The organism is Streptomyces sp. NPDC036813, assembly GCF_055609245.1.
The window spans coordinates 152,649-265,597 of sequence record NZ_JBVJPV010000001.1 but is presented as its reverse complement, the minus strand read 5'-3'; the positions used below and the strand labels follow the sequence as shown (position 1 = coordinate 265,597).

At 73.7% G+C, this 112,949-nt stretch carries 97 protein-coding genes and 4 pseudogenes (2 of these 101 cut by a window edge); 49 read left to right on the top strand and 52 right to left on the bottom strand.

Translation table 11 applies throughout. The features are described 5' to 3' along the window. A protein-coding gene (locus ACZ67Q_RS01090; RefSeq protein WP_471174866.1) for a hypothetical protein crosses the window boundary here: on the top strand, positions 1 to 577 show its 3' portion. The gene continues 173 nt to the left of window position 1, outside the view; the window shows 577 of its 750 coding nt (coding positions 174–750); its start codon lies beyond the left edge, outside the window; the stop codon is at positions 575 to 577. 101 nt (positions 578 to 678) lie between these two features. Continuing rightward, entirely contained in the window at positions 679 to 987 is a 309-nt protein-coding gene (locus ACZ67Q_RS01085; RefSeq protein WP_471174864.1) for a DUF3040 domain-containing protein, read from the top strand. Between the two features lie 104 nt (positions 988 to 1,091). Here the strand turns inward: ACZ67Q_RS01085 and ACZ67Q_RS01080 are convergent. The 12 genes and pseudogenes from ACZ67Q_RS01080 to ACZ67Q_RS01025 form a co-directional block, all read right to left on the bottom strand. After that, positions 1,092 to 1,974: pseudogene (locus tag ACZ67Q_RS01080) on the bottom strand (glycosyltransferase family 2 protein). Continuing rightward, positions 1,971 to 2,834 carry a glycosyltransferase family 2 protein gene (locus ACZ67Q_RS01075; RefSeq protein ID WP_471174862.1) on the bottom strand — a complete coding sequence of 288 codons (864 nt, stop codon included), beginning with the start codon at positions 2,832 to 2,834 and terminating at the stop codon, positions 1,971 to 1,973. The pseudogene ACZ67Q_RS01080 and the gene ACZ67Q_RS01075 overlap by 4 nt, the downstream one beginning before the upstream one ends. Beyond that, positions 2,831 to 3,763: a glycosyltransferase family 9 protein gene (locus tag ACZ67Q_RS01070; RefSeq protein ID WP_471174860.1), complete on the bottom strand. Its 933-nt coding sequence runs from the start codon at positions 3,761 to 3,763 to the stop codon at positions 2,831 to 2,833. The genes ACZ67Q_RS01075 and ACZ67Q_RS01070 overlap by 4 nt, the downstream gene beginning before the upstream one ends. Beyond that, positions 3,760 to 5,160: a D-glycero-beta-D-manno-heptose 1-phosphate adenylyltransferase gene (rfaE2, locus tag ACZ67Q_RS01065; RefSeq protein WP_471174858.1), complete on the bottom strand. Its 1,401-nt coding sequence runs from the start codon at positions 5,158 to 5,160 to the stop codon at positions 3,760 to 3,762. The genes ACZ67Q_RS01070 and rfaE2 overlap by 4 nt, the downstream gene beginning before the upstream one ends. Before the next feature lie 4 nt (positions 5,161 to 5,164). Continuing rightward, positions 5,165 to 5,755: a D-sedoheptulose-7-phosphate isomerase gene (locus ACZ67Q_RS01060; protein ID WP_471174856.1), complete on the bottom strand. Its 591-nt coding sequence runs from the start codon at positions 5,753 to 5,755 to the stop codon at positions 5,165 to 5,167. A 65-nt stretch (positions 5,756 to 5,820) separates the two neighbouring features. Next, positions 5,821 to 7,041, bottom strand: a complete 1,221-nt coding sequence (locus tag ACZ67Q_RS01055) for a glycosyltransferase (protein WP_471174854.1) — start codon at positions 7,039 to 7,041, stop codon at positions 5,821 to 5,823. Beyond that, complete coding sequence (locus ACZ67Q_RS01050) at positions 7,038 to 7,970, bottom strand: glycosyltransferase (protein WP_471174852.1); 933 nt, start codon at positions 7,968 to 7,970, stop codon at positions 7,038 to 7,040. Before ACZ67Q_RS01050 ends, ACZ67Q_RS01055 begins: the two co-directional genes overlap by 4 nt. Next, on the bottom strand, positions 7,967 to 8,953 hold the full coding sequence (locus ACZ67Q_RS01045; protein ID WP_471174850.1) for a glycosyltransferase family 9 protein: 987 nt from the start codon (positions 8,951 to 8,953) through the stop codon (positions 7,967 to 7,969). The genes ACZ67Q_RS01050 and ACZ67Q_RS01045 overlap by 4 nt, the downstream gene beginning before the upstream one ends. Beyond that, a complete protein-coding gene (locus ACZ67Q_RS01040; RefSeq protein WP_471174848.1) occupies positions 8,950 to 9,531 on the bottom strand; it encodes a D-glycero-alpha-D-manno-heptose-1,7-bisphosphate 7-phosphatase in 582 nt (193 codons plus the stop codon). Before ACZ67Q_RS01040 ends, ACZ67Q_RS01045 begins: the two co-directional genes overlap by 4 nt. Beyond that, entirely contained in the window at positions 9,528 to 10,532 is a 1,005-nt protein-coding gene (locus ACZ67Q_RS01035) for a glycosyltransferase family 2 protein (RefSeq protein WP_471174846.1), read from the bottom strand. The genes ACZ67Q_RS01040 and ACZ67Q_RS01035 overlap by 4 nt, the downstream gene beginning before the upstream one ends. Further along, positions 10,529 to 12,178 carry a carbamoyltransferase family protein gene (locus ACZ67Q_RS01030; protein ID WP_471174844.1) on the bottom strand — a complete coding sequence of 550 codons (1,650 nt, stop codon included), beginning with the start codon at positions 12,176 to 12,178 and terminating at the stop codon, positions 10,529 to 10,531. Before ACZ67Q_RS01030 ends, ACZ67Q_RS01035 begins: the two co-directional genes overlap by 4 nt. Before the next feature lie 149 nt (positions 12,179 to 12,327). After that, positions 12,328 to 13,290, bottom strand: a complete 963-nt coding sequence (locus ACZ67Q_RS01025; protein ID WP_471174842.1) for an NAD-dependent epimerase/dehydratase family protein — start codon at positions 13,288 to 13,290, stop codon at positions 12,328 to 12,330. 207 nt (positions 13,291 to 13,497) lie between these two features. Between ACZ67Q_RS01025 and ACZ67Q_RS01020 the strand changes: the two genes are divergently transcribed. Both ACZ67Q_RS01020 and ACZ67Q_RS01015 read left to right on the top strand, forming a co-directional pair. Continuing rightward, positions 13,498 to 14,211, top strand: a complete 714-nt coding sequence (locus tag ACZ67Q_RS01020) for a polysaccharide deacetylase family protein (RefSeq protein ID WP_471175971.1) — start codon at positions 13,498 to 13,500, stop codon at positions 14,209 to 14,211. A gap of 89 nt (positions 14,212 to 14,300) precedes the next feature. Beyond that, positions 14,301 to 14,744, top strand: coding sequence for an SRPBCC family protein (locus ACZ67Q_RS01015; RefSeq protein ID WP_471174841.1), 444 nt, complete (start codon positions 14,301 to 14,303; stop codon positions 14,742 to 14,744). 25 nt (positions 14,745 to 14,769) lie between these two features. Here ACZ67Q_RS01015 and ACZ67Q_RS01010 read toward each other — a convergent pair whose 3' ends face one another. The 4 genes and pseudogenes from ACZ67Q_RS01010 to ACZ67Q_RS00995 all read right to left on the bottom strand — a co-directional run bounded on the left by ACZ67Q_RS01010 (position 14,770) and on the right by ACZ67Q_RS00995 (position 18,018). Then, positions 14,770 to 15,444 carry a hypothetical protein gene (locus ACZ67Q_RS01010; protein ID WP_471174840.1) on the bottom strand — a complete coding sequence of 225 codons (675 nt, stop codon included), beginning with the start codon at positions 15,442 to 15,444 and terminating at the stop codon, positions 14,770 to 14,772. Between the two features lie 104 nt (positions 15,445 to 15,548). Beyond that, positions 15,549 to 15,864 (bottom strand): annotated as a pseudogene (locus tag ACZ67Q_RS01005) (XdhC/CoxI family protein); the annotation flags it as partial. 15 nt (positions 15,865 to 15,879) lie between these two features. Then, a complete protein-coding gene (locus ACZ67Q_RS01000; protein ID WP_471174839.1) occupies positions 15,880 to 17,346 on the bottom strand; it encodes an NCS2 family permease in 1,467 nt (488 codons plus the stop codon). 222 nt (positions 17,347 to 17,568) lie between these two features. Further along, a complete protein-coding gene (locus ACZ67Q_RS00995) occupies positions 17,569 to 18,018 on the bottom strand; it encodes an FAD binding domain-containing protein (RefSeq protein WP_471174838.1) in 450 nt (149 codons plus the stop codon). Between the two features lie 335 nt (positions 18,019 to 18,353). Here ACZ67Q_RS00995 and ACZ67Q_RS00990 point away from each other — a divergent pair, with 335 nt between their 5' ends. Together ACZ67Q_RS00990 and ACZ67Q_RS00985 are read left to right on the top strand one after the other, a co-directional pair. Continuing rightward, on the top strand, positions 18,354 to 20,030 hold the full coding sequence (locus ACZ67Q_RS00990; RefSeq protein WP_471174837.1) for a PucR family transcriptional regulator: 1,677 nt from the start codon (positions 18,354 to 18,356) through the stop codon (positions 20,028 to 20,030). A gap of 131 nt (positions 20,031 to 20,161) precedes the next feature. Continuing rightward, complete coding sequence (locus tag ACZ67Q_RS00985) at positions 20,162 to 20,929, top strand: hypothetical protein (RefSeq protein ID WP_471174836.1); 768 nt, start codon at positions 20,162 to 20,164, stop codon at positions 20,927 to 20,929. A gap of 496 nt (positions 20,930 to 21,425) precedes the next feature. On the opposite strand, the gene ACZ67Q_RS00980 is transcribed toward ACZ67Q_RS00985, so the two are convergent. Continuing rightward, positions 21,426 to 22,178, bottom strand: a complete 753-nt coding sequence (locus ACZ67Q_RS00980; RefSeq protein ID WP_471174835.1) for a GntR family transcriptional regulator — start codon at positions 22,176 to 22,178, stop codon at positions 21,426 to 21,428. 167 nt (positions 22,179 to 22,345) lie between these two features. Between ACZ67Q_RS00980 and ACZ67Q_RS00975 the strand changes: the two genes are divergently transcribed. Next, positions 22,346 to 23,209, top strand: a complete 864-nt coding sequence (locus ACZ67Q_RS00975; protein WP_471174834.1) for a (2Fe-2S)-binding protein — start codon at positions 22,346 to 22,348, stop codon at positions 23,207 to 23,209. A 381-nt stretch (positions 23,210 to 23,590) separates the two neighbouring features. Beyond that, positions 23,591 to 24,634: a DUF2637 domain-containing protein gene (locus ACZ67Q_RS00970; RefSeq protein ID WP_471174833.1), complete on the top strand. Its 1,044-nt coding sequence runs from the start codon at positions 23,591 to 23,593 to the stop codon at positions 24,632 to 24,634. Positions 24,635 to 24,727: 93 nt separating this feature from the next. Here the strand turns inward: ACZ67Q_RS00970 and ACZ67Q_RS00965 are convergent, their stop codons facing one another. The 3 genes from ACZ67Q_RS00965 to ACZ67Q_RS00955 form a co-directional block, all read right to left on the bottom strand. Then, positions 24,728 to 25,204: an ATP-binding protein gene (locus ACZ67Q_RS00965; RefSeq protein ID WP_471174831.1), complete on the bottom strand. Its 477-nt coding sequence runs from the start codon at positions 25,202 to 25,204 to the stop codon at positions 24,728 to 24,730. A 302-nt stretch (positions 25,205 to 25,506) separates the two neighbouring features. After that, the gene (locus ACZ67Q_RS00960; protein WP_471174829.1) at positions 25,507 to 27,249 is read right to left on the bottom strand and encodes a pyruvate dehydrogenase; all 1,743 of its coding nucleotides are present in this window, start codon (positions 27,247 to 27,249) and stop codon (positions 25,507 to 25,509) included. A gap of 95 nt (positions 27,250 to 27,344) precedes the next feature. Beyond that, a complete protein-coding gene (locus ACZ67Q_RS00955; RefSeq protein ID WP_471174828.1) occupies positions 27,345 to 28,805 on the bottom strand; it encodes a protein phosphatase 2C domain-containing protein in 1,461 nt (486 codons plus the stop codon). 419 nt (positions 28,806 to 29,224) lie between these two features. Between ACZ67Q_RS00955 and ACZ67Q_RS00950 the strand changes: the two genes are divergently transcribed. Then, on the top strand, positions 29,225 to 30,208 hold the full coding sequence (locus tag ACZ67Q_RS00950; RefSeq protein WP_471174826.1) for a helix-turn-helix domain-containing protein: 984 nt from the start codon (positions 29,225 to 29,227) through the stop codon (positions 30,206 to 30,208). 60 nt (positions 30,209 to 30,268) lie between these two features. Continuing rightward, a complete protein-coding gene (locus tag ACZ67Q_RS00945) occupies positions 30,269 to 30,751 on the top strand; it encodes a DUF456 domain-containing protein (protein ID WP_471174824.1) in 483 nt (160 codons plus the stop codon). Between the two features lie 227 nt (positions 30,752 to 30,978). On the opposite strand, the gene ACZ67Q_RS00940 is transcribed toward ACZ67Q_RS00945, so the two are convergent. From ACZ67Q_RS00940 to rsgA, 3 genes are all read right to left on the bottom strand, one after another. Next, the gene (locus tag ACZ67Q_RS00940; RefSeq protein ID WP_471174822.1) at positions 30,979 to 31,467 is read right to left on the bottom strand and encodes a methylated-DNA--[protein]-cysteine S-methyltransferase; all 489 of its coding nucleotides are present in this window, start codon (positions 31,465 to 31,467) and stop codon (positions 30,979 to 30,981) included. Further along, the gene (locus ACZ67Q_RS00935; RefSeq protein ID WP_471175968.1) at positions 31,464 to 32,855 is read right to left on the bottom strand and encodes a DNA-3-methyladenine glycosylase 2 family protein; all 1,392 of its coding nucleotides are present in this window, start codon (positions 32,853 to 32,855) and stop codon (positions 31,464 to 31,466) included. Before ACZ67Q_RS00935 ends, ACZ67Q_RS00940 begins: the two co-directional genes overlap by 4 nt. Positions 32,856 to 32,945: 90 nt before the next feature. Further along, positions 32,946 to 34,058, bottom strand: a complete 1,113-nt coding sequence (rsgA, locus tag ACZ67Q_RS00930; RefSeq protein WP_471174820.1) for a ribosome small subunit-dependent GTPase A — start codon at positions 34,056 to 34,058, stop codon at positions 32,946 to 32,948. A 357-nt stretch (positions 34,059 to 34,415) separates the two neighbouring features. Between rsgA and ACZ67Q_RS00925 the strand changes: the two genes are divergently transcribed. Continuing rightward, the gene (locus tag ACZ67Q_RS00925) at positions 34,416 to 35,951 is read left to right on the top strand and encodes a N,N-dimethylformamidase beta subunit family domain-containing protein (protein ID WP_471174818.1); all 1,536 of its coding nucleotides are present in this window, start codon (positions 34,416 to 34,418) and stop codon (positions 35,949 to 35,951) included. Between the two features lie 30 nt (positions 35,952 to 35,981). Here the strand turns inward: ACZ67Q_RS00925 and ACZ67Q_RS00920 are convergent, their stop codons facing one another. Continuing rightward, positions 35,982 to 37,304, bottom strand: coding sequence for a radical SAM protein (locus ACZ67Q_RS00920; protein WP_471174816.1), 1,323 nt, complete (start codon positions 37,302 to 37,304; stop codon positions 35,982 to 35,984). A 57-nt stretch (positions 37,305 to 37,361) separates the two neighbouring features. Further along, entirely contained in the window at positions 37,362 to 38,036 is a 675-nt protein-coding gene (locus ACZ67Q_RS00915; RefSeq protein ID WP_471174814.1) for a pyridoxamine 5'-phosphate oxidase family protein, read from the bottom strand. Between the two features lie 105 nt (positions 38,037 to 38,141). On the opposite strand from ACZ67Q_RS00915, the gene ACZ67Q_RS00910 reads away from it, so the two are divergent. The 5 genes from ACZ67Q_RS00910 (at position 38,142) to ACZ67Q_RS00890 (ending at position 45,175) form a co-directional block, all read left to right on the top strand. Beyond that, positions 38,142 to 39,386 carry an FAD-binding protein gene (locus tag ACZ67Q_RS00910; protein ID WP_471174812.1) on the top strand — a complete coding sequence of 415 codons (1,245 nt, stop codon included), beginning with the start codon at positions 38,142 to 38,144 and terminating at the stop codon, positions 39,384 to 39,386. A 118-nt stretch (positions 39,387 to 39,504) separates the two neighbouring features. Next, positions 39,505 to 40,749, top strand: coding sequence for an ROK family protein (locus tag ACZ67Q_RS00905; RefSeq protein WP_471174810.1), 1,245 nt, complete (start codon positions 39,505 to 39,507; stop codon positions 40,747 to 40,749). Between the two features lie 65 nt (positions 40,750 to 40,814). Beyond that, positions 40,815 to 43,676, top strand: coding sequence for a glycoside hydrolase family 2 TIM barrel-domain containing protein (locus ACZ67Q_RS00900; protein ID WP_471175965.1), 2,862 nt, complete (start codon positions 40,815 to 40,817; stop codon positions 43,674 to 43,676). Positions 43,677 to 43,815: 139 nt separating this feature from the next. Then, the gene (locus tag ACZ67Q_RS00895) at positions 43,816 to 44,400 is read left to right on the top strand and encodes a TetR/AcrR family transcriptional regulator (RefSeq protein WP_471174808.1); all 585 of its coding nucleotides are present in this window, start codon (positions 43,816 to 43,818) and stop codon (positions 44,398 to 44,400) included. Beyond that, complete coding sequence (locus tag ACZ67Q_RS00890) at positions 44,393 to 45,175, top strand: alpha/beta fold hydrolase (RefSeq protein ID WP_471174806.1); 783 nt, start codon at positions 44,393 to 44,395, stop codon at positions 45,173 to 45,175. The genes ACZ67Q_RS00895 and ACZ67Q_RS00890 overlap by 8 nt, the downstream gene beginning before the upstream one ends. Here the strand turns inward: ACZ67Q_RS00890 and ACZ67Q_RS00885 are convergent. From ACZ67Q_RS00885 to ACZ67Q_RS00870, 4 genes are all read right to left on the bottom strand, one after another. Beyond that, positions 45,169 to 45,927 carry an isocitrate lyase/PEP mutase family protein gene (locus ACZ67Q_RS00885; RefSeq protein WP_471174804.1) on the bottom strand — a complete coding sequence of 253 codons (759 nt, stop codon included), beginning with the start codon at positions 45,925 to 45,927 and terminating at the stop codon, positions 45,169 to 45,171. The genes ACZ67Q_RS00890 and ACZ67Q_RS00885 overlap by 7 nt on opposite strands. Beyond that, entirely contained in the window at positions 45,924 to 46,391 is a 468-nt protein-coding gene (locus ACZ67Q_RS00880; protein WP_471174802.1) for a hypothetical protein, read from the bottom strand. Before ACZ67Q_RS00880 ends, ACZ67Q_RS00885 begins: the two co-directional genes overlap by 4 nt. Positions 46,392 to 46,461: 70 nt before the next feature. Then, positions 46,462 to 46,836, bottom strand: coding sequence for a VOC family protein (locus ACZ67Q_RS00875; protein ID WP_471174800.1), 375 nt, complete (start codon positions 46,834 to 46,836; stop codon positions 46,462 to 46,464). A gap of 88 nt (positions 46,837 to 46,924) precedes the next feature. Then, entirely contained in the window at positions 46,925 to 48,013 is a 1,089-nt protein-coding gene (locus ACZ67Q_RS00870) for a rhamnogalacturonan acetylesterase (RefSeq protein ID WP_471174798.1), read from the bottom strand. 193 nt (positions 48,014 to 48,206) lie between these two features. Between ACZ67Q_RS00870 and ACZ67Q_RS00865 the strand changes: the two genes are divergently transcribed. Together ACZ67Q_RS00865 and mmuM are read left to right on the top strand one after the other, a co-directional pair. Further along, positions 48,207 to 49,886 (top strand): rhamnogalacturonan lyase B N-terminal domain-containing protein, encoded by a 1,680-nt coding sequence (locus ACZ67Q_RS00865; RefSeq protein ID WP_471174797.1) that lies wholly within the window; start codon positions 48,207 to 48,209, stop codon positions 49,884 to 49,886. 47 nt (positions 49,887 to 49,933) lie between these two features. Further along, positions 49,934 to 50,857 (top strand): homocysteine S-methyltransferase, encoded by a 924-nt coding sequence (mmuM, locus tag ACZ67Q_RS00860; RefSeq protein ID WP_471174795.1) that lies wholly within the window; start codon positions 49,934 to 49,936, stop codon positions 50,855 to 50,857. A 43-nt stretch (positions 50,858 to 50,900) separates the two neighbouring features. Here the strand turns inward: mmuM and ACZ67Q_RS00855 are convergent, their stop codons facing one another. Continuing rightward, positions 50,901 to 52,526 (bottom strand): carboxylesterase/lipase family protein, encoded by a 1,626-nt coding sequence (locus ACZ67Q_RS00855; RefSeq protein WP_471174793.1) that lies wholly within the window; start codon positions 52,524 to 52,526, stop codon positions 50,901 to 50,903. Positions 52,527 to 52,818: 292 nt separating this feature from the next. Between ACZ67Q_RS00855 and ACZ67Q_RS00850 the strand changes: the two genes are divergently transcribed. After that, the gene (locus ACZ67Q_RS00850) at positions 52,819 to 53,865 is read left to right on the top strand and encodes a LacI family DNA-binding transcriptional regulator (RefSeq protein ID WP_471174791.1); all 1,047 of its coding nucleotides are present in this window, start codon (positions 52,819 to 52,821) and stop codon (positions 53,863 to 53,865) included. A 273-nt stretch (positions 53,866 to 54,138) separates the two neighbouring features. On the opposite strand, the gene ACZ67Q_RS00845 is transcribed toward ACZ67Q_RS00850, so the two are convergent. Both ACZ67Q_RS00845 and ACZ67Q_RS00840 read right to left on the bottom strand, forming a co-directional pair. Continuing rightward, positions 54,139 to 54,396: a hypothetical protein gene (locus ACZ67Q_RS00845; protein ID WP_471174789.1), complete on the bottom strand. Its 258-nt coding sequence runs from the start codon at positions 54,394 to 54,396 to the stop codon at positions 54,139 to 54,141. Then, a complete protein-coding gene (locus ACZ67Q_RS00840) occupies positions 54,393 to 55,313 on the bottom strand; it encodes an isocitrate lyase/PEP mutase family protein (protein ID WP_471174787.1) in 921 nt (306 codons plus the stop codon). Before ACZ67Q_RS00840 ends, ACZ67Q_RS00845 begins: the two co-directional genes overlap by 4 nt. 246 nt (positions 55,314 to 55,559) lie before the next feature. Between ACZ67Q_RS00840 and ACZ67Q_RS00835 the strand changes: the two genes are divergently transcribed. After that, entirely contained in the window at positions 55,560 to 56,549 is a 990-nt protein-coding gene (locus ACZ67Q_RS00835; RefSeq protein WP_471174785.1) for a phage baseplate protein, read from the top strand. 28 nt (positions 56,550 to 56,577) lie between these two features. On the opposite strand, the gene ACZ67Q_RS00830 is transcribed toward ACZ67Q_RS00835, so the two are convergent. Beyond that, on the bottom strand, positions 56,578 to 59,106 hold the full coding sequence (locus tag ACZ67Q_RS00830; RefSeq protein WP_471174783.1) for an ATP-dependent Clp protease ATP-binding subunit: 2,529 nt from the start codon (positions 59,104 to 59,106) through the stop codon (positions 56,578 to 56,580). A gap of 378 nt (positions 59,107 to 59,484) precedes the next feature. Between ACZ67Q_RS00830 and ACZ67Q_RS00825 the strand changes: the two genes are divergently transcribed. Further along, entirely contained in the window at positions 59,485 to 60,117 is a 633-nt protein-coding gene (locus ACZ67Q_RS00825; RefSeq protein WP_471174781.1) for a VOC family protein, read from the top strand. 54 nt (positions 60,118 to 60,171) lie between these two features. Further along, entirely contained in the window at positions 60,172 to 60,570 is a 399-nt protein-coding gene (locus ACZ67Q_RS00820) for a VOC family protein (RefSeq protein ID WP_471174779.1), read from the top strand. Here the strand turns inward: ACZ67Q_RS00820 and ACZ67Q_RS00815 are convergent. The 3 genes from ACZ67Q_RS00815 to ACZ67Q_RS00805 all read right to left on the bottom strand — a co-directional run bounded on the left by ACZ67Q_RS00815 (position 60,556) and on the right by ACZ67Q_RS00805 (position 63,998). Continuing rightward, entirely contained in the window at positions 60,556 to 61,257 is a 702-nt protein-coding gene (locus ACZ67Q_RS00815; protein ID WP_471174777.1) for a helix-turn-helix domain-containing protein, read from the bottom strand. The genes ACZ67Q_RS00820 and ACZ67Q_RS00815 overlap by 15 nt on opposite strands. A 331-nt stretch (positions 61,258 to 61,588) precedes the next feature. Further along, positions 61,589 to 62,524 carry an AraC family transcriptional regulator gene (locus tag ACZ67Q_RS00810; RefSeq protein WP_471174775.1) on the bottom strand — a complete coding sequence of 312 codons (936 nt, stop codon included), beginning with the start codon at positions 62,522 to 62,524 and terminating at the stop codon, positions 61,589 to 61,591. Between the two features lie 271 nt (positions 62,525 to 62,795). Beyond that, a complete protein-coding gene (locus tag ACZ67Q_RS00805; protein WP_471174773.1) occupies positions 62,796 to 63,998 on the bottom strand; it encodes a YihY/virulence factor BrkB family protein in 1,203 nt (400 codons plus the stop codon). Positions 63,999 to 64,133: 135 nt separating this feature from the next. On the opposite strand from ACZ67Q_RS00805, the gene ACZ67Q_RS00800 reads away from it, so the two are divergent. From ACZ67Q_RS00800 to ACZ67Q_RS00730, 15 genes are all read left to right on the top strand, one after another. After that, the gene (locus ACZ67Q_RS00800; protein ID WP_471174771.1) at positions 64,134 to 65,768 is read left to right on the top strand and encodes an acyl-CoA dehydrogenase family protein; all 1,635 of its coding nucleotides are present in this window, start codon (positions 64,134 to 64,136) and stop codon (positions 65,766 to 65,768) included. A 284-nt stretch (positions 65,769 to 66,052) separates the two neighbouring features. Further along, positions 66,053 to 67,342 carry a GAF domain-containing protein gene (locus ACZ67Q_RS00795; protein ID WP_471174769.1) on the top strand — a complete coding sequence of 430 codons (1,290 nt, stop codon included), beginning with the start codon at positions 66,053 to 66,055 and terminating at the stop codon, positions 67,340 to 67,342. A 136-nt stretch (positions 67,343 to 67,478) separates the two neighbouring features. Next, positions 67,479 to 68,714, top strand: a complete 1,236-nt coding sequence (locus ACZ67Q_RS00790; RefSeq protein ID WP_471174767.1) for a hypothetical protein — start codon at positions 67,479 to 67,481, stop codon at positions 68,712 to 68,714. A 91-nt stretch (positions 68,715 to 68,805) separates the two neighbouring features. Beyond that, positions 68,806 to 69,378, top strand: a complete 573-nt coding sequence (locus ACZ67Q_RS00785; protein ID WP_471174765.1) for a GNAT family N-acetyltransferase — start codon at positions 68,806 to 68,808, stop codon at positions 69,376 to 69,378. 127 nt (positions 69,379 to 69,505) lie between these two features. Further along, on the top strand, positions 69,506 to 69,589 hold the full coding sequence (locus ACZ67Q_RS00780) for a putative leader peptide (RefSeq protein ID WP_343234115.1): 84 nt from the start codon (positions 69,506 to 69,508) through the stop codon (positions 69,587 to 69,589). Positions 69,590 to 69,716: 127 nt separating this feature from the next. Continuing rightward, positions 69,717 to 71,417, top strand: coding sequence for a nitrite/sulfite reductase (locus ACZ67Q_RS00775; protein ID WP_471174763.1), 1,701 nt, complete (start codon positions 69,717 to 69,719; stop codon positions 71,415 to 71,417). Further along, positions 71,414 to 71,593: a hypothetical protein gene (locus ACZ67Q_RS00770; protein WP_391687374.1), complete on the top strand. Its 180-nt coding sequence runs from the start codon at positions 71,414 to 71,416 to the stop codon at positions 71,591 to 71,593. The genes ACZ67Q_RS00775 and ACZ67Q_RS00770 overlap by 4 nt, the downstream gene beginning before the upstream one ends. Continuing rightward, the gene (locus ACZ67Q_RS00765) at positions 71,590 to 72,300 is read left to right on the top strand and encodes a phosphoadenylyl-sulfate reductase (RefSeq protein WP_471174761.1); all 711 of its coding nucleotides are present in this window, start codon (positions 71,590 to 71,592) and stop codon (positions 72,298 to 72,300) included. Before ACZ67Q_RS00770 ends, ACZ67Q_RS00765 begins: the two co-directional genes overlap by 4 nt. Beyond that, complete coding sequence (cysC, locus tag ACZ67Q_RS00760) at positions 72,297 to 72,860, top strand: adenylyl-sulfate kinase (RefSeq protein WP_471174760.1); 564 nt, start codon at positions 72,297 to 72,299, stop codon at positions 72,858 to 72,860. Before ACZ67Q_RS00765 ends, cysC begins: the two co-directional genes overlap by 4 nt. Then, on the top strand, positions 72,857 to 73,795 hold the full coding sequence (cysD, locus tag ACZ67Q_RS00755; RefSeq protein WP_471174758.1) for a sulfate adenylyltransferase subunit CysD: 939 nt from the start codon (positions 72,857 to 72,859) through the stop codon (positions 73,793 to 73,795). The genes cysC and cysD overlap by 4 nt, the downstream gene beginning before the upstream one ends. A gap of 2 nt (positions 73,796 to 73,797) precedes the next feature. Next, positions 73,798 to 75,132 carry a sulfate adenylyltransferase subunit 1 gene (locus ACZ67Q_RS00750; RefSeq protein ID WP_471174756.1) on the top strand — a complete coding sequence of 445 codons (1,335 nt, stop codon included), beginning with the start codon at positions 73,798 to 73,800 and terminating at the stop codon, positions 75,130 to 75,132. A gap of 248 nt (positions 75,133 to 75,380) precedes the next feature. Further along, entirely contained in the window at positions 75,381 to 76,493 is a 1,113-nt protein-coding gene (locus ACZ67Q_RS00745; protein ID WP_471174754.1) for an aliphatic sulfonate ABC transporter substrate-binding protein, read from the top strand. Positions 76,494 to 76,530: 37 nt separating this feature from the next. Next, positions 76,531 to 77,316 carry an ABC transporter ATP-binding protein gene (locus tag ACZ67Q_RS00740; RefSeq protein WP_391687390.1) on the top strand — a complete coding sequence of 262 codons (786 nt, stop codon included), beginning with the start codon at positions 76,531 to 76,533 and terminating at the stop codon, positions 77,314 to 77,316. Continuing rightward, a complete protein-coding gene (locus tag ACZ67Q_RS00735) occupies positions 77,303 to 78,235 on the top strand; it encodes an ABC transporter permease (RefSeq protein WP_471174751.1) in 933 nt (310 codons plus the stop codon). The genes ACZ67Q_RS00740 and ACZ67Q_RS00735 overlap by 14 nt, the downstream gene beginning before the upstream one ends. 5 nt (positions 78,236 to 78,240) lie before the next feature. Then, positions 78,241 to 78,996 carry a sirohydrochlorin chelatase gene (locus ACZ67Q_RS00730; protein WP_471174749.1) on the top strand — a complete coding sequence of 252 codons (756 nt, stop codon included), beginning with the start codon at positions 78,241 to 78,243 and terminating at the stop codon, positions 78,994 to 78,996. Positions 78,997 to 79,090: 94 nt separating this feature from the next. Here the strand turns inward: ACZ67Q_RS00730 and ACZ67Q_RS00725 are convergent, their stop codons facing one another. Continuing rightward, entirely contained in the window at positions 79,091 to 80,608 is a 1,518-nt protein-coding gene (locus tag ACZ67Q_RS00725; RefSeq protein ID WP_471174748.1) for an EamA family transporter, read from the bottom strand. A gap of 40 nt (positions 80,609 to 80,648) precedes the next feature. Here ACZ67Q_RS00725 and ACZ67Q_RS00720 point away from each other — a divergent pair, with 40 nt between their 5' ends. Next, positions 80,649 to 81,569: a LysR family transcriptional regulator gene (locus ACZ67Q_RS00720; RefSeq protein ID WP_471174746.1), complete on the top strand. Its 921-nt coding sequence runs from the start codon at positions 80,649 to 80,651 to the stop codon at positions 81,567 to 81,569. Here the strand turns inward: ACZ67Q_RS00720 and ACZ67Q_RS00715 are convergent. Next, positions 81,562 to 82,194: a mycothiol-dependent nitroreductase Rv2466c family protein gene (locus tag ACZ67Q_RS00715; protein WP_471174744.1), complete on the bottom strand. Its 633-nt coding sequence runs from the start codon at positions 82,192 to 82,194 to the stop codon at positions 81,562 to 81,564. The genes ACZ67Q_RS00720 and ACZ67Q_RS00715 overlap by 8 nt on opposite strands. A gap of 143 nt (positions 82,195 to 82,337) precedes the next feature. Here ACZ67Q_RS00715 and ACZ67Q_RS00710 point away from each other — a divergent pair, with 143 nt between their 5' ends. Next, positions 82,338 to 83,198 (top strand): aldo/keto reductase, encoded by an 861-nt coding sequence (locus ACZ67Q_RS00710; protein ID WP_471174742.1) that lies wholly within the window; start codon positions 82,338 to 82,340, stop codon positions 83,196 to 83,198. Here ACZ67Q_RS00710 and ACZ67Q_RS00705 read toward each other — a convergent pair. Further along, positions 83,170 to 83,715 (bottom strand): DUF1697 domain-containing protein, encoded by a 546-nt coding sequence (locus tag ACZ67Q_RS00705; protein ID WP_471174740.1) that lies wholly within the window; start codon positions 83,713 to 83,715, stop codon positions 83,170 to 83,172. The genes ACZ67Q_RS00710 and ACZ67Q_RS00705 overlap by 29 nt on opposite strands. A gap of 424 nt (positions 83,716 to 84,139) precedes the next feature. On the opposite strand from ACZ67Q_RS00705, the gene ACZ67Q_RS00700 reads away from it, so the two are divergent. After that, positions 84,140 to 86,389 (top strand): MMPL family transporter, encoded by a 2,250-nt coding sequence (locus tag ACZ67Q_RS00700; RefSeq protein ID WP_471174738.1) that lies wholly within the window; start codon positions 84,140 to 84,142, stop codon positions 86,387 to 86,389. 156 nt (positions 86,390 to 86,545) lie between these two features. On the opposite strand, the pseudogene mgt reads toward ACZ67Q_RS00700, so the two are convergent. Next, positions 86,546 to 87,786: pseudogene (mgt, locus tag ACZ67Q_RS00695) on the bottom strand (macrolide-inactivating glycosyltransferase). Then, the gene (locus ACZ67Q_RS00690) at positions 87,759 to 88,031 is read right to left on the bottom strand and encodes a hypothetical protein (RefSeq protein ID WP_471174736.1); all 273 of its coding nucleotides are present in this window, start codon (positions 88,029 to 88,031) and stop codon (positions 87,759 to 87,761) included. The pseudogene mgt and the gene ACZ67Q_RS00690 overlap by 28 nt, the downstream one beginning before the upstream one ends. 95 nt (positions 88,032 to 88,126) lie before the next feature. Here ACZ67Q_RS00690 and ACZ67Q_RS00685 point away from each other — a divergent pair, with 95 nt between their 5' ends. Next, the gene (locus ACZ67Q_RS00685) at positions 88,127 to 88,987 is read left to right on the top strand and encodes a phosphotransferase enzyme family protein (RefSeq protein ID WP_471174734.1); all 861 of its coding nucleotides are present in this window, start codon (positions 88,127 to 88,129) and stop codon (positions 88,985 to 88,987) included. 30 nt (positions 88,988 to 89,017) lie between these two features. On the opposite strand, the gene ACZ67Q_RS00680 is transcribed toward ACZ67Q_RS00685, so the two are convergent. Beyond that, positions 89,018 to 92,539 (bottom strand): CHAT domain-containing tetratricopeptide repeat protein, encoded by a 3,522-nt coding sequence (locus ACZ67Q_RS00680; protein ID WP_471174732.1) that lies wholly within the window; start codon positions 92,537 to 92,539, stop codon positions 89,018 to 89,020. Positions 92,540 to 92,614: 75 nt separating this feature from the next. Between ACZ67Q_RS00680 and ACZ67Q_RS00675 the strand changes: the two genes are divergently transcribed. Continuing rightward, positions 92,615 to 92,800 carry a hypothetical protein gene (locus tag ACZ67Q_RS00675; protein WP_471174730.1) on the top strand — a complete coding sequence of 62 codons (186 nt, stop codon included), beginning with the start codon at positions 92,615 to 92,617 and terminating at the stop codon, positions 92,798 to 92,800. Next, entirely contained in the window at positions 92,797 to 93,537 is a 741-nt protein-coding gene (locus tag ACZ67Q_RS00670) for a hypothetical protein (protein WP_471174728.1), read from the top strand. The genes ACZ67Q_RS00675 and ACZ67Q_RS00670 overlap by 4 nt, the downstream gene beginning before the upstream one ends. A 276-nt stretch (positions 93,538 to 93,813) precedes the next feature. Here the strand turns inward: ACZ67Q_RS00670 and ACZ67Q_RS00665 are convergent. Continuing rightward, positions 93,814 to 94,716 (bottom strand): annotated as a pseudogene (locus ACZ67Q_RS00665) (LysR family transcriptional regulator); the annotation flags it as partial. A gap of 94 nt (positions 94,717 to 94,810) precedes the next feature. On the opposite strand from ACZ67Q_RS00665, the gene ACZ67Q_RS00660 reads away from it, so the two are divergent. Further along, positions 94,811 to 95,806 (top strand): DMT family transporter, encoded by a 996-nt coding sequence (locus ACZ67Q_RS00660; protein WP_471175962.1) that lies wholly within the window; start codon positions 94,811 to 94,813, stop codon positions 95,804 to 95,806. Positions 95,807 to 96,021: 215 nt separating this feature from the next. Here ACZ67Q_RS00660 and ACZ67Q_RS00655 read toward each other — a convergent pair whose 3' ends face one another. Beyond that, positions 96,022 to 96,744: an exonuclease domain-containing protein gene (locus ACZ67Q_RS00655; RefSeq protein ID WP_471174726.1), complete on the bottom strand. Its 723-nt coding sequence runs from the start codon at positions 96,742 to 96,744 to the stop codon at positions 96,022 to 96,024. 107 nt (positions 96,745 to 96,851) lie between these two features. After that, positions 96,852 to 98,120 (bottom strand): SAV2148 family HEPN domain-containing protein, encoded by a 1,269-nt coding sequence (locus tag ACZ67Q_RS00650; protein WP_471174724.1) that lies wholly within the window; start codon positions 98,118 to 98,120, stop codon positions 96,852 to 96,854. 374 nt (positions 98,121 to 98,494) lie between these two features. Between ACZ67Q_RS00650 and glgX the strand changes: the two genes are divergently transcribed. The 3 genes from glgX (at position 98,495) to ACZ67Q_RS00635 (ending at position 104,489) form a co-directional block, all read left to right on the top strand. Further along, complete coding sequence (gene glgX / locus ACZ67Q_RS00645) at positions 98,495 to 100,606, top strand: glycogen debranching protein GlgX (protein WP_471174722.1); 2,112 nt, start codon at positions 98,495 to 98,497, stop codon at positions 100,604 to 100,606. Positions 100,607 to 100,779: 173 nt separating this feature from the next. Next, positions 100,780 to 103,131 (top strand): malto-oligosyltrehalose synthase, encoded by a 2,352-nt coding sequence (treY, locus tag ACZ67Q_RS00640; RefSeq protein WP_471174720.1) that lies wholly within the window; start codon positions 100,780 to 100,782, stop codon positions 103,129 to 103,131. Between the two features lie 107 nt (positions 103,132 to 103,238). Beyond that, on the top strand, positions 103,239 to 104,489 hold the full coding sequence (locus ACZ67Q_RS00635) for a M14 family zinc carboxypeptidase (RefSeq protein ID WP_471174719.1): 1,251 nt from the start codon (positions 103,239 to 103,241) through the stop codon (positions 104,487 to 104,489). Positions 104,490 to 104,635: 146 nt separating this feature from the next. Here ACZ67Q_RS00635 and ACZ67Q_RS00630 read toward each other — a convergent pair whose 3' ends face one another. The 3 genes from ACZ67Q_RS00630 to ACZ67Q_RS00620 form a co-directional block, all read right to left on the bottom strand. Further along, the gene (locus ACZ67Q_RS00630; protein WP_471174717.1) at positions 104,636 to 105,043 is read right to left on the bottom strand and encodes an SSI family serine proteinase inhibitor; all 408 of its coding nucleotides are present in this window, start codon (positions 105,041 to 105,043) and stop codon (positions 104,636 to 104,638) included. Beyond that, on the bottom strand, positions 105,040 to 106,362 hold the full coding sequence (locus tag ACZ67Q_RS00625; RefSeq protein ID WP_471174715.1) for a M14 family zinc carboxypeptidase: 1,323 nt from the start codon (positions 106,360 to 106,362) through the stop codon (positions 105,040 to 105,042). Before ACZ67Q_RS00625 ends, ACZ67Q_RS00630 begins: the two co-directional genes overlap by 4 nt. Positions 106,363 to 106,518: 156 nt before the next feature. Then, a complete protein-coding gene (locus tag ACZ67Q_RS00620; RefSeq protein WP_471174713.1) occupies positions 106,519 to 107,070 on the bottom strand; it encodes an FHA domain-containing protein in 552 nt (183 codons plus the stop codon). A gap of 187 nt (positions 107,071 to 107,257) precedes the next feature. On the opposite strand from ACZ67Q_RS00620, the gene treZ reads away from it, so the two are divergent. Continuing rightward, positions 107,258 to 109,003, top strand: coding sequence for a malto-oligosyltrehalose trehalohydrolase (gene treZ / locus ACZ67Q_RS00615; protein ID WP_471174711.1), 1,746 nt, complete (start codon positions 107,258 to 107,260; stop codon positions 109,001 to 109,003). Between the two features lie 151 nt (positions 109,004 to 109,154). Here the strand turns inward: treZ and ACZ67Q_RS00610 are convergent, their stop codons facing one another. Both ACZ67Q_RS00610 and ACZ67Q_RS00605 read right to left on the bottom strand, forming a co-directional pair. After that, entirely contained in the window at positions 109,155 to 110,081 is a 927-nt protein-coding gene (locus ACZ67Q_RS00610) for a phosphotransferase family protein (protein WP_471174709.1), read from the bottom strand. Positions 110,082 to 110,133: 52 nt separating this feature from the next. After that, positions 110,134 to 111,261 carry an aminopeptidase P family protein gene (locus ACZ67Q_RS00605; protein WP_471174707.1) on the bottom strand — a complete coding sequence of 376 codons (1,128 nt, stop codon included), beginning with the start codon at positions 111,259 to 111,261 and terminating at the stop codon, positions 110,134 to 110,136. 211 nt (positions 111,262 to 111,472) lie between these two features. On the opposite strand from ACZ67Q_RS00605, the gene ACZ67Q_RS00600 reads away from it, so the two are divergent. Beyond that, the gene (locus ACZ67Q_RS00600) at positions 111,473 to 112,228 is read left to right on the top strand and encodes a metallophosphoesterase (RefSeq protein ID WP_471174705.1); all 756 of its coding nucleotides are present in this window, start codon (positions 111,473 to 111,475) and stop codon (positions 112,226 to 112,228) included. Here the strand turns inward: ACZ67Q_RS00600 and ACZ67Q_RS00595 are convergent. Together ACZ67Q_RS00595 and ACZ67Q_RS00590 are read right to left on the bottom strand one after the other, a co-directional pair. Beyond that, positions 112,221 to 112,829, bottom strand: coding sequence for a PDZ domain-containing protein (locus tag ACZ67Q_RS00595; RefSeq protein WP_471174703.1), 609 nt, complete (start codon positions 112,827 to 112,829; stop codon positions 112,221 to 112,223). The genes ACZ67Q_RS00600 and ACZ67Q_RS00595 overlap by 8 nt on opposite strands. 119 nt (positions 112,830 to 112,948) lie before the next feature. Continuing rightward, position 112,949: a 1-nt sliver of a LysR family transcriptional regulator gene (locus ACZ67Q_RS00590; protein WP_471175959.1), read on the bottom strand. The gene runs 866 nt beyond the window's last position; just 1 of its 867 coding nucleotides falls inside the window; its start codon lies off the right edge, out of view — the gene reads right to left on this strand; only part of the stop codon is in view: it crosses the right edge, with 1 base visible at position 112,949.

Genomic DNA, 112,949 nt, shown 5'->3' with positions numbered 1-112,949 from the left:
CCGTGTGCCGGCCCGGGACGCGCCGGGCGCCGGCCCGGACCTCGACCTGGCCGCCCGCGCCCCCGCTCCGCCCGCCCTGCCCGTGGTGGGCGTGATCCTCACGCACGGGCAGCACGAGCACGCCGGGCGGCGCCGGCACGCCGAGATCGCCGAGGCGGTCACGGGGTGGAAGGCCGGGCCGGACTGCGCGCGGCTGGAGCTGGAGACCCGGCTGGACGCCGACTACTGGTGGCTGTGTGCGACGGCCGCCAGTTCGAGGCGGTGCCGGCCCGCCTGGAGCTGGTCGTCACCGACCGGCTGCACGGCCTGGTGCCGGCGCTGCGCGCCGGGACACCGGCGCTCGCGATCGGCCCGGTCGTGGGCGGCGCCAAGGTGCCGCACAGGCGCGGGCCTGCGGCCGGCCCGCGCTGCTGCCGGCCGACCACATGGACGCGGAGCGGCTCGGCCGCTGGTGGCAGTGGTGCCTGGGCGAGGGCCGTGCGCGGGCGCGGAGCATCGCGGCCGGCTTCGCGGACGCGGAGACCACGGACGCGCGGACCGGCTGCTGGGCGCCCTGCGGGTCGCCGCGGCCGGTTAGCCCGTGCGGCGGGCGGGGCACCCGCGAAGGGCTCCCCCTGCGACGTTTCCCCTGGGGGCACCCCGAAGAACGCCCCTCCCGACGTTTCCCCTGGAGGCACCGTGTCGATCGGCCGACTCCCCGACCACGAACAACGGATACTGGACGACCTGGAGCGCGATCTGCGGCGCGACCGCAGGCTCACGCGCCGGCTGCGCACGCTCCAGCGGCGCCGGGCGTCCTGGCTGTCCCGGCTGGCCGCCTACCGGCCGCATCCGCTGACCGTCGCCGCGCTGCTCGCGGTGGCCGTCGGGCTGATGGTGACCGGCATCAGCACCTCGCGCCCCGCGGTGATCTGGGCGTTCGCCCTCGTCTGGCCGGTGACGCTGTTCGCGGTGTTCCGGCTGCTGTGCCGGTGGACGGAGCCATGAGAACAGCCGGTCCGCCGTGACCCGTTCACCCGGCGGACCGAACCGGCGACAAGAGGGGGCCGCCCGTCCCGACAGCCGCCCCCCTCCCGCTCCCCCTGGTGTGCTCAGCCCATGTAGCGCCGGGCCTTCGACTGCCGTTTGGTGTCCTCCAGCAGCCGCATCCGTGCCTCGACCTCCTCGGGCAGCACCCGCCGCTCCCGCAGGACCCACGGCAGCGCGGCCGCGGCCTCGGCGAAGGCGCGCAGCGACACCGTGTCGCGGGGGACCGTGCGCGCGAGGTGCACGGTGCGGCGCAGCGCGGGCCGGGCCGGCCGGCGCAGCCGGGTGAACCACAGGGTGTTGCGGATGCCGAGCCCCGCCGCAGGGTGGTGTCCGGTGCCCGGGACGGCTGGTGATGGATCGTCAGATGGTCGGCGTACGTCAGCCACCAGCCGTTCGCGGCGAGCTCGGCGGCGAGCAGCGCCTCCTCGCCGCCGAGCCACAGCCGCGGGTGGAAGCCGCCCGCGACGCGGAAGGCCTCGGGGCGCAATGCGCTCGCCGCGGCCAGGAAGGAACCGAGCGGCGGGCCGGGCGGCCACCGGGGGCCGGGGACGGCCGAGTCGCGCAGTTCCTCGGTGATCGGGTCCTCGGTGGAGCCGGGTTCGACGAGGATGCGCGCGGTGACGGTGGCGAGCGCGGGACAGCGGTCGAGCAGGTCTGAGGCGCCGGACAGGGCGCCGGGTGACCGCCGGAGTCGTCGTCGCAGAACGCGACGTAAGGGGTGCGGACTTCGCGTACAGCGAGGTTGCGGCCGACGGCGCCGAGGTCGCGGCCGGGCCGCGGCAGCCGTACCCGCGGATGCCGCTCGCCGACGGCGTCGGTGAAGGCGTTGTCGACCACGGTCACCGGCGGCTTCTCGGGGAGTCCGGCCAGGTGGCCGAGGGTGCGCAAGAGGTCGGTGCGCCGGTTGCGGGTGATGACGACGACGGTGGTGCGCGGGTCGGTCATGGGCCGGCTCCGTCGAGTGTGCGGGCGGCACGCTCCAGGTGCGGCGGCAGGGCGCGGCGGGCGCGCAGTGCGGCGGGCAGACGGGTGAGAGCCTCGCGCAGGGCCTGCCGGGCGACCGGGTCGTGGCGGGCCTCGGCGGCGAGGTCACGGGTGAGGGCCAGGGCGCGCGGCAGGGGGCGGCGCAGCCAGGCGGTGAGGACGTCGTTGCGGCGCTGGGCGGCCGGGCGGCCGGGGCGGGGCGACGCCGGGTCGGGGTGGTGGCGGGCGACCACGTCGGGGCAGTGGGTGACGCCCCAGCCGCGCGCGGCGAGGTCGTAGGCGAGCACGGTCTCCTCGCCGCCGAAGAACAGCACCGGGTGGAAGCCGCCCGCGTCCAGGTAGGCGGTGCGGCGCACGACGCTCGCGCAGGCGAGGAAGCCGAGCACCTGGACGCCGGGCAGGTCCGTGGCGGGGCCGAGCGGGGAGCGGGCGAGGAGGTCGTTGAGGGGGTCCTCCTCCCCGGCGGGGCCGACGAGGGTGCGCGCCGAGATCAGGCCGAGGCGGGGATGGGCGTCCAGCAGCTTGGCCGCGAGATCCAGGGCGCCCGCCTCCCACCACGAGTCGTCGTCGCTGAAGGCGATGTACGGCGTGGACAGCGCGCGTACGCCTTCGGTGCGGGCGAGCGCTCCGCGGTTCTCGGCCAGCGTGACCACCTCCACCTGGGGGAAGTCGCGGGCGAGCAGGGCGCGGGTGTGGTCGCGGGAGGCGTTGTCCACCACGAGGATCCCGGGCCGCTCCGGCAGGGCGGTCAGGTGGCGCAGGGTGCGGGCCAGGCGGTCCGCGCGGTCGCGGGTGGCGATGACGACGCCGAGGTCGCTCATGACGGTAGCCGGTCGTGGGCGTGCAGGACGTCGTCGGGGGTGATCCGCAGCAGCGCCGGGTCGGGCCGGCGGCCGTGCGGGTCGCCCTCCTCGGGGCCGGGGCGCCACAGCACCTGGTGGCGCGGGTCGTCCGGCGGTCCCCAGCGGCTGGGCGCGACGGGCCCGAACAGGGTCACCGAGCGGGTGGCGTGGGCGACGGCGAGGTGTGCGATTCCGGTGTCGCCGCTGATCACGGCGCGGGCACCGGCGACCAGGGCGGACAGGCGGGCGAAGGGCAGGCCGCCGCCGAAGGTGTCGGTGTCGGGCAGCCGGGCCGCCTTGGCGAGCCGGGCGACGAGGTCCTCCTCGCCCTCTCCCCCGGTGACCACGACACGCAGGCCGCGTTCGCGCAGGGCGGTCGCCACGGCGGCGTACCGCTCGACCGGCCAGCAGCGCGAGGGGGCCCCGGCCCCCGGGTGCAGGACGACGGCGTCCGGCGCCGGGGACGGTCCGGGCGGCGCGGGCAGCCGCAGGTCGGCGGGGTCGGCGGGGACGCCGTGGAACTCCAGGAAGCGGCACCAGCGGTCCCGTTCGTGCTCCCCGGCCCACCATGGCGGGCCGTCGGGGCCGGCGAAGGCCCACAGCCGGCGCGGGTGGAGGCTCTGGAGCACAGCGCGGCTGGGCGGCCCGTTGCCGTGGAGGTCGACGGCGAGGTCGGGCGGCGGCCCGGTCCAGTCGATGCGCCGCGGTACGGCGCGGCCGGGCGCGGCGGCGGGCAGCAGCCGGTCGACGGCCTCCGTGGCGTCGGCGACCGGCGTCAGAGCGGCGGGCGCTGCGAGGATCAGTTCGTGGCCTGGGAAGCCGCGGCGCAGGGCGCGCAGCGCGGGCACCCCGGCGAGCAGGTCTCCGAGGCCGAGAGCGCGCAGGACGAGCAGCCGGGGGCGGGTCACCGGGCACCCTCCGCGGCACGGGCGATCAGCGCGGTGGAGGAACGCCCGTCGAGATAGGGCAGCAGAACGGCCTGGCCGCCCCACTCCCGCAAGAGCGCCGCCTCGGGCAGGGCGGCGCCGGTGTAGTCGCCGCCCTTGACCCATACGTCGGGGCGCAGTTCGGCGAGCAGCCGCTCGGGGGTGTCCTCGTCGAACACGGCGACCGCGTCGACGCAGCCCAGCGCGCGCAGCACGCGGACCCGGTCGGCGAGCGGGTTGACGGGGCGGCCGTCGCCCTTGCGGCGGCGTACGGAGTCGTCGGAGTTGACGCACACGACGAGGCAGTCGCCGATGCGCCGGGCGGCCTGGAGCAGGCCGACGTGCCCGGCGTGCAGCAGGTCGAAGCAGCCACCGGCGGCGACGACGGTCCCGCCGGAGGCGCGGACGCGGGCGGCGACGGCGAAGGGGTCGCCGGACGCGCCGTCGCCGGGGGGCGGGGTGGGCGCGGCGGGGGCCGGCGGAGTGATCGCGGTGGCGCCCCCCGCCCCGACGAACGCGGTCGCCGCCGCGACGGCGCCCTGGAGCGCCTCGCCCACCAGTGCCCCGTCGGCGAGCAGTCCTGCCGCCGTGGCGGCGAAGCGGTCGCCGGCGCCGCACGGGTCGCCGTCGTGGGCGGCGGGGGCGGGCACCAGCAGCGGGTGGTCGCCGTACGACAGCAGCGCGCCGCGCACGCCGAGGGTCACGGAGACGGCGCCGACCCGCCAGTGCCGTACGAGTGCGGCGGCCTGCCCTGCGGCCTGCCGCAGCTCCCCGCCCCGCGCGGCCGTCCCGGCGTCCGCCTGCTCGGCGAAGACCTGCGCCTCGGAGCGGGCCGGGGTGACGAGGCGGGTGCCCGGCACCGGTGGGCCGCCGCGCGGGTGCGGGTCCCAGACCAGCGGGGGGCGTTCGGTCAGCACGTCCCGCAGCGCGTCGGCAGCGCCGCGGCCGTAGTCGGACACCAGCACGGCCGGTGCCGCCCGCAGCGCGGCGCGGGCCTCGTCGGTGGCCGTGCGGACCCGTCCGTCGCCGCGGTCCAGGCGGACCACGGGGCGGCCGCCGGCCAGCACACGGGTCTTCTCGGGCAACGCGCCGGTCAGCGGCAGCGCGATCAACTGCACGCGTCCGGCGCTGAGTTCGCGCAGCCGCTCGCTCGCCGGGTCGTTGCCGAGGCCGGTGATGAGGGTGACGGGGCGGCCGTCGGCGGCCGCGAGGTACGCGGCGAGCGCGGCGCCGCCGGGCCGGACGTGTTCCTCGCAGCCGGCGACGACCGGGACCGGCGCGTCGGGCGCGAGGCGGTCGGCGCTGCCGGTCAGGTCGCGGTCGAGCAGCGCGTCGCCGACCACGACGAGGGGGGCCTTGGAAGAGCCGTGCGTCGTCATCCGGTCACCTCCCGTGGATGCGCTCCACTGCCGCGTCGAACGCCTGGCAGATCATGTGCACGGCGACCAGATGGAGTTCCTGCACGGTCGCCGTGGAGGCGGCGGGCACGCACAGCGCCTCGTCGCTGCCCGCCATCAGGGGGTTGGGGGCCGCACCGGTCAGCGCCCACACGCTCAGCCCGGCCTCGCGGCCCGCGTCGGCCGCGGACAGCAGGTTGGCGCTGGCGCCGGACGTGGACAGCAGGATCAGCACGTCGCCGGGGCGGCCGTGCGCGCGGACCTGGCGGGCGAACACCTCGTGCACGCCGTAGTCGTTGGCGATGGCGGTCGTGGCGGAGGTGTCGGCGTGCAGGGCGATCGCGGAGAACGGCGGCCGGTCGTCGCGGTAGCGGCCGACCAGCTCGGCGGTCAGGTGCTGGGCCTGCGCGGCGCTGCCGCCGTTGCCCGCCGCGAGGAGGCGTCCGCCGCCGCCGAGCACCTTGGCGAGCTGCTCGCCCCACCGCTCGGTGAGGTGGGAGCGCTCCTTGAAGTGGGCGAGCGCGTCGAGGAGTTCGTCGCAGTGCGCGGCCACCGGCGACGGGGCGTGGGTGCTCATGCCGCCTCCTTTCGTGTGTGCGGGGGCGCTCGTGCCGCCGCCCCTGGCGTGTGCGGGGGCTCTCATCACGCCACCTCCGTGCGCAGGCCGCGCCCGACGGCGACCTGGCGGTAGACCTGCTCGACGCCGTCCGCGACCCGGTGCCAGGTGTAGCGGGCGAGGACGCGTTCACGCCCGGTCTCGCCCATACGGCGGCGCAGCGCGTCGTCGCCGAGGAGGTTCCGTACGGCCGCGGCGACCGCCCAGGCGTCGCCCGGCGGCACCCGGCGTCCGGTGACGCCGTCGGCGACGGTGTCCTTGTGGCCGCCGACATCGGTGGCGACGACCGGCACGCCGCACGCCATGGCCTCCAGCGGCACGATGCCGAACGGCTCGTACACCGGGGTGCACAGCACCAGGTCGGCGCTGCCCATGACGGCGGGCATGTGCGCGGGGTCGACGGCGCCGAGCAGCCGCACCCGGTCGGCGACACCGGCCCGTTCGGCGAACTTCAGCAGCCGCTCGGCCTCCGGGTCGGTCTCCAGCAGTCCGGGCGGCGGGCCGCCGGCGATGAGCAGTTCGGTGTCGGGGATGCGGGTCAGGGCACGGATCGCCTTGTCGTATCCCTTGCGGCGCACGAGCCGCCCGCAGGACAGGATCCGGTGGCGCTGCTCGCGCGGCGGCACATGGCGGCGGTCGCGGGCGCCGGGGTGGAAGTGGTCGGCGTCCACGCCGCACGGCACCACGGAGACCCGCTGCGGCAGGACGCCCATGTCGGCGAGTTCGTACACCTCGTCGGTGCAGGTGGCCAGGACGCGGCTGCAGGTGCGGCCCAATTGCCGCTCGATGCCGATGCGTTCGAAGGGGCTGGTGTCGCGGCGGCCCTGGTGACGGCGCTTGACGGTGCCCAGGGCGTGGAAGGTCTGCACGACGGGGACGCCGTGGGGGTGGGCGCCGATGCGGGCGGCCATGCCGGACATCCAGAAGTGGGCGTGCACCGCGTCGGGCCGCTCGCGCTGCCACGCGCGTGCCAGGTGAGCGCCGAAGCCCGGCATATACGGGAACAGTTCGTCCTTGGGGACGGGCCGCGGAGGACCGGCCGCCACCTGCTCGACGACGGTGCCGCCGGGCATGGTCACCCGGTCGGGCAGGTCGCCGGAGTCGCGCCGGGTGTAGACGGTGACGTCGTGTCCGCGCGCCGCCAGCTCCTCGCTGAGACGGGCCACGTACACGTTCTGCCCACCGGCGTCCACCCCGCCGAGCACCGCGAGGGGGCTCGCGTGCTCGGACACCATGGCGATCCTCATCGGGTCACCTCCTTCAGCAGCCGCTCCCAGTCGTCCAGGAAGCGGGTCAGCCCGTACCGGGCGAGCACCGCGGCGCGTGCGCCCTCGCCGACCGCGCGGGCGTGCAGCGGGTCGGCGACGAAGTCCCGTACGGCGTCTTTCAGTACGTCGATGCGGTTGGAGACCACGCCGGCGCCCTCGGGCACCGCCTCGGTCACCTCGGTGGTGGCCAGCGCGACGACCGGCATCGCCAGGTGCATCGCTTCCAGCAGCGACAGGCCGAGGGAGGTCCAGCGGACCGGGTGGAGGTAGAGCCGGCGGCGGGCCATCTGCGCGTGCAGTTCGCGCTGCGGCAGGTCGAAGGTCCGCACGCCGGGCAGGGCGAGCCGGTCGGTCTTCATGCCGAAGACGTCCAGCCCGGCCGCCTCGGCGAAGAAGGGCAGCAGGTCGGTGCCGGTGGTACGGCCGCGTCGTACGGGCTCGTTGACGACGACGGCGGCGTGCGGCACCTCCCCGGTCCACAGCGGGCCCGGGTCGACGATGCCGTGCTCGATGACGGCGGTGGGGGCTCGGCCGTTGTCCCACATCAGCCGGTTGAAGTGGGTGACGTGCACGATCGGGATCGCCGACTGGTCCGCCATCGGATGCCGGGTGTCGGGCACGTCGCCGTGCGGGGCGTTGTGCTCCAGGTAGACCATCGGCGGACGGCGGCCCAGCCACTCGTCCACGAGGGCGAGTTCGTGCGGACGTTGCAGGACGACGAGGTCGATCTCCTCCTCGCGCAGCCGCTCGGGCGGGACCTCGAGGACGCGGTCGGGCCAGTCGAAGGTGCGGGCGCGGCCGAGGCCGTCGGGGCCGCGGTCGGGGGTGACCGGGACGAGGCAGGTGTGCGGGCCCTGGACGAAGGAGGTGGTCCAGGAGCCGTGGACGTGCCAGATGAGGATCCTCATGCCTGCATCACCTTCTCCACTGCGGCGACCACGTCGTGGGCGGTCACGGACTGAAGGCACGGGTGGCCGGGGACGGGGCAGGTGCGGGCCCGGCTGCCGGCGCAGGGCGCGCTCTGGTCGCCGAGCAGCACGTACGGCACGCCGTAGGGCCGCCAGCGTTCGGCCGGGACGACGGGGGCGAACAGGGAGACGACGGGGGTGCGGACGGCGGCGGCGAGGTGTGCGGGGCCGGTGTTGCCGGTGACGACGGCGGCGGCCCGGGCGAGGACCCCGGCGAGCGTCGGGGCGTCGGTACGGCCACCGAGGTCCAGGCCGGTGTCCCCGGCGACCTGCGCGGTCAGTTCCCGCTCCCCGCGCCCGCCGGTGACGACGACGCGGTGTCCGGCGGCGGTGAGTTCGCGTACGGCCTCGGCGCAGCGGCCGGGGCTCCAGGCGCGGGCGGGGACGCTGGCGCCGGGGTGCAGCACGACGTAAGGGCCCTCGCCGGTCAGGTCGCGGGTGTCGGGCGGGGGCAGGACGGCGAGGCGTCCGTCGTCGACGCGGGGGAAGCCGGCCGCCTCGGCGAGGTCGAGGGCGGCCTCCGCCTCGTGGGCGTGCGGGGCGCGCTGGTGGCGTACGTCGAGCAGGGAGCCGGGGTAGTCGGCGCTGTCGGCGGCGAGGTGCCGCACCCCGGCCAGGCGCAGCAGGAGTGCGGTGGGCAGCGGCGACTGGTGGAAGGAGGTCAGGACGAGCCCGGCGTCGGCGTCGAGGGCCGCGGTGAGCGCGTCGATGTCGGAGCGGCGGACGGGCGGCGGGTCGAATCCGGCCCAGGGGGCGTCCCAGACGACGACCTCGTCGACGCCGGGCAGCATGCGGGCGGCGGGCTCGCCGAGCGGCCCGCACAGCAGGGTGAGGTGGTCGGCGCGGGCGGCGACGGCACGGATCGCGGGCCCGGCGAGCAGGACGTCGCCGAAGCTGTCGAGGCGGGTGACGAGTGCTCTCATCTCGCCTCCCGGTAGGCGTCGGCGAGGGGCCGTTCGTCGACCAGGACCCGGCCGCGGGGCGGGCCGTCGAGCAGGGCGCGCACGGCCGTCCGGAGGTTGGGCGCGACGTGTTCGGCGCTCGCGGTCTCCTCGGGCCGGGTGACCGGGGTGGGGACGAGGATGCCGTGGGCGCCGGCCCGGCGGGCGGCCTCGACGTCGGCGCCGATGTCGCCGACGACGGCGAGGCGGCCGGGGGGCGCGCACAGCCTCCCGGCGGCCCAGAGGATCATGCCGGGCTGCGGCTTGCGGCAGTGGCAGCCGTCGTCGGGGCCGTGCGGGCAGATCGCGAACACGTCGAAGGGGCCGAGGAGTTCGTCCACGCGCTCGTTGACCCGGCGCACGTCGGCCTCGGTGATCAGGCCGCGGGCGACTCCGGACTGGTTGGTGACGACGCCGGTGCGGATGCCGTGGGCGCGCAGCAGCTCGACGGCCTCGCGGGCGCCGGGCATCGGGCGCACCCGGTCGGGGTCGCCGTTGTAGGGCACGTCCTCGACGAGGGTGCCGTCGCGGTCGAAGAGCACCGCGCGGATCGCCGTCACAGCGCCACCTCCCGCCAGGGCGCGGCCCCGCGGTGCCGTACCAGGCCGTTCAGCCAGTGCCAGGTGGCCGCGGGCGGGATGAGCACGCTGGTGGCGAGCATGGTGTCGACCTCGTGCCGGGTGCGCGGTCCGGGCGAGATGCGCGCCCAGGCGAACTCGGCGGTGCCGGTCGCCCAGCCCAGCGCGGCGAGGACGGCGGCCTGCCGGTGCCCGGTGAGCGCGCAGCCGACGGCGGTCAGCCCGGCGGCGGTGGTGGCGATGTGGCCGCGGATGCGGCCGCGCGGGGCGAGGGCCCGGTGCCACCAGTCGGGGCCGTGCAGGGCCCGCATGAGGGCGTCGTCGGCGTTGCCGCGCTGGGCGCGCAGGGACACCCAGCGGTCGGCGGGCCGCACCGGGTGCCGGGTGGTGCGCCGGCCCTGGCGGATGCGCCAGCCGGCGTCGAGCACGCGCAGGGCGAGGTCGGCGTCCTCGCGGAAGGCCCGCCGGAAGCGTTCGTCGAAGCCGCCGACCTGCTTGAGGGTCTCGGTGCGGTAGGCCATGTCGGCGGTGATCCAGCGGGCCTGCGCGAGGCCGGCGGTGGCGCGTTCCCAGTCGGTGGGACGCCGGTGCCCCGGCAGCGGTACGGCGATGACGCCCTGGACGGCGCCGGTGTCGGGGGTGGCCTCTTGGAGGTCCTGCACCAGTTGGTCGCACCAGTGCGGGCCGACCTGGACGTCGTCGTCGAGGAAGGCCACCCAGGGGGCGGTGACGGCCTGGGTGCCGGTGTTGCGGGCGGCGGCCGGTCCGCGTCCGCCGCTGGTCACGACGAGGGTGCGCTCGCGCAGGTCGCCGAGGACGCTGAGCGGGTGGTCCAGCGCCCCGGGGTCCGGGTCGGGGCCGGGCCGGTCGTCGACGACGACGATCTCGTCGGGGCGCGGTCCGGTCGCGGCGGCGAGCGCGGCCAGGCAGTCGGCGAGCGTGTCGCGCACCAGGGTGGGGATCACCACGGCGTATGCGGTCATGCGCCGTGTCCCTTCGCGTAGGCCCGGCCGCGGCGCACCGCGTACGGTCCGATGGCCAGCAGGTCCACGGGTGCGGAACCGAAGCACTCCAGGGCGTCGCGTGGGTCGTCGACCATGGGTCGGCCGGCCGTGTTGAGGCTGGTGTTGACGACGACGGGAAGTCCGGTTCGGCGCTCGAACGCAGCAAGCATGCGGGCGACGAGCGGTTCGGAGCGCTCCTCGACGGTCTGGATGCGGGCGGTGCCGTCGACGTGGACGACGGCGGGGATGCGGTCGCGCCAGGCGGGGTGCACGTCGTGCACGAAGAGCATGTACGGGCTCGGCAGCGGCCCGTCGAACAGTTCCGCGGCGCGTTCGGCGCGGACCATGGGCGCGACCGGGCGGAACTCCTCGCGGCCCTTGACGTGGTTGAGCCGCTCCAGGTTCTCGGCACGGCCGGGGTGGGCCATCAGCGAGCGGTGGCCGAGGGCGCGCGGGCCGTACTCGCTGCGGCCCTGGAACCAGGCGACGATGCCGTCCCGGGCGAGTTCCCCGGCGACCGTCTCGGCGATGTCGTCGGGGCGCTCGTAGGGCACGCCGGCCGTCTCCAGCCGGCTGCGCAGTTCCTCGTCGCTCCAGCCGCGGCCCAGGTCGGCGCCGGGCATCGGGGCGGTGTCCTCGGCCTGCGCGGCGAGGAAGAGGGCGCCGCCGAGCGCGGTGCCGGCGTCTCCGGCGGCGGGCTGCACCCACACGTGCGGGAAGGGCCCGCGCTGGGCGATCTTGGAGTTGGCGACGCAGTTGAGGGCGACGCCGCCGGCCATGGTGAGGGCCTCGCCGCCGGCCTCGCGGTGCAGCCAGTGCACCAGTTCCAGCAGGGTTTCCTCCAGGACGGCCTGGGCGCTGGCGGCGAGGTCGGCGTGGTCCTGGGTCCACGGCTCGTCCTTGGCGCGGGCGGGGGCGAAGGAGGCCCAGTCGACGCCGTGGGCGCGGAAACCGCCGTCGCCGGTGGCGTGGACGTGCTGCCTGAGCCGGTCGAGGAAGCGGGGCGTGCCGTAGGAGGCGAGCGCCATGACCTTGAACTCGTCGCTGGAGCGCAGGAAGCCCAGGTGTGCGGTCAGCTCCTCGTAGACGAGACCGAGGGAGTCTGGCAGGGCCTGGGTGTGCAGGGTGTCGAGTTTGCCGTCGTCGAAGCGTCCGGCCAGGTGGGAGGCGGATTCGCCGCGGCCGTCCAGGACGAGGACGGCGCTGTCGGGATGCGGCGAGGCGGGCCCGGCGGAGGCGGCGTGCGCCACGTGGTGCGGGACGAAGGCGACCCGCTCGGGGTCCAGGCCGGGCAGGGCCTCGGCGAGGAATTCGGGGGCGCGGCGGGCGTACTCCAGGCGCAGCGGGTCCCAGGGGTCGTTCAGTCCCATGTCGGCGGCGGGCCGGGCGAGCTTCGGGTCGAAGGAGTACGTGACGGCGTCCAGCTCCTCCGGCCGCAGTCCGGCATGCTCCAGGCACCAGCGCGCCGACAGCTCGGGCAGTTCCCAGGCGGAGAACGGCACGGGCCGCTTGCCGTGTTTGCGGCGGCTGAAACGCTCTTCCTCGGCGGCGGCGACGGTGCGCCCGTCCACGACCAGAGCGGCGGCCGGGTCGTGGAACAGGGCGTTGATTCCAAGGATGCGCATGGTGCTTGCTCCGTCCCGGGAGGCGGTCGGGGGCTCTGGGCTGTGCGGGTGCCGCGGGGTAGCTGACTCAAACACTTGGAGACAACTGCGACCGAAATACGCTGATTTTTCACCTTGAGTGAGGACAAATCGACCGCGCGTGGAGCGGTTCAGGCGGCCACGGACCGCGAGAACCAGCCAATGGTGCGCTTCAGGCCCTCGGTCCAGTCGACCCGGGGCTGCCAGCCCAGCAACTCGCGGGCGAGCCGGGTGTCGGGGCGGCGGCGGCAGGGGTCGTCGACGGGGCGCTCGACGAAGCGGACGCGGGAGGCGGAACCGGTGAGGTCGATGATCCGGCGGGCCAGCTCCAGCATGGTGATCTCGTCGGCGCCGCCGATGTTGACGGGGCCGGCCTCGCCGGACGCGGCGAGGGCGAGGATGCCGGTGACCGTGTCGTCGACGTAGCACAGCGAGCGGGTCTGACCGCCGTCGCCGGCCACGGTGAGCGGCATGCCGTCCAGGGCCTGCGCGATGAAGGCCGGGACGGCGCGGCCGTCGCCGGTGCGCATGCGGGGGCCGTAGGTGTTGAAGATCCGCACGATGGCGGTGTCGGTGCCGTGGACGCCGCGATGGGCGGTGACCAGGGCCTCGGCGAAGCGCTTGGACTCGTCGTAGACGCTGCGCGGCCCGTTGGGGTTGACGTTGCCCCAGTAGGTCTCGCGCTGGGGGTGCTCCAGCGGGTCGCCGTAGACCTCGGAGGTGGAGGCGAGCAGGAAGCGGGAGCCGTCGGCGTGGGCACGCTCCAGGGCGAGGCGAGTGCCGGTGGAGCCGACGTCGAGGGTCTCCAGAGGCAGCCGCAGATAGTCGGCCGGGGAGGCCGGGCAGGCGAAGTGCAGCACCAGGTCGAAGCGGCCGGGCAGGGCCTGCCAGGCGGCGGGGTCGGTGGCGTCGCCGCGGACGAAGCGGAAGCCCGGGCGGGTGTTCAGCTCGGCCACGTTGGCCCGGGAGCCGGTGGCGAGATTGTCCAGGCAGACGACGTCGCAGCCGCCGTCCAGCAGCCGGCCGCACAGATGGGACCCGACGAATCCGGCTCCACCGGTGACCAGCACCCGGCGCCAAGGATGTGCGCTCACGGGGCTCTCCTCACTCTCGCCTTTCACTTGCGTGTCCGCGCGAGTAACCCGGTGAGGACCGTCACATTCATGGATTCGGGTAGCGATCAGAGACTATACATCTTGCGTATACACGCTATGTATAGTCACTCCATGCCTTCACTGACCAGGAAGATGCCAAGAACGGGGAACGCGTTCCGGGCGGCGGCGATCCTCTCCGCCGCCGCCGTGACGCTGGCGCTGAGCGGCTGCACGCGCCTGGACACCACGGCGCCGAGCGACGCCCGCGCCCACCCGGCGGCCACCGTCCAGGCGGCCCGGTACGGAACCGTCGACTGCCGTCAGGCCAAGTGCATCGCGCTCACCTTCGACGCCGGGCCCAGCGAGAACTCCGCGCGGCTGCTGGACATCCTGAAGCAGAAGCAGGTGCCGGCGACGTTCTTCCTGCTCGGCGAGCGGCACATCGACACGTACCCCGAGCTGGTCAAGCGGATGGCGGCCGAGGGCCACGAGGTGGCCAGCCACACCTGGGACCACAAGATCCTCACCAAGATCACGCCGGACGAGATACGCGAGGAACTCAAGCGCCCCAACGACGCGATAGAGAAGCTCACCGGACACCGGCCGACTCTGATGCGTCCGCCGCAGGGCCGCACCAACGACACGGTGAACAAGATCTCCAAGGAGATGGGCCTCGCGGAGGTCCTGTGGAGCGTCACCGCGAAGGACTACACGACGAACGACTCCGCGCTCATCCGAAAGCGCGTGCTCGACCAGGCGTCCCGGGACGGCATCATCCTGCTGCACGACATCTACCCGGGCACCGTCCCCGCGGTCCCCGGCATCATCGACGCCCTCAAGGAACGCGGCTACGTGTTCGTGACGGTGCCCCAGCTCCTCGCCCCCGGGAAGGCCGAGCCGGGAAAGGTGTACCGGCCCTGAGGCCACAAGGCACACCGCACCCCGGACGCGAAAGGGTGAGCGGGCCGGGGACGGACCGCCGGACCGGTCGGGTTCTCTAGGATCCTGACGTGGTCCACTTCCGCCTCGAACGTACGGTGCCGCTCCCCCAGCCGGAGGCCTGGCGCCGGCTCACCGACTGGCCCCGGCACGGTGCCTCGGTGCCGCTGACCCGGGTCGGCGCGGTCCCCGCCGGGCCGACCCGGCCGGGCACGGTGATCGTCGCCCGCACGGGGCTCGGGCCGCTCGGCTTCGCCGACCCGATGGAGGTCACGGCCTGGCAGCCGCCGACGGGCGACGGCCCCGGACTGTGCCGCATGGAGAAACGCGGCCGCGTCGTCCTCGGCTGGGCGGAACTTGAGACCCACCCGGGCCCCGGCGGCCGTACCCGGGTGGTGTGGCGTGAGGAACTGCGCGTCCGCTTTCTGCCCGCCCTGGCCGACCCCCTCCTGCGCGCGGCGTGCCGCACGGTCTTCGGCCGCGCCCTGAACCAGCTGCTCAGAACGCCGGCCTGACCGCCGGGCGCCTCCGAAGCGGGGACTACGCCGGCCCGTCCTGCGGGTGGGCGGCCGGCGTCTCCAGCTTGTCCTGGCGGTCGCGGTCGCCGTCGGTGCGGGTGCTGAGGATCGTGTCGCAGACCTCGCGGAGCTTGTCCGTGGCCTGTTTGGAGAACAGCCCGCACAGGCCCGCGATCCCGGCGAAGCCGTACGGGTTGGTGGCCGCGGGACCGGAGCTGCCCGTGAACAGACCGCCGCGCAGCAGGAAGTAGACCAGCAGCGCGAGCGCGACCCCGATGCCCGCGCGCAGCAGGTACCACCACAGCCAGCTCGCGTACAGCCGCCGGTTGCCGACGTACGTGGCGAACGAGGTGGCCGCGTGCACGAAACTGCCCAGCGCGCTGCAGCAGACGACGGCGAGCAGCATCGCCGTGTCGGCCGTGAGCGCCCAGCCGCCGAGCCCGAACGGCGACCACCGCGCCGTGGCACCCGGCGCCGCCCCCGCCCGGACGACCTCGAGCAGCGCGGGCCACAGGCTCAGCAACGCCCCGCACACCACGACGAGGTCGGCCAGCAGGAAGACGCCCAGCACCGTGGTCGCCCAGGCCGGCATCCGCCGTATCCGTCCGGCCCCGCGCGCCTCACCACCCGGTTCGTCCCCGACCGCCCCCGCCCGGTCCGCCGCACGCGGCCCGACCACGCCCTGTGTCTCCGCCACCCCGCTCCCCCGTCCCTCCGGCAACAGACTGCTCACCTTGCAGGTCAGGAGCGGGGCACGCAAGTTCGATGACGGTCCTTCAGGCCAACCGGCCAGGTGGGTGCGGCGCGAGCCGACCGGGCCACCGTGCGGTCGAGTTCGGGGGTGAACGCCGAAGCCGCCCTCGACGGTGGTGTCGGGGCGGCCGGCTGGTCGGTTCGGAGGGGCCGGTGACGATCCACTCGGCCGCCGCAGCCTCCCCACGGGCGGCGGCGGCCGAGCGGCCGCGAGCACCGGCGGGCCGGTCAACCGGCCCTCCCGGTGTGACGAGGAGGCCGATGACGCCGTCACGGGTCAGGCCGACGGCGCGGGCGTCCTCGTCGCTGTACCCGAAGCGCTCGAGGACGGCATCGCGTCCTCGAGCGCTTGCGGGCACAGCTCGTCGTGCCGGGGCGGCTAGTGCACGCCCAGCAGGGAACGGAGCGGATGGAGTGCGAAGTAGACGAGGAAGAGGGCGGTCAGACCCCACATGAACGGGCCGATCTCCCGCCACTTCCCCTGGGCGACCTTGATGGCGGTGTAGGAGATCACGCCGGCGGCGACACCGGGGGTGATCGAGTAGGTGAACGGCATGATCACGACGGTCAGGAAGACCGGGATCGCCACGGAGCGGTCCCCCCAGTCCACGTGCCGGGCGTTCATCATCATCATCGCGCCGATGGTGACGAGGGCGGCCGAGGCCACCTCTCTGGGCACGATCGCCGTGAGCGGCGTGAAGAAGAGACAGAGGGCGAAGAACCCACCGGTGACGACCGAGGCGAGTCCGGTGCGGGCACCCTCGCCGACACCGGTGGCGGACTCGATGAAGACGGACTGTCCGGAGCCGCCCGTGACACCGCCGATGACACCACCGGCGCCGTCGATGAACAGGGCCTTGGACAGGCCGGGCATCCGGCCCTTCTCGTCGGCCAGGTTGGCCTCGGTGCCGATGCCGATGATGGTGGCCATCGCGTCGAAGAAGCCGGCGAGCACCAGGGTGAAGACGATGAAGGTGACCGTCATGTAGCCGACGTCGCCCAGACCGCCGAAGGACACCTTGCCGATGAGCGAGAAGTCCGGCATGGACACCACGCTGCCGTGCAGCGCGGGGGCCTCACCGTTGGCCCACGCCTTGTCGTCGACGAGGCCCGCGGCGTTGACGATCAGGGCGAGGACCGTGCCGGAGACGATGCCGATGAGGATGGCGCCCGGCACGTTCCGGGACTGGAGCATGAAGATCATCAGCAGCGTGACCGCGAAGAGCAGTACGGGCCAGCCGACGAGTTCGCCGCCGTTTCCGAGGGTGACGGGCGTGGCCTCGCCGGCGTGCACGAACCCGGCCTTCACCAGACCGATGAACGCGATGAAGAGGCCGATGCCGATCGTGATGCCGTGCTTCAGGGGCAACGGGATCGCGTTCATGATCAGCTCGCGCAGTCCCGTGACGACCAGGAGCATGATCACGACACCGTAGGCGACGCACATACCCAGGCCCTGGGCCCAGGTGAGGTCCTTGTTGCCCATCACGAGGCCGGCCAGCACGCCGGAGACCGAGAGTCCGGCGGCCATGGCGAGCGGGACCTTGCCGAACCAGCCCATGAGCAGGGTGCAGAACGCCGCACCGAGCGCGGTCGCGGTGATCAGCGCCTTCTGGCTGAGCGAGTCCCCGGACTTGTCCGCGCCGGAGAGGATCACAGGGTTGAGCAGCAGGATGTACGCCATCGCCATGAAGGTGGTGACGCCGCCGCGCACTTCACGCGCGACAGTGGATCCCCGCTGGGATATGTGGAAGTACCGGTCGAGCCAGGACCGTCCGGCCGGGACGCGGCTTCCCGAGCCCGCGTCTTCGGCGGTGGTCCTGGGCTCCACTGACTGCTGGGTCATGGTGCCATCTCCCAAGGTTCACAGGGGCACCCGCGTGGGAACCGACGGCACCGGATTGGGCCGCGGCTGCGGGATTTGGGAATGGACGCCCGGGGGACGGCCCGAGACGAACGAACTGCAGGTACTTCAAGGCCCGCGAGCGGAGCGGAACTCAAAGGGGGTTCCTCCGGGCGGCGCGGTGGAGGGTGTGACGTTCCCTGCGCCGCCCGGAGAGTCTGTGGATCACGCCGGGCGGGCCGGACGCTCGGGCCGCACCGCGGTGCGGCCCGGATCGGGAACCGGCGCCGCGGCGGATCGCCGCTCGGACGGCCGGCGCGGGCGACCGGGCCGGTGCCGTCGCCGGCCGTCCGCCGTGGGGATCGCCCGGGTGCCCCGGGCCGCCGGGTCCGCCTCGTGCGCGCCGGGGGCGCGCAGGACGAGGCGGACGCATTTGATGGGAGAAGCCGTGCCGAGGCTGCCGCCGGCGACGCCGAGGTGGCGGATCAGGGGGGAGGCGACCGTCCGGGCGGCGGATGCGCGGGCGGGCAGCTCGGCACGGAGACCGTCGACGATCTGCGGGTACGGGACACGGGCTCCGACCATCACGTCGGTACCCCCGATCGGCACCACGCCGGAGCGCTCGGCCGTGACGGCGAGCAGTCCCTCCCGGCTGGTGGGGCGAAGGTAGTCCATGACCGGCTCTCTTCTACGTCTCGTGGTGGTGCAGATCAAGTCAATCGGCGTGCGGTGGGGCTGGCTCGTTCACGTCGTGTTCACCGAAGTGGACTCAGTACACCGCCGACTGCTCCATGCGGGTCAGTCACGGAAACCATGAAGGAGTTGGGTGGCCAGAAGAGCCATCTTGTAGATTCGTATGAAGTGAGGGGCCCGGTAACCCCCACGTCTTCCTCTGGCAACAGAAAACACAGCCCAGAAGCCCACGGGGCGTGACCGCCCGGCCATCGCGCCCGGCTCCTCGGCACAAGATTCATCCGAAGTTTTCGAGACAAAGAACGGCGGCGACGAGAATGCGGCTGCGCGCACTGCTGGACACCGATGCGCTGGGCCTGAGGCTCCTCGGCGGCGAGGACGAACTGGACCGCACCGTGCGCGGTGTGATGACCACGGACCTGCGCGACCCAAGCCGCTACCTCTCCGGCGGCGAACTGGTGCTCACCGGCCTGGCCTGGCGCCGGGACGCCGACGACTCCGAACCGTTCGTGCGGATCCTGGTGCAGGCCGGCGTGGCCGCGCTGGCGGCCGGCGAGGCCGAGCTGGGCGATGTGCCCGAGGACCTCGTCCTGGCCTGCGCCCGCCATCGCCTGCCCCTGTTCGCGGTGCACGAGTCGGTGGCGTTCGCGACGATCACCGAGCACGTCGTACGGCAGGTCTCCGGCGAGCGCGCCGGCGACCTCGCGGCCGTGGTGGACCGGCACCGCCGCATGATGACCTCGGGTCCCGCGGGCGGCGGCCCCGACGTGGTCCTCGACCTGCTGGGCTCCGACCTCGACCTGCGCGCCTGGGTGCTCTCCCCCACCGGCCGGCTGATCGCCGGCTCGAAGGAGGCCGCACCGGCGCTCCCCGCCGAGGTGTGCGGCCGGCTCGCGGCCCAGCACCTTGCGGCGACCCGCACCGGCCGCCGTGGCCCGCACCGGGTGACGCTCGGCGCGACGACGTACTCCCTGTTCCCGGTCCGCAGCAGCGGCCGCTCCCCGCAGGCCGCCGCCCGGGACGTGCGGGAGACGGTCCTGTCCGACTGGCTGCTCGCGGTCGAGGCGGACGCCTCCGACTGGGCCGAGGAGCGCCTGGACCTGCTGCAGGGCGTCACCCAGCTGATCGCGGTCGAGCGGGACCGCCGCGACGCGGCCCGCACGGTCCGCCGCCGCCTGGCCCAGGAGGTCCTCGAACTGGTCCAGACGGGCGCGGCCCCGGCGGAGATCGCCGCGCGCCTGCGCGTGGCCGCTCCCGTGCTGCTGCCCGGCCTGGGCGCGGCCCCGCACTGGCAGGTGATCGTGGCCCGCGTGGAGTGGGAGGGCGGGGATGTCGACGGCGGCCCGGTCGCCCAGTCCCTGCTGGAGGAGATCCTGGTCGACCCGCAGGCCACCGGACCCGAGCCGTCCGACCGCATCGCGGTCGCCCGCACCGGCGACGAGGCGATCGCCCTGGTGCCGCTCCCGGCCGTCGCCACCGAGCACGACGGCACCGAGACCGGGATCCTGGCCGACACCCTGCTCCAGACCGTGCGCGACCCGCTGACCGCCGGGCTGGACGGCGACGGCCGGGTCACCCTCGGCGTGAGCGCCGCCGTCCACTCGGCGGAGGGGCTGCGCGGCGCGCTGGAGGAGGCCCGGCACGCCCGCCGGGTGGCCGCCGCCCGTCCGGGCCAGGTCTGTGCGGCGGGCCACCAGGAACTGGCGAGCCACGTCCTGCTGCTCCCCTTCGTGCCGGACGACGTCCGCCGCGCCTTCACCGCCCGCCTCCTGGACCCCCTGCGCGACTACGACCGCCGGCACCGGGCCGAGCTGATCCCCACCCTGGAGGCGTTCCTCGACTGCGACGGCTCCTGGACCCGCTGCGCCACCCGTCTCCACCTGCACGTCAACACGCTGCGCTACCGGGTCGGGCGAATCGAGCAGTTGACGAGCCGGGACCTTTCACGCCTCGAGGACAAGCTGGACTTCTTCCTGGCGCTGCGCATGAGCTGACCGAAGAGCGACCCGACTTTGTGAATTCCTTCACCCACCCCCTTGGCCCGGCACCGCGATTGGTGCTGGAATGCCGCCACTACTCATAGCTCAATGGCGTGCTCGGGGAGGGCAATGTGGCGCATACCGCCATGTCTGGTACCGGAACGACCGCAGCTGACGATCCCCTCCAGACCGCGGTATGGCGGCTGCGCTCCCGCGCATGCTGGGCCGACGCGGCGGAACTGCTGAAGCCGGACACCGCGGCCGCGGCTCTCCAGCGGGCCGCGCTGCTGGCGGAACGCTGCCTGTACACCGAGCGGGGCTGGGAGGAGGCGGAGGACGCGCTGCGCACCGCGGAGGCGCTGGCCCACACGGACGAGGAGCGCGGGGCGGCCGCTTGTGAACGCGGGTACGTGGCCTACGCCGCGACCCTGCACGGGGTGCGCGACCGGGCCGACGAGGCCCGCGCCGCGCTCGGCCGCGCGGCGGCCCTGATCCCCCGCGACTCCCACGCACGCGCGTTGCTGGACTTCCGCCGCGGTCTGGTCGCGCAGAACCTCGGCGACGCGCCCCAGGCGGCGCACGCCGCGTTCCGCCGGGCCCACGCGGGCGCCACCGCGCACGCCGACCCGCTCCTGCTCTCCTTCACCTGGCGTCACCTGGCGGGCCTCGCCCTGCGCGAGGGCGAACTGGCCGAGGCGCGCCACGGCTTCACCGAATCCCTGCGGCTGCGCGAAGAGCTGGGCTACCTCGTCGGTACGGCCCCGGCCCTGGCGTCCCTCGCGGACACCGAACCGGAACCGGAGGCGTCCCGCCTGCGCGAGGAGGCCCGCCGCCTCTTCCGCCTCCTCGGCGGAGTCCCCACCTGGCTGGCCGCACAACTGGCACCACCGGCACCGGATGCGGCAACGGCGTAGGCTCCACCGAACGCCGCCCCCGCTCGCGGCTGCACGTCCGGTGCGGGCGCGTCGTGGCGGGTCGCGCAGTTCCCCGCGCCCCTTAGGTGGCCTGTGCGGGCACGTCGTGGCCGGTCGCGCAGTTCCCCGCGCCCCTTAGGTGTCCACGGTGGCCGACCGCCCGAACGGACCCCCCGGCCCGCGCCGTGCCCCGCACACAGACGGAAGGGGCTACGGGCCGCAGTCGCGTACGGCGGGAAGGGGACGGGGTGGGGGGTGTCCGCCCGCAGCGGCCGGCACCGGGCAACGGTGCGCGCGTCGGGGACGGGCGGCCGGACCGAGGACGGACATCCCCCACCCCGGCCCCGATTCACCACGCACCGCAGGCGCGACACCAGCCCACCACGCACGCAACGGGCCGCCGCAGGCACAAAAGGGGCGCGGGGAACTGCGCGACCCGCCCCCACCGGCCCGCAGACGAACGGACGGCCCCCACGTACCCGCAGACGGGCGACCGTCACCCGCAGTGCCCGGAAACCAACCCCCGCACCACATCCACCGCCCCCGCGATCAACGCGTCCAGCAACGCCACGTGCTCAGCCGCGTCAGCGAGCAGCTCCGCCCGCCCCCCACCCGAAGGCCACTGCCCGCGCCGGTACAAGTCATCGACGATCCGCACCAACTGCGAGTTGCCCGCCAGCCCCAGCACCCCCCGATGGAACGCCCGGTCGGACTCCGCGTACGTGGCCCGGCACCCGGACGCCGCCGCCCGCACCGTCGCCTCGGCCAGCGGCCGCAGTTCCGCCCATCGCTCCACCGGCACCGTGCGCGCGAGCCGCAGCATCACCGGCACCTCGATCAGCGCCCGCACCTCGACCAGCTCGGCCAGCTCACGCGCGTCCCGCACCACGACCCGGAACCCCCGGTTGGGCACGACCTCCACGGCACCCTCGAGCGCCAGCTGCTGCATGGCCTCCCGCACCGGCGTCGCCGACACCCCGAACCGCTCCCCCAGCGCGGGCGCGGAGTACACCTCGCCGGGCCTCAGCTCCCCCGCGACCAGCGCGGCGCGCAAGGCATCGAGGATCTGTCCCCGCACCGACGCGCGCTGCACCACCGGCCGCTCACTGTGCGTGTGCTCACCGCGCACCGCCTCGTCCCGGCCGGCGGCCACCCGGTCCACATCCGCTGCCGTCGGCTGCACCGGCACACGCACCCCGTGCGCGGCGGCGGCCCCGGTCCCGGCAGAACCCTGCGCCCCCTGTTTCACGGGTCCTCCTGCGGGCTTGTCGGTGCTTGGGGTCATTACGACGGGTTGTTACTCGTCCGTCAAGCACCTTAGGCCCAGAACCCACCAGCTCAAATCCGATCAAGAACGGTCGAGAGATCCAGTAAGGTAAGCCTTACCTTCAATCCCGCTCAGGATCGGTGGTCCCCATGCCCGTCCAGCCCACCCGCACCGCGGCCGCCCCCGTCGCGTCCGCCCCCACCGCGGACGCGTACGCCCGCCTCACCGAGGCCTACGCCGGGCTGACGATCATCGAGCTGCATCCGCAGACCCCGCTCCCCCAGGACGGCAACTGGACCCCCGCCGCCGCACTCGCCCACGACCCGGCCGCCCTCGACGCCTTCCTGGCCTGGGACGACGCACAGGTGCGGCGCGACTACGGCACCCGCGCCCGCCCCGACGTCGTCGCGAGCTTCGCCCTGCACCGCTACGCCTGGCCCGCCTGCCTGCTGATCACCGTCCCCTGGTTCCTGGACCGCCGCGTCCCGCGCCTGCCGGTGACCCACGTCGCGTACGACCGCACGGCGGGCCGCATGGCCGTGCGTCCCGCCTCCTTCGCCTGCCTGCCGGGCGACCCGGCGGCCGCCCACCCCGCCGCCCGCGTGGTCCCGGACGAGGAGGCCCTGCGGGCCGAGGTGCGCGGGGCGATCGCCGAGCACGCCGAACCGCTGCTCGCCGCGTTCGGCCCGCGGATGCGGCGCCGTGGCCGCGCACTGTGGGGCATGGTGACCGACGAGGTCGTGGAGGGCCTGTGGTACGTCGCCCATCTGCTCGGCGAGGAGGAGCGGGCGCGTCACGAACTGGAGCTTCTGCTGCCGGGCGCGACGAAGCCTTACGCAGGCGCGGCGGCGTTCCGCGAACTGACCGGCCCGAACGGCGAACGACTCCCCACCAGGGACCGGGCGAGCTGCTGCATGTTCTACACCGTCCGCCCCGAGGACACCTGCGCCACCTGCCCCCGCACCTGCGACACCGACCGCCTGGCCAAGCTCCTGGCGACCGCGGCCATCTGACGCGCCGCCACCGCGCGACCCACCATCACCGCCCGAGGCCCCTCGGGCCCACGAGAGCACGCCTCGCGCGCAGTTGACGCCTCCTCGGACACCCACGTCACCCCGGCATCCACTAAGATCAGCCGCGAGTGGGACACGCGTACGGACACAGCCGTTTCACACCTTCCTCACCACGCGCAGGAAGTTCCCGTGGAACCACCCGTACGGGTAGTCTTATTCGAACTCAACTCCCGCCCCTCACGCGGCAGTTCGAGCAGAACGCCGTCCTGGGCATCCCCTTGCACCTCCTTGGCGGCCTCTTGCCCCGAAACCCCCTGAGGGACGGCGGGATTGGGCCACTATGGCGGGCGTTACGCCCTATCCCAATGCAAGGGACCCGTGATGAGACTGACCGACATATCGCTGAACTGGCTGCTTCCGGGCGCCGTACTGCTCCTGGGCATGCTGGCGGCGGTGGCGGTGCTCGCGCGCGGAAAGCGCTCCTCCGGGGAGAACGCGAGCGCGGACGACTCGTGGGAGCGCGCCGAGGAGCGCCGCAGGCGCAAGGAGGCCCTCTACGGCACGGTCTCCTATGTGCTGCTCTTCTGCTGCGCCGCGGTTGCGGCCGCGCTCTCCTTCCACGGACTGGTGGGCTTCGGTGAGCAGAACCTGAACCTGACCGGCGGCTGGCAGTACCTGGTCCCGTTCGGCCTGGACGGGGCGGCCATGTTCTGCTCCGTGCTCGCGGTGCGGGAGGCCAGCCACGGTGACGCCGCCCTCGGCTCCCGGCTGCTGGTGTGGATGTTCGCGGCGGCGGCCGCCTGGTTCAACTGGGTGCACGCGCCGCGCGGCATCAACCACGCCGGTGCCCCGCACTTCTTCGCGGGCATGTCGCTGTCGGCTGCCGTGCTGTTCGACCGGGCGCTGAAGCAGACCCGCCGTGCGGCACTGCGCGAGCAGGGGCTGATCCCGCGGCCGCTGCCGCAGATCCGGATAGTGCGCTGGCTGAGGGCGCCGCGCGAGACGTACAGGGCCTGGTCGCTGATGCTCCTGGAGGGCGTGCGCAGCCTGGACGAGGCCGTGGACGAGGTGCGCGACGACAAGCGGCGCAAGGAGGAGTCGCGCAGGCTGCAGCGGGAGAAGGACCGCGTGGAGCGGGCCCAGCTGAAGGCCATCAGCCGCGGACACGGCGGTTACGCCGGCCATGGCGCCGGCCGCGAGGTGGAGGTGCAGGCGGTGGAGCGCGGCGGCAACGAGCTCTCCGCGGAGCCTGCCATATCGACGGCGGAGCAACTGCCCGTACGCGCGCGTCCCTCCCTGCAGCCCGTCCGCCGGGCGTCTGACGCGATCACCGTCGACCTCACCGCGGAGGACGACACGCAGGCCCTGCCGCGGCTCGACTCCCTGGAGCGCAAGCTCAAGGACCTCGAGCAGCAGTTCGGCTAGGAGAACCAGCAACGGGGCGGGGCCGCGACCGGCAGGGTCGCGGCCCCGCCCCGTTGCCCACGCGTGGCGCGCCCGAGCCCGCCCGTCCGCCGCTCACGCGGCGTGCAGCTCGAACCAGACCGCCTTGCCCACCCCGTGCGCCCGCACTCCCCACGCGTCCGCGAGGGACTGCACCAGCATCAGCCCCCGGCCGTGCGTGTCGTCGTCGGCGTCCGCCACGCGCAGCCGTGGTCTGCGGCCGACGAAGTCCCGCACCTCGACCCGTACGCCGCGCGGCCAGACCGTCGCCGTCAGCACCGCCTCGCGGTCGGTGTGCACGAGCGCGTTGGTGACCAGTTCGCTGGTCAGCAGCTCCGCCGTGTCGGCTCCTGCGGTCCTCCCCCACTGCCCGAGCAGCTCTCTCAGGGCCCTGCGCGCCTCGGACACCGCCCGCAGGTCACGTCGTGCGAGCCGGCGCCGCAACTGCGGCGCCGGTATGCGGTCCCCGCCGCTGTCCGTCCTGTCCTCCACTGCCTCGGCCGAGTAGGCCCCCGTCGTCACCGGTACGCTCCTTCGTGCCTGCCTGGTCATGACCCCCGCCTGCGTGCCGATGGCCGTATCCCTCCTGCTCGAACACGTTCACGGGATGCATGCCCGGCCGGTCGGGAGGCAGTCATCCGGGCTCGGCGACAACCGGATGTTCGGCCACCGCGCGGCCGGGCGGCGTACGCGCTCGCGAAGCCGCCGGGGCGGTCACGCCGTCCGCGCACACCCTCCGACCGCCCCCTGGGCGGCGCGCCCGCGGGAGGTGGGGCCACAGGGGACACACGGCACCCGGTTCCCGTCCCCGGAACTTGGCCGGATAGCGACGTTACGGAAGGCGCACAGAAGGCCTAGGGACGCGGCACGTTGCGCAGGTTGGAGCGGGCCATCTGGAGCATGCGGCCGACTCCGCCGTCCAGCACGATCTTCGAGGCGGACAGGGCGAAGCCGGTGACCATCTCGGCGCTGATCTTCGGCGGGATGGACAGCGCGTTGGGGTCGGTGACGATGTCGACGAGCGCCGGACCCTTGTGCCGGAAGGCGTCCTTGAGCGCACCGGCGAGTTGCCTGGGCTTCTCCACCCGGACCCCGTGGGCACCGCAGGCACGGGCGACCGCGGCGAAGTCGGGGTTCTTGTTGGCGGTGCCGTAGGAGGGCAGCCCGGCGACCAGCATCTCCAACTCCACCATGGACAAGGCGGAGTTGTTGAAGAGCACGACCTTCACCGGCAGGTCGTACTGGACCAGGGTGAGGAAGTCGCCCATCAGCATGGAGAACCCGCCGTCGCCCGACATGGACACCACCTGGCGGCCCCGGTCGGTGAACTGGGCGCCGATCGCCATCGGCAGCGCGTTGGCCATCGAGCCGTGCGAGAAGGAACCGATGATCCGGCGGCGGCCGTTGGGCGAGAGGTAGCGGGCGGCCCAGACGTTGCACATCCCGGTGTCGACGGTGAACACGGCGTCGTCGTCGGCGAGTTCGTCGAGGACGGCGGCGACGTACTCGGGGTGGAGGGGGACGTGTTTGTCGACCTTGCGCGTGTACGCCTTCACCACCCCCTCCAGGGCGTCGGCGTGCTTCTTGAGCATCTTGTCGAGGAAGCGCCGGTTGTCCTTGGTCCGCACACGCGGGATCAGGCAGCGCAGCGTCTCGCGAACGTCCCCCCACACGGCGAGGTCCAGCTTGGAACGCCGTCCGAGGTGTTCGGGCCGCACGTCGATCTGCGCGATCTTCACGTCGTCGGGCAGGAACGCGTTGTAGGGGAAGTCGGTGCCGAGCAGGATCAGCAGGTCGCACTCGTGGGTGGCCTCGTAGGCGGCGCCGTAGCCGAGCAGCCCGCTCATCCCGACATCGAAAGGATTGTCGTACTGGATGAACTCCTTGCCGCGCAGCGCGTGTCCCACCGGGGACTTGATCTTCTCTGCGAACTCCATGACCTCGGCGTGCGCCCCGGCGGTGCCGCTGCCGCAGAACAGCGTGACGCGTTCGGCCCCGTCGATCAGGTCGACGAGCCGGTCGATCTCGGCGTCGCCGGGGCGGACCGTGGGCCGGGCGGTGACCAGGGCGGACTCCGCGGCCCGCTCGGGCGCGGGCTCGGCGGCGATGTCACCGGGCAGGGTGACGACGCTGACGCCGCTGCGGCCGACGGCGTTCTGGATGGCGGTCTGCAGCAGCCGGGGCATCTGCTTCGGGTTGGAGATCAGCTCGCTGTAATGGCTGCACTCACGGAACAGCTGGTCGGGATGGGTCTCCTGGAAGTAGCCGAGGCCGATCTCGCTGGAGGGGATGTGGGAGGCGAGGGCCAGCACCGGCGCCATCGAGCGGTGGGCGTCGTAGAGACCGTTGATGAGGTGGAGGTTGCCGGGTCCGCAGGAGCCGGCGCAGGCGGCGAGCCGGCCGGTGATCTGCGCTTCCGCCCCCGCGGCGAAGGCGGCGGTCTCCTCGTGGCGGACGTGGATCCAGTCGATGGCGGCGTTGCGTCGGACGGCGTCCACGACCGGGTTGAGGCTGTCGCCGACGACGCCGTAGAGACGTTTGACGCCCGCGCGGACGAGGATGTCGACGAACTGTTCGGCGACGTTCTGCTTGGCCATGGCTGCTCGTCTGCCCCTTCGCTGTCCGGCGGATGCCCTCGGGTCCCGGGTCGCTGATGGCGTCCCGCCTTCCCATGGAGGCACAGCGGGCGCGGTTACGCCTCCCACACAGCGGCGGCCGTACGGTCGTCGGCGTACCCCTTGACCCTCACCTGGGCGTCGGCGAGGAAGGCGGCGAGGCCCGGCGGTTCGGGGGCGGACCACCGGCCGCCGAGGTGGGCGGCGAGTTCCGGCTCCCCGAGGAAGGGCTCGGCCAGGCCCGCGGTGCACATCAGCAGCACATCACCCGGTCGGGCGAGCGAGGCACGGAACCGGAAGGGCGCACGGGGCGGCTCCGGGGCCGGCTCGTACGGGCTGGGCGGTGTCGGGATGCCGAGGTCCATGGTGAGCCGGTCGCCCTGCGGCGTCTCGGCCGGCGGCGACCCGAACCCGACGACGGCCTCACCCGTCGGCACCTCGGTCACCCGCGGCTCCAGATCCTGCCATTCGCCGCCGCGCAGCCGGAACAGTCCGCCGTCGCCGACGCCGAAGAAGACGCGGGTACGGCAGGCCGGGTCGGCGGGCAGCAGCAGGCAGCGCAGCGTGGCGGAGTACTCCTCGGGCGCGAGGCCCTGTTCGGCGGCGGCGGCACGCAGCCTGCCGAGGCTGCGGTCGGTGAGCCGGTGCAGCCCCGACTTCAGGTCACCGCGCCGGGCGGCCCTCAGATCCTCGACGAGCCGGACATGACTGCGGCCCACGGCCCGGCCGATCCACCGGCACACGTCGGCCGCCGCCCGGTGCGTACCCGGCGTGGCACGGGCGCCGGACGCCATGGCCACCAGCAGCAGGGCGTGCTCCCCGTGGCCGAACCGGGCGGTGAGCAGCGCGTCCCGGCGCGGCTCCCCGCGAAAGCGCGCGGAGTCCCCGCGCACCGACACGGCCCGCACGGTGCACACCCCGTACCGCGCCCCGTCCAGCACGGTGTCCGGCACGAGATCGTCCAGGTCGTCGGGGTCGGCGGCGGGCAGAGCGGTGGGCTCGGCGTCGTAGGTGGGCGGGCCGGAGCCGACGTGCGGGCGTGACGCGGGAAGCGGGACGGGGTGGACGGAGGCGTCCTGCTCACCTGTGCCGGCCCCGCTGCCACCGCCCGCGGAAGCTTCCGTCCCGGAGCCCTCGGCCCTACGGCCGCTGCCGGCCCCGTACGCCCCGGGCCGCCCCGGCGATTGCGCCGCCCGCTCCTCGGGGCCGGGCGTGACCGGCCCCGGTGGGAAGGTCACGGGGCCGGGCGGTGTCGCGGGCGGTGGTTCCCAGGGGGCTCGCGGCCGGCCGCTGGACGGGGCCGGGGGCCGGTCCCGCTGCGGTGGTACCGCGGGCGCCGGTGGCCCGCAGGTGTCCGGAGGCTTCGCGTCGTCAGGTGCCCCCTCACTTCGACGGCCGAGCGTGCCCGCCGCCGAGGCGAAGCGGTCGTCCAGTGAATCGGGCACCGCCGTGGGGCCCGTGTCCGTCGTGGCGTCGTCGTACAGCTGCCCCCACCAGTCGTCCTCCCGGCCGGTGGGCCTTCCCCCCTGCTGGCTCATGCCCCCAATTGTCCACCGTACGGCCCGGATGAAAACGGGGCATCCGGAAAATCCGGCCCCGGGGGGCGCGTTGGACGGCGTGTCGGGCGACCCGTCGAACAAGGAGACGAACTCCCGGCCCGCGCCGGGGACTTGACGGCCGCCGGGCGGCCCCACCCCCCACGGGAGGACCGCCCGGCGACGACAGGGTGACCGGGCCCCGGATCCCCTTCGCGCGGATACGCGTCCCGGGCCCCGGTCACGTCGGAGGACGGCCCGCGGCGGATCGCCGGATGATCACAGGAAGCGGCCGTGGCCACACCTTGGCAGAGGGAGCGGTCGTGCGGCGATGATGTCGGGCGGCGGGTTTGCGCCGTGGCTGTTTTCCGCCACGGCGGGCACGCCACGGCTGGTGGAATCCGACGGGAGGGCGCGCGCTGATGCTGGCGGCGATCGGGCTGGACGAGACGGACGAGTCGGCGTACCGCGCCCTGGTGTCGCTGGGCGCGGCCGACGTACCTGACCTGTCCCGCCGGCTGTCGCGGACCGAACCCGACACCGAGCGTGCCCTGCGCCGCCTGGAACGCCAAGGTCTGGCCGCACAGTCGTCCGGCCGGCCCGGCCGCTGGGTGGCCGCCCCGCCCGGCGTGGCGCTCGGCGCGCTGCTCACCCAGCGGCGGCACGAGCTGGAGACGGCCGAGCTGACGGCGGCCCTGCTGGCCGAGGAGTACCGGGCGAGCGCCGCCGAACCCGCCGTGCACGACCTGGTCGAAGTGGTCACCGGCGCGGCCGCCGTCGCCCAGCGTTTCCTGCAACTCCAGCTCGGCGCGACCGAGGAGGTGTGCGCGCTGGTCACCGGCAACCCGATGGTCGTCTCCGGCACGGACAACGACGCCGAGGAGCAGGCGGCCGGCCGGGGCGTGCGCTACCGGGTGGTCGTGGAGCGCTCCGTGCTGGACCTGCCGCACGGCTTCACGGAGCTGACCGCGGCACTCTCCCGCGACGAACAGGTCCGTGTGGTGGACGAGGTCCCGACGAAGCTGGTGGTCGCCGACCGCGCCCTCGCCCTGGTGCCGCTCACCACCCGCCGTGCGGAGCCCGCCGCGCTGGTGGTGCACGCGAGCGGGCTGCTGGAACTCCTGGCCGGCCTGTTCGAGTCGGTGTGGCGGAACGCGCTGCCGCTCCGGCTCGGTCCGGACGGAGTGACCGAAGAAGGCCCGGACGGTCCCGACACCACCGACCTGGAGATCCTCTCCCTGCTGCTCGCCGGCCTCACCGACGCGAGCGTCGCCAAACAGCTCGACCTGGGCCTGCGGACGGTCCAGCGCCGCGTGAAACGCCTGATGGAACTCTCCGGCGTGACCACCCGCCTCCAGCTGGGCTGGCACGCGTACGAGCGGGGCTGGGTGACCCGGGACGCCTAGACGGGCCCCGCGCGGTCCTCCCCACCTGCGCCTTCCCGCTCGCTCCGGCACCCTGGGCAGATGGGAGTGTGGGAACTCCTCCTGGTCGGGGTGGTCCTGCTGCTCGGCCTGTGCGGAGTGCTGGTGCCCGGCGTGCCCGGCTCATGGCTGGTCTGGGCCGCCGTGCTGTGGTGGGCGCTCAAGGACCCCCAGCCGGTCGCCTGGGGCCTCCTGGTCGGCGCCACCGCCCTCCTGCTGCTGTCCCAGGCGATACGCGGGCTGCTGCCCCCGCGCCGCTTGCGCGACGCGGGCGCCACCCCCCGCATGGCCGTCTACGCCGGCCTCGGCACGCTGACCGGATTCGTACTGCTCCCCGTACTGGGCGCGATCCCCGGCTTCCTGGGCGGCATCTACCTCTCCGAACGCCTCCGCCTCGGCCGCCACGGCGAGGCCCGCGCGGCCCTGCGCACGGCAATGCGCTCCGGCGGCTGGAGCGTGCTGGCGGAACTGTTCACCTGCCTCCTGATCACGGCAGCCTGGCTGGGCGCAATCCTCTGGGCCTGACCCCCAAGCGACCCGCACCGCGCACGCCACGACGCTCCCGCACCCCCCACCCCGGCCCCGACCCACCCACCGGCCGCAGGCGACGCACGCCACAACGCGACCGCAACGGGCCGCCGCCGGCACGAAAGGGGCGCGGGGAACGGCGCGACCAGCCCCCACCGGCCCGCAGCCGAAGAACAACCAGGCGCCGCAGGCGAACCGCCCGGCCGCCGGCAGGCACCCGCCCCCTACAGCACCCCCTCCAAAGCCAGCAGCCGCGTCTTCCGCTCGAGCCCACCCGCATACCCGGTAAGCGATCCGTTCGCCCCGATCACCCGATGGCAGGGCCGCAGCACCAGCAGCGGATTGGCCCCGATGGCGCCGCCGACGGCCCGCACGGCGGCCCGCGGCGCACCGATCCGCGCGGCGATCTCGCCGTACGTGGTGGTCGCCCCGTACGGCAGGGAGTCCAGGGCGTCCCACACCCGCTCCCGGAACGCGGTGCCGTGCGCCCGCAGCGGCAGGTCGAACTCCTTCAGGTCGCCGGCGAAGTACGCGGCGAGCTGCTCGGCCGCCGCGCGGAAGGGCCCCTCGTCGTGCCGCCAGCCGTCCTGGACGGTCCGGCCGCCCTTCTGCTCCGGCACGGACAGCGAGGTCAGCGCGCCGTCCGGGTCGGCGGTGAGCAGCAACGGCCCGATCACGCTGTCGAGACGGGTGAAATAGGTCTGGGTGGTCATCGGTTCTCCAACTCCCCTGCGACCAGCAGGTGCTGTACGGCGTAGGTGCGCCAGGGGCGCCAGGTGTCGGGCAGGGCCCGGCCGGGCGGGGCGACGTCCGGGTCGCCGAGCGCGCGGGCGCGGATCACGGCGACGGTGACGGCGTCGATGCCGGGCAGTGCGCGCAGGGCCTGCTCGGCGTCGTCCCGGTCGGCGCCGGGATCGAGCCGCAGACGGCCGTCGGCCAGGGCGGCGGCCAGTGCCCCGAGGGGCGCGCCGGGCTCGGCCTGCGCGAGGACGGCCGGCTCGGGGAAAAGGCGGGTGAGGCTGCCGCAGGGAGCGTCGAGACGTTTGCCGTACGCGAGGACGAGCCGCTGGGTCTCGGCCGGTCCGGCCAGGGCGCGCAGCGCCACCTCCTCCGGGTCGGCGGCGCCCGGTGAGCGCAGCCCGGGGCGGGCGGCGACCAGCGGGGCGAGCCGCGGGTCGCCGCCGAGCCGCTCGTCGACGGCGTACGGGTCGGCGTCCAGGTCGAACAGGCGGCGCAGCCGCTGGACGGCCGTGGTGAGGTCGCGCGGGTCGGTGAGGTGGAGCCGGGCGTCGAGCCAGCCGCCGGGGTGGGCGGCCGAGGCCCTGGTCTCGGTGCCGGTGCGCTCCGCGACGGCGGCGATCCCGGTGCCGTACGGCAGCCGCAGCGTGCGCCGGTAGGTGCGGGCGCCGGGCGGTCCGCTGACCTCTTCGACGCCGGGCACGGCCTCACGGGCCAGCAGGTCGAACACGGGGCCCGCCTGGTACGGCCCCCGGTGGGCGAGCCGCAGCGGGATACCGGCGCCGGGCATGTCGTCCCGCCGGGCGCCGGGTGCGGCGGCCCGCAGTTCGCTCGGGGTGGAGGCGTAGATGGCCTTGATCGTGTCGTTGAACTGCCGGACGCTGGCGAACCCGGACGCGAACGCGATCTCGGTGATCGGCAGCTCGGTGGTCTGCAGCAGCACGCGCGCGGTGTGCGCCCGCTGCGCCCGGGCCAGTGCGACCGGCCCGGCACCGAGTTCGGCGGTGAGCTGCCGCTGCACCTGCCGGGCGCTGTAGCCGAGGCGTACCGCGAGCCCGGCGACGCCTTCGCGGTCGACCACGCCGTCGCCGATCAGCCGCATGGCACGGCCGACGACGTCGGCGCGGACGTCGTGGTCGGCCGAGCCGGGCACGGCGTCCGGACGGCACCGCCGGCAGGCCCGGAACCCGGAGCCCTGCGCGGCGGCGGCCGTCGCGAAGAACCGCACGTTGCGACGCTTGGGTGTCACGGCCGGGCAGCTGGGACGGCAGTAGATCCCGGTGGTCTCGACGGCGAAGAAGAACTCGCCGTCGAACCGGGCGTCCCTGCTGCGCACGGCCTCGTACCTGCTGTCCTCGTCCATCACGAGACCCAGTCTCCGGCATCCGACGAGCCCCGACTGGCGGAAATCGGACGTGAAGGTGATCCAGCTGCCTGGACCCCACAGGCGCCTCTAGCTGTAGCGCCCCCGCTTGGCCTCCATCGCCGCCTTCCCCGCCGCCCCCCGCCGCTTCCACTCCTTGCGGATCTCCGCGCGCAGCCGGGCGTCGGTCTTGGCGACGATGTACTGGTTCTCACGCTGGAGCTTGCGGTAGCTCTCCAGCCGCCGCTCCGGCAGCTCGCCCGCCTCGAGGGCGGCCCGTACCGCGCAGCCCGGCTCGGTCTCGTGGCCGCAGTCGTGGAACCGGCACTCCTCGGCCAGCTCCTCGATCTCGGCGAAGACCTGGCCGACTCCGGTCCCGGCGTCCCAGAGGCCGACGCCCCGCAGGCCGGGGGTGTCGATGAGGACCCCGCCCCCGGGCAGGGCGAGCAGATTGCGTGTGGTGGTGGTGTGCCGGCCCTTGCCGTCGATGTCACGGATGGCCTGGACCTCCATGACGTCCGCGCCGAGCAGCGCGTTGGCGAGGGTGGACTTGCCGGCGCCGGACTGCCCGAGCAGGACGGAGGTCCCGGCGCCCAGGACTGCGGCGAGCACGTCCAGCCCGTCGCCCCGCTCGGCGCTGACGGTCAGCACGGGTACGCCGGGCGCCGCGGTCTCGACGTCCTGGGCGAGGTGTCCGAGCGTCACGGGGTCGGGCACGAGGTCGGCCTTGGTGAGCACGACCACGGGCTGGGCACCGGACTCCCAGGCGAGGGCGAGGAAGCGTTCGATGCGGCCGAGGTCGAGTTCCACGCCGGCGGAGACGGCGACGACGGCGTGGTCGACGTTGGCGGCGAGGATCTGCCCCTCGGACCGCTTGGAGGAGGTGGACCGCACGAAGGCGGTGCGGCGCGGCAGATACGCGCGCACGTAACGGGGGGTGCCGCCGGGTTCGACGACGGCCCAGTCGCCGGTGCACAGGACCCGCAGCGGGTCGTGCGGGGTGACGAAGGCGGTGTCGGCGCGGATCGTGCCGTCGGCGGTGACGACGTCGCACTGACCGCGGTCGACGCGGACGACACGGCCGGGCAGCAGCCCTTCGGCGGCGTACGGCGTGAACGCGTCGGCCCAGTCCTCGTCCCAGCCGTAGGGAACGAGGGCGGAGAAGGCGGAGAAGCTGGAGAAGGAAGCAGAGCTGGCGCTCAAGGGGTGACCCTTCGCAAGGGGCGGCCCCGGCAGTCGCGCGCGTGAATCGGCGCGGCGGGTTCGGTCAGCCGGTGGCCACGGAGGTGGACGTGATGGGTTCCTGGATGCGGGCAGCGCCCGTCGCAACGACAGCCATCGGTCGACACCTCCTCGTCCTCACACCTGCGGTGGCGGTGACCGGGAAGGCCACCGCTCGGATCGCTCTCACCCTAGGGAAGGCGGGTGACGGGGCGCCACTGTTTTTTCTCCGGTTGCGCGCGGCTCCTCGCCGCCGGTTGCGCGGGCACTTCTCCGGTTGCGCGCGACGCCGTGCGTGGTGACGCTGAGCCGGGCGCACTTGCGGGAGGTGACGTGACCGTGGCAGAGGGAACGGGCGGGCCGGGTCGCCGCCGCTTCCTGGTTCTGTGCGCCGGTGCGGGCCTCGGTGCCGCCGCCTGCACGGGCGCGCCGGACGGGCCCCACTCCGCCGACCCGCACACCGGTCGGCACCGGCCCGAGGCGGAGCAGGACGCTCCGGGCACCGCCGACTGGCGGCTGGGCGCGACGGGACCGCAGGACGCCGTGTCCGGCTACACCGACCGGGTGAGCGTGACGCCCGGCGAGGAGTTCGCGCTGCACGTGTCGACGACCGCCCCGTCGTTCAGGGTCGCCGCTTTCCGGGTCGGCTGGTACGGCGGAGCGCAGGCCCGGCTGATCTGGGCGTCTGGCCGCATACCCGGTCGTGCCCGGCCCGCGCCGCGGCTGCTGCCGAAGACCCGTACCGTGCACGCCGACTGGCCGGCCACCCTCACCGTGCACACCGCGGGCTGGCCGGAGGGGGCGTATCTGCTGCGGCTGGAGTCGGAGAGCGGATACCGGCGTTACGTCCCGCTGGTCGTCCGCTCGGCCGGGGGCGCGGGCCGCACGGTCCTGCTGCACGCCCCGGCCACCTGGCAGGCGTACAACCGCTGGGGCGGCAGCAGCCTGTACGCCGGGCCGCTCGGGGACTACGCCTCCCGCTCTCTCGCGGTGACCTTCGACCGCCCTTACGACGGCAGCGGCGCCGAGAAGTTCCTGGTCTACGAGCGGGCGCTGGTGGTGCTGGCCGAGCGGCTCGGCATCCCGCTTGCGTACACCACCGGCGTGGACGTGCACCGGGACCCCTCGGTGCTGCGCGGTGCGCACGCCGTGGTGTGCCTGGGGCACGACGAGTACTGGACGCCCGAGCAGCGCGCCCATGTCACCGCCGCCCGGGACGCGGGCACGAACGTCGCGTTCCTCGGCGCCAACACGTGCTTCCGCCGGGTCCGGCTGGAGCCCGGCGCGGCGGGGGACGCGCGCACGGTGGTCTGCTACAAGAGCGCCTTCCGTGCCGACCCCTGCTACGGCTCCCGTCCCGCCCAGGTCACCACCGACTTCCGGCTGCCGCCCGCGGCCGACCCCGAGTCGTCGCTGACCGGGGTGCTCTACGAGGGCTTCCCGGTCGACGCGCCCTACGTCGTCCACGCGGCCGACCACTGGCTGTACGAGGGCACGGGGGTGCGCCCCGGGGAGGGTTTCCCGCATCTCGTCGGCGTGGAGTACGACCGGGTGCCCGAGGGCTCCCCGGCTCCGGGCCCGCTGGAGATCACCGCGCACTCGCCGCTGCTGTGCCACGGCCGGGCGAGTCACAGCGACTCGGCGTACTACACGGCGGCCAGCGGGGCGGGGGTGTTCGCGACCGGCACGATGCGCTGGGTGGAGGGTCTGGTGGCGGGCACCGGCGAACTCGGGCACGACCACGGCATGGACGCCCGTACCCGCGCCTTCGTCACGCGCACCACCGAGAACCTGCTGCGCGTCTTCGCAACGGGCCCGGCGGCCCGCCACGCGCCGCCGCCGCGCCCCAACACGGCCACGGTGTACGGCGCCTGAGGACAGGCGCCGTGTCCGCCGGCCGGGCCGTCAGCTCACCGGGGCCGCGTCCTGTGCCGGGAGGCTGTCCATGAAGGAGGAGACGGAGAAGACGGCGCGGCCGGGGCCGGGCGGGCCGTAGCCGGGGGGCGAGGAGAGGCCGAAGTCCTCCATGGTCTGCCGGTAGGCCTGGAGCAGCCGGATGTGATACTCCAGCGGCGCGCCCTGCGGGTTGGCCTTGCCGAGCGGTGTGGTGGGCTCGGGGCACCAGGTGGTGAAGCGGGGCGTGATGCCGTGCGACATGAAGAAGCGCAGGCCCTCGGTGGTGGAGGCGATGGCCTCGTCGACGGTCTTGAAGCCGAAGGGCTCGGCCATCTCCACGCCCGCCACGAAGTTCGGGATGACGTTGCGCGCGCCGAACACGTCGGCGGAGTCGAGGATCCGCTTGTGCCACTCGTCACGGCCGACGTACCGCTCCTTGCCGGGGCAGTACATCTTGAACAGGTACTCGTCCCACACCTCGTAGTTGGGGTGGTAGATCTGCACGCCGTAGTCCTTGAACCGCTGCACGTCCGCCTTGGGCAGTGCCTGGGCGACGACCTTGCCGATCCAGCGGCCGGGGAAGCGCTCCTCGATGGCCTTGGCGTAGTGGCCGTAGAAGTCGGCCTCGTCGCGTCCCGAGACCGTCTTGGTGATCGCGCCGCCGGTCAGCGTGTAGGCGGTGGACGCCTTCTGCGTGTCGTAGCGGTCGATGATCTCCAGGGCCTCGAGGACCTCCTCGACGTCCTTCACCCCGGTGTAGGGGCGGCCGGCGGCCTTGTGCTGGCGCCAGTTGTGGTTGATGTCGCAGTACTGGCACTCCTCCTTGGCGCCGAAGTACTGGCAGACCCGGAAGACGGTGAGGTAGATCAGGTAGCCCCACTGGATGGTGGGGGCCACCTCCATGACCGACTTTCCGTTGGACAGCTTGTGCCGGTAGTACTCCGGCATCGGCGGCACGCCGACGTCGGCGATGCGCTTGCCGTCGAGGTAGAGGCCGAGCATGCCGTCCTCGTCGGCGGCGACCCGGTACGGCGAGGCGGGGTTCACCCGGACGGAGACGACCGTGCGGCGCAGGTCGTAGGGGCCGCCGGTGAGGATGATCTCCTCCGGCGGCCGGCGCAGCGCGGCCTCGCCCAGCTCCGGCAGGGTGCCGTGGTCGAAGGAGAAGATGAAGTACGACTTCGGCTTCACCTCACCGCTCTCGTTGTCGCTCAGCGCCGACGGGTCGAAGGCGACACCGCCGCGCAGCAGGTCCTCCTTGAAGACGGCTTCCCGCGGCACCTGCGGAAACCGCTCCATCAGATCCTCGACCAGCGCGGTACGGCTGCCCATGCGACTCTCCTCCCGGTTCAGGCGTACGACTCCTCACGGTATGCCCTGCCTCTGACGTCAGCCGTGCCGGGTCCCCTCGCGCCGCGCGATGTGTCCCGGCACGGGGGTGTCCGGGGGCAGCAGCGGGTCGGGGACGGGGGTGCCCCAGACCTGGGTGAGGGGCAGGGTTCCGGCCCACAGGCCCAGTTCGGCGTCGGGGCCGTCGCCGTCGTCGGGCGCGCCGGTGCGGATCTTGACGGAGGCCTCCTCCAGGGAGACGGCGAGCAGGGTGGTGGCGGCCAGCTCCTTGCGGCTGGGGCGGCGCGCGTACGACCACTGGCCCGGCGTCGCGTGCTCGGTGAGCCGGCGCAGCCCCTCCAGCTTCTCCGCGGGGTCGGTGACGGTGCGGGCCTCGCCGTGGATCACGGCGCTGCGGTAGTTGACGCCGTGCTCGAAGACGGACCGGGCGAGGACCAGGCCGTCCACGTGGGTCACGGTGACGCACACGGGCGCGGAGCCGGCGAGGCTGCGGCTGGCGACGGAGCCGTGGACGTACAGCCACCGCTCGTCGCGGCCGTAGACGGTCGGCACGACGAGGGGCCGTCCGTCGATCACCACGCCCAGATGGCAGACGAACCCGGCGTCTAGGATCGCGTCGAGATCCGCCCTGGCCAGGCTGCCCTGCTCCCGCAGGCGGCGGTGCCGGGTGCGATCGGTGAGCGGGAGGGCGGCGGGAAGCGGCTGTTGCGTCATACGAGAAAACTACCGAATACGCACTCTCAAAGCGACGTACTCGATGAAAACAGCAGTACGGCCGCCGATGGACAACGAAATCAGTAGATGGGGAGGGACGTCTCAATGGCCGAGAGCGTGACGAACTGGGCGGGCAACATCACGTACACCGCCAAGGAGCTGCACCGGCCTCGCTCGCTCGACGCGCTGCGCGCGGTCGTGGCGGGCGGCGACCGGGTGCGGGTGCTGGGCAGCGGGCACTCCTTCAACGCCCTCGCCGACCCGGGCGCCGATGGCGTCCTGCTCGCGCTCGACGCGCTGCCGGCCGGGGTCGACGTCGACACGGCGGCGCGCACCGTGCGGGTGGGCGGCGGCGTGCGCTACGCCGAACTGGCCCGCCGGGTGCACGCCCACGGGCTGGCCCTGGCGAACATGGCCTCCCTGCCGCACATCTCGGTGGCCGGCTCGGTGGCGACCGGCACCCACGGTTCCGGCGTCGGCAACGGGCCGCTCGCCGACGCCGTACGGGAGGTGGAGATCGTCACGGCGGACGGCTCCACCGTCGTCATCGCCCGGGGCGACGAGCGTTTCGGCGGCGCGGTCACCTCGCTCGGCGCGCTCGGCGTCGTCACCGCGCTCACCCTCGACCTGGAGCCCGCGTTCGAGGTCGAGCAGCACCTGTACACCGAACTGCCTCTGGAGGGGCTGGACTTCGAGACGGTGGCGGCCTCGGCGTACAGCGTCAGCCTGTTCACCGACTGGCGGGCGCCGGGCTTCACCCAGGTCTGGCGCAAGCGGCGCACCGACGAGCCGCTGCCGGACTTCCCGTGGGCCGTGCCGGCCAAGGTGGCGCTGCACCCGGTACCGGGAATGCCGGCGGAGAACTGCACCGAACAGCACGGCGTGCCCGGGCCCTGGCACGAGCGACTGCCGCACTTCCGGGCGGAGTTCACCCCGAGCAGCGGGGCGGAACTGCAGAGCGAGTACCTGCTGCCGCGCGAGCACGCCCTCGGCGTACTGCACGCGATCGACGGCATCCGGGACACGGTCGCGGCCGTCCTGCAGATCTGCGAGGTGCGCACGGTCGCGGCGGACGCGCAGTGGCTCAGCCCGTCCAGCGGGCGGGACAGTGTCGCGGTGCACTTCACCTGGGTGGCGGACACGCCGGCCGTCCTTCCGGTGGTCGGCCGGCTGGAGGAGGTCCTGGAGCCCTTCGCACCCCGGCCGCACTGGGGGAAGGTGTTCACCACCCCGGCCCCGGCGCTGCGCGAGGGCTACCCCCGGCTCGCCGACTTCCGTGCGCTCGCGGGGGAGCTGGACCCGGCGGGGAAGTTCACCAACGCGTTCGTGAGGGAGTTCCTCGCGGAGTGAGCGTGGGGCCCGGGCGCTTCCCGCGCCCTCCGGGCGGGACTTTCCGCAACCCCTTTCGTAACCCCTTGTAGAAAGCCCGGCCGCCCGCCTAGCCTCGGCAGCGAAAGGAGGCGATCCGGTGAGGCGCACGTCCCGTGACATCCGCACCGCGAACCGGTACGAGGTGCTGCGCCGGCTCATCGCCTCCTCGCCCGCATCCCGGCAGGAGCTGGCGGCGGCCACCGGTCTGTCGCCGGCGACGATCGCCACCCTCGTCGGCGAGCTGACCGGTCTGCGGCTCATCACCGAGGTGGGCTTCGCGGAGTCCGCCGGCGGCCGCCCCCGGCAGCTGGTGGCCGTCGACACCACCGGCGGGTTCCTGGTCGGCGTCGACATCGCCGAGACGTACGTCCGTGCCGAGCTGTTCGACCTCGCGCTGACCGTCCTGGCCCGCGCCGCCGAGGAGGTGCGCCCCGGCGAGCGTCGGCCCGGGCAGGTGGTGGCCCGCGTCGCCGCCGCCGTCGGCTCGGTGATCGCGCGGGCCGGCGTGGACGAGGACCGGGTGCTCGGCGTGGGGGTGAGCGTGCCGGGGCAGGTGGACCGGGAGCGGGGAGTCGCCGAGTACGCGCCCAACTGGGACTGGCACGACGTGCCGCTGCGCGACCTGCTCGGCGAGCACCTCGCCCACCCGCTCCATCTGGACAACCCGCTGCGCGCCTGCGCCGTGGCCGAGTTGTGGTGCGGCGCCGCGCGAGGCCGCGACGACGCGGTGGTGGTCAACCTGGGCACCGGGGTGGGCGCCGGTCTGGTGCTGGGCGGCGCGGTGCACCGCGGGGTCAGCAACAGCGCCGGCGAATGGGGGCACACCACTCTCGTGCTGGACGGACGGCCCTGCCACTGCGGCAACCGGGGCTGTGTGGAGACCTACGTCGGCGCCCCGGGCATCATGCGCCGGCTGCACGAACTGTCCCCGCACAGCCCGCTGTTGCATCCCGGAGACCAGACCGCGACCATCGCCGCGCTGGCCGGGGCGGTCGCCGAGGGCGACCCGGTCGCCACGCAGGTCCTCCGCGACACCGCCCGCCACTTGGGCGCCGCCGTCGCGAGCCTGGTGAACGTCCTCAACCCGGAGGTGGTCGTCCTCAGCAGCTGGGTCGCCGCCCGGCTGGGCGAGCCGCTGCTGGACGCCGTACGCGAGGCCGTCGCCCTGCACGCGCTCGGACGGCCGCTGGCGGCCACCGAGATCGTCCTCTCCCCCCTCCCCACCGACCCGGTGTGCCTGGGTGCGGCCACGTTCGCGCTGGAAGGAGCGTTGGAGGCGGCCGGGGGAAGCAGCGCCCGGCGCCCCGCCCCCGCGAGAACCCGCACCGGCCCCCCGTCCTGACGGCGCCGGAGCCGCGCGCCGCCGCTCACCGCCCGGAGACCGAGACCTCCCCCGTCTGGAGACCGATCACCTTGCGCACGACCACCGTCGATTACCTCGAGAACGTCTCCCCCGGCGACGGCTCCCTGCCGCCGCGTGCCTGGTACGCCACCTCGGACGCGGCGCGGCTGTCGCTGAACGGCAGGTGGCGGTTCCGCCTGTCGGAAACGGCCGACGCCGAGGACGACGCGTTCGCCGAGCCCGGCTACGACGCCGGTGACTGGGCGGACGTCACCGTTCCCGGGCACTGGGTCCTCCAGGGCCACGGCGCGCCCGCCTACACCAACCATCTCTACCCGTTCCCGGTCGACCCGCCCCGCGTTCCCACCGAGAACCCGACCGGCGACCATCTGCGCGTCTTCGACCTGCCCGATGACTGGCCGGCCGGCGGCGGCGCCGTGCTGCGCTTCGACGGGGTGGAGTCCTGCGCCCGGGTGTGGCTCAACGGCACGGACCTCGGTACGTTCCAGGGCTCACGGCTGCCGCACGAGTTCGCGGTCGGGCATCTGCTGCGGCCGAGCGGCAACGTGCTCGCCGTCCGCGTGCACCAGTGGTCGGCGGGCTCCTACCTGGAGGACCAGGACCAGTGGTGGCTGCCGGGCATCTTCCGGGACGTGACCCTGCTGCGCCGCCCGCCCGCCTGCGTCGCGGACTTCTTCGTCCACGCCTCCTACGACCATGCCGGCGGCCAGGGCACGCTGTGCGTCGACTCCGACACCGCCGGCCGGGTCACAGTGCCGGAACTGGGCATCGACATCGCGACCGGCGAGTCGGTGACCGTCCCGGTGGAGCCGTGGTCGGCGGAGACGCCGCGGCTCTACGACGGGGTGCTGGCGACTCGGGGCGAGCGGGTCGCGCTGCGCATCGGTTTCCGCACGGTGGAGCTGCGCGACGGTCTGATCCGGGTCAACGGCGAACCGGTCCTCTTCAAGGGCGTCAACCGGCACGAGTGGCACCCGGACGACGGCCGCGCGCTGGACATGGCCACCATGCGGGAGGACGTGCTGCTGATGAAGCGGCACAACATCAACGCGGTGCGCACCTCCCACTATCCGCCCCACCCGGCCTTCCTGGACCTGTGCGACGAGCTGGGCCTGTGGGTGATCGACGAGTGCGACCTGGAGACCCACGGCTTCACCGAGCAGGAGTGGCGGGGCAACCCCGTCGACGACGACCGCTGGACGCCGGCCCTGCTGGACCGCGCCGCCCGCATGGTCGAACGGGACAAGAACCATCCGTCCGTCGTGCTGTGGTCGCTGGGCAACGAGGCCGGCACCGGACGCGGCCTGACCGCGATGGCCGAGTGGATCCGCGGCCGTGACGGCTCCCGTCTGCTGCACTACGAGGGCGACCGCAGCTGCCGTGACACGGACGTCTACTCGCGGATGTACGCCTCCCACGACGAGGTCGAGCGGATCGGCCGCGGCCTGGACGACGGCCCTCAGAAGCGGCGCACGCTGCCCTTCGTCCAGTGCGAGTACGCCCACGCGATGGGCAACGGTCCGGGCGGACTGGCCGACTACCAGCGGCTGTTCGAGCGGTACGAGCGGCTGCAGGGCGGTTTCGTCTGGGAGTGGATCGACCACGGCATCGCCCGTCCCGGGCTGGGGTACGCCTACGGCGGTGACTTCGGCGAGGAGCTGCACGACGGCAACTTCGTCTGCGACGGGCTGCTGTTCCCCGACCGCAGGCCCTCGCCGGGCCTGGCGGAGTTCAAGAAGGTGATCGAGCCGGTCGCCATCGAGGGCTGCCAGGACGGTACCGGTGTGCGGGTGACGAACAAGCAGGACTTCGCCGACCTGTCCGCGCTGGCCTTCACCTGGTCGTACGAGGTGGACGGGGAGAGCGTCGCGCAGGGCCCGCTCGCCGTCCCGGCCCTGGCGCCCGGCGAGTCCGCCGACGTGAAGCTGCCCGAACCACCCGGGACGCCGCGCCCCGGCGCCGAGACGCAGTGGACGGTGCGCGCGCGGCTGGCGGCGGACACGGCGTGGGCGCCGCGGGGTCACGAGGTGGCCTGGGGGCAGTGGACGGTGTCACGGCGCCCGGTGCCGTACGTCGCCGCGTCCGCCCGCCCCGTGTCCGGTGACGGCCGGATCACGCTCGGCCCCGGTGTCTTCGACGCCCGCACGGGTGCGCTGCTCGCGGTCGGCGAGGTGGCCGTGGAGGGGCTGCGGCTGGACGTGTGGCGGGCGCCGACCGACAACGACAACGGCGCCTCCTGGCAGGATCACGTCCGCCACGGCCCGCTCTGGCGCAGGCTCGGCCTGCACCGCATGCGGCACCGCCTCGACGCGGTGGAGGCGGCCGACGACGCGCTGACCGTGCGCACCCGGGTGGCGCCGGCCGGGCGGGACCTGGGACTGCGCACGGTGTACCGGTGGACGTCGGACGGGGACCGGCTGAAGCTGACGGTGTCCGTGGGCCCGGAGGGCGACTGGACGGTGCCGCTGCCCCGCCTCGGGATCCGCTTCGCTCTGGCGGCGGCCGACGAGGTGCGCTGGTTCGGCGGCGGCCCTGGTGAGGCGTACCCGGACACCCGGGAGGCGTCCGCGATCGGGCGGTGGCGCTCGACGGTGGACGCGCTGCAGACGCCGTACGTGCGCCCGCAGGAGAACGGCGCCCGCGCCGACGTGCGGTGGGCGGAGCTGGGCGGGCTGCGCATCGAGGGCGACCCGGAGTTCTGGCTGACCGCGCGGCGCTGGACGACGGAGCAGCTGGACGCGGCCACCCACCGCACCGGCCTCACGCCGGGTGACACGGTGTGGGTGAACCTCGACCACGGCCAGCACGGCATCGGCTCCCAGTCCTGCGGCCCGGGCCCGCTCCCGCAGTACGTCCTGCACGCCGGGCCCGCGGAGTTCGCGTTCGTCTTCTCCGCGAGCGCCTGACGCGACCGCACGGGAGGGCTCCCGTGGTCCCGGGTCATGCCCCGTACCTGCCCCGGGGGCCCTCACCAACTGTGCTTCACTCGGTGACCTTCTTGAACTAGGCTTTTACCTAGAGCCCCTAGGAAACGGAAGGTGCACCATGGTGCGTGCCGGTCTCACCGCCGACCGTCTCGTCACGGCGGCGGCGGAACTCGCCGACGAGGCCGGGTTCGAGAACGTCACGCTGTCCGCACTGGCGCGGCGCTTCGGGGTGAAGGACGCGAGTCTGTACTCGCACATCCGCAACCTGCAGGACCTGCGCACCCGCCTCGCCCTGCTGGCCGGCGGCGAGATGATCGACGAGATCGCCGCCGCGGTGGCGGGCCGCGCCGGCAAGGACGCGCTGGCCGCCTTCGCCGGCGCCTACCGCGCGTACGCCCTGGCCCACCCGGGACGCTACGCCGCCACCCAGATCCGCCTCGACCAGGCCCTGGTCACCGACTCCCCCGCCCTGCGCCGCACCGCGGAGATCACCTACGGCATGCTGCGCGCCTACGGCCTCAAGGAGCCCGACCTCACGGACGCCGTGCGCCTGCTGCGCAGCACCTTCCACGGTTACTGCGCTCTGGAGGCCGGCGGCGGCTTCGGCGCCCCCCGGGACGTACAGCGGTCCTGGGAGCGGGCGATCGAGGCGCTGCACGTGGCCCTGGAGAACTGGCCCCGCGAGGAGGGCACGCATGACTGAGCCGTTCCACGACGTCCACGGCAGCGGGCCGGTGCTGCTGGTCATGCCGGGCGGCGCCGGGCATCCCATGGGGCTGGACGCGCTGATCGGGCGGCTGGCCGAGCGCTTCACCGTCGTCGTCCTCGACCCGCTGGGCCTCGCCCATGGCCGCCTCGGGCACCCCGTCGCCGAGCAGCGGGTGGCGGACTGGAGCGAGGCGGCGTACCGCGTCCTCGACTCCGTGCTGCCGGCGGACGGGTCGGCGTCCGTGCTGGGGTTCAGCTCCGGCGCCGTCGCCGCCCTCGACCTGCTCGCCCGGCATCCGCGGCGGCTCCGGCACGTCGTCGCCCACGAGCCGCCGTGCGTGGCCGCGCTGCCCGACGGACGCCTGCGGCACGAAGGCTTCCGGGCGGTGTACGACACCTACCGCCACGCGGGGCTCACCGCCGCCGGCGCCCGGCTGGCCGCGGAGCTGGACGGACGCCCGGCGCCGGAGCGGGCACCGGGCCGGCCGCCCGCTCCGGGCGCGGAGTGGGAGAGTCCGATGGGTGTCTTCCTCACCCGCGTCCTCGTCCCCTTCTCCGGGTACGTGCCTGCGGCGCACCTCGCCGCGGGGCGCCTCACCCTCGCGGCCGGCACCGCGTCCGTAGGGCAACTGCCGCACCGGACAGCCGCCTTCCTCGCTGAGCGCCACGGCATCCGCCTCCTGGAACTGCCGGGCGGCCACCTGGGGGCGGCCGAGTACCCGGAGGCGTTCGCGGACGGCGTCGTGGAAGCACTCGGCACCGCTCACTGAGGCGTCGCCAGGGCGCGGACGGTGTCGTACGACGGCGCCGTGCCCTCGGGCGGCCGCCCGGACCGTACCCGGAGCGCCGCCTGCACGGCCGCGCCCAGCGCCTGCCGGTACAGCAGCGAGCCGAGGCTGATGCGGCGTACGCCCAGGTCGGCCAGGTGGGCGACGCCGGGGCCGCCCGGCGTGTACAAGATGTTCAGCGGCACCGGCAGCTGCCGTACCAGGGCGGAGATCGCCCGGGGTTCGCTCAGCCCGGGCACGAAGACCCCGTCGGCGCCCGCCTGCCGGTAGAGATCGAGGCGGCGCCGGGTCTCGGTGAGGTCGCCGTCGCCGAGCCAGTACGTGTCGGTGCGGGCGTTGACGAAGAGGCCGGGCGCCGCGGCCTTGACCGCGGCGATCTTCTCGGCGTGCAGGGCGGCGGGCCCCTGCCCGTCCTCCAGATTGATGCCGACGGCTCCCACCGCCCGCAACCGGCGGGCCAGTTCGGCGACTTCACCGGGGTCGTCGCTGAAACCTCCCTCGGCGTCCACGGTCAGCAGGAAGGGGCCCGAGCCGAGGACGAGCGCCAGTCGCAGGGTCTCCTCGCGGGTCGCGGCCGCCGCGTCGGGCCTGCCCGCGGCCGCGGCGACACCCAGACTGGTCGTGCCGATCGCCCCGAACCCCTCTCCGGCGAGGGCGTGGGCACTGGCGTGGTCCCAGGCGCAGGGCAGCAGCAACGGCTCGCCCGTGCGGTGCAGCGCGGCGAACGCGGTCACGTCAGATCACCCACCGCGTCCGCGTAGTACGCCGACTCGGCCACGTGCAGGGCGAGTTCGCGGAAGCTCCAGCCGTCGCCGGGCGAGTGGTCGAGCCGGTCGCCGGTGAGCGCGTCCAGCCGCACGGCCCAGACGCGGGCGAGCCGGGTGAGCCGGCTGCGGGCCTCGTCCAGGTCCTCGTGGGTGAAGGGGGCGAGGTCGGCCGGTGTGGTGACGGCGGAGGCGTGCCAGTGGTCGGGCAGCGGCCGCTCACCGGCCGATCTGGCCTCCAACTCGGCGAGGTGGTCGATGAGATGGTCGGCGACCCGGCGGATCGCCTTGTGCGGGGTGTACACCCGGCCGTCGGCATGCGCGGGCGTACCGTCCCAGGCGGTCCAGCCGGCGGCGAGAGCGAGCACGTGGTCGACCATGCCGGTGACGGCCTGGGCGGGGGTGCGGTCGGTGCGGTCGGTGCGTCGGTTCATACCGGCACGCTAGGCGCGGGACGCTTCGGCGCCGGCCGAAGTGTCCCGGGCTTCCACGCGAGCCGGCCGCTCAGCCGCTCGCGGCGCGCTCCGCGGCACTGCGCTCCACGCAGAATTCGTTGCCCTCGAGGTCGGCGAGGACGGCCCACCCGGTGCCGTCCGGGTTGCGGCGGTCGGCGACGAGGGTGGCGCCGAGGGCGAGCAGCCGCTCGACCTCCTCCTCGCGGGTGCGGTCCTGCGGCTGGAGGTCGAAGTGCAGCCGGTTCTTGAGCGTCTTCGCTTCCGGCACGGTGACGAACAGCAGGCCGGCGCCCTCGATGAGCACCTCGGGGTCCCCCGGCTTGTCGTCCTCGTGCACGGGCAGACCCAGCACCTCGGACCAGAAGAGGGCGAGCCGGTAGGCGTCGGTGGAGTCGATCGTGGTGTGGTGGATGGCGGAGGTCACAGCGCGATTGTCGGGGAGGGCGAGCGCACGGACAACGCGATAACCCCTGCCCCGGGTGCGCAGGACGCGGCCGCGGGGCGGGAGAGGGTCATGCCCCTGAGCCGCTCGCGCCCTCCGGGTCCGTCCGCACCAGCCCCGCCGGGATCAGGTGCCGGGCGACCAGCTCGTCCCTGACCAGACCCGCGTACACGGTGGCGCCGTGCACGGAGGTATGAGTGTTGTCCCGCTTCTCGTTGTACAGGTACAGCTCCTTGGAGCCCTCCACGCCCAGCGACTCCACCAGCGCCTTGGTCCTGGCGGTGAGGTCGACGAGCGGCACGCCTTGCGCGGCGGCGACGGAGTGGACGACCGCCGGGTGGTCGACGCCGAGGCCGTTGACGAGCAGCGCGGTGTTGTTGTCCAAAGTGCCGTCGGGGTTGAACCAGCGGCGCACGATCGGGGTCACGAGCACCGGCTCGCCGCCCTGCTCGCGCACGCCCGCCACCAGCGTCTCGAGGTTGGCGCGGTAGGTGCCCTCGTCGGTCGTCTTGTCGTTGTGGGCGAGCTGGATCAGGACCAGGTCGCCGGGGCGGATCAACGGGCGGACGGTGGCCCACAACCGCGGGTTCTGCAGATACGTCACCGTGCTTTCGCCGGAGTCGGCATGGTTGGCGACCGACAGTCCCCTGCGCAGGTACTGCGGCAGTTGCTGGCCCCAGCCGGAGTAGGGAGCGCCGGGCTGGTCGCAGACCGTCGAGTCGCCGATGAGGAGGAGCTGTCGGGTGTGCCGGGCCGGGGTGACCCGGACGCCGGCGAGGGCGGGGGCGGCGCCGCCGACGGCCAGGTCCAGGCCGGGGCTGCCGTCGGGCCCGGTGGGCTCGCCCTCCGGGGTGCGCACGTTCACCGTGAAGCTGCGGGCGACGCGCTCACCGGCCGGGACGGCGGTCTCCGGGAGCAGGGCGCGGCGTGTCTCGCCGGTCAGGGCGGTGCGGGAGGCGGTGTCCCCGCCGAGGAGCACCTGGACGTCGTAGGTGCCGGGCGGGACGTCGAAGTGGCAGGCGGTGGCCGTGCAGTGTGCCTCTCGCGGCGTCTCGTGGGCGGGAGCGGGCGTCCGGTCCGGCGCCGCGTGGGCGGGGGTCCCGGTCAGCGCGGCCCCCAGGGCGGCCGCCACCAGCGCGGCGGCGTTGAAACGTCTCATGCGCGACTCCGTTCATCGGTTCGGCCTCGACCGACCGCAGAACGTACCGCTTCGAACAAGCGCTTTCTAGCCCTGCCACCGCAGTTTTCGACTTTCTCGACTCCATACGAACACAAGCCCTTTCGTGAAATCGATTCAACTGTCACGCTGCCTCTCGCCCGCGTCCCACCCCCCATGCCAAGGAGGCATCCCCATGCCCGGATCCGGGAACAGAGCGGTCGGACGCCGTGCCCTCGTCCTCGGCTCGGCGGCCGCCGCCGGCGCGGCCGCGCTCACCGGCCCGCTGGCCGGCTCCGCGTCGGCCGCCGGTTTCGGCTGGAGCGACGACGGCACGCACTACGTGGTCGACACCGGCGCGCAGCTCGTCTTCAAGGTCGGCAAGACCAACGGCGATCTCACCTCGCTGGTCCACCGGGGCATCGAGTACCAGGGCTACGGCGGCAAGAACTCCCATGTGGAGTCCGGCCTCGGCAGCTCGACGGTGACCGTCCGGCAGTCCGGCGCGACGATCCTGATCTGCGTCGCGTACGGCACGCTCAGGCACTACTACGCGGCGCGCAGCGGCGAGAACACCGTGTACCTGTGGACGAACAAGGCCGACGACTCGGTCACCGCGACCCGGTACATCCTGCGCGTCAAGGCGGGGCTGTTCCTCAACGACGAGCCCGACTCCTACACGTACGCGCCGGCCACCGCCGAGGCCCAGGACGTGTTCCGCAAGGCCGACGGCCAGACCCGCTCCAAGCACTACTCCGGGCTGCGCGTCATGGACTACGCCTGCGTCGGCTGGACGAGCGGGAACGTCGGCCTGTGGATCGTGCGCAGCAACCACGAGAAGGCGTCCGGCGGCCCCTTCTACCGCTCGTTGCTGCGCCACCAGAGCGCGGACGGCGGCGGCCTGTACGAGATCCTGTACTACGGCGAGAACCAGACGGAGGCCCAGCGCTTCGGCCTGCAAGGGCCCTACCTCATCACCTTCACCGACGGCGGCACTCCCTCCCCGTCCCTCTTCCCGGGCACGCTCACCACCCCCTGGGCCGACGCGCTCGGCATCGCCGGACACGTCCCGGCGAGCGGCCGGGGCCGGGTGGCGGGCGTGGGCATCGCCGGCCGGGACCCGGCGTACCCGTACACGGTGGGGCTGGCCAACGCCGAGGCGCAGTACTGGGGTCCGGCGCGCGCCTCGGACGGCTGGTTCTCCCTCGGCGGGGTGCTGCCGGGGACGTACACGCTGACCGTGTACAAGAGCGAACTGGCCGTGCTCAGTACGCGGGTGACGGTGAGCGCCGGGGCCACGACCACGCTGAACACGCTCACGATCCCGGCCGGCAACGACCCGGCCGCCGCGAGCGCGATCTGGCGGATCGGCGAGTGGACCGGCACGCCGAGCGGTTTCAAGAACGCCGACCTGATGACGTACACGCATCCGTCGGACGTGCGGGCCGCTCCCTGGACCGGCAACGTGGTGGTCGGCGGCGGCGGGGAGGCCGCGGCCTTCCCCTGCTACCTGTGGAAGGACGTCAACAGCGGTCTGCTGGTGTACTTCAGGCTGACCGCCGCACAGGCCGCCTCCGCGCACACCCTGCGCATCGGCGTGACGACGGCCTACGCGGGCGGCCGCCCCCAGGTCACGGTCAACGACCTGTGGACCTCGGCCGTCCCCTCGCCGCCCGCCCAGCCGGGCACCCGGTCGCTGACCGTGGGTTCCTACCGGGGCAACAACCACACCTTCGCCTACAGCGTCCCGGCGAGCGCCTGGCGCACGGACCCCGCCCAGTACAACGTGCTGCGGATCGACGTCGTCAGCGGCTCGGGGACGACGGGTTTCCTCAGCGCGGGCACGGCGGTCGACGCGATCGACCTGCTGGCCTGAGGGCCGCGCGGTGTCCCGCGAGGAGGCCGGCGGGTTAGCGTCGGGTCATGACGAGCGACACCCCTCCCCCTCTCGCCGACGCCCTCGCCACCGGGACGGTCGTCCTCGACGGCGGGATGTCCAACCAGCTGGAGGCAGCCGGGCACGACCTGAGCGACGAGCTGTGGTCGGCGCGGCTGCTCGCCGAGCTGCCGGAGGCGATCACCGAGGCGCACCTCGCCTACTTCGAGGCGGGTGCCGACGTGTCGATCACCGCGAGCTACCAGGCCACGTTCGAGGGCTTCGCGGGGCGCGGGATCGGCCGGGCGGAGGCCGCCCGACTGATCGGACTGAGCGTGGAACTGGCCCGCCGGGCGCGGGCGCGGGCCCGCGGCAAGGGGGTGACCCGGCCGCTGTGGGTGGCCGCGTCCGTCGGCCCGTACGGGGCGATGCTCGCCGACGGTTCCGAGTACCGGGGGCGCTACGGGCTCACGGTGGCGGAGCTGGAGCGGTTCCACCGGCCCCGGCTGGAGGCGTTGGCGGCGGCCGGGCCGGACGTGTTCGCGCTGGAGACGGTCCCCGACACCGACGAGGCCGCGGCGCTGCTGCGGGCGGTGCGGGGACTCGGGGTGCCGGCCTGGCTGTCGTACACGGTCGACGGGGACCGCACCCGGGCCGGGCAACCGCTCGAGGACGCCTTCGCGCTCGCCGCCGGTGTGGAGGAGGTGATCGCGGTCGGCGTCAACTGCTGCGCCCCGCAGGACGTGGCCGCCGCCGTCGCCACCGCGGCGCGGGTCACCGGCAAGCCGGTCGTGGTCTACCCCAACAGTGGGGAGCGGTGGGACGCCGAGGCGCGCGCCTGGGACGGCCGCTCCACCTTCGCGCCCGAACTGGTGCGAGGCTGGCGGGAGTCGGGCGCCCGCCTGATCGGCGGCTGCTGCCGGGTCGGTCCGGAGGCGATCGGGGCGATCGCCCGCACGCTCGCGCGGTGACGGGCCCCGGTCCGGAGCGTCGCCCGCCCGGGCCGGGGCTGCTTCAGCGGCGCCGCAGGGCCGACGAGCGGCGCAGACGGCGGACGGCGGAGCGCAGTTCCACGGTCCGGGTGGCCGGGCCGGCCGGCGGGGGTGTCCCGGCGACGGCCGCGGCCGCCTGGGCGGCGGCGTCCAGGCGCCACAGGGCGAGTTCCCGGTCGCGCGGACCGTGGGCGGTGTACGGGTCGCGCAGGGCGTCCGGGCGGCCCTCCTCGCGCGCTTGCGCCAGGTCGCCGAAGATCCGCACCGGATGCGAGAGGTCCCACGGCTCCCAGCCGGGGTCGCCGTCGGTGACGAAGCGCACCCAGGCGCGGTGCATCTGGTCGGCCAGCTCCTGCGGCCCGCCCTCACCGGCCAGTTTCGCCGACTCGGGGACGTCGCCGGTGTCGAAGACGAAGCCCAGTTCCAGGGCGTGGCAGGCACCGAGGCCGGGCAGCAGCGACGGCCAGGCGAACTCGTAGACGTACGACGAGCCGGGGCGGGCGTCGGCCAGGCGGTGCAGCGGGATGCGCAGCAGGTGGTCGGTGACGAGCTGGCCGACGATCTCCGCGGGACCGGCCTCGGGGTGCAGGGCACGGTAGCCGCGGACGACCTCGTGACCGCAGTCACAGCGGGCCATGGCCCCGGCGAGGGCGACCGGGCCGAGCCGGTCGACGCGTTCGACGAGACCGCCGGGGACCAGCCACAGCCGGTACTCGTCACGGGTCCAGCCCATGAGCAGCTCGGCGCCGGAGGCGGCGTCACCGTCGATCAGGGCCTGCAGCGGGTCGCGGGGCACCAGCTCACCGTCGACGACTATCCCGAACGACGGGCCGCCCAGCACCGGGCTGCTCAGCCGCCCGACCTCGGCCTGTGTGCGCAGCAGCAGTTCGGGATCGACTGCGGCGAACGCCTCGGCGGTGGCGGGCACCTTCAGCCGGGCCGCCATCCGGCGCACCATGCGCCGCACCTTGTCCCGGTCGGCGGACTCGGGTGGTCCGCTCTGCAGCACCGCCCGCCGGAACAGGCCCTGGGCCTGCGGGGCGGCGATCAGCGCGCCCATGCTGATGGCCCCGGCGGACTGGCCGGCCAGGGTGACGTGTGCGGGGTCGCCGCCGAACGCCGCGATCGCCTCGTGCACCCAGTTCAGGGCGGCGAGCTGGTCGCGCAGGCCCGGGTTGGCGGGGGTGTCCGGGAACAGGCCGTAGCCCTCCACACCCAGCCGGTAGTTCACCGACACGAGCACCACGCCGTCGCGGGCGAAGGGGCGTCCGTCGTAGACGGGCACGCCCGAGGAGCCGCGGGTCAGGGCGCCGCCGTGGAACCACACGAGCACCGGCAGCCGGGCCGCGGGGTCCGGGTCGGGGGTCCAGACGTTGAGGTTGAGGCAGTCCTCACCCGGCACGACGGGGTCGGACAGGTACTTTTCGAAGGCCTCCGAGTACGGCGGTTTAGGAGGGGTCGGCCCGAAGGCGCCTGCGTCCCGCACGCCGTCCCACCGCTCGGGCGGCGCGGGCGGCCGGAAGCGGCGGGGCCCGAACGGGGGCGCCGCGTACGGGATGCCGCGGAAGACGGCGATGCCGTGCTCGTACCGGCCGCGTATCCGCCCGTGGGGGGTCGCGACCACCGGGTCCGTCCGGTCCGCCGTCATACGCCCACCAGCCCTTCGCCGCGTTCGTGCTCCGGTCTCACCAGAGCACCACAGCCGCGCCCGGTATTCCGGTGCTGGAGGGCGGCATTGGGCTGTTCGGCGTACGCGGCCTTTCGAAAGAGGCGGCCCGCGCGGGTCGGCGGCTCACGGCATCTTCACGTCGCGCGGCCGCCACCCTAGGATAGCAAGCGCTTTCTGCGGGTCGGTGCCGTGTCGAAGGTTTTCGGTACGGCACCGGGACAGGCAGGCCGGACTTCCATGGCCCTCGGGCGGGCCGGAGAGGTGGTTCCCGATGGTCCGTACGGGGAGTACGAGCGTGGCGGCCGGGCCGACCCTGGCCGTCGTCGCCCGGGAGGCCGGCGTGTCGGTGCCGACGGTGTCCAAGGTGGTCAACGGCCGGCAGGACGTGGCACCGGAGACCCGGCGCCGGGTCACCGAGGCGCTGGACCGGCTCGGCTACGTCCGCAGACCCCGGTTCGACGCCGTACGGCCGCCGCGGCTGGTCGATCTGGTGGTGCACTCGCTGGACGCATCCGGGTCCGGTGCCGTCCTGCACGGCGTGGAGCGCGCGGCCCACGGCGCCGGCCTGGACGTCGTCGTCTCCGCTGAACCGGCCGGCGCGGACGGCGGCCGGCCGCGGCGCGGCTGGCTCGACAGGCTCGGTGCGCGCGGTACGGCCGGAGTGCTGTTCCACCTGGCGGAGCTGACGGAACCGCAGCAGGCGTGGCTGGAGCGGCGCCGTGTCCCGTTCGTGATGATCGACCCGGCGATGGAGCCACGGCCGGGCGTGGTGTCGGTGGGCGCGGCCAACTGGCAGGGCGGCGTGACGGCGACCGAGCATCTGCTGGGGCTCGGCCATGAGCGGATCGCCGTGATCGCCGGGCAGCGGCAGACGACGGCGAGCGGCGCGCGGGTGGCCGGTTACCGCTCGGCGCTGTCGGCGGCGGGGGTGCGGCACCGCCCCGAGTACGTGCGCCACGCCGGTGCCGACGGGGCGGCGGCTCGGCGCCGGGTGCGGGAACTGCTGGCGTTGCCCGAGCCGCCCACGGCCGTCTTCGTGTGCTCCGACCGGATGGCGCTCGGAGTCTGCGAGGCCCTCGCCGAGCGGGGGTTGAGCGTGCCGGACGACGTCAGCGTCATCGGCTTCGACGACGCCCCCGAGGCCCGCTGGAGCGCTCCGGCACTGACGACGGTGCGGCAGCCGCTGGCGGAGATGGCGGCGACGGCGCTCGGACTGCTGGTACGGATGATGGACGGCGACCACCCGGACAGCACCCGCACGGAACTGTCGACGCGGCTCATACGGCGCGCGAGCACGGCGCCCCCGAAGGACATGTGAACGGCCCGGCGCCGGTGCCGGGGGCAGCGGACGTGACGGGAGCGCGGGTCACTGATGCGCGGGTGGGGTGCGGGTCGTGGGTCCGTGGCCGGGGCACGGCTCAACGTCGCGTGAGCGTCGGCAGACCGCGGAACGCGCGGCGTTGCGTGTGTGACCGCCGACGGGCCGCGTAGCACGCGGCGTTGCGCGGCACGCCGGGTGTTCCGTGCGTGCGGCCGGATCGCGGGCGGGCCGGCGCCGGTGGGTTCCGGCGCCGGCCCGTGTTCCCGGATTTCAGTGCCTGCCGGTCGCGGCGACGAGGGCCTGCATCAGATCCACGGCGCTGCCGTCGTGATCGCTGCCCGCGGTGCCGCTGCCGGTCTGGAGGTTCGCGGTGCGGTCCACTTCCAGGACGGAGTCCGCCTGGGAGTTGTCGATCACGGTGATCAGGCTGCCGTGCGCCGCTGCGGGGACCGCCGAGGCGCCGAGCAGCGCCGCCGCGACGGCCGCGGCCGTACGCAGCCGCCCGGCGGCCGGGCGGGCGCCGGTCACGCCGGGACGCCCTCGGCCTCGGCCTGCGCGACCGCGGCCTCCGCCTCGGCGACGGCCTCCTGCTCGGCCGTGGATGCCGTACGCAGTCGGGCGATGTTGCGTTCCAGCAGCCGGGTGGCGGCTTTGACGCCGACACCGCTCGCGGCGTCGACCTCGGGCAGCCGGCCGTCGGCCTCCCTGAGCCCGGCGAGCGCGGAGTCGATCGCCTCGTGCGCGGCGAACAGACACGGCGTGCTGTAGATGGCGACGTCGACGCCCAGGCCGGACAGCTCGCTCAGGGACAGCCGGGGCGACTTGCCGCCGGCGATCTGGTTGAACAGCAGCGGCTTGCCGCCGACCACCTCGCGGATGCGGCGGATCCACTCCACGCTGCGCACCCCGTCGACGAGGACCACGTCGGCGTCGGTGGCGGCGAGCCGCTCGGCGCGGTGCAGGATGTCGTCCTCGTCGGTGGCGTCGGTGCGGGCCACCACGACCAGGTCGCGGCGCGTCTTGAGCACCTGTTCCAGCTTGTCGAGGTACTCGTCCAGCGGCAGCACCTGCTTGCCGTCGGCGTGACCGCAGCGGCGGGGCCGCTTCTGGTCCTCCAGGATGACCCCGGAGGCACCGATGCGCTCGAGACCCTCGACGACGTGGCAGGCGACCTCGGGGTCGACGTAGCCGTCGTCGATGTCGACGAGCAGGTGATGGTGCGGGAAGGCGCCCCGCAGCCGCTGCACGAACGCCACCATGTCGGGCCACGCGATGAAGCCGATGTCGGGCAGGCCGTAGTAGGACGCGGCGAAGCCGAACCCGGAGACGAACATCCCGTCGTAGTGCCGGGCGGCGATCGAGGCGGAGTACATGTCGTACACGCCGATCAGCGGGGTCGTCCCGGGTGCGGCGATCTGCTCGCGCAGCTTGTTCCCGTAAGTCAACGTTCAGCTCCTTGGATGGGGTTGAACACATTGCGCCCGAAGGGCGGCCGCGGGGGACCACGGACGCCCTTTACCAAGACAAAAGGATCTCTATACCGAGTGACGACCGCCTTGTTGGAAGCGCTTTACTCACCCCAATGGCGGAACCGGTTCACCGGAGAAACGTCACTGAAGGGCCGGGTGCACCGCCGATGTGACGTGCTCTAAGGTTCACCGCCTTGACCTGTACCTTTCAGAAGGAGACACATGTACCGCACCGCCGACTGGAGCCGCCGCTCCGTACTGCGCGCAGGTTCCGGCCTTGGCCTTGCCGTTCTCGGCATCGGCGCGGCCGCCGCCCCCGCGTCCGCGGCCGTGCCCGCCTCGCAGCGGTTCGACCTGACCCAGGCGTCCTACGACCTGTACCGCGGCAAGGCGCTGCACGACGCGACGGTCCAGCAGGGCTTCGCGTTCGACAACGTCAACCGGCGCCTGTTCGTGGCCCAGCGGCTCGACGGATCGGCGGACACGGCCGGCGACCTGTGCGTCACGCAGCTCGACTTCACGGGCGCCTACGTCGGTCACATGCACCTGACCGGGTTCGGGCACGGTGTCGCCTTCGGCGCGCAAGGCGTGGGCAGCTCCACCTACCTGTGGACGGAGGTGGACGCCTCGGGCGGCTACGGACAGCGGCTCGCCCGTTTCAAGTTCACCAGCGGCACGACGCTGTCCCACACGTCGTCCGCGATCACCAAGTACACCCCGGTCGCGGCGGCCACCCAGCACACCTGCTCCATCGACCCGGTGAACAACCGCCTGATCGTCCGTTACCAGCTCAGCGACGGCAAGCACATAGCCGCCTACGACCTCGACGCCGCCACGAACGGCGACTTCGGCAGCCCGCTCGCCGACTTCAAGCAGCCCTCGCTGCCCACGTTGTCGCCCACGTTCCAGGGCTACACGGCGTACGGCCAGTACCTGTACGTGCTGACCGGCGACAGCTACGACGTCACCGGCAAGGACGCCGCCGGCGACTGGATCGTCAACTCCGAGGTCACCGCCATCGACATGAACACCGGCGCCATCGCACAGGGCCCGGTGCTGACGAAGGCCGGCTCCACCCTGGACTTCCGCGAACCGGAGGGCCTGGCGATCTACCGGACGGCCGCAGGCGAGGTCCGTCTCTTCCTCGGCTTCGCCTCGGGCGTCGCGGGAGACCGCCGCTCCAACCTCTTCTACAAGAACGTCCTGGTCTGAGAGCACCGGCACCGGCGGTGGCCGGCCCTCAAGGGGCGGCCACCGCGGCGCCCCCGCCCCCCGGCGCCGCCTGCGCGGGACGCTCGACCCGGCACACCAGGGCGTCGTTCACGACGTCGGCGACGATTCTGTCTCCGGGGTCGGCCTCGTCGGCCAGCAGCAGCGAGGCGATGCGGTTGTCGAGTTCGGCCTGGATGGTGCGGCGCAGCGGGCGGGCGCCGAACTCCGGCTGGTGGCCGTGCGCGACGAGCAGCTTCTTCGCCGCCTCGGTGACCTCCAGGTCCAGGCCCTGGGCGCGCACCCGGCGCCGGCTGGCGTCCAGCAGCAGTTCCACGATCCGGTCCAGGTCGGCCTCGGTGAGGGCGTGGAAGACGACGATGTCGTCGATGCGGTTGAGGAACTCCGGCAGGAACCGGCCGCGCAGGTCCTGCATCAGCTCGTCCTTGATGGCGCCGACGTCGCCGTGATGGGCGAGGATGCGCTGGGCGCCGATGTTGGACGTCATCACGACGACGGTGTTGCGGAAGTCGACCGTGCGGCCCTGGGCGTCGGTGAGCCGCCCGTCGTCGAGGACCTGCAGCAGCGTGTTGAACACGTCCGGGTGGGCCTTCTCCACCTCGTCGAACAGCAGCACGCTGTACGGCTGGCGGCGCACCTTCTCGGTGAGCTGGCCGGCCTCCTCGTGGCCGACGTATCCGGGCGGGGCGCCCACCAGCCGGGAGACGGTGTGCTTCTCCTGGAACTCGCTCATGTCGAACCGCACCAGCCGGTTCTCGTCGCCGAAGAGCAACTCGGCGAGCGCCTTGGCCAGTTCGGTCTTGCCCACGCCGGTCGGGCCGAGGAAGAGGAAGGAGCCGACGGGCCGGTTCGGGTCGCCCATGCCGGCCCGGTTGCGGCGTACCGCCTGGGCGATCGCGGTGACCGCCTCGTCCTGGCCGACGACCCGGGAGTGCAGGGCGTCCTCCAGTTTCAGCAGGCGCTCCTTCTCCGTCTCCGTCAGCTGGGCCACCGGGATGCCGGTGCGCCGGGAGAGGACCTCGGCGATGTCGGCGGCGGTGACCTCCATGACGCCCTCGCGGCGTTCCACCACGCCGGCGATCTCGGCCTCCACCTCGGCGATGGCGTCCTTGAGTTCGGCGGCCTTCTCGAAGTCCTCGGCGGCGACGGCCTGGTCCTTCTCCCGGTTCAGCTTGGCCAGCCGGTCCTCGCGCTCGACGACCTCGGTGGACTTGCCCAGCGAGCGCAGCCGCACCCGCGCACCGGCCTGGTCGAGCAGGTCGATCGCCTTGTCGGGCAGGAAGCGGTCGCTGACGTACCGGTCGGACAGCGCGGCCGCGGCGGCGAGCGCGTCGTCGGTGTAGCGGACCTGGTGGTGGGCCTCGTAGGAGTCGCGCAGACCCTCCAGGATCTGCACGGTCTCCTCGACGCTCGGCTCGGGCACCATCACCGGCTGGAAGCGGCGCTCCAGCGCGGCGTCCTTCTCCACGTAGCGCCGGTACTCGTCCAGCGTGGTCGCGCCCACCACGTGCAGCTCACCGCGGGCGAGGGCGGGCTTGAGGATGTTCCCGGCGTCCATCGAGCCCTCGCCGGTGGCGCCGGCGCCGACGACGGTGTGCAGCTCGTCGACGAACAGGATCGTCGACTCGGCGGCGCCCTTGACCTCGTCGATGACGTTCTTCAGCCGCTCCTCGAACTGCCCCCGGTACTGGGCGCCCGCGATCAGCCCGGTCAGGTCGAGTCCGACGACCCGCTTGTCCTTGAGCGTCTGCGGCACGTCCCCGGCGACGATGCGCTGCGCGAGGCCCTCCACGATCGCGGTCTTGCCGACGCCGGGCTCGCCGATGAGAACCGGGTTGTTCTTCGAGCGGCGGGAGAGGATCTCCACGGTCTGCTCGATCTCCTCGGCGCGGCCCACCACCGGGTCGAGCCTGCCCGCCTTGGCCTCCTCGGTGAGGTCCCGGCCGTACTCGTCGAGGGTGGGGGTCGTGCTCGCCGGGCGGGCTTCGGCCCGCTCCGGGCGTGCGGCGCTCTCGGCGGCCCGGCGCAGCCCGTCGAGTTCCATGCCGGAGCCGGTGAGCAGCTTGGCCGCCGCCGAGTCCGGCGAGTCCAGCAGCGCGCCGAGGATGTGCTCCGGACCGATGTACGACACGCCGGTCGCCTGGGAGCGGGCGTGGGCGCGCAGCAGCACCCGTTTGGCGGCCGGGGTGAGGCCGGGCTGCGCCGAGGGGGTGCCGCTCTCGCCGGGCAGCACGGCGGCGATCTTCTCGGCCAGGCCGTCCGGGTCGAGGCCGGCCTGGGTGAGCAGGCCGCGGGCCGGTTCGACCTGGGTGCAGGCCCACAACAGGTGCTCGGTGTCCAGGTCGGCGCTGCCGTCCTCGGCGGCCTTGCGGGTCGCGCGGTGGATCAGGTCCTGCGCGGAATCGGTCAGCAGCCGCCCGATCGGCACCCGCTGCACCTGCGGCGGGGAGGCACCCGGGGACATCCCGAAGAACCGGTTGAGGATCTCCGAGAAGGGGTCCTGGCCGCCGAAGGAGGCACCGAAGGGGGACATCGTCATGATCGCCGTCCGGAACGTGGAGGGGGCAGGGAAAAGGGCGGGCAGGAGCCACGGCGGGGCGAGGTCCGTCGGCGCACGCGCACACGGGCCGGGGCCGGCCGCTCTCCAGTGGAACAACAGCGCGGCGACCCCGCAACGCGAGGACCGACGGCGTCAGGGCTCGCCCCGCGCACCGCACGGGCCGACGGGTGTCAGCGCTCGCCCCGCGCGCCGCACGGGCCGACGGGTGTCAGGCTCCCCCCGTGCAACCCCGCGACGGGAGGACCGACGGGTGCCAGGCGCTCGCGGCGCGTCACCACTCGGGCGGTGGCCGGCTGCGAGGCGGCGGAACAGCGCAACCGCCCCGGCCCGGGGTGGTCTCGCGTACGCTCGGGCGCGATGACCGCGATTCCCGCCTTCCTGGACCACCTCGTCCTCGCGACGCCCGAACTGGACGCCACGGTGGCCGAGTTCACCCGGCGTACCGGTGTCGCGCCCGCGCCGGGCGGGGCGCACGTGGGGCTCGGCACACGGAACTGCCTGGTGGGGCTGGGCGGCCGCGGTTACCTCGAGATCATCGGGCCGGACCCGGAGCAGGCCGGGTACACCGGGCCGCGTCCCTTCGGCGTCGACCGGCTCGCCGCACCGCGGACGGTCACCTGGGCGATCGCGCCGCCGGACCTGGACGCTGCGGTGGCGAACGCGCGGGCCCGCGGCTACGACCCCGGGCCGCCGCAGCCGATGAGCCGGCGCCGGCCGGACGGCACGGTGCTGAGCTGGCGGCTGACCGACGGCCCCGACACGCATGCCTCCGGGCTGGTGCCGTTCCTCATCGACTGGGGCACGGCCGCCCACCCGAGTGACTCGGGGCTGCCCGTCACCCCGCTGCTGCGTCTGTCGGCGACGGCGCCCGCCCCGGAGCGCCTGCGGCCCCTGCTGGCCGCGCTGGACACCGACCTCGATCTCACCGGGGGCCCACTGGGAATGTCGTTCACGGTGGCGACCCCGAACGGCCCGGTGACCTTCGGCTGAGACGCGTCCGATTCCTTCAAGACCGGCGACCGCCCCCGTCCCTACGGTGGCCGTATGACTCCACGATTCGATGCCATCGGCCTGGTGGTCTCCGACATGGCCGCCTCCGTCACCTTCTACCGGCGGCTCGGGTTCGCGTTCCCCGAGGGGGCCGAGCGCGAGCCGCACACCGAGGCCGAGTTGCCCGGCGGGCTGCGGCTGCTGCTGGACACCGAGGACACCGTGCGCTCCTTCCACCCCGGGTGGCGACCGCCGGCGGGCGGCTACCGAGCGGGTCTCGCACTGCGCTGCGCGGGCCCGGAGGAGGTCGACACGGTGTACGAGGAGATGGTGGGCGCCGGGTACCACGGCGAGCTGAAACCGTGGGACGCGTTCTGGGGGCAGCGGTACGCCGTGCTGCACGATCCGGACGGCACCGGCGTCGACCTGTTCGCACCGCTAGCCCAGGGCTGAGCCGCGCAGCAGCGCACCGAGCGGCATACCGGCCAGCTCCCGTACGTCACGGGCGAGGTGGGCCTGGTCGGCGTATCCGGCGCGGGTCGCGGTCTCGGCGTAGGGGACGCCGGAGCGGGCCAGGGCGAGGGCGCGCTGGAGGCGCAGGACGCGGGCGAGGGTCTTCGGGCCGTAGCCGAACGCGGTCAGTGAGCGGCGGTGCAACTGGCGGGCACTCAGGCCGAGTTCGTCGGCCGTGGCGCCGACGGGGCGGCCCGCGCCCAGCGCGTCGACCAGGTGCCGCAGCAGCGGGTCGGGGGGCACGCTGTCGGCCGCGCGCCGCAGCGCGGTCTCCTCCAGGGCCCGCGTGGGGTCGGCCGCGGCGGCGACGCGGGCGGCCAGCCGCCGTACCGTGGCGGCGGGCCACAGGTCGGCCAGGTCCACGCGCCGGTCGCGCAGTGCGTGCGCGGGGACGCCGAGCAGGGCCGGGGCGGTGCCGGGGAAGAAGCGCACGCCGACGTACGGGGCGGGCGGCCCCGCCGGGACGTACGCGCGGGTGTCGGGCCCGGCGACGATCAGCCGCCCTTCGCTCCACATCAGGTCCATGCACCCGTCGGGCAGCACGGGCAGCACCCCGCCATCCGGCGCCGACGGACGGTTCGTCCACGCGACGGCCCCGGGCACCAGCGACACCCGCTCCGCGTACACACCGCCAGGCTACGCGCGCCCCGGGCCCGGGCGGTGCCGGTCGGCGCCTGGGCCGCCGACCCCGCAGGGGCGCCGAGACGGTAAGGACGGCCCCCGGCCCGATCGTCACCGCCGGGCGGGCGGCCTGGGAGTGGCACCGGCGCCTCCTGCACGGACGCAGCGCGCGGACGCGCGGCCCCGCCGTCGGTGCCGTTGCGCCGCGGGTCGGCCGGGGGGGGGGCGACACGGCCGGCCGGGGCTGCGGGTGCCGTTCCGCCGCGGGGCCGACGACACGGCCGCGGGCGGAGGCGGTGGCGTACGCCTTCGGTGGGCGGCGGGTGGCGCGGCCTCGCTACGGCTCTCCCGTGCGGTACTGCTGTGGGCTCATGCCGTACCCGCGTTTGAAGGCCGTGGAGAGGGCGAAGGCGCTGCCGTAGCCGACGTGATGGGCGATCGCGGCGAGGGTGTCGTCCGTGTCGCGGAGGCGGTCGGCGGCGAGGGCCAGGCGCCAGGCCGTGAGGTGGGCCATCGGGGACTCGCCGACGAGTGCGGTGAAGCGGCGGGCCAGGGCCGCACGGGAGACGCCGGTCTTGGCGGCGAGCGCGGCCACCGTCCAGGGGTGCGCCGGGTCGTCCTGGAGAAACCGCAGCGCGCGGCCGACGACGGGGTCGGCGAGTGCCCGGTACCAGGCGGGGGCCTCGGCCGCCGGGCGGGCGAACCACGCCCGCAGCGCGGCGATGACCAGCAGGTCCAGGAGGCGGTCGAGGACGACCTCCTGGCCGGGTTCGTCGCGCACGATCTCGTCCGTCAGGATCGGCGTGAGCGGGCACGGCCACTCGTCGACGGTCAGCGTCAGCAGCGGCGGCAGGGCGTCCAGCAGACGGCCGGAGACCTCGCCCTGCAGCGGATACGTGCCGATGAGCAGCACCGTCGCGCCGTCGAGCCGGGTGCCCCAGCTGCGTACGCCGAGGTCCATGGAGCCGTTCAGGGCGCGGCCGTCGGGATAGGTGCAGTGGCCGCCGGGCAGGATGACGGCCTGTGGTTCGGTCGCCGGGTCGTCGGCGCAGACGTAGGCGTCGGGGCCGCGTGCGATGGCGAGGTCACCGGCCCGCAGCCGGACCCGCTCCCCCGTGTCCGGCACGATCCAGGTATCGCCGTGCACCGCCAGCATCACCGTCAGCGGTGCGCGGTCCTCGACCCGCACGCTCCAGGGCGGGTCGAAACACGCGCGGATCATGAACGCGCCACGGGCGCGGGGCCCCTCCAGGAGGGATGCGAGGGCGTCCATGGAGGGCAGCGTAGACGGCCGTCCGCGGAATCGGCCCTTCAATTCACCCAGGGCACTCTCCGGCCCCCGCTCCGTCTCCCCTGCCGCTCACCGCGCCGAGGCCCACAGCGCGGTGGCGACCCCGCGGGGCGCGGCGCATCGCGCGACCGGCTCCCAAGCGCCCGCAGCCACACCGGCACCCGCACCGGCACCCGACCGGCCCTCGAGGGCCCGCGGCCGCCACCGGCACACGCCCCGGCACCCGACCGGCCAGGCCCGGCTCCCGGCGGTCTCACTTCTCCGCCGGGCCACCGTCCTCCCCGAGAGACCCGAGAGGCCCGTGCGGCCCGTGCGGCCCATGAGGCCCGTGCGGCTTGTGCGTGCTCTTCGCGTGGGTGCGCAGGCGGCCCGTCACGTCCTCCGGAGGAAGGAAGCGGGACCAGCGTTCGGGGAACTCCGACGGCATGTCGGGGTCGTCGGGGTCGAGCTCGCGGGTGGCCGTGGCCCGGGCGACGTAGTCGGCGACCTGGGCCTCGCGCGCCCGCTCCTGGGCGGCGCGCGCCGCGGCCGTGGCGGCGGCCGGCCACACCCGGTCGATCGCGGCGTTGACCGCGGCCCCGACGAGAACGGCGAACGCGGACACACCGATCCACAGCAGCACGGCGACCGCCGCCGCCAGCGAGCCGTAGATCGTCGCGCCCTCGATGGTGTGCTGGAGGTAGATCCGCAGCAGAAAGCTCCCGAGCACCCACATCCCCAGGGCGACGAGCGCGCCGGGCACGTCCTCGATCCACGGCGAGCGCACCGGCACGGACACGTGGTACAGCGTGGTCAGGAAGGCGATCGACAGCACGATCACCACCGGCCAGTACAGGACTTGGACCACCGTCGTCGACCACGGCAGGATCCCCACCACCGCGTCCGGGCCCGCGACCATCAGCGGCAGCGCGATCGATCCGATCAGCAGCGCCACGATGAACAGCAGGAACGCCATCAGCCGCGTCTTGACGATGCCGCGCACGCCGTCGAGGCCGTACATGACGGTGATGGTGTCGATGAAGACGTTCACCGCGCGCGAGCCCGACCACAGGGCGAACACGAAGCCGACGGAGATGACGTCGGGCCGGCCGCCCTTGAGCACGTCGTCGAGGATCGGCTGGGCGATCTCCCGCACGCCCCGGTCGGACAGGACGGTGCGCGAGGCCTCCAGCAGGTTGTTCCTGAGGCTGGTGATGGTGTCCGTGCCGGTCCAGGCGTCGACGTAGCCGAGCAGGCCGATGAGGCTCAGCAGCAGCGGCGGCACCGACAGCAGCGAGAAGAACGCCGCCTCGGCGGCCAGGCCCAGGATGCGGTACTCGATGCAGGAGTTGACGGTGTCCTTCAGCAGCAGCCAGGCCGTCCGGCGCTTGGAGACGTTCCGGTAAAGGGCACGCGCCCGGTGCAGACGACCGGAGGGGCTCGGCGGGGGCTCGGGTGACTGACTTGCTGGCTGCACGCCCTAAAGGTATCCGCCGCGGGAGGCTGCGCTCACATCGCAGGTCGCCCCGGCGCCGGACGGGCCGGGGCGAGGGGCTCACGGCCCCGTGTCGGGCGGGTCATGACCGTGCGACCGGCGGGTAGGTTGCCGTACATGGCAGGCAGCACGCACACCGTGACCAACCAGCCGGAGCCGCTGGCCGGGTACGACGTCTTCTCCGCCGACCGCGCGCTGGTGGCCGCGGTGCGGCGGCACCTGGATCCCGGCCTGCACGACGAGGCCCTGGGAGACCTGTCCGGGCTGGGCCGCTCGGCGGGGTCGGCGCAGGTGCAGGAGTGGGGCGCACAGGCCAACGACGACCCGCCCCGGCTGCGCACCCATGACCGCTACGGCAACCGGATCGACGAGGTCGACTTCCACCCGGCCTGGCACCGGCTGCTCGGCAAGGGCGTCGGGGCGGGCCTGACCTCGGCGTGGAACCGGCCGGGCGGGCACGTGCGGCGGGCGGCCGCGTTCGTCGTGTGGACGCAGGTCGAGGCGGGTAACACCTGCCCGCTGTCGATGACCCACGCGGCCGTGCCCGCGCTGCGCACCGACCCGGGGCTGGCCGCCGAGTGGGAGCCGCGGCTGACGTCCACCGTCTACGACCGGGGGCTCAAGCCGGTGGCGGACAAGGCGGGCGTGCTGTTCGGGATGGGCATGACCGAGAAGCAGGGCGGCAGCGACGTCCGGGCGAACACGACGGCCGCGCGGCCGCTCGCCGAGGACGGGACGTACGAGCTGACCGGGCACAAGTGGTTCTGCTCCGCGCCGATGTCGGACGCCTTCCTGGTGCTGGCGCAGGCGCCCGGGGGGCTGACCTGCTTCCTGGTGCCGCGGGTGCTGGCGGACGGCTCGCGCAACGTTTTCCTGATCCAGCGGCTGAAGGACAAGCTCGGCAACCGGTCCAACGCCTCCGCGGAGGTGGAGTTCGCCGGGACCTGGGCGCGCCGGGTCGGCGAGGAGGGGCGCGGGGTGCGGACCATCATCGGGATGGTCGCGGCGACCCGGCTGGACTGTGCGCTCGGTTCCGCGGGGCTGATGCGGCAGGCCGTCGCCCAGGCGGTCCACCACTGCGCCCAGCGGGAGGCGTTCGGTGGGAAGCTGATCGACAAGCCGCTGATGCGCAATGTTCTGGCCGATCTGGCGCTGGAGTCGGAGGCGGCGACGACCTTGGCGCTGCGGCTCGCCGCGGCCTGCGACGAGGACTCCGAGCAGGCGCGGGCGCTGCTGCGGATCGCGGTGCCGGCGGCGAAGTACTGGGTGACGAAGCGGTGTGCTCCGTTGGTCGTGGAGGCCGCCGAGTGCCTGGGCGGCAACGGCTACGTGGAGGAGTCGGGGCTGCCCCGGCTGGTGCGCGAGTCGCCGCTGAACTCGGTCTGGGAGGGCGCCGGCAATGTGCAGGCGCTGGACGTGCTGCGGGCGCTGCGACGCGAACCGGCCGCGCTGGACGCGTATCTGCGGGAGGTCGGGCAGGCGCGCGGCGCCGACCACCGGCTGGACGCGGCGATCAAGGACCTGCTGACGGAACTGGCCGACCTGGAGGGCGTCGAGGCACGGGCCCGGCGGGTCACGGAGCGGCTGGCGCTGGTTCTGCAAGGGTCGCTGCTGGTGCGGTTCGCGCCGCCGGAGGTGGCGGACGCGTTCTGCGCCGGGCGGCTGGGCCACGACGCCGGGGCGGCGTTCGGGACGCTGCCGCACACGCTGGACCTGGCCTCGGTCGTGGAGCGGGCCCGGCCCGTTTCCTGAGCGATCCGTACGGGGGTGGTGCTGCGCCGACACGGCACCACCCCCGCGCAATGGCCCACGCAAGGCCAGGTACGCCGCTCGGGGACGGCGTGGCTCAATATTCAACGAACCGGGTGACGGTCCACCAGGGTTGCAGGGGGTTGCAACTTGTCCGGACTGGGTCCCTCCGTCCGCAACGGTCGGCAGTATGAATCCGGCTCGGCACGACCAGCGGAACAGACCGGAAAGCGATCCCCGTTCGGGGTTGACATCCGGTGTGCACGACCCTTTTCCGGGAGGACCCAGTGGCGAACTCGCCGATCAACGTGACGCACCTCGCCGCCGTCGACGCGGCGCGCGCGGCGCGGGTGCTCAGCGAGGTGCGCGCGGCCGCGCTCGCGGGGCAGCGGACGCGGGTCGCGCCCCGTCCGGTGATCGAGGAGTCCTGGGGGCGCATGCTGCGCAGCGGGGTCGATCCGGAGCACGACTTCCGCTCCGATCTGCTGAGCGAGGAGGAGCTGCGCCGGCGCCGTGAGGCATCGCCGCTGAAGCAGGTGCTGCCGGTGCTGCGCCAGGGGCTGCTGTCGGTGGCGGACGTCGCCCGGCACATCATGGTGGTCGCCGACGCCGAGGGCCGGGTGCTGTGGCGGGAGGGCTGCGCGCCGGTGCTGCGCAAGGCCGACGGCCTCGGCTTCCAGCTCGGCGCGGACTGGCGCGAGGACGTCGTCGGCACCAACGGCGTGGGCACGCCGGCGGTGGTGCGGCGGCCGGTACAGGTCTTCGCCGGCGAGCACTTCGTGCGCAGCCAGACCTCCTGGACGTGTACGGGCGCGCCGATCACCGACCCCCGCGACGGGAAGCTGCTGGGCGTGGTCGACGTCAGCGGGCCGCTGGAGACGATGCATCCGGCCACGCTGGCCTGGGTGGACTCGGTGGCCAAGCTGGCCGAGGCGCGGCTGCGGGAGGTGCACCTGGACGCGCTGGAGCGGCTGCGGGCGGTGGCGGCGCCGGTGCTGGCGCGCGTGGGCGGCCGGGCACTGGTGGTGGACCGTGACGGCTGGACGGCCGCCGTGACGGGGATGCCGTACACCGGGCGGGTGGCCCTGCCTCGGGGGCTGCGGGCGGGGCGGCGGTGGCTGCCGGCGCTCGGTATGTGTTCGCTGGAGCCACTGGGGGGCGGCTGGTTGGTGCGGGCCGTCGACGAGCCGCTGCCGCCGGGCGCGACCCGGATCGTGCTGGACCTCGCGCAGCCGCGCCGCTGGTCGGTGACCGTGTCCTCGACCGCCGGCAGCTGGAGCCACGAACTGAGTCCCCGGCACGCGGAGTTGCTGTACCTGCTGGCGGTGCAGCGGACCGGGCGCAGTGCGGCGCAGCTGGCGCGGGACATGTTCGGCGACCCGGCGCGCACGGTGACGGTGCGGGCCGAGATGTCCCGGGTACGGCGGTATCTCGGGGGGTTCCTCGCCCACCGACCGTATCGTTTCAGCGAAGACGCCGAGGTCGACCTGCTGCTCCCCGACGACCCACGGGACCTGCTGCCCCACTCGACGGCGCCGGGCGTGGTGCGCGGACGCGGCACGTCCGCCGTGCCGTAGGGGGCTTTTCGGGCAACTGGGTGGTCTGCGCCCGGCGGCGGCCCCCGCTGCCGTAGCATCCCTACGGGTCACCCCATCTGCTCCTTGCCCAACGTGAGGATCACGCGGCGCAGTTGGCCCGCCTCGGGAGGACGGCATGAAGCATCGCGGACGGCACCGCCGGCGCAGGCGGGGTGCGGCACTGCGCGCGGTCCTGGCCGGGACCGCTCTCGCGCTGACCGCCGCGGCCACCATGATCAGCGCCTCGCAGGCCACCGTCGCCGACGACCCGGGCGCGCTGAAGCGGCTCGCCTCCCCGGCCGGTGCCGACGCGCCGGCGCTCACCGCCGAGCCGGTACCGCGGGGCACCCTGGACCGGCTCGCCACGGCCATGGGGCGACCGGTCGGTATCGACGCGGTACTGCGCGGCGCCGACCACACCCTGCGCTCCGCCGACGGCTGCTCGGCCGAGGAGAAGCGGGCGCTGCCGATCGCGCCCGCCGCCACACGCGCGTACTGCTTCCCCGGCGCCGACACCGCGACCTGGCACCCCGGCGCCGTCGCCGTGTCCGGGGACGGCACCGGCCGGGTCCTCGCCTCCGCCTGGTCGCGCGACGCGCTCGCCAAGGTGGCGTTCGTCGACGCGAGCGACCCGGGCCACCTCGCCTACAGCTGGGCCCTGCTCGCCCTGCCGGTGGACGGCGGCCGCGACTACCGCGCCCTGACCTCGGAGATCTCCGGCATGGTCTGGGACCACGACACGCTGCTGGTCACCGCCGGCCCGCGGGACCGCTCGGCGCTGTACGCCTTCGACGTGCGCCGCGCTCTGCGGGCGGACGTCGACAGCGCGGCCGTCGGCCGGCTGCCCGGCGGCTGGTCGGCGGCCGGTGCCCGGTTCGTGCTGCCGGCCGTCGCCTCGTATGTACCGGTGGGCGGCGCACCGCGGACGGCCGGGCTGGGCCTGGACCGCAGCGGGGCGCGGGCCGCGCTGGCCGTGTCCGAACGGGTGCCGGCCGGCGAGCACCGGCCGACCCGGCTGTGGCGCTACCGGCTCGGCGACGACGGGCTGCCGCTCACCGACGCGGCCGGCCGGGCCGTGCCGGACGCGGTGTACACGACGAAGGCGACCGAGGTGCGGGGCGTCCTGCCCTACGGCTCCCGCTGGTACGTGGCCCGCGCGGGCGACAGCGCGGACGACGGGCGGGGCATGCTGTGGCGCCAGGACGGGGACGGGGCCCGCACCACGGCCTGCGGCTCCGACGACACCCACCTGTGCTGGAGCGACCCGCCCCGGTCCCTGTCCTACGCCCCGGGCACCGGCGAGCTGTGGTCCCAGTCCGGCACCACGCTCTTCGCCGTCCGGCTGACCACACTCGACGCGACCCTGCACTGACATCCACGGCGCGCGCCCCCGACGTCCGTCCCTCCCCGCCCGCCCCGTTCGCCGTCGACACGGCGGCGGACGGGATGGTTCCCTGTCCACCATGGCCAACATCCCCGTGACCACCTGGTCCCTCGAGCAGACGTCCCCGTCCGATCTCCTGCCGGCCGACGCGCCGGATGGGGACGTGCGGATCGTGCGCGCCGAGGTGCCCTCACCCGAGTTCAGCCGTTTCCTGTACGCCTCGGTCGGTGGCGACATCCTCTGGACGGACCGGCTCGGCTGGAGCCACGCGCGGTGGCTGGAGCATCTGGACCGTCCCGGGGTCGAGACATGGGTGGCGTACGACCGGGGGACGCCCGCGGGATACGTGGAGCTGGAGGCGCAGGACGACGGCGTCGTGGAGATCGTCTACTTCGGTCTGATCCCCGCCTTCCGCGGGCGGCGCATCGGCGGTCATCTGCTGGCGTACGGCGCCGCGCGCGCCTGGGACCTGGCGGAGCGCTGGCCGGAGCTGGGGCCGACCAAGCGGGTGTGGCTGCACACGTGCAGCAAGGACGGCGAGTTCGCGATGGCCAACTACCAGCGCCGGGGCTTCACGCTGTTCGACACCAAGGTCGAGGAAGAACCGGACCTGCCCACTCCGGGGCCCTGGCCGGGCGCCTACCCTGCCTGACCTGCGCGGACAAGCCCCTTCACGCATCTTGTGACCGACGACACCCTTGTCTCACCCTACGGGACAAGGGTGTCCGCATGATGGACGAAGCTGGACTGTGTCCAGATCGCCGTGACACGCTTCCGTCATGTCCGGAACTGGAATCGCCTTGGTGAGTCGGCGGCACGTCGACCTCGGCCGCATGTCCAGCGCCATCTGTCCGATGCGCTGAGAGCACACAGCACCCCCGGTTCCCCGTCTTCCGTCGCCCCCTCGCGCAACGACGCGCCCGCATGCCCGCGTGCGCTCGGACGCGCAGGTCAGACCGCTTTCCGCCTGTCCCGAAGGACGTATCAACCATGGCCGCCACCCCGCAGAACCCTGCCGCCTCCGCGTCCCGTCGCAAGGTGAGCCGTCACCGCGGCGAGGGTCAGTGGGCCGCGGGTCACTTCACCCCGCTCAACGGCAACGAACAGGTCAAGAAGGACGACGACGGTCTCAATGTGCGGACACGCATTGAGACGATCTACTCCAAGGCGGGATTCGACTCGATCGACCCCAGTGACCTGCGCGGACGCATGCGCTGGTGGGGGCTCTACACCCAGCGCAAGCCCGGGATCGACGGCGGCAAGACCGCGATCCTGGAGCCGGAGGAGCTGGACGACCGCTACTTCATGCTGCGCGTGCGCATCGACGGCGGCGCCCTGACCACGCAGCAGCTGCGGGTGATCGGCGAGCTGTCGCAGGAGTTCGCGCGCGGCACGGCCGACATCACCGACCGGCAGAACGTGCAGTACCACTGGATCCGGATCGAGGACGTGCCCGAGATCTGGAACCGTCTCGAGGCCGTGGGCCTGTCCACGGTGACCGCCTGTGGTGACACCCCGCGCGTGATGATCGGCTCCCCCGTCGCGGGCATCGCCGAGGACGAGATCATCGACGGCACGCCGGCGCTGGAGGAGATGAAGCGCCGCGTACTGAACAACCCGGCGTACTCGAACCTGCCGCGCAAGTTCAAGACCGCGATCTCCGGCTCGCCGGTGCTGGACGTGGTGCACGAGATCAACGACATCGCGTTCGTCGGTGTCCGTCACCCCGAGCACGGCCCCGGCTTCGACGTGTGGGTCGGCGGCGGCCTGTCCACCAACCCCAAGCTGGGCGTGCGGCTCGGCGCCTGGGTGCCGCTCGACGAGGTGCCCGACGTCTACGAGGGCGTCGTGTCGATCTTCCGCGACTACGGTTACCGCCGCCTGCGCAACCGCGCCCGGCTGAAGTTCCTGGTCGCCGACTGGGGCCCGGAGAAGTTCCGGCAGGTGCTTGAGGACGAGTACCTGGGCGGCCGCAAGCTGATCGACGGGCCCGCCCCCGAGCAGCCGGTGCAGCAGTGGCGCGACCACATCGGCGTCCACCGCCAGAAGGACGGCCGCTTCTACGTCGGTTTCGCCCCGCGCGTCGGCCGCGTCGACGGCTCCACCCTGACGAAGATCGCCGACCTCGCCGAGGCGCACGGCTCGGGCCGGGTGCGTACCACCGTCGAGCAGAAGATGATCATCCTCGACGTCGAGCAGGACCAGGTGGACTCACTCGTGGACGAGCTGGAGGCGCTGGACCTCACGGCCCGCCCGTCCTCCTTCCGGCGCGGCACCATGGCCTGCACCGGCATCGAGTTCTGCAAGCTCGCCATCGTCGAGACCAAGCAGCGCGGCTCCACGCTGATCGACGAACTGGAGCGCCGACTGCCGGAGTTCGACGAGCCGCTCACGATCAACCTCAACGGCTGCCCGAACGCCTGCGCCCGTATCCAGGTCGCGGACATCGGTCTCAAGGGCCAGCTGGTCCTGAACGACGAGGGCGAGCAGGTCGAGGGCTACCAGGTGCACCTCGGCGGCGCGCTCGGTCTGGAGGCCGGCTTCGGCCGCAAGGTGCGCGGTCTGAAGGTGACGGCCGACGAACTGCCGGACTACATCGAGCGGGTGCTGAAGCGGTTCCAGGCCGAGCGCGAAGAGGGCGAGCGGTTCGCGACCTGGGCGGCCCGTGCCTCCGAGGAGGCCCTGTCGTGAGCGAGCGTGCGGCGCCCTTCTACTGCCCGTACTGCGGCGAGGAGGACCTGCGCCCCAGCGAGGAAGGTCACGGGGCCTGGGAATGCGCGGCCTGCAACCGCGCATTCCAGCTGAAGTTCCTCGGGCTGCTGGCCCGGGGGCTGAAGCAGGCCGACAACGGAGGGGACCCGATATGACGACGGCTCAGCAAGAGCGCACGGCCGACGAGTTGAAGGCGCTCGCCGAGCAGGCCGGCCGCGATCTGGAGGACGCCTCCGCGCTGGAGATCCTCCAGTGGGCGGTCGACACCTTCGGCAAGGGCTTCTGCGTGACCTCCTCCATGGAGGACGCGGTCGTCGCGCACCTCGCGTCCCGCGTGCTCAAGGGCGTGGACGTGGTGTTCCTGGACACCGGCTACCACTTCGAGGAGACCATCGGCACCCGTGACGCGGTGGAGGCCGTGATGGACGTCAACGTCATCACGCTCACCCCGCGCCAGACGGTCGCCGAGCAGGACGCCGAGTACGGTCCGAAGCTGCACGACCGCGACCCCGACCTGTGCTGCAAGCTGCGCAAGGTGCAGCCGCTGGAGGAGGGCCTGAAGGGTTATCAGGCGTGGGCGACCGGCCTGCGCCGCGACGAGTCCCCGACCCGGGCGAACACCCCCGTGGTCGGCTGGGACGAGAAGCGGCAGAAGGTCAAGATCTCCCCCATCGCGCGCTGGACCCAGGACGACGTGGACGCCTACGTCACCGAGCACGGCGTACTGACCAACCCGCTGCTGATGGACGGCTACGCCTCCGTCGGCTGCGCCCCCTGCACCCGGCGGGTGCTCGAGGGCGAGGACGCGCGCGCCGGCCGCTGGGCGGGCCGCGCCAAGACCGAGTGCGGGCTGCACGGATGACGACGAACCATCAGGAGACTGACGTGACGAGCGGAGCCACCGTCTGGCTCACGGGTCTGCCGAGCGCCGGCAAGACCACCATCGCGTACGAGCTGGCCGGCCGGCTGCGGGCCGAGGGCCACCGTGTGGAGGTGCTCGACGGCGACGAGATCCGCGAGTTCATCTCGGCGGGCCTCGGCTTCAGCCGCGAGGACCGGCACACCAACGTGCAGCGCATCGGCTTCGTCGCCGAACTGCTCGCCCGCAACGGCGTGAAGGTGCTCGTCCCGGTCATCGCGCCGTACGCGGACAGCCGGGACGCGGTGCGCAAGCGGCACGAGGCAGGCGGCACGACGTACCTGGAGATCCACGTGGCCACACCGGTCGAGGTGTGCTCCGTGCGGGACGTCAAGGGGCTGTACGCCAAGCAGGCCGCGGGCGAGCTGAGCGGCCTGACCGGGGTCGACGACCCGTACGAGGAGCCCGAGACGCCCGATCTGCGGATCGAGTCGCAGAACCAGACCGTGCAGGAGTCGGCAGCCGCCGTGCACGCCCTGCTGACCGAAAGGGGACTGGCGTGACGACCGTCGCCACCACCGCCCAGGAGGGTACGGAGACCCCGTACGCCCTCTCGCACCTGGACGCCCTCGAGTCCGAGGCAGTGCACATCTTCCGCGAGGTCGCGGGCGAGTTCGAGAACCCGGTGATCCTGTTCTCCGGCGGCAAGGACTCGATCGTCATGCTGCACCTGGCGCTGAAGGCGTTCACGCCGTCGCCGGTGCCGTTCGCGCTGCTGCACGTCGACACCGGGCACAACTTCCCCGAGGTCCTCGACTACCGCGACCGCACCGTGGCGAAGCACGGGCTGCGCCTGCACGTCGCCTCGGTGCAGGACTACATCGACCGCGGGGTGCTCAAGGAGCGCCCGGACGGCACCCGTAACCCGCTGCAGACGCTGCCGCTGACGGAGAAGATCCAGGCGGAGAAGTTCGACGCGGTCTTCGGCGGCGGCCGCCGCGACGAGGAGAAGGCCCGCGCCAAGGAGCGGGTGTTCTCGCTGCGCGACGAGTTCTCCCAGTGGGACCCGCGCCGCCAGCGCCCCGAGCTGTGGAACCTCTACAACGGCCGGCACGCGCCGGGCGAGCACGTCCGCGTGTTCCCGCTGTCCAACTGGACCGAGCTGGACGTGTGGCAGTACATCGCCCGCGAGGGCATCGAGCTGCCGCAGATCTACTACGCGCACGAGCGCGAGGTGTTCCAGCGCGCCGGCATGTGGCTGACCGCCGGCGAGTGGGGCGGCCCCAAGGACGGCGAGACCGTTCAGAAGCGCCTGGTGCGCTACCGCACGGTCGGCGACATGTCCTGCACGGGCGCCGTCGACTCCGACGCCGACACGATCGAGAAGGTGATCACGGAGATCGCCGCGTCCCGGCTCACCGAGCGGGGCGCCACCCGGGCCGACGACAAGATGTCCGAGGCGGCGATGGAAGACCGCAAGCGCGAGGGGTACTTCTAGAGATGAGCACGATCACCACCGAGGAACTCTCGGCCACCACCCTGCTGCGGTTCGCCACCGCCGGTTCCGTCGACGACGGCAAGTCCACGCTGGTGGGCCGGCTGCTGCACGACTCCAAGTCGGTCCTCACCGACCAGCTGGAGGCCGTGGAGCGCGCCTCCGCGAGCCGCGGCCAGGAGGGCCCGGACCTCGCGCTGCTCACCGACGGCCTGCGCGCCGAGCGTGAGCAGGGCATCACCATCGACGTCGCCTACCGCTACTTCGCCACGCCCCGGCGCCGGTTCATCCTGGCCGACACCCCGGGACACGTGCAGTACACGCGGAACATGGTCACCGGAGCCTCCACCGCCGAGCTGACGGTGATCCTCGTCGACGCGCGCAACGGCGTCGTCGAGCAGACCCGCCGGCACGCCGCGATCGCCGCGCTGCTGCGGGTGCCGCACGTGGTGCTCGCCGTGAACAAGATGGACCTCGTCGGGTACGCCGAGAACGTGTTCGCGGCGATCGCCGAGGAGTTCACCGCGTACGCCACCGAACTGGGTGTGCCCGAGGTGACCGCGATCCCCATCTCGGCGCTCGAGGGCGACAACGTCGTGGAGCCGTCCGCGAACATGGACTGGTACGGCGGCCCCACCGTGCTGGAGCACCTGGAGACCGTCCCGGTCGCCCACGACCTGACGCACTGCCACGCGCGGCTGCCCGTCCAGTACGTGATCCGGCCGCAGAGCGCCGAGCACCCCGACTACCGCGGCTACGCGGGCCAGATCGCCGCAGGCACCTTCCGGGTCGGCGAGTCCGTCACGGTGCTGCCGTCCGGGCGGGCCACGAAGATCGCCGGTATCGATCTGCTGGGCGAGTCCGTCGACGTGGCCTGGACGCCGCAGTCGGTGACCCTCCTCCTCGCGGACGACATCGACATCTCCCGCGGCGACCTGATCGTGCCCAGCAAGGACGCGCCGCCGACCACGCAGGACATCGAGGCGACCGTCTGCCACGTCGCCGACGCCCCGCTCACCGTCGGCCACCGGGTCCTGCTCAAGCACGGCACCCGCACGGTCAAGGCGATCGTGAAGGACATCCCGTCCCGGCTGACGCTGGACGACCTGTCCCTGCACCCGCACCCGGGACAGCTCGTCGCCAACGACATCGGCCGCGTGAAGATCCGCACCGCCGAGCCGCTGCCGGTCGACTCCTACGCCGACTCGCGCCGCACCGGCTCGTTCATCCTGATCGACCCCAGCGACGGCACCACGCTGACCGCGGGCATGGTCGGCGAGTCGTTCGCCGCGCCCGAGCCGGTCAAGGACCAGGCCGACGACGACGGTTGGGACTTCTGAGACATGAACTCATACGACTACTACGGGACGTTCGCGAAGGAGGGCGGCCGCGTCGGCAGCGGCGCCCTCGGCAGCGGACAGGGCGGAGTCGCGCGATGTGCGTGCTGACCGCTCCGTCCCCCCACCCTGGGGGTCCCCCCCGCTCGAAGAGCTTGGGGGAGTCCCGGAAGAGACGAAAACCCTTTGCCGACTTCCCGGCCACGACCTGAGAAACCGTGACCGCCGGGCCTCCGAGAGGACACCCTCCCGTGCCTGCCATCCGCTCCACCCTCGTTCGCCGCGGCATGGCCGCCGTGGCCGCTCTTCCCCTCCTCGCCCTCGCCGCCTGCGGTTACGGGTCCGAGGCCAAGGACGACTCCGCCGCCCAGAAGGTCGCCGCGGGCGCCCAGAAGATCGACGGTCTGGACTCCGTCAAGATCGGTTACTTCGGCAACCTGACGCACGCGACCGCGCTGGTCGCCCGTCAGCAGGGCCTCTTCCAGAAGTCACTGGGCGCCACCAAGGCGGACTACCAGACCTTCAACGCCGGCCCGTCCGAGATCGAGGCGCTGAACTCGGGCTCCATCGACATCGGCTGGATCGGCCCGTCCCCGGCGATCAACGGCTACACCAAGTCCAAGGGCAAGAACCTGCGTATCATCGCCGGTTCGGCCTCCGGCGGTGTGAAGCTCGTCGTCAACCCGAAGAAGATCACGTCCGTCAAGGACGTCAAGGGCAAGAAGATCGCCACCCCGCAGCTCGGCAACACCCAGGACGTCGCGTTCCTGAACTGGATCGCCGAGCAGGGCTGGAAGGTCGACGCGCAGAGCGGCAAGGGCGACGTCTCCGTGGTCCGCACCGACAACAAGGTCACCCCGGACGCCTACAAGTCGGGCTCCATCGACGGCGCGTGGGTGCCGGAGCCGACCGCGTCCAAGCTGGTCGCCGAGGGCGCCAAGGTGCTGCTGGACGAGTCCGACCTGTGGCCGGACAAGAAGTTCGTGATCACGAACGTCATCGTGTCGCAGAAGTTCCTCACGGAGCACCCGAAGGCCGTCGAGGCGGTGCTGAAGGCCTCCATCGAGTCCAACAAGTGGATCAACGCCAACCCTGAGCAGGCGAAGGCCGCGGCCAACCAGCAGCTGGAGGCCGACTCGGGCAAGGCGCTGCCGGCCAAGGTCCTCGACCCGGCGTGGAAGTCGATCCAGTTCATCGACGACCCGCTGGCCGCGACCCTCAGCACCGAGGCGGACCACGCGGTCAAGGCCGGTCTGCTCAAGCAGCCGAAGCTGGACGGCATCTACGACCTCACCCTCCTGAACAAGGTGCTGAAGGCCGAGGGCAAGCCCGTAGTCGCCGACGCCGGACTCGGCGTCAAGTAAGCCCGACCACCCGTTCAGTCCCCAGGAGGTGACGACCATGGCCACCGCGATCATGAAGGCCGAAGGCGTCCAGGCAGTCGAGTACGCCGCGCGTATCGAGCACGTGTCGAAGTCCTTCGCCGGGCCCGGCGGTCAGCAGCTCGTGCTGGACGACATCAGCCTCGATGTCGCTCCGGGCGAGTTCGTCACCCTCCTGGGGGCCTCGGGCTGCGGCAAGTCGACGCTGCTGAACCTGGTGGCGGGCCTGGAGCGGCCCACCGCCGGCAGCATCGACACCGACGGCCGTCCGGCTCTGATGTTCCAGGAGCACGCCCTGTTCCCGTGGCTGACCGCGGGCAAGAACATCGAACTCGCCCTGAAGCTGCGGGGCGTACCCAAGAGCGAGCGGCGCGACCGCGCCGAGGAACTGCTCGAACTGGTCCGGCTCAAGGGCTCGTACGGCAAGCGGGTGCACGAGCTGTCCGGCGGTATGCGGCAGCGCGTGGCGATGGCCCGCGCGCTCGCGCAGGACAGCCGGCTGCTGCTGATGGACGAGCCGTTCGCGGCACTCGACGCCATCACCCGTGACGTGCTGCACGACGAGCTGACCCGGATCTGGCAGGAGACGGGGGTGTCGGTGCTGTTCGTCACGCACAACGTGCGTGAGGCGGTCCGGCTCGCCGAGCGCGTGGTGCTGCTGTCCTCCCGGCCCGGCCGGGTGGCGCGCGAGTGGCGGGTGGGCATCCCGCAGCCGCGGCGCATCGAGGACGCGCCCGTGGCCGAACTGTCCCTGGAGATCACCGAAGTACTGCGTGGGGAGATCCGCCGTCATGGCCAGCACTGACACGACCGACACGACGGCGGACAGCCCCGTCCGGGCCACCGCGGACTCCGCCGAACGGGCCGGTGGTCTCGGCGGCCTGGAGGCGGGCCTGGACGCCCTGGAGTCCTCGGCGACCGGCCGTCCGCCGTTCCGTGAGACCTTCGTCAAGAAGATCCTGCCGCCGATCGTCGCGGTCGCGGTGGTCCTGGTGGTCTGGCAGGCCCTGGTCTCCCTGAAGATCGTGGACGACCCGACGAAGCTGCCCACGCCCGCCGACGTGGGCGCGGAGTTCAAGGACGCCTGGCTCAAGGGCGAGCTGCTCGGCTACATCTGGACGTCGATCTCGCGCGGTCTGCTCGGCTTCCTCTTCGCCCTCGCGATCGGCACCCCGCTGGGGCTGATCGTGGCGCGGGTGAAGTTCGTGCGGGCGGCGATCGGCCCGATCCTTTCCGGCCTGCAGTCCCTGCCGAGCGTGGCGTGGGTGCCGCCGGCGGTGATCTGGCTGGGCCTGAACAACTCGATGATGTACGCGGTGATCCTGCTCGGCGCGGTCCCGTCCATCGCCAACGGCCTGGTGTCCGGTATCGACCAGGTGCCGCCGCTGTTCCTGCGGGCGGGCCGCACCATGGGCGCGACCGGTCTGAGGGGCGCCTGGCACATCGTGATGCCGGCCGCGCTGCCGGGCTATCTCGCCGGTCTGAAGCAGGGCTGGGCCTTCTCCTGGCGGTCGCTGATGGCCGCGGAGATCATCGCCTCCTCCCCCGACCTCGGCATCGGCCTGGGCGCGCTGCTGGAGAACGGCCGCAACGCCAGCTCCATGTCCATGGTGTTCGAGTCCATCATCCTGATCCTGTTCGTCGGCATCGCGATCGACCTGCTGATCTTCAGTCCGCTGGAGCGGTGGGTGCTGCGCAGCCGCGGCCTGCTGGTGAAGAGCTGAGTCCCATGTCCCACTCCCCGGTCCTCCTCGTCATCGCCCACGGCAGCCGCGATCCGCGGCACGCGGCGACCGTGCACGCCCTCGTGGAGCGCGTACGGTCGCTGCGGCCGGGCCTGCGCGTGGAGACCGGGTTCCTGGACTTCAACATCCCCTCGGTGCAGGGGGTGCTGGAGTCCCTGGCGGCGGAGGGGGTGCGGGACGTCGTCGCCCTGCCGCTGCTGCTGACGCGGGCCTTCCACGCCAAGGCGGACATCCCGGCGGTGCTGGGGGACGCCCCGCGCGGCCTCCGGATCCGGCAGGCGGACGTCCTCGGTCCGTCGCCGCTGCTGCTGTCGGCGCTGGAACGGCGGCTGTACCAGGCGGGGCTGACCCCCGCCGACAAGTCCTCGACCGGGGTCGTGCTGGCCTCGGCGGGGTCCACCGACCCGGAGGCGATCGCAGTGATCGCAGCAATCGCGCGGGAGTGGCGGCACACCGGTTGGTGCGCCGTGCGGCCTGCGTTCGCCTCCGGCGGTTCCACGGGGTTCCCCCGGACCGAGGACGTGGTGCGCTCGCTGCGGGCCTCGGGGTGCGAGAGGGTGGCCGTCGCGCCGTACGTTCTGGCTCCCGGCTTCCTGCCGGACCGGATCGCGCGGGGCGCTCAGGCCGCGGGCGCGGATGTCCTCGCGGACGTGCTGGGTCCCGCGCCGGAGGTGGCCCGGGTCCTGGTGGAGCGCTATGAGGGGGCTCTCGTGCCGGTGCCTGCGGCGCTCGGGGCGTGAGCGCTCCGCTGCGTCTGCCGGGTTCCGTCGTTGTTCGGCTACCCCGCCGTCGTGGCTGGTCGCGCCGTTCTCCGCGCCCCCTTCGGGCCACCTTTCAGTGGGCCTGCACTGTTATGTGACGGTCTGCGCCCGGGTTCTCCAGTTCGTCGAGTATCGCTACGGCCAGGTCCTCCACGCTGATCCCTGAGCTGCCGTCGGGCGCGGTGAGGAGGGTGTCGGTGCCTCGGCGGTATCGACCGGTGCGGGGGCCGGGTGCCAGCTCCGCCGGAGGGCTCAGGTAGACCCAGTCGGCACGCCCGTGCTCCCGGCAGGTGTGCAGTTGGGCGATGCCGGCGGCCGCCACGGCCCGGTACTCGGCGGGGACGTACGCGGGGTTGTCGGCGAGGAGCAGGTCCTGGTCGCCGGGGCTGCGCAGCGCTCCCGCGCCGCCGACGACCAGGACGCGTGTCCCGCGCTCCGCGGCGGCGTCCAGCACCGTGCGGGTCGCTTCGGTGAGGAACCCGGCGTCGGCCGGGAAGGTCCGTACGGCCAGGACGACGGCGTCGGAGCCGGCCAGCGCCTCGCGCAGCGCGGACGGGTCGCTCGCGTCGACCGGGACCGGTGTGACGCCGGGGTCGTCGCTCATGGGCTTGCGGGACAGGGCGCGCACCCGGTGTCCGCGGGAGCGGGCCTCCTCGATCACCCGGCTGCCGACCATCCCGGTGGCGCCGACCACGGCGATCGTCATGTGGGTCTTCATCGGAACTCTTCTCCTGACGTCGAGTTGGGCCGCGAGCATGGCGGCCAGGGCGAGGACGAATCCGGCGGACTGAGCCCAGGTCAGCGACTCGCCGAGCGCGATGCCGACGACGGTCGCGACCAGGGGCGACAGCAGCACCAGCGGGGCGGACGCGCCGACCGGAAGCCGGCCGATCCCGCGGAACCAGAGCGTGTAGGCGATGAGTCCGCCCATGCTGCCCAGCCACAGATAGCCGCCGGCCGCACCGGCGTCGATCCGCTCCGGCACCCCCTCGACGGCGAAGGCGATCGGGAGCAGCAGCAGACCGCCGGCCGTGAGCTGCCAGCCTGCGAGGGTGAGCGGGCCGACTCCGGCGGGGCGGCCCCAGCGCTTGGTGAGGACGACACCGCCGGCCATCCCGGCCGTACCGCCGAGGCCGGCCAGCACCCCGACGGCGTCCAGCCGGGCCTGCGGGCCGAGGACGACGAGGGCGACGCCGAGCACACCGAGGGCGCCCCACGTCCAGCGCCAGGCTGTCGGCCTGTCGTGCAGCACGGCGATGGCGAGCCCGGCGACCAGGAGCGGCTGGGCGGCGCCGAGGGTGGCGGCGACACCGCCGGGCAGCCGCTCCGCCGCCACGAACAGCAGCGGGAACAGCGCGCCGATGTTGAGCACGCCGAGGACGGCGGCCTTCCACCACCACTGGCCGCGAGGCAGCGTCCGGGTGAGCGCCAGCCCGACCAGCCCGGCGGGCAGGGCGCGCATCAGCCCGGCGAAGAGGGGGTGCCCGGGCGGCAGCAGCTGTGTGGTGACCGCGTAGGTCGTGCCCCAGGACGCGGGGGCGAGCGCGGTCAGGGCGACGGTCGCCGCCCGCCGTGTGGACGAGGAATGCATGTCTGGAAGTCTGGTGAGCCACCCATCATGCGTCCAACACATGGTTGTCATGACAGCCATGCACCAGGACCATGGATCGGTGGATCTCCAGCAGATGCGTTACGTCGTCGCCGTCGCCGACACCCGTAACTTCACCCGGGCCGCCGAGCGCTGCTTCGTGGTGCAGTCCTCGCTCAGTCACCGCGTGGCGGCCCTCGAACGGGAGTTGGGCGTGAAACTCTTCGCCCGTTCCAGCCGTCGTGTCGAACTCACCGACGCCGGCGCCGCGTTCGTCGCGGCCGCGCGTGAGTGCCTGGCCGCGGCGGACCGCGCGGTCGCCGACGCCTGCGCCGCGACCGGGGTGGTACGGGGCCGGCTCGCCGTGGGCGTGATCGTCACCACTGCGGCCGTCGACGTACCCGAGCTGCTCCAGCGCTACCGGGCCCTGCACCCGGACGTCCGGGTCGGCCTGCGCTCCGGCCGCAGCGACGAACTGGCCGCGGCGATCCGTGACGGTGACCTGGACATCGCCTTCCTCGGCATGCCGGAGGACGAGCGGCCCACCGGGGTGGAGACGGTCGTCCTCGACCGGGACGAGCATGTGCTGGTGGTGCCGGCCGGCCACCGGCTCGCGGGCGCCGAGCGGGTCACCCTCGCGGAGATCGCCGAGGAGACGTTCGTGGACTTCATCGAAGGTACGCCCGCCCGGGCGCAGTCGGACCGGGCGTTCGCCGCCGCCGGGCTGGTCCGTGACGTGGCGTACGAGGCCGGCGTGGTGGAGATGATCACCGGGCTCATCGCGCGCGGCCTGGGTCTGGCGCTGCTGCCGTCGGCGTACATCGGGCCGCTGGCCGCGGGCGATCCCGCGCTGGTGCTGGTGCCCGTGGTGGACGGGCCGCGCCGGGTGGAGTATCTGGCGTGGAGCCGCTTCAACCCCAGCCCGGCGACCCGGGCGATGCTCGACGTGCTCGGGGTCAGGTGAAGGACAGTCCGCCCGTGCGGGTCCGCTTGAGTTCGAAGAGGTCGGGGTCGCCGGCCAGGACCCGGAAGCTGTCGAAGAGTTCGGCCGCGCGCTGCCCGCGCGGGATCGCCCGCAGTACGGGGCCGAACCACACCGTGCCGTCGACGTGGATCGTCGGCGTGCCCACGTAGGCCCCCGACTCGGGTTCTGCGCCGGCATCGTGGCTGCGGCGCACCGCGTCGTCCCAGGACGCCTCGTGCGCGGCGGCGGCGAGATCGGCGGGCAGGCCGAGTTCGGCGAGGGACTCGGCGATCACCGCGTCGAAGTCCTCCTGTCCCTGCTCGTGGATACGGGTGCCGAAGGCGGTGTACAGGTCGCGCAGGACCTTCTCGCCGTACTGCTCGGCGGCGGCCACCGCCACCCGGACCGGGCGGATCGACTTGTCGACCAACGTGCGGTACCAGTCGGGCAGTTCGTTGCCGGTGTTGTGCAGGTACAGGCTCATCACGTGGAAGCGGAGGTCGAGCGGGCGCTGCCGTTCGACCTCCAGCAGCCAGCGGGAGGTGATCCAGGCGAAGGGGCAGGCGGGGTCGAAGTAGCAGTCGACGCGGGTGGGGGAGGTACCGGTGGGCGAGGTGCTCGTCATGTCGGCGACGCTACCGGCCGGGCGGCCCGGGGGAACGGGCCATTTCGGGGCTGATTCCATGGGCCACCTGGCACGCAACGCGCCGCGCCGCCTTCTCGGACGAACGCCACACCTCCGGAGCGACGCCGGAGTACGCTGCACGGATGATCGATCATATATTCGCTCTCGGAGGTGATCTGCCGGTCCGGCGTCTGGGCTACGGCACCGCCCAGCTCACCGGCCCCGGCTACTGGGGACCCCGCGGCGATCGCGCGGACGCGGTGGCGGTGCTGCGCCGGGCGGTGGAACGCGGCGTGACGCTGATCGACACCGCCGACAACTACGGCCCGTACCTGGCCGAGGAGCTTGTCGCCGAGGCGCTGCGCCCCTACCCGGAGCACCTGGTGATCGCCACCAAGGGCGGCGTCGTGCGCACCGGTGACAGCGCCTGGCACATCGACGGCCGTCCGGAGCATCTGCGCGCGGCCTGCGAGGCGAGCCTGAAGCGGCTGCGCCGGGACACCATCGACCTGTACCAGCTGCACCGCCTGGATCCCGAGGTGCCGGTGGCCGAACAGCTGGGAACGCTCGGCGAGTTGCGGGCCGAGGGCAAGATCCGGCACATCGGCCTGGACACCGTCACCGCCGACCGGCTCGCCGAGGCCCTCACCTCGACGCCGGTCGCGTCCGTACAGAACCGCTACAACCTCTCCGACCGCGCCTCGGAGCCGGTGCTGGCGCTGTGCGAGGCGCACGGCATCGCGTTCCTGCCCTGGTTCCCGCTCGGCAACGGCACGCTCACCCGGGACCCGGTGTGCGCCTCGGTGGCGGCGGCGCACGGCGTCACCCCGGGCCAGGTCGCGCTGGCCTGGCTGCTGCACCGCTCCCCCGTGCTGTGCCCGACGCCCGGCACGGGCAGCCCGGCGCACCTGGAGGAGAACCTGGCCGCCGCGGCCGTACGGCTGACGGACGCGGACATGGCCCGGCTGGACGCGCTCAGCCCGCCGTCATCTCCACGAGCTTGACGACGGTGTTCCAGTTGCGGGACGTGGCGATCAGGCCCTTGTTGACGCGCGGCCGGGACAGGGCTTCGGCGAGCTTGGAACGGCCGAGGCCGTCCGGGGCGTACAGATACAGGGCACGGTCGCCGAGGCGGAACTCCTCCGGGGCGTAGGCGGCCGGGTCGATCTCCGCGAACCGTCCGGGGCCGACCTCCTCGGAGAAGTACGTGACGTGCAGCTGCTTGGCCTCCAGCCGGGCCGCCGGGAACGGGCAGGCGTCGGCGACCGTGCTCAGATAGGCGTGGTCGCGCACGATCACGTCGACGCGGAAGCCGAACTGCCGCTCGATCGCGGCGGTGAGGTCGGCGGCAAGGGAGTCCTCGTCGCCGTGCGCCGAGGAGAACACGGCCTGCCCGCTCTGCAGATAGGTGCGTACGTCGTCCAGGCCGAGGCCGGTCATCAGGGTGCGCAGGTCGGCCATCGGCAGCTTCCTGCTGCCGCCCACGTTGATCCCGCGCAGCAGCGCCGCATACGTCGTCATCCGCCCACCTTAGAGCGGCCGTCGTGCCCCGTGGGGGCGGGCACGACGGCCGCGGTCCCCGGAGGGATTGCGCGAAACTCTGGCCGATGAGGCGGGTGCAGATCAACATCTCCACGCAGCTGTGACTTGTTCAACAACCTTTTGTAATCACAAAGCGGGGTCCTGTCGGCGGATCGGACACGTCCGTGTCCGGGCCCGTCCGCGCCCTCTCCCGCTGCCACCCTGATCCACGGCCCCCAGCCGGGGCGACGCGTGTAGGGGGCACCCTCCGCCTCTGTGGGGAGGCCGCGGTGTCCGAAGGGAGGAGCGGGGGGCGGACGCGGCTCACCGGGCAGCACGACGAGATGGCCTTGTCCGGCCCCTACCGTCTCAGTGAAAGGTGGCGGCAGGGGGCCGCCACCGTGCACAAGGGGGCAGGCCCGTCATGGACAGAGGAGAATCGCGGGTGCGGGGGCTCGCCGCCCGGGCGGGCGGCTGGAGCGCCCGGCACCGGTGGGCGGCGGTCGGCATCTGGGTGCTGTTCGTCGTCCTGGCGATGGGGGTGGGGTCCGCGGCGGGCCGGGTCGACGTCGACGACAGCGACCAGCTGAAGGGTGAGACGCACACCGCGGCGCAGATCATCAAGGACGCGGGCATCAAGGAGCCGGCGAGCGAGACCGTCCTCGTCCAGGCGAAGGACGGGCGGCTGCAGGCGACCGACGCGGAGTTCAGGTCCGCCGTCGACGCCGTCGTCAAGGCCGTCGACGGCACCGGCCAGGTCACGGACGTGACGTCGCCGTACACGACGCACACGATCTCCAAGGACCGGCACAGCGCGCTGGTGCAGTTCGACATGCGCGGGGACGCGGAGACCGCGGGCGACCGGGTGGAGCCGGTGCTGAAGGCGGTCGAGGGGGTGCAGAAGGAGCACGCCGGGACGCTGCGGATCGAGGAGATCGGCGGCGCGAGCATGAGGAAGACGTTCAGCGACGCGTTCGGGGACGACTTCAAGAAGGCCGAGTACTCGGCGGTGCCGGTCGCGCTCGGCATCCTGCTCATCGCCTTCGGCGCGCTGGTGGCGGCGCTGCTGCCGGTGGCGCTGGCGATCACCGCGATCATGGCGACGATGGGCCTGATGGGCATCGTCAGCCATGTGCAGCCGATGAGCGACACCGCCAACTCCGTGATGCTGCTGGTCGGTATGGCGGTCGGCGTGGACTACTGCCTGTTCTATCTGCGCCGGGAGCGTGAGGAGCGGGCGGCCGGACGGGACCCGCGCACGGCCCTCAGGATCGCCGCCGCGACCAGTGGCCGGGCGATCGTGGTCTCCGGCGTGACGGTGTGCGTGGCGATGGCGGGCATGCTGTTCACCGGGCTCGCCACCTTCGAGGGGATGGGCCTGGCCTCGCTGATGGTGGTGGCCGTCGCCATGGTCGGCTCGGTGACCGTGCTGCCGGCGCTGCTGTCGCTGCTGGGCGAGCGGGTCGACAAGGGCCGGCTGCCGTTCCTGGGCCGTCGTCGGCGCAAGGGCAACGGGGAGAGCCGGTTCTGGTCGGCCGTCCTCAAGGGCGTCCTGGCCCGGCCCGCGGTGTCCGTGGTGGTCGCGCTCGGCGCGCTGCTCGCGGTGGCGGCGCCCGCGCTCGGCATGAAGACGCAACAGCTGACCCTGGACCAGGAGTTCGGCGACTCGCTGCCCATCGTGCAGACCTACAACCGGGTCAACGACGCCTTCCCGGGCGGCTCGGAGCCGGCCCAGGTGGTCGTGAAGGCCAAGGACATCGACGCCCCCGAGGTGAAGGCGGCACTGGCCGACTTCCGTGACCGGGCGATCTCCTCGGGCGCCTCGCGCGGCCCGGTCGACATCAGGGTCCACGAGAAGCAGAACGTCGCCTTCGTCTTCGTCCCGCTGGTGGGCGGCTCCGACCAGGACAAGGCGGGGGCCAGTCTGGAGAAGCTGCGCGACGACGTGCGGCCGGCGACGCTGGGCAAGGTGGCGGGCGTCGAGGCGCCGATCACCGGTCAGGTCGCGGGCTCGCACGACTTCAACGACCAGCTCGTCGGCTCGGTCGTCCCGGTCTTCGCCTTCGTGGTGGTGTTCGCCTTCGCGCTGATGCTGCTGTCGTTCCGCTCGCTGACCATCGCCATCACGTCGATCCTGCTGAACCTGCTGTCGGTGGGCGCCGCGTACGGCATCCTCGTCGCGGTCTTCCAGCACGGCTGGGGTGCGTCCCTGGTCGGCGCGGAGGGCGTCGGCGCGATCGTCACCTGGCTGCCGCTGTTCCTGTTCGTGATCCTCTTCGGGCTGTCGATGGACTACCACGTCTTCGTCGTCTCCCGGATCCGCGAGGCGCGGCTGCGCGGCCGGTCGACGAAGGACGCCATCACCCACGGCGTGGTCACCACGGCGGGCGTGGTCACCAGCGCCGCGGTCATCATGGTCGCCGTCTTCGCGATCTTCGGCACACTGTCGATGCAGTCGATGAAGCAGATGGGTGTGGGCCTGGCGGCCGCCGTCCTCATCGACGCGACCGTCATCCGGGGCGTGCTGCTGCCGGCGGTGATGGCGCTGCTGGGCGAGCGCAACTGGTACCTGCCGAAGTGGCTGCACCGGCTGCCGGACCTGACCCACGACGAGGCGCCGGAGGCCATCGCGGCCGAGCCGGCGCGGGGTGAGGGCGAGCCGCTGCGGGTGTGACACCCCCGCGGCAGCACGAGGGCCCGCCGGTCATCACCTGGTGACCGGCGGGCCCTCGCACGCGTACCGCGTGACCGATGGGCCCTCGCACCTGTACGACCGACCGGCGGCCCTCGCACGCGTACGGCGTGACCGGCGGGCCCTTCTCCGTCGTCCTCAGTGGCAGCGCGCGGAAAGCTCGGCCTCGATCAGGTCGGCCGCCCGCCGGGTGCCGCCCTCCTGGGCCATGCCGGCCCGGATCTCCTTCAGCCGCCGGGCCACCTCCGCGTCGCCGACCAGCGCGAGCGCGGCCTCGCGCAGCGCCTCGGCGGTCGCCTCCTCGGTCGCCAACCGCCGTGCCACACCGAGCTGCTGGAGCATCTCGGCGTTGCCGAACTGATCCGCCGCCTGGGGTACGGCGATCATCGGCGTACCGGTGGCCAGCCCCTCCTGGCTGCCGCCCGCCCCGGCGTGGGTGACGAACAGGTCGGCCTCCTTCAGGATCGCCAACTGTGGCACCCAGTCCCGGACTTCCACGCTCGGCGGTACGTCGCCCAGCTCGGCGGGGTCGACGTGCTTGCCGATCTGCAGCACCGTGTGCCAGCCGGGCAGGTCACCGAAGGCGCGGACGCACTCCCGGTAGAACGCGGGCTGCCTGGTGAAGGCGGAACCCAGCGACACCAGCGCCACCTTCTCGGCGCCGGCGGGCCGCTGCCATGTGCCCTGTGCGGTGCGCTCGCCCTGGCACGCGCCGACGAAGGTGTACACGCGCTCGTCGACCCGGTCGGCGTGCGGCTGCAGCGCCTTCGGGATGAGCACCAGGGAGCGGGCGGGCCGCCCGGCGAAGTCGTCGGGGTGCTGCGTGATGCCGTTCTCCTCCAGCCAGGTGTGGAAGCGGGCGTAGTACGCCCGGCCGCGCGGCGTCTTCCTGGGCTCCGCCCACATCGGCTCGGCGACCTCCTGCTCGTAGCCCTCCCAGGCGACGAGGCTCGGCGACAGGGAGACAGCGGGGACGCCCCAGCGGTGGGCGAGGACGCGGGCCGGGTAGGAGGCGATGTCGTGCAGCACGAGGTCCGGTTCGTCGCCCCGGTAGGCCTCGATCAGCTGCGGCAGGGCCTGGATGGCGTCGTTCAGGAACGGTTCGACGTTGTCCAGCAGGGTGTCGCCCCACGCCGACGGGTCGTCGTCGGGCGAGGGCAGGGTGGAGTTCCAGAGTCTTGGTTCGGCGCCGGTCTCGGCGACCTTGTGCGCGAAGACCGGCGGGATGGCGTACGTGACCCGGTGCCCGCGTGCGACGAGCTCCCGGATCACCTCGAGGCTGGGGTTCACATGGCCGTGGGCGGCGATGGAGAACATGGCGATGTGGGCGCGACTGGTCATGCGCAGCACCCTAATACGAGACGAGACGTCTCGTCCAAGTCTTTTCGCGGGCGCGGTCCGGTCGACCGGAAAGGGGGACCGTCCGCCTCGGCGCAGCGGTCAGCGCTGGTAGCGGGCCAGGACCGGATCGCCGTCCGTGTTCCGGGCGGCGCCGCAGTGCGGAGACCTCCGGCATGGCCCACGGCACGATCGCCGGCGCCCGGGCGAGGTCGCGCAGCGCCAGGTCCTGGTTCAGCAGCAGGGCGAGGCCGCCGAGCGCGAGCAGGAACTGCTTGACAGTCACCCCGCGTCGCCGTCGAAGGCCGCACCCCGGGCCCGACCTGTGCGAATGCGAGACTGACGCACACACGGTTCGGGAACGGGACACGGAGGCGGACGATGGACGAGGCGCGGGCGCGGGAGGTACTGGCGGCGGCGAAGGTGCTGCCCCGGGCCGGTGACGCGCGGCTGCTCGCCCTGGGCGAGAACGCGGTGTTCGCCGCCGGTGACCTGGTCGTCAAGGTGGGCCGCGACGCCGAACTGCTGGACCGCGCGCGCCGCGAACTGGACATCGCGCTGTGGCTGGCGGACGCGGACGTCCCGGCCGTCCGCGCCGCCGAGCGGGAGCCGCTGCTGGCCGAGGGGCACCCGGTCACCGTGTGGCACCGGCTGCCGGACGCGGTACGGCCCGCCGAACCCGGTGACCTGGCCGCACTGCTGCGGATCGTGCACGCCCTGCCCGCGCCCTCCTTCGCGCTGCCGCGACGGGAGCTGCTGGGCGGGGTGGAGCGCTGGCTGCGGCTCGCGGGCGACGCCATCGACCCGGCCGACGCGGACTATCTGCGCGAGCGTCGTGACGGCTTCGCCGCGGCGGCGGCCGCGCTCACCCCGCACCTGCCGCCCGGTCCGATCCACGGCGACGCCCTGCCCCGCAACGTCCACATCGGCCCCGACGGCCCCGTCCTGGTCGACCTGGAGACCTTCTCCGCCGACCTGCGCGAGCACGACCTCGTGGTCATGTCCCTCTCCCGCGACCGCTACGGCCTGCCCGCCGACGCCTACGACGCCTTCACCGCCGCCTACGGCTGGGACGTACGGGAGTGGGAGGGCTGCGCGGTGCTGCGCGGCGCGCGGGAGACGGCCAGTTGCGCCTGGGTCGCCCAGCACACGCCGAGCAATCCCAAGGCCCTCGCCGAGTTCCGCCGCCGGGTGGCGTCACTGCGGGAGGGCGACGCGACGGTGCGGTGGTTCCCGTTCTGAGCGCTCGCGGCCGCGCGCGACGCTGACGGATCAGGTGCCGTAGAACACGAACGCGCCCCAGCCGGCCGCGTCGGCGAACACCGGAAAGCGGTAGCCGCCCCCGGCGGCGGCGAGGCGGCGGTGCCGGTCGGTGTCGAGGGGCGGCCCCCCGGCGCGGACGGCGGACACATCGACGGGCGGGACGTCCGCGTCGGTGGGCGGGACGTCCACGTCGGTGGGCGGGACGTCCACGTCGGTGGGCGGGACGTCCACGTCGGTGGGCGGGACGTCCACGTCGGTGGGCGGGACGTCCACGTCGGCCGTGCCCGCCAGCCGGTGGGCCAGCCGCAGCATCTCGCAGCTCAGATCGTCGGCCGCGGCGGGGCGCTGCGGCGTCTCCAGCCGGGAGCAGGCCCAGTCGACCAGGTCGGCCGCCGTCATGGCCGCCATACGCCGCTGGGCGCGGGCCAGCGCGTCCGCGACCACCCCGGCGTTCCAACCGGGCTCGGCGGCCAAGCCCTCGTAGAACAGGGACATCAGCACCGCCGTCTCGTGGTCGAGCACCGGCCACTGGCTGACGATCAGCCCGCGCGCACCGGCGGACAGCAGGGCGTGCCCGAGGCCGGTCAGCTCGTCACCGCGCCGCACCCGGTGACGGCCGCTGCCGCAGGCGCTGAGGGTGACGAGCGCGCCCGACCAGTCCAGAGCGGCGAGCTCGTCCACCGTCACCACCTCGCCGCCGGCGGAACCGGAGCCGCCGGCGAGCAGCAGGCCACTGCGCTCGGGGCGCCGCTCGTCGAACGTCGCGTGGCACGCCAGATGCACCAGGGACAGCCGCTCCGCGGCGGTGACGGTCTCCTGAAGCCACTCACCGGTGACTGCGTGGCCGACCCGCGCGGTGCCGCCCAGCCGGTGGGCGACCTCGGCGCACTCACTGCGGCAGAACACCAGCTCCGGGCTGCCGTCGGCGCGCCCCGCGCCGGGGAAGCCGCCCACCACGACCGTGCCGTCCCGGTGCCAGGCACCGCCGGACGAGCGCAGCAGCGACGCCGACGGCAGGTAACGCAACGGCGGGCGGCTGCGGGCGGCGACAGGATCGGGCGACAGGTGCATCGGTACACCGTGCAGCGGGCCATGGGGCACGACGAGGACCGAGCCCGCCGGGTCCTTTGGGTGTGCGGCGCCGTCGACGACCGAGCGGAGGGCCGCGTGCAGGGGGCCCACCAGCAGGGAACCGAGGGCGCGTTGCCGGTCCCTGCGGTTGCGGGCGGTGCGCAGTGCCCGCATCCGGTCGGCTCCGTCCCGAAGTCCCAGGGCGTCGTGCCGGCCCACGGTCACCAGTGCCGGTTCGGTGCGGCCGGGCACGATCACGAACGCGTGGAGCACCTCATCCCCGCTCCACAGCTCCACCAGGGCCGTCGCCCCGGAGCTGGCGAGCAGACGCGCCGCCTCGCGTGCCGTGATGGGCTCGGCCATCCGGTGGCGGCGCACCTCGGGGCGCGTGTCCGCCAACCGGTCCCCCAGAGCGGCCAGTTCGGCGCGAACCGCGCCCAGCTCGTCCTCCACCGCGTACAGCCGGCGGATCCGCTCGTCCGGCCGCTCGCCCTGCTGCCACAGCGACAACTCCTCGCGCAGCCGGCGCTGGCGGCGCCACAGCTCCTGTTCGCGGACGAGCAGGTCGTCGGCGACAGAGCCGGCGGAGACCTGGTCCGTGGCGGCATGGCCGGCGGAGGCGGGGTCGGTGGAGGCGGGGTGGGCCGGGGCGTCCATGAGTCCATGCCGCACCGCGTCCAGCAGTGAACGACTCCGGTCCCGCTCCGCCAGGGCGAAGGCCTGCTCGACCTGGCCGATCGCCAGCGCGACCTCCACCGCTTCCGGATAGGGCGGGGTGGTGAGCGTGTGGAAGTCGGGCAGCGGTCCGAGGTCCAGGGCCCGCCGGCGCACCTCCTCGTGGGCGTCGCACGCCGCCGTCAGCCGGTCGAGCAGCTCCGGGCTGCGTTCGCCCCGGCGGAAGCGGTACGCGCCGACCGCCAGGGACGCCACCATGACCGTCTGGGGTGAGGGGTGGCGAGCGGCGAGCGTGGTGAGCCGTTCGACCGTCTCGGCGGCCTCCTCGTCCCGCCCGGTCATCTCGGCCAGGTACAGCCGTACGGTCAGCCGTGCCGCCAGCCGGTAGGCCGAGGGTCCGTCGTCGGACCCGGCGGCCGCGATGCTGAGTTCGCTGTAGGTACGGGCCAACTCATAGGCGCCGTAGCCCATGCAGATCTGCGCCAGCCGGCCGTCGTGCACCCCGAAGTCGTCTCCGGGCGCTTCCTCGGGCAGGGTGGAGGCGGCCGCGCCGAGACGCCTGCGCAGGGAGAAACGGCTGAGCGCTCGCGCCCGCAGCAGGAGCGCGAGCTCGTCCTCCTCACCGATGCCGAACCGGTGCACTGCGATGGCCAGATGGCGCAGCGCGATGCTCTCCCGGAACGCGTCGCCGAGGCCGTGCGTCACCTCCCGCGACCGCACGAGCACCTCGTGAGCGCGGTCGTGGGCGCCCGCGTACAACAGGATGATTCCGCGCAGATTCCACACCCGCGGCATGATGTGCAGTGCCTGAAGGTGGGCCCAGTGCGTCTCGGCGCGGTGCAGCAGCTCCTCCGCGCCCGCCAAGTCGCCTTCCTCGAAGCGCCGTTCGGCCTCGTCGGCGAGGTCCCTGCCCGCAGCCGCGTGCAGACCGATGTCCAGCGCGATCTCCGCCTCGCCCACACCGGGCTCGGCGGCGTACCGCTCGCGCAGCACCTGCGCCGTACGGGCCTCGATGGCCCGGACCCGCTCGTCGTACCCGGCACCGTAGTGTTCCTCGTCGATCCGGGCGTGCAGCCGTACGCCCAGGTCGTGGGCGCGGGTGAACGCGACGCCGGCGGCGGCCTCGTCACCGGCGGCACGGTGCAGGTCCGCCAGGTTCAGCCAGGCCCGGTACGCGCCGTGTTCGGCGCCCGCGGCGGCCAGCAGCCGCGCCGCCTCCTCGGTGTGCCGCGCGGCCTCGTCCCAGTGGCCCTGCCGGTCGAGCTCACGGGCGAGGTTGTCGGTGACGATGCCGCGCTGGGCGTCGGTGAGTTCCTCCACCTCCAGCGCCGCGCGCAGCAACTCCTCGGCACCGTCGCGAGAGTGCCGGATCAGGGCCGTGGCGTGGTTCTGCAGGACCATCGCGTAACCCATGGCATCGCCGGCGTTCCGGGCGGCCCGGGCCGCCTCCTCGAACCAGCCGACGGCCCGCCCCAAGTCCCCCGACGCCACCGCTGTGAGGGCGAGCCCCTCCAGGGCACCGCTGCGGGTCGCCTCCGTCGTGGCGGCCTGCCGGCACTTCTCGTAGTACGCGAGTGCCTCCGCCGGCCGCCCCTCGGTCCGCGCCACCTGGCCGAGCAACCGGTAGAGCAGGAACCGCGCGTCCGCGTCGGCCACCTGTTCCGAGACGGTCTCCAGGGTGAGCAGCAACCGCTTCGTCTCCGCCAGGCGCCCCTGGGCGAGTTGCCCGTGGGCGTACAGCAACGCCTCCTGGTACCGGGCGAGTCGGACGTCGTCGTCGGTCACACTGCCTCCGCTGGGTCTGCGCGATCCGGTGACGGTTTACCCATGGCGGCCCGCCGTTCAGACATACTCTGACGCATGAGCAATCCGGACGACGTCGATCCGCCCGCCCCGCAAGCGGGTGCCGTGCGGCTGTCGGAGGACGGTGAACTGCAGTACTGGGACGGCACCGAGTGGACGCCCTATCTCCGGCTGACCGAAGGCGAGACGTTCCACCACTCAGTGGTGTTCCGCGGTGACGACGCCGAGCAGGACGACCGGTGACCTCGCCGGTACCCGACCCGGTCGCCGCCGGGCCGGCCGCCGACCCCGCAGCCACGAATCCCGCGGATGCGGTGGCCGATCTGCGGGCCACGGCCCGCTGGACGATCGCGGCCACGGCGGCCGTCGGCGCGCTGCTGCTGGGCGGCGGCCCGCTGGTGGCCGTCGGCCGCATCCACGGCTGGGCGGACGCCGCCGCGGCGTTCGGCGGGCTCGCGCTGGCCGTGCTCGGCATCGGCTGGGCCATCTGGCAGACCGGCGAGGCGCTGACGCCGCGTCTGGCCACGCTCGCCGATCTCCGCACCCCCGGCATGGCCGGTCTGCGCGAGGCCGTCGCCCGCGATCCGTCCGCCTACTACGGCCCTTACGCCTCCCTGGACGAGCTGGCCGCCGGACGCCGGCTGCACGAGAAGATCGCCGCCGAGCTTGCGGTACGGCTGGCCCGTGAACGGGACGCGGACCGCACGCGGGTGCTCCAACAGGGCCTTGCCGACGCCCGCGCCAACGCGGAACAGGCCCGGGCGCTCCAGCAGCGGCTGCTCACGCTGATCCACGCCTGGGCGGTGCGCAACGCTGTGCGCCGGGCGCGGGTGCACACCCTGGCGGCCTTCGTGGTCGTGACGCTCGGCGCGGTGCTGTTCCTGACCGCGACCCACGAGGACCCACCCGCGCAGCCAGCCAGGTCCGCGCGGGCCTCCGTGCCACCCACCGGACTCCACCCCGCCGCCGTGCCGCGTTGAGCGGTGACTGTCGGGCGGCGGGCCCCAGGCCCGCTCGGCGTCCCGCTCGTGGACGTCACGTTCACCGGCGTTCCGCCTTGCCGGCGTCGCCTTCCCCGCCTCCGGCTATCCGGCGTCGCCTTCTCCCGCATCCCTCTTTCCGGCGCCGCGTCCTCCCGCGTCGCGCGCGTCAGCATCGCGTCCTCCCGCGTCGCGCGCGCCGGCGCCGCTTTCTCCCGCGTCGCGCGCGTCAGCGCCGCGTCCCTCCGCGTCGCGGGCGTGGGCGCCGCCTTCTCCCGCGTCGCGCTGTCTGATCGCGCGGGCGGCGCGGCGCAGTTCGGCCAGGACGGCGCGGACCGCCGCTCTCGCCGTGCGTTCCGGGCGGCACAGCACGTCGATGTGACGGCGGGCCTGCACCCCGCTGAGCGGCCGCAGGACCAGATCCGGGTGGGGCCGCATGGTCCAGCGCGGCATCAGCGCGATGCCGCCCCCGGCGGCGACGGCCTCGGCGACCACCGCGAACTCGTTGATGCGGTGCGCGAGACGCAGCCGGCGTCCGGCCGCCGCGGCGATCGCCTCGATCGTCGCCAGCACCGGAAAACCGTCGTGCACCGTGATCCACGGCTCGTCGGCCACGTCCCGCGGGCTCAGCCGCCGTTTGCCGGCGAGCGGGTGCCCGGCGGGCAGCGCCACGTCGAGCGGCTCGCGCAGCAGCGTCGTAGCGGCGACCGTGCCCGGCCAGGGCGGGGCGTGGTCCAGGCGGTGAGCGAGCACCAGGTCGTAGAGGCGGGTCAGCCGGGGGAAGTCCTCCTGCGGCACGTCCTCGTCGGAGAGTGCGAGCCTGGGGCCGCCGGGGGCGGCGAGGGCCCGCAGCAGCAGCGGGAAGAAGGCGGAGCCCGCGCTGTGGAACGCGGCCACCGACACCTCTCCGTCGGCCTGCCCCACGAAGTCCTCCACGGCGTGCCGGGCCCGCGCAAGCGCCGTCTCCACGTCGACGGCCGCGGCCGCCAGCGCCTGCCCCGCGTCGGTGAGCACGAGCCGACGGCCCTGCCGCTCGGTCAGCGGCACCGGCATCGTGCGCTGCAGCAGCCGGAGCTGCTGGGAGATCGCCGACGGAGTCACCAGCAGCGCCTCGGCCACCGCGCTGACGCTGCCCAGTTCCCCCAGCTCGCGCAGGATCCGCAGCTGCCGTTCGTCCATTCCCGCAGTGTAGGGGCCATTCTGTAGGGCTGCTAAAAGATCGTTGAAGGAACTGGTGCTGGGCTTCATGGTCGCCTCGGTGCACGGTGGGCGGGTGTCCGACGCCCGCCGTACCGATGCGGTACTCCTCCTGGTCGCACTCGTCTGGGGCTCCAGCTATCTCTCCGCCCAGACGGCCACGGCCGCGCTGCCCGTCCTGTCCGTCCTCTTCGCTCGCTACGCGCTCTCCTTCGTGGCGTGCCTGGCCTGCCTCGTCCTGATCGCCGGGCGCGGCGGGCCGCTGCGACCGCGCCGCGAGGAGTGGCGTGCCGGGCTGCCGCTCGGTGTCACCCAGGCCGCGGTGCTGGTGGTGGAGACCTACGGCGTCGCCCACACCACGGCCGCCAACGCGGGGCTGATCATCAGCCTCACCATCGTCCTCACCCCCCTTCTCGACCGCTCCGGCCACCCGGGCGGACTGCCCGGCTCCTTCTACGCCGCCGCCGGTGTGTGCGTGCTCGCCGTCGGGCTGCTGATGGCCGGCAACGGCTTCCACGCGCCCCGCCTCGGTGACCTGCTGATGCTGGCCGCCGCCGGGGTGCGGGCGGTGCACGTGGCCCTCGTCGGCCGGCTCACCGCGCGCCGGGCCGTACGTCCGCTGCATCTGACGACGGTGCAGACGGCCGTCGGCACGGCGCTGTTCCTCCCCGTCACCGCCGCCGGGCTGCCGGACCTGGTCCGCGCCCCGGCCGCCCCCTGGACGCAGTTGGTCTACCTCGCCCTGTTCTGCAGCGTGTTCGCCTTCCTCGCGCAGACCTGGGCGGTGCAGCGCACCTCGGCCAGCCGGGCCAGCCTGCTGCTGGGCACGGAGCCCGTGTGGGCCGCGGTGGTCGGCGTCGCGCTCGGCGGCGAGCACCTCACGGCGCTCACGGGACTGGGCGCGGCGCTGATGGTCGCGGGGACGTACTGGGGGCAGGCGGTGGAGCGGGGCCACCGCACGGCCTCCGCCCGCGCCGGTGAGCGGGCGGACGAGACACTCCCGGCGGGCGCCGATGCCGCCGGGGAGCTGACGGCAGCCTCCCGGCGGGCACCGACGCCGACCGGCAGCTGACGCCGGCCTCCGACGCCGACCGGGACCTGACGGCAGCCTCCCGGCGGGCACCGACGCCGACCGGGACCTGACCGCGGCCTCCCGGCGGGCACCGACGCCGACCGGAAGCCGGCTCCGGGCTCCGACGCCGACCGGCAGCGGACGCGCCGCCCACGGGGCGAAGGTGACGTCCGATCAGCTCAGGGCCGAGGCGGTCCGGTTGCCCCCGCGGTGCGTCACACCCGCTCCCCCGCCACCTCCCGCACGGGCCATGTGCCGTCCACCACCGCGCCCGTCTCCCCCTTGCGGCGCAGGAAGGCCTGGAAGTCCGCCGCCCACTCCGCGTACCAGTCGACCTGGCGGTGGTGCAGTTCCGCCGGGCCCAGGGCCGCGATCTTGGGGTGGCGGTCGGCTATCGCACCGGCCAGGCGGGCCGCGGCGAGGGCGTCGGCGCAGGCGTCGTGCGCGGCGTCGAGCGGGACGCCGTACTCCGCGCAGACGGCTTCGAGGTTGCGCTTGCCGCGGCGGTAGCGATCGGCCCAGCGGTCGATGGTGTACGGGTCGACGACCGGCGCCGGGTCCTGTCCGCCGAGCCGGTCGCGCAGGGACGGCAGGCCGTGCCGCTGCAGTTCGGCGGAGAGCAGGGTGAGGTCGAAGGCGGCGTTGTAGGCGACGACCGGGACGCCCGTCTTCCAGTACCCGGCCAGGACGTCCGCGATCGCGTCGGCCACCTGGTCGGCCGGCCTGCCCTCGGCCGCCGCGCGCTCGTTGCTGATGCCGTGCACCGCCACCGCGTCCGCCGGGATCTCCACGCCGGGATCCGCGAGCCATTCCCGCTGCCCGAGCACCTGCCCCGCCCTGACCTCGATGACGGCGCCCGTGACGATGCGCGCCTCACACGGATCCGTGCCGGTGGTTTCCAGGTCGAAGCCGATGAGCAGCTCGCGGTGCCAGGCCATGGCGGCCCCCCTTCTCGGTGGTGCTGTCCCCCAGTGGACTCCACCATCGCACGGCCCACTGACAATCGACCGGCGGCCGCCTCACCCGGCCCCGACCGGGGGACACTTCAGGACACGGGGCGCGAATCCGCCCAAGCCATCTCGAACTCCTCGCGATAGGTGGAGAAGAGCCCGCCGTCCTCGACGCCCTCCGACTTCACCACCCGGTTGCCGCCGCGCAGCACCAGCACGGGCGCCTCCATGCCCCGCGCCCGGCGCAGATAGGACTGCACGACGGCGATGCCGTCCGCGCCGTCCCCGTCGACGAGGTAGGCGGTGAAGCGCGGGGTGTCGTCGTAGACCTGGATCTCGAAGGCGCCGGGGTCGCGCAGCCGGGCGCGGACCCGGCGCATGTGCAGGATGTTCATCTCGACCGCGCGGCTCAGCTCGCCCCGCTTCATGCCCAGTTCCCGCTCGCGCCGCTTCACGGCGCTGGAGGCCGGGTTCAGGAACAGCAGGCGGATCCGGGCGCCGGCCTCGGCGAGGCGCACCAGGCGGCGGCCGGAGAAGTTCTGCACGAGCAGGTTGAGGCCGATGCCGATGGCGTCGAGCCGTCGGGCATGGCCGAAGATGTCCTCGGCCGGGAACTGGCGCATGAGCCGCACCCGGTCGGGGTGCACGGCGACCACGTCCGCGTACCGGTCGCCGACGAGGTCCTCGACGGCGTCGACGGGCAGCCGGCGCGCGGAGGGCACGTCGCCGCCGGTCCCGAGCATCTCCAGCAGCCGCGCGGAGGCCCGCTCGGCCTGGCCGAGGACCGCCTCGGACAGGGCACGGTTGCGGGAGACGACGTTGCGGGTCACCTCCAGCTCGTCCAGGGCCAGCTCCACGTCACGGCGGTCGTCGAAGTACGGCTCGAAGCAGGGCCAGTGCTGCACCATCAGCTCACGCAGCTGCGGCAGCGTCAGGAAGCTGATGACGTTGTCGTCGGCCGGATCCAGCAGATAGCCCTTGCGGCGGCTGACCTCGCGGACGGCCGCCGCGCGCTGCACCCACTCCTGTCCGGCGGGCCCGGCGGCGGCGACCACCCAGTCGTCGCCGTGGACGGGCTCGTAGACGGGCCGCAGCACGGCGGCCACGACGGCGCGCAGCCGCTGTTCGACGAGGTTCAGCCAGATGTAGGCCCGGCCGGCCCGCTGGGCACGGGTGCGCACCTCGCGCCAGGCGTCGGCGTCCCAGTCCAGCTCGGGTCCGATGGCGCCCGTCTGCATGGGCCTGGCCAGCGACACCGCTCCGGGCGGGACCTCTGCGGAGTCCCCCTCACGACCCTCGTCACCAGGGGGTAGCTCCAGCTCTCCCGAGCCCACCCGCGCACCGCCTTCCGCTCCCCCGAGCACTCCCCGCTCCCAACGATCAAGGAAGGGTACTCCGCGAGCCCCCGGCGGTGCAGCCCGATGGGCAGGGTGGCTTCCCAACTGCGCCGATTCCCGGGGCCGTTCCGCCCCGGCGGGTGCACGGAGTGAGCGGATTCATAGCACGGAACGACACCCGGTCACCTTCGCACAGAGGTTCCCCAGTCACGCCGACCACACCGCCGCCCGGCCGCCCCACGCACCCCAGCACCCCCTCGTGCACCATTTGGCGCACAATCGACGTTTTGCCCCGATCATCCGGCAAAAAGGACGTACATCACAGGTGGTTCCCGCACTTTGCGGGAGACTCGCTGGCAAGGCGCTCCCTCAGGCGCCGTACACCTGAAAGAGTCGTATCCATGCAGGTCTGGCCTGGCGAGGCGTATCCACTCGGCGCCACCTATGACGGCGCCGGAACGAATTTCGCGGTCTTCTCGGAGGCCGCGGACCGAGTAGAGCTGTGTCTGCTGCACGACGACGGCTCAGAGACAGCGATCGAGCTGCGCGAGAGCGACGCGTTCGTCCGGCACGCGTACGTGCCGGGCGTGATGCCCGGACAGCGTTACGGCTACCGGGTGCACGGTCCGTACGCGCCCGAGCGCGGGCTGCGGTGCAACTCGGCGAAGCTGCTCCTCGACCCGTACGCACGTGCGATCAGCGGCTCGATCAACTGGGGCGAGGAGGTGTACGGCTACCATTTCGACGCCCCCGACAAGCGCAACGACCTGGACTCGGCGCCCCACACGATGACGTCGGTGGTGGTCAACCCGTACTTCGACTGGGGCGACGACCGCAGTCCGCACACCGAGTACCACCACACGGTGATCTACGAGGCCCACGTCAAGGGGCTGACCATGCGGCACCCCGGGCTGCCGGAGGAGCTGCGCGGCACCTACGCGGCGCTCGCCCACCCCGTGATCATCGATCACCTGGTGGAGCTGGGCGTGACCGCGCTGGAGCTGATGCCGGTGCACCAGTTCGTCAACGATCACCGGCTGGTCGACATGGGTCTGAACAACTACTGGGGCTACAACACGATCGGCTTCTTCGCCCCGCACAACGCCTACGCCTCCTGGGGCGACCGCGGGCAGCAGGTGCTGGAGTTCAAGTCGGCGGTGCGCGCGCTGCACGAGGCCGGGATCGAGGTGATCCTCGACGTCGTCTACAACCACACCGCCGAGGGCAACCACCTGGGGCCGACGCTGTCCTTCAAGGGCCTCGACAACCCGCAGTACTACCGGCTCGCGGACGATCCGCGCTACTACATGGACACCACCGGTACCGGGAACTCGTTGCTCATGCGGTCCCCGCACGTGCTGCAGCTGATCATGGACTCGCTGCGGTACTGGGTGACGGAGATGCACGTCGACGGGTTCCGCTTCGATCTCGCGGCGACCCTGGCCCGGCAGTTCCACGAGGTGGACCGGCTGTCGTCGTTCTTCGACCTGGTCCAGCAGGACCCGGTGGTCTCCCAGGTGAAGCTGATCGCCGAGCCGTGGGACGTGGGCGAGGGCGGCTACCAGGTGGGGAACTTCCCGCCGCTGTGGACCGAGTGGAACGGCAAGTACCGCGACACCGTCCGCGACCTGTGGCGGGGCGAGCCGCGCACCCTGGCGGAGTTCGCCTCCCGGCTGACCGGGTCCTCCGACCTCTACCAGGACGACGGGCGCCGGCCGCTGGCCTCGATCAACTTCGTGACCTGCCACGACGGCTTCACGCTGCACGACATGGTGTCGTACAACGACAAGCACAACCAGGCCAACGGCGAGGACAACCGCGACGGCGAGAGCCACAACCGGTCCTGGAACTGCGGGGTCGAGGGCGAGACCGACGACGCGGACGTGCTGCGGCTGCGCGCGCGGCAGATGCGCAACTTCATCGCCACGCTCATGCTGTCCCAGGGCGTGCCCATGATCAGCCACGGGGACGAGTTCGCGCGCACCCAGAAGGGCAACAACAACGCGTACTGCCAGGACAGCGACCTGGCGTGGGTGCACTGGCCCGAGGACGGCGGGCACCCGATGCTCGACTTCACCCGCGCGATGGTGTGGCTGCGCCGCGACCACCCGGTCCTCAGGCGGCGCCGCTTCTTCCACGGACGTCCCGTGGAGGGCACCCACGACGATCTCTCCGACATCGCCTGGTTCACCCCCGAGGGCCGGGAGATGACCCAGCGGGACTGGGAATCCTCGACGGCCTCGGCACTCGCGGTGTTCCTCAACGGCAACGCGATCTCGGAGCCGGGGCCGCGCGGCGAGCGCATCACGGACGACTCGTTCCTGCTGCTGTTCAACGCCTCTGCGAAGCCGCTGGACTTCGTGGTGCCGGTCGACCACGGCCGGCAGTGGCAGGTCGTCGTCGACACCGCCCTGCCGGAGGGCATCCCGCCGGACACCGGCCCGAAGGTGCAGGCGGGGGAGAAGCTGACTTTGATCGACCGCAGCATGACGGTCCTGAGGCGACCTGCCTGACGCTGCCGAGGCGTGGCGGGGTCAGTGAGGCACACGCGCCGGGAGGGGCGCCACGGCAGGCGGTGACGGCTGCCGCCGTGGTGCCCGGCCCGGCGGCCCCCATCCGGCCACGCGCGCGTGCAGGTGGATGAGCCGGTGACACGAAAGGCGGCGGGGCGGGTACGTACGTTTCCATGACACCCGAGCGAAACGCCCCTTCCGTGCCGACGGCCACCTACCGGCTGCAGCTGCAGCCCGCGTTCCCGTTCGCCGCCGCGGCGGCAGCCGTGCCGTACCTGGCCTCGCTCGGCGTCTCCCATCTGCATCTGTCACCCGTGCTGCAGGCGGTGCCCGGCTCCGCGCACGGCTACGACGTGGTGGACCACGCGCGCGTACGCGACGAGCTGGGCGGCGAGGAGGGGCTGCGCGCGCTCGCCCGCACCGCGCGGGAGCACGGCCTCGGACTGATCGCGGACATCGTGCCGAACCACATGGCCATGGCCCCGCGCCACAACCGTGCCCTGTGGGAGGTCCTGAGGGAGGGGCCGAAGTCGCCGTACGCGCGCTGGTTCGACATCGACTGGGAGGCTCAGGGCGGGCAGCTGCTGCTGCCCGTGCTGGGCGGCCCCCTGGGGGACGTGATCGCGGACCTGCGTGTCGACGGCGACCTGCTGCGCTACCACGACCACCTCTTCCCGCTCCGCGAGGGCACCGAGGACCTGCCGCTGCCGCAGCTGCTGGACGCCCAGTGGTACCGCCCGGTGTGGTGGCGGCTGGCCCGCACCGAGCTGAACTACCGGCGGTTCTTCAGCATCTCCGAGCTGATCGGGGTGCGCGTGGAGGACCCGGAGGTCTTCGACGCCACCCACGCCAAGATCCTCGAGCTGCTCGAGCAGGGCGTCCTCGACGGGCTGCGCGTCGACCACCCGGACGGGCTCGCCGATCCCGGCGCCTACCTGCGGCGGCTGCACGAGACGAGCGGGGGCCGCTGGACGGTCGTGGAGAAGATCCTCTCCGACGGCGAGCACCTGCCGGCGTCCTGGCCCGTCGCCGGCACCACCGGCTACGACGCCCTGCGCCACATCGACGGCCTGTTCGCTGACCCGGCGGGCGCCGCGGACCTCACCGCGGCCTACCGGCGGTTCGCGGCCCCGCAGACCGACCGGGGCGGTGACTGGGCTGCGACGGCCCGCCGGGCGGCCTACGGCGTCCTCACCCACGAGCTGGCCACCGAGGTCGACCGTCTCACCCGGGTCGCGCACCGCGTCTGCGCGGGCTCCGGCGACCCGGCGCTGCGCGACCGCGCCCCGTGGGCGCTGCGCACGGCGCTGCAGGAGCTGCTCGTGCGGCTGGAGGTGTACCGGCCGTACACCACGGACGACGCGGCGAAGGTGCTCACCGAGGGGGCGGCCGCGCAGGCCCGGCAGGCGTTCCTCGTGCCCGAGGAGGCCGGCGCGGTCGACGTCGTGCGCGACCTGCTGCTCGGACGGTACGGCGACGACCCCGACAAGGTCGAGCTGCGCACCCGGTTCGCGCAGACGGCGTCCGCGCTGCGCGCCAAGTCGGTGGAGGACACGGCGTTCTACCGGTACGTGCCGCTGCTGTCGGCGACCGAGGTGGGCGGCGAACCCGAGGCCCCGGCGGTGTCCCCGCGGGACTTCCACGGCTACTGCGCGCGCCTCCAGCGCGACTGGCCGGCCACCGGGACGGTGGTCTCCACGCACGACACCAAGCGCAGCGCCGACGTCCGCGCGGCCCTCGCGGTCCTCACCGAGTGCCCGGAGCGCTGGGTGGAACTGCTCGACGGCGTCACGCGCGTGGAGGAGGGCGTACCGGACGGGCAACTGGCGTGGGCGGCCTGGCAGACGGTGTTCGGGCTCGGCCCGGCCGACCCCGGGCGGGTGCGGGAGGCCCTGCTGAAGCACGTACGGGAGGCGGGCCTGTACACGAGCTGGACGGAGCAGGAGCCGCCGTACGAGGAGGCGGTGGCGGCGTTCGTGACGGAGGGCCCGTGCGGGGTGCCGGGTGAGCGGGTGGCCGCCCTCCGCGCGGAGCTGGAGCAGTACATCCGGGCGAACGTGCTGGGCACCGCGCTGGTCCAGCTGACCATGCCGGGCGTGCCGGACGTCTACCAGGGCACCGAGGCGGAGTACCGGGCGCTGGTCGATCCCGACAACCGGCGCCCGGCGGCCTTCCCGCCGGCGGACCCGGGCGTCAAGGCCGCGGTGACCGCGGCCGCGCTGCGGCTGCGCCGGCGGCGGCCGGAGGTCTTCGGCACGTCGGCGACGTACGAGGCGCTGCCGGCGGACGGGCCGGCGGCGGACCACTGTGTGGCGTTCGCCCGCTCGGGGCAGGTGATCACGGCCGTGACCCGGTTGTCGCTGCGGCTGGACCAGGCCTGCGGCTGGCGGGAGACGGTGCTGGCGCTGCCGCCCGGGCGGTGGGTGGACACGCTGGATCCGGAGCGGGAGTACGAGGGGCACGCGCGCGTGGCGGAGCTGTTCGGGCAGCTGCCGGTGGCGCTGCTGGAGCGGGTCCGGGAGTGAATCCGTGAGGCCGCCGTCACGGCCGTACTACGGCCGCTCCCGGCTCCTTGACAGGGGCACGCGTCCGTGGGGTACTGCCAGGGCGAGGCCGGGACGACGAGTCGGGGGTGAGTCTCCTGCCGGAGCTGCGCTACCCCAGCGTTCCCGAACTGGAGGCGTCCGCACGGGCGCTGGCCGCGGAGCGGCCCGGCCTGTGCGCGCTGCGCCAGGTGGGCGTCTCCCGGGCGGGCCGGCCGCTGCACCTGCTGTCCGTGGGCCACGCCCGGCGCGCCGTCCTCGTCGTCGCGGGCGCCCACGCGAACGAGCCGACCGGCGGCGCCACTCTGCGCTTCCTCTCCGAACGGGTGGCAGAGGACAGATCCCTGCGGGACGGTGTCTCCTGGCACTTCCTGCTGTGCGCGGACCCGGACGGGGCGAGCCTGCACGTCACCCCTGCGCCGCGCAGCCTGTTCGACTACCACCTCGGATTCTTCCGGCCCGCCGGGGACGAGCAGCCCGAGTGGTCCCCGTCCGTGCTGCCGCCGGACCGGCTGCCGCCGGAGACCCGCGCGCTGACCTCGGTGATCGACGAGGTGCGCCCCTACCTTCAGGTCACTCTGCACGGCACCGACCTGGGCGGCACCTGGGTGCAGCTGACGAAGGACATCCCCGGGCTCGCCGAGCCGTTCGCGAAGTCCGCGGCGGAACTGCACATACCGGTGGAGGCGGGCGCCTCGGACGCGGCGGGCTGGCCCGCCTCGGGGCCGGGCGTGCACGTGATGCCCGCGCCGGGGGCGGGCGCGGCGTACCCGAGCATGCCGGACGACGCCCGGCACAGCACCTGGTACCACGCCCACCGGTACGGCGGGCTGACCGCGATCGTCGAGGTGCCGATGTGGGCGAGCGACCTGGTCGGTGACCCGGCGCCGCACCCGGCGCCGGCCGCCGCGCTGAGCCGGCTCGCGCACCGGCTGCGCGGCGACGCGCTGCTCGTGGAGGAGGTGCTCGCAGAGGCGCAGTCGCGGCTCGCGGGTCAGGACGGTCCCCTGCTGCGGGCGGCCCGGTGGACGCTGGCCCTGGTGCCGGGGCTGGCCGAGGACTGGGTGCGCACCTCGCCGGCCGACACGACGATGGCGTACGTCGGCAGCGTCGACGCGTTCGCGCGACGGCTGCCCCTGCGGGCGGCGGCGATGCTGCTGCGGGTGCTGCGCGACGGCGACGACCTCGCGGCACCGCGCCTGGAGCGGCTCGTGGCGTACTGGAGCGAGAACTTCGCCCGCCGCTTCCACGCCCGCTGGGTCCCGCTGCGCGACCAGATGGAACACCAGTCCCGCACGGTCGTCACGGCGGCCCAGCAGGCCCGGGGACAGGCGGACTGAACCGGCGGGAAGGCACGCGCGTGGCGCCCGAAGGACACGCGCGTGCCCGCACACGGCGGTCACCCGCCGACCGCCGGCACCGCCCCGGTCACCTGTCGACCGGTGAACACCGCTCGGTCACCCGGCGAGCGGTGAACACCGCCCGGTCACCTGTCGAGCGCGAACACCGCCCCCGTCCGGGCCCGCATCTCGCAGCGGTTGGCGAAGGTCTGCCGGTAGGCGACCGGGCGACCGTGCCAGCGGCCGCGCGCCTCGGCGGTCACCGGGGCGTAGATCATGGTGCAGACGGCCCCTTTCGCCGCCGGGAAGGCGCCGATGTCGCCGTCCACGGCGGCCAGCTGCGCGCAGGCCTCCGCCGCGCGCGGGTGGCCCTGGGGCGGGTCGCAGCGCAGCAGGGCGCCCCGGGCGTCGCCGGCCCGGTCCTCGCCGCGGCTGACGGTGATCCGGAGCCAGTCGCCGTGCCGCGTGCGCAGGGCGTCGGCGGGGGTGGTCGCGGTCAGGACGGCGGCCGCCGTGAGGAGCCCGGCCACCACCGATCGTGTCAGGTGCGTCATTCCCGGTGCATCGGCACGGCGCGGCCGGAACACCAGCCCGGCTCACCCGAACGGGAGCGCGCGGACGCGTGTTCGGCGGCCAGCCCGAACGCGGCGAGCACCACACCGGCCTGGTACTCCGCCTGGCGGGCGACCGGGATCCAGCGCGCGCCGCACTCGTCGTGGTAGTCGGCGCAGCCGGCGTCGATGAAGCGGTCCAGTTCGGGCAGGGCGTCCGCCGGGTCGCGCCCGCTCTCGCGGACCAGCCGGTGCAGCAGCCCGGCGGTGCGCAGGACGAGCCGCCGCCCGGCGATGCTCAGGGCGGTCAGATGGGCGGTGCTCAGCGGCGGCAGGGGACGGTCGGGGACGGCCGAGTCGGGGTCCCAGGCGTCGGCCAGACCGGGGCAGACGAGTAAGTAGTCGTCCACCGGGGCGAGCAGCCGCGCCGCGTCGGCCGTGCCCGTCACGTGCGGCCGGATCCGGGCGAGGAGGCGCTCCAGGAGCCGCGTCTCGCGCCGCAGCGTGGCGCTGACCGCGCGCAGTGCCGCGTCGGCGTCGGCGGGCGGGGAGCCGTCCTCGACGGCGGGCACACCCCACATGGGCGCCTCGACGATCGCGGTGACGGTGCCGTACCGGTAGGGGTGGAACCAGGTGGACTGCACGGCCGCCTCCGTGATCGCGGCGGCCAGACCGCTCGGGCGGGGCGGCGGGATGCGGTAGACGGCCGGGCCGAGGCTCGGCCAGTACAGGGTGTCGTAGGGGCCGAGTTCGCGGGGCACGCCGAGGCGGGCGGCGGCGTGGGCGAGCCGCAGGTCGAGACCGGGCAGCTCGTGGGTCACCTCGACGAAGCCGCCGCCGACGTCGACGCCGTGCAGGGACGCCTGGAAGAAAGGTTTCAGCTCGTCCTGGAGACGGAGCAGCGCCCGCGTCTCCGGCAGCGCGGCGGCCTGCGCGCCGTCCGGCAGCCACTCGGGCTGCTCCAGGAAGCCCGGGCGGAAGAAGTGCCGGAAGTAGCGGCCGAGCGTGTACGGGCCGGACAGCCAGCCCTCGTTGCGGCTGAGCCCGTCGGGGTCGAGGCAGAGCAGCAGGTTCCAGGTGGCGTCCGCGCCTTCGGTGAGGCTCGGGTCGGTGAGCGCGCGTTCGGCGAGGCGCAGCGCGGTGGCGCCGCCGACGGGCTCGTTGGCGTGCGGTCCGGCGACCACGAGGGCCTGACGGCTGCCGTGGCCGACGGAGAGCAGCCACAGCGGCCGGCCCGCGCGGGAGGTGCCGGCCTGGCGCAGCCGGATGTCCCGGGGGCGGCGGGCGGCCAGCGCGACGGCGCGGGCGGCCAGCTCGTCCACGCCGGGGTAGCGGAGGAGCGGCGGCAGGACACACCTCCACGTGCGGTACCGACGGTTCACCTGGTGTCCATGGTGTACGCACAGTCAGTCACGGCTTCGCGGGTACGTCAACACCACGGCAGCTGGGCACATTTGCGGCGGGAGGCGAGCCCGCTGTCACTGCCCGGAGAGCCGGAACGCCATCTGCCCGAAGGCCTCCAGGTCGCCCTCGCGCACGACCGCGACGCCGACGACCCGGCGGCCGTTGACCGTGGTGCCGTTGGTCGAGCCGAGGTCGCGCAGCACCCACATCCCGCCCTGGCGCCGCAGCTCGGCGTGTACCCGGGAGACGGTCTCGTGGTTCAGCCGCAGACCGCTGGCGGGGTCGCGCCCGATGCGCAGCGGGTGGCCCGAGCCGGGGTGCGGCAGCAGCAGCTTGGGCAGCCGCTCGGCCTGCCAGGCCCTGCGTAGCCGTACGGTGAAGCCCGAGACGGCCTCGACGGCGCCGAACAGGGCACGGGAGAGACGGCTGTCCTGTGGCAGGTCGGCGGTGAGCGCGGCGAGCTCGTCGGCGTGGCGGGCGGCCAGCGCCAGTTCCATGCGCCGTACGAAGGTGTCCTGCGACAGCCGGCCCAGGGCGACGCCGTCGCGCAGCACCTTCAGCGCGTGGTCGCGCTCCGCGTCGGACAGCCGCGCGGGGTACGTGGGGAACTCGAAGGACGACGTCACGCATGTGATTGTCGGTCAGCGGACACGGGGTGTCCAGAAAACGGTAGATCGGCCGTCACGCGCGCGTGCCCCTCGGCTTCACCGCGCGGCGACACCCCGCAAAAGGGAGGATTCGAAAGCGGATTCACCGGGTGTGACGCACCATGGACGGGCTACATCACGGTGAACAGACGAAGGGGAACCGTCCGTGCAGTTCGAGGTGTGGGCACCACAGACCGATCGTGTGACGCTGATGTGCGACGGCGCCACGCGCGCGATGGAGCGTGATCCGGAACGCGCGGGGTGGTGGACCGGCGAGGCGGAGGCGCACGAAGGCTCGCGGTACGGCTTCGCACTGGGCGACGGACCGGTGCTGCCCGATCCGCGCTCGCGGCGGCAGCCGGACGGACCGGACGGGCTGAGCGCGGTCGTCGACCAGGCGCGGTACGCCTGGCGCACCCCGTGGGCCGGCCGGCCGCTGCCGGGCGCCGTCCTGTACGAGCTGCACGTGGGCACGTACACGTCCGAGGGCACGCTGGACGCGGCCGCCGAGCGGCTCGACCACCTCGCCGAACTGGGCGTCACCCATGTCGAGTTGATGCCGCTGTGCCCGTTCCCGGGGCGGCACGGCTGGGGGTACGAGGGTGTCTCCCTGTGGGCCGTGCACGAGCCGTACGGCGGCCCGGAGGCGCTGAAGCGGTTCGTCGACCGGGCACACGAGCTGGGCCTCGGGGTCGTGCTCGACGTGGTGCACAACCACTTCGGGCCGTCCGGCAACCATCTCCCGGCCTTCGGTCCCTACCTCACCGACACCCACCACACCCCTTGGGGCGCCGCGGTGAACCTGGACGCGCCCGGCTCGGACGAGGTGCGCGCCTATCTGGTGGGCAGCGCGCTGGCGTGGCTGCGGGACTTCCGCCTCGACGGGTTGCGGCTGGACGCGGTGCACGCCCTGATCGACACGCGCGCGTACCACTTCCTGGAAGAGCTGACGGCGGCCGTGGACGCGCTGGCGGAGGAGACCGGCCGGCCGCTGTTCCTGATCGCGGAGTCCGACCTGAACGACCCGCGGCTGATCACCCCGCGCGCGGAGCACGGCCTCGGGTTGCAGGCGCAGTGGAACGACGACTTCCACCACGCCCTGCACACCGCGCTGACCGGCGAGTCGCAGGGCTACTACGCCGACTTCGCGCGCGCCCCGTTCGCCGCCCTGGCCAAGACCCTGGGCGGTGGCTACTTCCACGACGGCACGTACTCCTCTTTCCGCGGCCGCTCCCACGGCCGCCCCCTGGACCGGTCACGGACGGCCGCGCACCGGCTGCTGGGCTACAGCCAGACCCACGACCAGGTGGGCAACCGCGCCCAGGGCGACCGGCTGTCGGCGGCCCTCTCCCCCGCCCTGCTGGCCTGCGCCGCCACCCTGGTGCTCACCGCACCGTTCACGCCGATGCTGTTCATGGGCGAGGAGTGGGGTGCGTCCACGCCCTGGCAGTTCTTCACCGACCACACCGATCCGGAACTCGCGGAGGCGGTACGGCGGGGCAGGCGGCGGGAGTTCGCGGCGCACGGCTGGGCCGAGGAGGACGTGCCCGACCCGCAGGACCCGGCGACACGCGACCGCTCCTGCCTGGACTGGGCCGAGCGGGAGCGCGAACCGCACGCGCGCGTGCTGGCCTGGTACCGGCAGCTGATCGCCCTGCGGCAGGCCCATCCGGATCTCACCGACCCGGACCTCGCCGACGCGAAGGTGGCCTACGCCGAGGACGCCCGCTGGCTCGCCTTCCGGCGCGGGGACGTCCGCGTCGCGGTGAACCTCGGCAAGGAACCGGCGGCGATCCCGCTGGGCACGCGCCCGGCGCGGGTCCTCGCCGCGTGGGAGCCGGTTCAGGGGCCGGACGACCGGGGGGTGCTGCACCTGCCCGGGGAGTCGAGCGTGGTGCTGGAGCAGGCGTAGTCGGGCGTGGTGCCGGGACGGGCTTGGTCGAGCGTGGTGGCGGGGCCTCCGGTCAGGCGGGCGGCGGGCGGGGCAGGCGTGCACGCTTGCGCACGCGTGTACGCGAACTCTCGGGCGGCCGCCGTGCCGAGGCGCGGCCGCCGCCCCTTCCCTACTCCTCCCGCAGCTCCGTCACCCGCTCCAGCAGGATCGCCTCCCACGCCCGTTGCAGCTGGGTCTGGAGGAGTTCCACGGGGCTGTGGTCGCGGCCTTCGAGTCGTTCGGCGAGGCGGATGACGGTGTCGCAGCGGGCCAGCCACAGCCCGCGCAGGCAGGGGCGGGCGCCGTACCCGGCGAGGGTGGCGGCGCGGACGGCGGCGCCGGAGCCGACGGCGAGCGCGAGGCCGGCGATGTCCTCGGCCGGGTCGCCGAGGACGGCGCCGGTCCAGTCCAGGACGCCGCGCACCCGGCCGTCGGCGCTGACCACGAGATGCTCGCCCCTGAGGTTGTGGTGGACGAGGACGGCGGTGCCCGGCTGGGTGGCGAGCTGGGCCGCGCCGGGCGGGGTGAGCTGCGCCAGGCGCGCGGGATCGAACTCCTCGGCGGTGGCCAGGGTCCGGGCGGCGGGTACCGCCATCCGGCGCAGCGCCTCCAGGGAGCGCGGGGCGGCACGCGGCACGCCGAGCGTCTCGGCCTGCCGGGCGGGCACCGCGCGCATCCCGGTGAGGAACCCGGCGAGGTCGGCCTCGCCGATGGCGGACACGTCGTGCTCCTCGGCCGTACCGCCCGGCACCGCGGTGTCGAGGGTGTAGGTCAGGCCGGGGCTCCACTCGCCGTGGGACACGCTGGTGGGCACGGCGACGGGTACGTGCGGGCGGACCAGATCCCGCAGCCGCAGTTCACGGCGCTGCCGGAGGGCGGCGTCGCGGTCGGGGGCGAGGCGCAGCACATGGCGGGTGCCGACCCACCACGTGCAGCGCTCGCCGCCCTCGGCGACGGGCCGGACGTCGGGGCCGGCCGGGTCGCTCCCCGCTTCCTTCAGCAGGGGTCGGACCAGTGCGCGGACGGTGTCCGCGGTGGGTGTCGGTGCCTGGGTCATGGTCGCGCCGTCGTCACTCGTTCGATGGGTGATGGTGGTACCAGTGTCGCCTTCAGTCCACTATGACCATCTCGCGGGTGGTGTTGTTGAGCCGCCGGCCGGCGTCCTCGGTGACGGTGACGATGTCCTCGATGCGCACCCCGAACCGGCCGGGCAGGTAGATCCCGGGCTCCACGGAGAAGCACATGCCGGGCACGAGCGGCTGCTCCTCGCCCTCGATCATGTAGGGCGGTTCGTGCGTGGTGACGCCGATGCCGTGGCCGGTGCGGTGGATGAAGTACTTCCCGTACCCGGCGTCCTCGATGACCTTGCGGGCGGCGCGGTCGACCTCCTGGCAGGCGACGCCGGGGCGCACGGCGGCACATCCCGCCTCCTGCGCGGCGCGCACGATGTCGTGCACCCGGCGTTCCTCGTCGGTGGGTTCGCCGACGTGGACGGTGCGGGTGGTGTCGGAGCCGTAGCCGTCCTTGAGGCCGCCGAAGTCGAGGACGACCATGTCGCCCCGTTCGATGACGCGGTCGCCGACCTCGTGGTGCGGGTTGGCGCCGTTGGGTCCGGAGCCGACGATCGTGAAGTCGACCTGGGAGTGGCCGAACCGGCGCAGCAGGCCGGCGAGGTCGGCGCCGACCTCCCGTTCCCTGCGGCCGGCGAAGGCGACCTTGCGGATCTCCTCGAAGGCCGCGTCGGCGGCGGCGCCCGCGGCGGCCAGGAGCTCCAGTTCGGCGGCGTCCTTGACGGCGCGCAGCATAGGCAGGGCGTCGGTGAGCGCGGCGTAGGAGCTGCCGGGCAGGGCGCGTTGCAGGCCGAGCAGGTGCATCGCCCAGGTGTTGTCGCTGATGCTGAAACGGCCGCCGGAGCCCAGGAGGCCGGCGGTGGCGGCGTAGGGGTCGGTGCCGTCGGTCCAGTCGCGCAGGGTCAGGGCGGGGGCGCCGGCCGCGTGCGCGGCGTCCGGAGCCTCGAGGGTGGGGACGACGAGGACGGGATCGCGGCCCGGGGCGAGGACCAGCAGGGTGAGGCGTTCGGTGACGGCGGTGGGCGCGTAGCCGGTGAGCCACACCAGGTCGGGACCCGGCGCGACGAGGAGGCCGGCGAGGCCCGCGTCGGCGGCGGTGCGCGCGGCACGCTCCATCCGGGCCCGGTAGTCGTCGGCGCCGAACGGTGCGGGCGCGGTGCCGGTCATCGGCCTCTCCTGTCTGACGAAGGTCTGCCCGGACGTCCCGGACCGGGATCCCGGAAGGATCAGTCTCGCCTGCCAGCATCCTGCCCGCCCCGCGGTGGCCACGCGAGCCGGTTTCCCCACCCGTGACCAACGGTGACCTGTTGCCCCACCGTTGCCTCTAATGGTTCGATGCAGGAACACCATTAGATCTCATGGGGGAGGGCGTACGACCGTGCTCGTACTCGCACACATCAGCGATCTCCATCTCGACGGGACCGCCCGGGCCACGCGCCGCGCCGAGCAGGTCCGCGACCGGCTGTGGGAGCTGCCTGGCCGGGTGGACGCCGTGCTGGTCACCGGGGACATCGCGGACCACGGGGCCGAGACGGAGTACGAGGAGGCGGCCCGCATTCTCGGCCTGCACGACGGCTCGGCCCCCGTCCCGGTGCTCACCTGTCCCGGCAACCACGACCGCCGCGCCGCCTACCGCAAGGCGCTGCTGGGGCTGGAGGCGTCCGGCGAACCGGTCAACAGCGTGCGTGTCTTCGCCGGGGGCGCGGTTCTGATGTGCGACTCCAGCGTTCCGGGGCGGGACGAGGGGGCGCTGGAGCCGGCGACGTACGACTGGATCGAGGCGACGCTCGACGAGCTCGGCGGGCGCCTTCCGGTACTGCTCGCCTTCCACCACCCGCCCGTCGCGCTGCACCACCCGCTGCCCGACTCCTATCGGCTGGGGGCACCGGAGGCGCTGGCCGCCCTGCTGGCGCGGCGGCCCGAGATCGCCGGCCTCGTCACCGGGCACGCGCATTCGGCGGCCGCCACCACCTTCGCCGGGCGGCCGCTGGTCGTCGGGCCGGGCGTGACGTGGACCCTGCGGCTGCCCTGGGAGGGCGAGCAGGTGGCCGACCGGGACGCCCCGGTGGGCCTGGCCTTCCATGTGCTGGACGATGCCGGGCGGCTCACCAGCCACTTCCGCGTGGTCACGTGACGATGCCCGGCACGGCGGTCAACTGCTCGTATCCGCCGCTGCGGTGGCGGACCGTCAGCACGAGCGAGGTGCCCGGACGCGTTGCGACGACGAGCCGCCCCAGGTCGGCGGCGGAGTCGACGCGGCTCCGGCCCACGGCGAGGACGACGTCCCCGCGGACCAGGCCGGCCGCGTATCCGGGGCCCGGGACGTGTACGCCGACGACGAGGGCGCCCGCTTTCTCGCCGTCCATCACCTCCACGCCGAGTGACGCCCGTACGGGGCCGGGGGAACCGGCGGGCGTGGGGGTGCCCGCGGGTGTGGGAGCCGGGCTCGAGGCGCCGCGGGAGGGGGCTTTGCCGGAGGGGCGGGCAGGGCCGGGTGCGGCGGCGTGTCCTTGCAGGTCGGCGAGTTTGCCCAGGCCGATCACGGTGGCGCCGACGGTGCCGAGCCCGACGCCGGTCAGGAGCAGGACCGCCCCGACGAACAGGCTGAACAGCCAGGTGGTGAGCCGCCGGCCGCGGCGCCGCGCGGCGTGCGGACGCCGGGGCTGTCCCGCGGGGCGGGCACCGCCGGGGTCGCGGCCCGGCATCGGCTTGGGACGCAACGCGGTGTGTTCCATGGTTCGCCTCCGGCCGGTGATCTACCCGGCGCACCGGCGCGGAACGTGCCACGAAAGAGTGAGACTGACCCGGCGTCAACGGCGGGAAGGCAGGCCGCCCGGGCCGCGCTCGCGCCGGCT

Coding starts and splice junctions, on each gene's coding strand:
- ACZ67Q_RS00785 (WP_471174765.1), top strand. CDS start 68,806: ATGGCCAACATCCCCGTGACCACCTGGTCCCTCGAGCAGACGTCCCCG.
- ACZ67Q_RS00970 (WP_471174833.1), top strand. CDS start 23,591: ATGAGACTGACCGACATATCGCTGAACTGGCTGCTTCCGGGCGCCGTA.
- ACZ67Q_RS00655 (WP_471174726.1), bottom strand. CDS start 96,744: ATGGCCTGGCACCGCGAGCTGCTCATCGGCTTCGACCTGGAAACCACC.
- ACZ67Q_RS00920 (WP_471174816.1), bottom strand. CDS start 37,304: ATGGGCAGCCGTACCGCGCTGGTCGAGGATCTGATGGAGCGGTTTCCG.
- ACZ67Q_RS00595 (WP_471174703.1), bottom strand. CDS start 112,829: ATGGAACACACCGCGTTGCGTCCCAAGCCGATGCCGGGCCGCGACCCC.
- cysC (WP_471174760.1), top strand. CDS start 72,297: ATGACGACGAACCATCAGGAGACTGACGTGACGAGCGGAGCCACCGTC.
- glgX (WP_471174722.1), top strand. CDS start 98,495: ATGCAGGTCTGGCCTGGCGAGGCGTATCCACTCGGCGCCACCTATGAC.
- ACZ67Q_RS00765 (WP_471174761.1), top strand. CDS start 71,590: ATGACGACGGCTCAGCAAGAGCGCACGGCCGACGAGTTGAAGGCGCTC.
- ACZ67Q_RS00750 (WP_471174756.1), top strand. CDS start 73,798: ATGAGCACGATCACCACCGAGGAACTCTCGGCCACCACCCTGCTGCGG.
- treY (WP_471174720.1), top strand. CDS start 100,780: ATGACACCCGAGCGAAACGCCCCTTCCGTGCCGACGGCCACCTACCGG.
- ACZ67Q_RS00945 (WP_471174824.1), top strand. CDS start 30,269: ATGGGAGTGTGGGAACTCCTCCTGGTCGGGGTGGTCCTGCTGCTCGGC.
- ACZ67Q_RS01075 (WP_471174862.1), bottom strand. CDS start 2,834: ATGAGCGACCTCGGCGTCGTCATCGCCACCCGCGACCGCGCGGACCGC.
- ACZ67Q_RS00935 (WP_471175968.1), bottom strand. CDS start 32,855: ATGGACGAGGACAGCAGGTACGAGGCCGTGCGCAGCAGGGACGCCCGG.
- ACZ67Q_RS00675 (WP_471174730.1), top strand. CDS start 92,615: ATGAGCAATCCGGACGACGTCGATCCGCCCGCCCCGCAAGCGGGTGCC.
- ACZ67Q_RS00730 (WP_471174749.1), top strand. CDS start 78,241: ATGTCCCACTCCCCGGTCCTCCTCGTCATCGCCCACGGCAGCCGCGAT.
- ACZ67Q_RS00895 (WP_471174808.1), top strand. CDS start 43,816: ATGGTGCGTGCCGGTCTCACCGCCGACCGTCTCGTCACGGCGGCGGCG.
- ACZ67Q_RS00990 (WP_471174837.1), top strand. CDS start 18,354: ATGCGGCTGCGCGCACTGCTGGACACCGATGCGCTGGGCCTGAGGCTC.
- ACZ67Q_RS00850 (WP_471174791.1), top strand. CDS start 52,819: ATGGTCCGTACGGGGAGTACGAGCGTGGCGGCCGGGCCGACCCTGGCC.
- ACZ67Q_RS00890 (WP_471174806.1), top strand. CDS start 44,393: ATGACTGAGCCGTTCCACGACGTCCACGGCAGCGGGCCGGTGCTGCTG.
- ACZ67Q_RS00865 (WP_471174797.1), top strand. CDS start 48,207: ATGCCCGGATCCGGGAACAGAGCGGTCGGACGCCGTGCCCTCGTCCTC.
- ACZ67Q_RS00685 (WP_471174734.1), top strand. CDS start 88,127: ATGGACGAGGCGCGGGCGCGGGAGGTACTGGCGGCGGCGAAGGTGCTG.
- ACZ67Q_RS00720 (WP_471174746.1), top strand. CDS start 80,649: ATGGTTGTCATGACAGCCATGCACCAGGACCATGGATCGGTGGATCTC.
- ACZ67Q_RS00855 (WP_471174793.1), bottom strand. CDS start 52,526: ATGACGGCGGACCGGACGGACCCGGTGGTCGCGACCCCCCACGGGCGG.
- ACZ67Q_RS00790 (WP_471174767.1), top strand. CDS start 67,479: ATGAAGCATCGCGGACGGCACCGCCGGCGCAGGCGGGGTGCGGCACTG.
- ACZ67Q_RS00780 (WP_343234115.1), top strand. CDS start 69,506: ATGTCCGGAACTGGAATCGCCTTGGTGAGTCGGCGGCACGTCGACCTC.
- ACZ67Q_RS01045 (WP_471174850.1), bottom strand. CDS start 8,953: ATGAGAGCACTCGTCACCCGCCTCGACAGCTTCGGCGACGTCCTGCTC.
- ACZ67Q_RS01035 (WP_471174846.1), bottom strand. CDS start 10,532: ATGACCGCATACGCCGTGGTGATCCCCACCCTGGTGCGCGACACGCTC.
- ACZ67Q_RS01060 (WP_471174856.1), bottom strand. CDS start 5,755: ATGAGCACCCACGCCCCGTCGCCGGTGGCCGCGCACTGCGACGAACTC.
- ACZ67Q_RS00950 (WP_471174826.1), top strand. CDS start 29,225: ATGCTGGCGGCGATCGGGCTGGACGAGACGGACGAGTCGGCGTACCGC.
- ACZ67Q_RS00710 (WP_471174742.1), top strand. CDS start 82,338: ATGATCGATCATATATTCGCTCTCGGAGGTGATCTGCCGGTCCGGCGT.
- ACZ67Q_RS01050 (WP_471174852.1), bottom strand. CDS start 7,970: ATGAGGATCCTCATCTGGCACGTCCACGGCTCCTGGACCACCTCCTTC.
- ACZ67Q_RS00735 (WP_471174751.1), top strand. CDS start 77,303: ATGGCCAGCACTGACACGACCGACACGACGGCGGACAGCCCCGTCCGG.
- ACZ67Q_RS00870 (WP_471174798.1), bottom strand. CDS start 48,013: ATGAGACGTTTCAACGCCGCCGCGCTGGTGGCGGCCGCCCTGGGGGCC.
- ACZ67Q_RS00965 (WP_471174831.1), bottom strand. CDS start 25,204: ATGACCAGGCAGGCACGAAGGAGCGTACCGGTGACGACGGGGGCCTAC.
- ACZ67Q_RS00835 (WP_471174785.1), top strand. CDS start 55,560: ATGTACCGCACCGCCGACTGGAGCCGCCGCTCCGTACTGCGCGCAGGT.
- ACZ67Q_RS00610 (WP_471174709.1), bottom strand. CDS start 110,081: ATGACCCAGGCACCGACACCCACCGCGGACACCGTCCGCGCACTGGTC.
- ACZ67Q_RS00700 (WP_471174738.1), top strand. CDS start 84,140: ATGGACAGAGGAGAATCGCGGGTGCGGGGGCTCGCCGCCCGGGCGGGC.
- ACZ67Q_RS00985 (WP_471174836.1), top strand. CDS start 20,162: ATGTCTGGTACCGGAACGACCGCAGCTGACGATCCCCTCCAGACCGCG.
- ACZ67Q_RS01030 (WP_471174844.1), bottom strand. CDS start 12,178: ATGCGCATCCTTGGAATCAACGCCCTGTTCCACGACCCGGCCGCCGCT.
- ACZ67Q_RS00800 (WP_471174771.1), top strand. CDS start 64,134: ATGGCAGGCAGCACGCACACCGTGACCAACCAGCCGGAGCCGCTGGCC.
- ACZ67Q_RS00605 (WP_471174707.1), bottom strand. CDS start 111,261: ATGACCGGCACCGCGCCCGCACCGTTCGGCGCCGACGACTACCGGGCC.
- ACZ67Q_RS01055 (WP_471174854.1), bottom strand. CDS start 7,041: ATGAGGATCGCCATGGTGTCCGAGCACGCGAGCCCCCTCGCGGTGCTC.
- ACZ67Q_RS00960 (WP_471174829.1), bottom strand. CDS start 27,249: ATGGCCAAGCAGAACGTCGCCGAACAGTTCGTCGACATCCTCGTCCGC.
- rfaE2 (WP_471174858.1), bottom strand. CDS start 5,160: ATGACGACGCACGGCTCTTCCAAGGCCCCCCTCGTCGTGGTCGGCGAC.
- ACZ67Q_RS00825 (WP_471174781.1), top strand. CDS start 59,485: ATGACCGCGATTCCCGCCTTCCTGGACCACCTCGTCCTCGCGACGCCC.
- ACZ67Q_RS00880 (WP_471174802.1), bottom strand. CDS start 46,391: ATGAACCGACGCACCGACCGCACCGACCGCACCCCCGCCCAGGCCGTC.
- ACZ67Q_RS00975 (WP_471174834.1), top strand. CDS start 22,346: ATGCCCGTCCAGCCCACCCGCACCGCGGCCGCCCCCGTCGCGTCCGCC.
- ACZ67Q_RS00995 (WP_471174838.1), bottom strand. CDS start 18,018: ATGGACTACCTTCGCCCCACCAGCCGGGAGGGACTGCTCGCCGTCACG.
- ACZ67Q_RS00955 (WP_471174828.1), bottom strand. CDS start 28,805: ATGAGCCAGCAGGGGGGAAGGCCCACCGGCCGGGAGGACGACTGGTGG.
- ACZ67Q_RS00705 (WP_471174740.1), bottom strand. CDS start 83,715: ATGACGACGTATGCGGCGCTGCTGCGCGGGATCAACGTGGGCGGCAGC.
- ACZ67Q_RS00910 (WP_471174812.1), top strand. CDS start 38,142: ATGGCCGAGAGCGTGACGAACTGGGCGGGCAACATCACGTACACCGCC.
- ACZ67Q_RS01000 (WP_471174839.1), bottom strand. CDS start 17,346: ATGACCCAGCAGTCAGTGGAGCCCAGGACCACCGCCGAAGACGCGGGC.
- mmuM (WP_471174795.1), top strand. CDS start 49,934: ATGACGAGCGACACCCCTCCCCCTCTCGCCGACGCCCTCGCCACCGGG.
- ACZ67Q_RS00820 (WP_471174779.1), top strand. CDS start 60,172: ATGACTCCACGATTCGATGCCATCGGCCTGGTGGTCTCCGACATGGCC.
- ACZ67Q_RS00715 (WP_471174744.1), bottom strand. CDS start 82,194: ATGACGAGCACCTCGCCCACCGGTACCTCCCCCACCCGCGTCGACTGC.
- ACZ67Q_RS00830 (WP_471174783.1), bottom strand. CDS start 59,106: ATGACGATGTCCCCCTTCGGTGCCTCCTTCGGCGGCCAGGACCCCTTC.
- ACZ67Q_RS00725 (WP_471174748.1), bottom strand. CDS start 80,608: ATGCATTCCTCGTCCACACGGCGGGCGGCGACCGTCGCCCTGACCGCG.
- ACZ67Q_RS00740 (WP_391687390.1), top strand. CDS start 76,531: ATGGCCACCGCGATCATGAAGGCCGAAGGCGTCCAGGCAGTCGAGTAC.
- ACZ67Q_RS00940 (WP_471174822.1), bottom strand. CDS start 31,467: ATGACCACCCAGACCTATTTCACCCGTCTCGACAGCGTGATCGGGCCG.
- ACZ67Q_RS00810 (WP_471174775.1), bottom strand. CDS start 62,524: ATGGACGCCCTCGCATCCCTCCTGGAGGGGCCCCGCGCCCGTGGCGCG.
- ACZ67Q_RS00630 (WP_471174717.1), bottom strand. CDS start 105,043: ATGACGCACCTGACACGATCGGTGGTGGCCGGGCTCCTCACGGCGGCC.
- ACZ67Q_RS00775 (WP_471174763.1), top strand. CDS start 69,717: ATGGCCGCCACCCCGCAGAACCCTGCCGCCTCCGCGTCCCGTCGCAAG.
- ACZ67Q_RS00915 (WP_471174814.1), bottom strand. CDS start 38,036: ATGACGCAACAGCCGCTTCCCGCCGCCCTCCCGCTCACCGATCGCACC.